This is a genomic window from Streptomyces sp. NPDC100445, from assembly GCF_044759735.1.
In the GTDB taxonomy this organism is placed as follows: domain Bacteria; phylum Actinomycetota; class Actinomycetes; order Streptomycetales; family Streptomycetaceae; genus Streptomyces.
This window is the reverse complement of sequence record NZ_JBIVZV010000013.1, coordinates 1-115,343: the sequence shown is the minus strand read 5'-3', so window position 1 is coordinate 115,343 and position 115,343 is coordinate 1. Positions and strand designations below refer to the sequence as shown.

Here is a 115,343-nt window from a genome sequence, read left to right as displayed (position 1 = left end):
CGCTTGACGGCGGCCTTCTCCTTCTCGGCCTTGGCCGTCTTCTCCTCGGCCTCGGCGGCGAGCCGCTTGGCGTGCGCGTCGGCGGCGGCCGCCTTGGCGTCGCCCTCGGCCTTCACCGTGACGGCGAGCTTGGCCTCCGCGGTCTCCTTGTCCTTCTTGGCGTTGTCACGGTGGATCTTCGCGGCGTCCGCGGCGGCCTTGGCCTGCCACTCGGCCGTCTCGGCGGCCTTCTTGCGGAACTCCGCCTTCGACTGCGCGGCCTGCGCCAACGCGCGCTGCGCGATGGTGGCACTGTCCCCGGCGGCGGCACGGGTGGCGGCCTCAGCCGTCTCACCGGCCTTCTCCAGCGCCGCGAGCGCGGCAGCCGCGCCCTTGGTGACCTGGTCCTTCTGCTGACCGACCAGCAGGCCCCGGCCTCGCGGCGCACCGTTCGCGTCAGCGATGCCGTAGGCCGCCTGCACGGCCGTGTCCGAGGCGGTCGCGGCCTTCTGGGCGGCGGCCAGCTGCGCCTTGAGTACGGCCAGTTGGCTCTTCGCGGCGGTCTGGGCAGCAGCGAGGTTGGCCTTGGCCTTGGTGAACTGGGTCTTGTCCGGGTAGCCGAGCTTGCCGTCACCGGTGTGCCCCTGGGGCACGATCCGGAACTTCTGCGCGGCGGAGCCGTTGCACGTCGACAGCACCGCGTCCTTGCTGTTGTCGAACGACGGCAGGTGCACGCACTTGCCGGTGGCCGCGTTGCGCAATTCGCCCGCCGAGCGGACGTCGAACTTCCACTGCTGGGCCTTGGCGTCGCTGCATTGCCGGATCTGGATCTTGGTGCCCTCGGCACTGTTGCCGTTCAGCACCTCCAGGCACTTGCCCGAATTGCTGTTGCGCAGGGAGTATCCGCCGTCGTAGTAGCCGAACAGCTCCCATTTCTGAGCGGCCCCGTTGTTGCAGGTGTAGATCTGCACCGGAGTGCCGTTCGTCGTGCCGGCGCCCTGGATGTCGAGGCATTTGCCGGTAGCGCCCGCCACCTGGATGACGAGCGGAGCGTCACCGATGTAACCCAGGCCGCCCGGGGACCAGTAGTCCTGCCAACTGGTGAGGTGGTCGGCCACCCAGGACTGCCCCAGCAGGTCGGAAAGGGCCTTCGCTCCCTTGGCCAGGGCGCCGACCGCCGACTTGTTCGCCTCCATGACCTGGTTGCGTTGCGTGGCCTGGGAAGAGATCTCCTGCTGCCACTCACCGGCGGCGGTGGACGTGATGTCGTCCAGGACCCGGTCCGGGTCGAGCGGGTCACGCCAGGCGCAGGTGGCGAACCGTGTCTTCGTGTCCTCGACCGCGACACGGTACTCCGGGGTGCCCGGCTGCGGAGCCGTACGCGGGAAGCCGCCCGACGACAGGAAGATACGCGCGTCATCGGCACTGGCCGGGGTGATGGTGTCGTGCATCCATCTGAAGGCGTTGTGTTCGTTCAGCGCCCGCTGCCGCTCCTCCCACGTGGTTCCCGCCGGGTCCGGGTCCTTCCCGTACAGCGGGCCGCCGATGTCGTCGACGGCTTTGACGGTCTTCTCGTCGGCCTTCGGCGTGGAGTCCTCGTAGAAGTCGTCCTCACTCTTCCAGAACCGGTCCCCGACCCACGACGTCAGACCTACCTGGTCGTAGAACGTCTGCCTGCCGTCATTAGCCACACCGGGCGGCCAGTGGAAACCGGTCTCGGAGAAACCCACCGGCGTCACCAGCCCATCAAGAGGCTTCTGCCATGTATCCAACTGGTCATAGAGGGCATTCATCTCCTGCTGCGCCGCATCGCGGTCCTTGTCGAACGCCCCCGACAGGGGAGTCTTCTCCCAGAACTTTCTATCGGCCAGGACATGCAACTTGTCGGCGGGCTGGTTCAGGCCGTCCTGGGCTGTCGCGGCCATCGACGGCCCACCCAGCCGCAGTACCTCGCTCATCAGGCACTGGTCCTGGCGCAACTGCTCGGCGGCGGTGTCCTCGAACCAGGGGTCCGAGTCGCTCACGCCCTCGGTTTCGAGGCGGACCGCACCTGGCTGGACGGCAAGGCCGGCAAGCACCGCCAGCGTGGCCACCGATGTCACGGCGAAGGTGAGCACGGCTGATCTTCGGGTTCCGGGCAGCCGGAACCATGGTCTGGAACGCAACGAGGCATTCCTTTCTCGTACAGGGGTGCGTGGCGGGACGGGTCGTCGGGAGAGCCGGAGGGCGTTGAACGATGAACCGCTGTCGTCCTCAGAGGGCTCGGGCAGGCGTGCCGACGGTTGGATCGGCGCGTTCGGACGGTTGGGCCGATGGCATGACCATGCACCTCTCCCCGTAGGCGACGGTGTTCCCCCGGTCGCTGGAATGTCATGCGAGGTGACGGGATGGTCAGGTACCCGTCACGCGCGCCACCCTAGGCACAGGCAAGTACCGCCGTACACGGAGTTACCCCGGGTGAGGCGGGTGCTGGCCGGAACGGGTCGTCGCGCCGGGCCGCCTCCCACGGCTCATCGAGCCGCCTGGTTCGTGCGCTTCCTGTGAAGTTCCTGTGCGCGCGAGGGTGCATTTCGTCTGGTTCGGTCGTCAGGAGATGGCTGATCTTCGCCCATCGGGAGGTTCTTTCTGAGCCTCGTCGGGGCGGTGTTTCGGCTGGGGATTTCCGATTTCGGGCACGCGGTGACGGATTCGGGCCGTCGTCCGCCCGTAGGCTGCCGCCCATGTGCGGAATCGTGGGATACGTAGGGTCGCAGTCGGCGCTCGACGTCGTGATGGCCGGGCTGAAGAGGCTGGAGTACCGGGGGTACGACTCGGCGGGTGTCGCCGTGCCGGCCGACGGGGGACTGGCCGCCGCCAAGCGGGCCGGGAAACTGGTCAACCTGGAGAAGGAGTTGGTCGACCGGCCGCTGCCGGCGGGCTCGACCGGTATCGGGCATACGCGCTGGGCCACGCACGGCGGCCCCACGGACGCCAACGCCCACCCCCACCTGGACAACGCGGGCCGGGTCGCCGTCGTCCACAACGGCATCATCGAGAACTTCGCCGCGCTGCGGACGGAACTGGCCGGGCGGGGGCACGAGCTGACCTCCGAGACGGACACCGAGGTGGTCGCCCACCTGCTCGCCGAGGAGTTCTCGGCGGCGGCCGACCTGGCCGAGGCGATGCGGCTGGTGTGCCGTCGGCTGGAGGGCGCGTTCACGCTCGTCGCGGTGCACGCCGACGAGCCGGACGTGGTCGTCGGCGCGCGCCGCAACTCCCCGCTCGTGGTGGGCGTGGGGGAGGGCGAGGCGTTCCTCGCCTCCGACGTCGCCGCGTTCATCGCCCACACGCGCTCCGCGATCGAGCTGGGTCAGGACCAGGTGGTGGAGCTGCGCCGCGACGGTGTCACGGTGACCGGCTTCGACGGCCGCCCCGCCGACGTCCGCTCCTACCACGTGGACTGGGACGCCTCCGCCGCCGAGAAGGGCGGCTACGACTACTTCATGCTCAAGGAGATCGCCGAGCAGCCCAAGGCGGTCGCCGACACCCTCCTCGGACGGATCGACCCCGCCGGCTCGCTCACCCTGGACGAGGTGCGGATCAGCCCCTCCGAGCTGCGGAAGATCGACAAGGTCGTGATCGTGGCCTGCGGTACGGCCTTCCACGCCGGCCTGATCGCCAAGTACGCCATCGAGCACTGGACGCGGATCCCCTGCGAGGTGGAGCTGGCCAGCGAGTTCCGCTACCGGGACCCGATCCTCGACGGGCGCTCGCTGGTGATCGCCATCTCCCAGTCCGGCGAGACCATGGACACCCTCATGGCGCTGCGGCACGCCCGTGAGCAGGGCTCCAAGGTCCTGGCGATCTGCAACACCAACGGCTCCACGATCCCCCGTGAGTCGGACGCGGTGCTGTACACGCACGCGGGCCCCGAGGTCGCCGTCGCCTCGACGAAGGCGTTCCTGACCCAGTTGGTCGCCTGCTACCTGGTCGCCCTGTACCTGGGCCAGGTCCGCGGCACCAAGTGGGGCGACGAGATCCGGGACGTGGTCAGGGAGCTGTCCCGGATCTCGGTGGAGGTCGAGCGGGTCCTGGAGACCATGGAGCCGGTGCGCGCACTGGCCCGCACGCTCGCCGCCAAGGACACCGTGCTCTTCCTCGGCCGGCACGTGGGCTACCCGGTGGCGCTGGAGGGCGCGTTGAAGCTGAAGGAACTCGCCTACATGCACGCCGAGGGCTTCGCGGCGGGCGAGCTGAAGCACGGCCCGATCGCGCTGATCGAGGAGGATCTGCCGGTGGTGGTGGTCGTACCGTCGCCGCGCGGCCGGTCCGTCCTGCACGACAAGATCGTGTCGAACATCCAGGAGATCCGGGCGCGCGGAGCGCGGACGATCGTCATCGCGGAGGAGGGGGACGAGACGGTCGTCCCGTACGCCGACCACCTCATCCGCATCCCGGCCACGCCGACGCTGCTCCAGCCGCTGGTGGCCACGGTCCCGCTCCAGGTCTTCGCGTGCGAGCTGGCGACGGCCCGGGGCAACGAGGTGGACCAGCCCCGCAACCTGGCGAAGTCCGTGACGGTGGAGTGAGCGGGCAAGGGGCGGACGGCCGGCCGCCGTTCGCCCCTTCTTCCGCCGACCGGCGCTGTTACCAGTTGATGCAGGTCTTCGGGACCCAGCCGTTCTTCTTGTCGCCGCCGTAGTACCACAGGTTGCTCTTCTTGCCGCAGGCCGTGTACGAACCGCCCTTGTAGGCCTTGCCGTCGTTGCAGACCCCGCCCTTCTTGCCCTTGCCCCAGATGCCGACGGCCGTGGCCGTCGTCTTGGGCGAGGTGCGGACGTTGACGGTCTCCTTGGCCTTGACGTTGACGATCGCCTTGCTGCAGTCCCTCGGCAGCGTGGCCGCGGAGGCGGTGCCGGCGGTGGCGACGGCGCCGGTGAGGGCCGTGCCGATCAGGGCGACGGTGGTGAGCGCGGTGCCCAGAGACTTCAACTTCAAGGCGGATTCCTCCCGTTGTGTGCGATGGCGTCCGTGCGGACACGGATCGCCGGACACCACGAAGATTAAGGCCTGCGCACCCTCGTCATGATCACGGGTTGTCAGTGCACCGAGAAGCCGCCGTCCACGTGGACCGACTGACCCGTGACGTAACCGGAGGCGCGGCTCGCGAGGAACACGGCGGCGCCCTCGAAGTCCTCGGCGCGGCCGTTGCGGCCGGTCAGGGTGCGCGCGGCCAGTGCCGACACCTTCGCCGGGTCGGACGACAGCCGGGCGTTGAGCGGGGTCATCACGAAGCCCGGCACGAGGGTGTTGCAGGTGACCCCGTACGGCGACCAGGCCTCCGCCTGCGAGCGGGCCAGCGACTCCAGCGCGCCCTTCGAGACGCCGTACGCGCCGCTGTGCACGAACGCCCGGTGCGCCTGCTGGGAGCTGATGTGGATGATCCGGCCGAAGCCCCGCCCGGCCATGCCCGGCCCGAACCGCTGCCCCAGCAGGAACGGGGCCTCCAGGTTCACCGCCAGCGTCGCGTCCCACACCGCCTCGTCCAGCTCGTCCATCGGCGGACGCAGGTTGATCCCGGCCGAGTTGACGAGGATGTCGGGTTCCCCGAAGACACCGGCGGCCTCCTCGGCGACCGCGCGCACGCCCGCCCGGGACCCCAGGTCGCCGCTGACCCAGGCCGCCCGGCAGCCGTCGGCGGCCAGTTCGGCGACGGTCGCGGTCAGCTGTTCCTCCCCGCGTGCCACGACCACCACCCGCGCCCCGGCCCGCGCCAGCGCACCGGCCACGGCCCGGCCGATACCGGAACTGCCGCCGGTGACCAGGGCGGTCAGGCCGTCGAGGGAGAACAGGTCGGAGAGGTACGAGGGGGAGGAGGCCATGGCGGAAGCGTAGGGGGAGCGCCGCGACGGTGCTGCGGCGGCCGGGCACGCCGTGCCGGCACGGTGGAGGGACCGGCCGGACCGTGGTCGTAGGGTGCACGGCATGAGCATCATCGGGGTGGGCATCGACGTCGCCGAGATCGACCGGTTCCGGGCGTCCCTGGAGCGCACGCCCGCGCTGGCCGACCGGCTGTTCGTGGAGCGTGAGCTGCTGCTGCCCAGCGGGGAACGGCGGGGGATCGCCTCGCTCGCGGCGCGGTTCGCCGCCAAGGAGGCGCTGGCGAAGGCGTTGGGTGCGCCGCCCGGCCTGCACTGGACGGACGCCGAGGTGTTCGTGGAGGACAGCGGACAGCCCCGGCTCCGGGTGCGGGGCACCGTGGCCGCGCGCGCCGCCGAGCTGGGCGTACGGGCGTGGCACGTGTCGCTCAGTCACGACGCCGGCGTCGCCTCCGCCGTGGTGGTCGCCGAGGGCTGACCGGCGCGGCGGCCCGGGTGTGGGCCGCGGGGATTCCGGGGCAGACTCGGTGCCATGCGTACTGCGTACAGCGTGGAGACGGTAAGGGCGGCCGAACGGGCGCTGCTGGCGCGGCTGCCGGAGGGGACGCTGATGCAGCGGGCCGCCGCCGGACTGGCCGCCGCCTGCGCCGGGTTGCTGGGGCGGGTGTACGGCAGCCGGGTGGTGCTGCTGGTCGGGAGCGGGGACAACGGCGGGGACGCCCTGTACGCGGGGGCCCGGCTGGCCCGGCGCGGGGCCGGCGTCACGGCCGTACCGCTGTCGCCCGGACGGGTCCACCGGGAGGGGCTCGCCGCCCTGCGGCGGGCGGGCGGCGCGGTCGCCGACACCGGCGCCGAGGAACTGATCGCGCGGGCCGACCTCGTCGTGGACGGCATCGTCGGCATCGGCGGCAAGGGCGGACTGCGGCCCGACGCCGAGCGGCTCGCCGCGGCGGTCGCGCGGTCCCGGGCCGCCGTCGTCGCCGTGGACCTGCCCAGCGGGGTCGACGCGGACACCGGGGAGGTGCGGGGGGCCGCGCTCCGGGCCGACCTGACCGTCACCTTCGGCACGTACAAGCCGGGGCTGCTGGTGGATCCCGCGCGGGAGTACGCCGGTGTGGTGCGGCTCGTCGACATCGGGCTGGAGCCGCCCGCCGTACCCGAACTGGAGGCCCTCCAGCACGCCGACGTGGCCCGGCTGCTGCCGGAACCGGCGGCGGAGAGCGACAAGTACCGGCGCGGGGTCGTCGGTATCGCCGCGGGCTCGGCGCGCTATCCGGGGGCCGCCGTGCTGGCGGTGTCCGGCGCGCTGCGGGGTGGTGCGGGGGCCGTACGGTACGTCGGCCCGGCCGGGAACGCGGTCCTCGCGCGCTTCCCGGAGACCCTGGTCTCCGACACGGGTCCCGCCGACGCCGGGCGGGTGCAGGCCTGGGTGGTCGGGCCGGGCGCCGGCGACGACGCGGCGACCGTGGCGCAGGTGCTGGAGGCGGACGTACCGGTGCTGCTCGACGCGGACGGGCTGCGGCTGGCCGGGCGCGACGCGGTACGGGGGCGTACGGCGCCGACGCTGATGACCCCGCACGCCGGCGAGGCCGCCGCGCTGCTGGGGGTGCGCCGCGAGGAGGTCGAGGCCGCCCGGCTGGCCGCGGTGCGGGAGCTGGCGGCGCGGTACCGGGCGACCGTGCTGCTGAAGGGGTCGACGACGCTGGTCGCCGGCCCGGGTGGCGGGGCGGTGCGGGTGAACGCCACCGGGACGCCGTGGCTGGCCACCGCGGGCAGCGGGGACGTGCTGTCCGGGCTGGCCGGGTCGCTGCTGGCGGCGGGGCTGTCAGCGCTGGACGCGGCGAGCGCGGGCGCGTACCTCCACGGTCTGGCCGGCCGCCTGGCCGCCGGCGGTCCCCACCCGCAGGGCGCCCCGGCGGCGGCCCACGACATCGCGTCCCACATCCCCGAGGCCTGGCGAAACACCCGAGCCTGACCCCACCGGCCCCTGACCGCGCACCCCCACGCCCCGGCGCAGGCCCCCCTGTATCCCCAGGCCTACCCCAACCCCCCAGGGGCGCGGGGAACTGCGCGAGCAACCCCGACGCGCCCGCACCCGAGAGCGCACCCCTCCCGCGCCCCGACGCGCCCGCACCCGAGAGCGCACCCCTCCCGCGCCCCGGCGCAGGCCCCCCGCATCCCCAGGCCCACCCCAACCCCTCAGGGGCGCGGGGAACTGCGCGAGCAACCCCGACGCACCGGCACCCGAGAGCGCACCCATCCCGCGCCCCGACGCAGGCCCCCCGTATCCCCAGGCCCACCCCAACCCCCCAGGGGCGCGGGGAACTGCGCGAGCAACCCCGACGCACCGGCACCCGAGAGCGCACCCATCCCGCGCCCCGACGCAGGCCCCCCGCTTCCCCAGGCCCACCCCAACCCCCCAGGGGCGCGGGGAACTGCGCGCTCAGCCCCGACGCACCCGCACCCACACCCGACAGCGCACCCCTCCCGCAGCCCGGCGCACAGCCGTCCGCTCCTCGGGTGACCCCCTCCGCGCGCCGCCCCCGCCCCCACCCCTCCGCACGTTTGGCTGATTGCATGATCAGCGGACGATTCGTGTACCGGGGCCTCGCGGCCCTGCTCGCCGCCGGCACGGCACTCCCGGTGTCCGGCGGCGCCGGCACCGCCCTGGCCGCGGCGACCCCCACCGTGCTGACCCCGCCCGCCCCCGCCCCCCGGCCCGCCTCCCGGTCCACCCCCGACCCCGCCTCCGACCCCGTCCCCCTCGACGACCTCGTCCCCGGCGTCCCGCCGGGCCCCGCGCAGCCCTGGCAGATCGACACGCCCGACCAGGCCCTGCCGCCGAAGGTGTACACGCCCGGCGCGGCGGAGGACGCCGTGGAACCGAGGGACGCGGCACCGGGGACGTACGACCTCATCGAGTACGTGCCGCTGGGGGACGCGGTCACCAAGGCGGCGTGCACCAAGCGGACCGGCCCGTACCAGCGCCAGGTCGAACGGTGGCTGAAGCTGAAGGTGGACGGCAGGCAGTCCGCCTCCGACTGCCGGACGATCCGCGCGTTCCAGATCGCGTACCGCATCGAGCCGGCAAGCGGTTTCGCCGGGCCCGTCACCTGGTCGACGATGATGCTGGTGTCGGCGGGGCGGAACCCGAACGCCGCCGGGAAGTGCCCGGTGCGGTCCTACCGGGTCGCCTGTGTCGATCTGGACCGGCAGCTCACCTGGGTGCAGAAGAACTCGAAGGTGGTGTTCGGGCCGGTGCCGATGCGCAGCGGCGGCAAGGGGCATCTCACCCGCAAGGGCTGGCACACCGTGTACTGGCGGCACAAGAACCATGTGTCGACCCTGTACGGCCAACCCATGCCGTACGCGCAGTTCTTCGACGGCGGCCAGGCCTTCCACGCCGTCTACGGCAGCATCCGCACCACAGCCGGCTCCATGGGCTGCGTGAACCTGAGGCTCGCCGACGCGCGCACGCTGTGGGGCGTGCTGAAGAAGGGCGACCACGTCTACGTGTGGGGCCGCAGGCCGGGTACCTGACACGGCGCCCGGAGCCCGTACGGCCCCCTCTGAGACACTGGGGGCGCCATGAGTGAGACTTCAGCCGCGCCGACCGCCCCGCTGCGGGCCCGCGCCGAGATCGACCTGGGCGCCCTGCGCGCCAACGTGCGGACCCTGCGCGCCCGCGCGGGTCGCGCCGCCGTGATGGCGGTCGTCAAGTCCGACGGGTACGGGCACGGGGCGGTGCCCTGTGCCCGCGCCGCCCTGGAGGCGGGCGCGTCCTGGCTCGGCACGGCCACCGCCGAGGAGGCTCTCGCGCTGCGCGCGGCCGGGCTGCCGGGCCGCGTGCTGTGCTGGCTGTGGGTGCCGGGCGGCCCCTGGCGGCAGGCGATCGAGGCGGACATCGACGTGTCGCTGAGCGGCCTGTGGGCCCTGCGGGAGGTCACCGCCGCCGCCCGGGAGGCCGGCCGGCCCGCGCGGGTGCAGCTCAAGGCCGACACCGGGCTGGGCCGCAACGGCTGCCAGCCCGGCGAGGACTGGGCGGACCTGGTCACCGAGGCCCTGCGCGCCGAGGCCGAGGGCCTGGTCCGCGTCACCGGCCTGTGGTCGCACCTGGCGTGCGCCGACGAACCCGGCCACCCGTCCATCGCCGCGCAACTCGGCCTGTTCCGGGAGATGATGGCGTACGCCGAGGAGCGGGGCGTACGGCCCGAGGTGCGGCACATCGCCAACTCGCCGGCCACCCTCACCCTGCCCGAGTCCCACTTCGACCTGGTCCGCACGGGCATCGCCCTGTACGGCATCTCGCCCAGCCCCGAACTGGGCACCCCCGCCGACCTCGGGCTGCGCCCGGTGATGACCCTCAGCGCGTCGCTGGCCCTGGTCAAGCGGGTTCCCGGCGGGCACGGCGTCAGCTACGGCCACCACTACGTCACCCCGGGCCCGACGACGCTCGGCCTGGTCCCGGTCGGCTACGCGGACGGCATCCCGCGGCACGCCTCCGGCACCGGCCCGGTGCTGGTCGACGGCAAGTGGCGGACGGTCGCCGGGCGGGTCGCCATGGACCAGTTCGTGGTGGACCTCGGCGGTGACGAGCCGCCCGTGGGGGCGCAGGCGCTGCTGTTCGGGCCCGGCGACCGGGGCGAGCCGACCGCCGAGGACTGGGCGCAGGCCTGCGGCACCATCGCGTACGAGATCGTCACGCGCGTCGGGACGCGCGTTCCCCGCGTCCATGTGGACGGCCGGCAGCCCGGATAACCCGTCGCGCAGCGGCAACCCGGACGGTCCGTGGCGGCGTCCCTGACAACGGGCCCCCGCGGGGGCCGGGCACCGTCCGTCCCACCCCACCAGCGAACCGTCGTACGGCGAAGAGGAGCGGTACGTGAGCGAGAGCAGCGCGGAGGTCGTGGCCGACGTCGTCGCCTCCGCGGCCGCCGCCTCGGCCGGGAGCTGGCGCCGGGCGACCGGCGTCGCCGGCACCGCGATAGGCGTCCTCGCCGCGGGCGCGGCGGCCGGTGTCGCCATCGAGCGGATGACGGTGGGCCGCGGGATGCGCCGCCGGGCCCGGCTGGCGCTGGACTCCACGGGACCGTACGGCACCCTGCGCGGCACCCCCGGCAAGGCGTACGCCGACGACGGCACCGAGCTGTACTACGAGGTCGACGACGTCGTGCCCGACACCGGCCCGGACGTCTCCCCGCGCCGGCGCCGGCTCTTCGGCCGCAAGGCGCCCGCCCCGGTGACCGTCGTCTTCTGCCACGGCTACTGCCTCAACCAGGACTCCTGGCACTTCCAGCGGGCCGCCCTGCGCGGGGTGGTGCGCACCGTGCACTGGGACCAGCGCAGCCACGGGCGGTCCGGGCGGGGCGTCGCGCAGACCCGGGACCGGGAGCCGCTGACCATCGACCAGCTGGGCCGTGACCTGAAGGCCGTGCTGGACGCCGCCGTGCCGCAGGGGCCGGTGGTGCTGGTCGGCCACTCCATGGGCGGCATGACGATGATGGCCCTGGCCGCGCAGTACCCCGAGCTGATCCGGGAGCGGGTCGTCGCGGGCGTCTTCGTGGGGACGTCGTCCGGACGGCTGGGCGAGGTGAACTTCGGGCTCCCGGTGGCCGGCGTCAACGCGGTGCGGCGCATCCTGCCCGGGGTGCTCAGGGCGCTGGGGCAGCAGGCGGAGCTGGTGGAGAAGGGGCGCCGGGCCACCGCCGACCTGTTCGCCGGGATCATCAAGCGGTACTCGTTCGCGGGCCGGGACGTCGACCCGGCGGTGGAGCGGTTCGCCGAGCGGATGATCGAGTCGACGCCGATCGACGTGGTCGCCGAGTTCTACCCGGCCTTCACCGACCACGACAAGACCGGGGCCCTCGCCTGCTTCCGGGAGATGCCCGTGCTGGTGCTGGCCGGGGTGCGGGACCTGGTCACGCCGAGCGAGCACAGCGAGGCCATCGCGGACCTGCTCCCGGACGCCGAGCTGGTGCTCGTGCCGGACGCCGGGCACCTGGTGATGCTGGAGCATCCGGAAGTGGTCACCGACCGCCTCGCCGACCTGCTCACCCGCGCGGGCGCGGTGCCGGCAGGGGCTACCGTAAGTGGCTATGGAACGACCAGCAGCACCCGCAGTACCGCACCCCCGCGCTGAGACCCGGCTGACGGTGACCTCGCCCGAGCAGATGCGGGAGCTGGGCCGCCGGCTCGCCGCGCTGCTGCGCGCGGGGGACCTGGTGATGCTCACCGGGGAACTGGGCGCGGGCAAGACCACGCTGACCCGCGGGCTCGGCGAGGGCCTGGGCGTGCGCGGCGCGGTCACCTCGCCGACCTTCGTCATCGCCCGGGTGCACCCCTCCCTCGGCGACGGCCCGCCCCTGGTCCACGTCGACGCCTACCGGCTCTCCGGCGGCCTGGACGAGATGGAGGACCTGGACCTCGACGTCTCCCTGTCCGATTCGGTGATCGTCGTGGAGTGGGGCGAGGGCAAGGTCGAGGAGCTGACCGAGGACCGGCTGCACGTCGTCATCCACCGTGCCGTCGGGGACACCACCGACGAGGTGCGCCACGTGACCCTGGCGGGGCTGGGGGAGCGGTGGTCCGAAGCGGACCTGGACGCGCTGTCCGGCTGACGGCTTCCCGTCCCGCGCCGACGGCTTCCCGACAAGCTGTCGGCACCGTATTGCGCGGGACGTCCCGGGCGTGGTCACATGGTACCCAGCTCGTGGTTAGGGTCGCCTAACCACGCCCGCCCCCCGCACCCCAGGAGGCGTCCGTGCCCGCAGCCCGGCCCGCCGAGGTCTCCATGCGCGACCTGCTGGCGTCGTGCGCCGCCGCGGAGGCCGTCTCGCGCCCGCCGCGCCCCCCGGAGCCCCGCCGCGAGCCGCGGCCCGCGCCCGCCCGGCAGGACCACCCGCGGGCGGCCTGACTCCCCGTGCGGGAGACCCCGGTGCGCCCGGGGCAGGGCCCGCGAACGGGGCGTCAGCCGGGGGTCAGCGGATCACGACCACCCGTACGCCGATCGTCGCGAAGCGCCACATCGCGTCCCCGTCCTCCCGGTTCTCCCGGATGCCGCCGGTCTTCACGCCCGGGTCGGCCGGCGGGGCGGCACCGTCGGCCACCGCCGCGCTGAAGCCGATCGTCACGCCCTGCACGCTGGTGAAGCGCACCACGTGCTCGACGGGGCGGCCGTCGGTCCCGGTGACCGCGTTGGAACGGGAGGTCACCCAGTAGGTGCCGGGCGGCGGATCGACGTTGCCCGGGTGCACCGGGAACGTGCGCTGCACCTGACCGCGTTCGTCGACCAGCCAGACCCGGTCGTCGTCCACCGAGTACACCACCCGTTCACCCGTGCCGGAGCTCCCCGGCAGGGCGGTCGGGTTGCGCCGGTCCCGGGGCGCCTTCGCGGACGCCGAGGGGGAGGCGTGCGCGGCCGGGCTTGCGACCAAGCCCGCCGGCACGGTCGCCTGGGCCCGGTAGGCGAGGAAGCCGACCGTGCCGATGGCCGCGGCGGTGAGGACGGCCACGACTCCCGAGCTGGTCCCTGCCACGTGCGCCCACCTCTCATTCATCCGATATGTCGTACTTCGTACAGACCGTAGCAGTCAGTGACCGTCCGCCCCGGACGGCCATGCGGGCGGCGCGGGCGCCGTAGGCTGTTCGCGTGCTCTTGCTCGCTCTGGATACCGCAACACCCGCCGTGACCGTCGCGCTGCACGACGGCACCGACGTCATCGCCTCGTCGAGCCATGTGGACGCGCGCCGGCACGGAGAGCTGCTGCTGCCGGCCGTCGACCGCGTGCTCACCCGGGCCGGGCTGAAGCTGGAGGCGGTCACCGGGATCGTCGTCGGCACCGGCCCCGGCCCCTACACCGGTCTGCGTGTCGGCCTGATGACCGCCGACACCTTCGGCCTCGCGCTCGGTGTCCCGGTGTACGGCGTGTGCACCCTCGACGGCCTGGCCCACGCCGCCGGCGTCGAGAAGGGCCCCTTCGTGGTGGCGACCGACGCCCGGCGCAAGGAGGTCTACTGGGCCACCTACGCCGACCCCCTCACCCGGCTGACCGGCCCGGCCGTCGACCGTCCGGCCGACATCGCCGCGCAGGTCGCGGGTCTCCCGGCGGTCGGCGCCGGCGCCCTGCTCTACCCCGACACGTTCCCCGAGGCCCGGGAGCCGGAGCACGTGTCCGCCGCCTCCCTCGCCTCGCTCGCCGCCGGGAGACTGGCCGCGGGCGGGGAACTCGAGGCGCCCCGGCCGCTGTACCTGCGCCGGCCCGACGCCCAGGTCCCCAAGAACTACAAGGTGGTCACCCCCAAGTGACACAGCCGGCAGCCCCCGTACTGCGCGAGATGCGCTGGTGGGACATCGACCCGGTCCTGGTGCTGGAGAAGGACCTCTTCCCCGAGGACGCCTGGTCCCGGGGCATGTTCTGGTCCGAGCTTTCCCACTCCCGGGGCCCCGAGGCCACCCGCCGCTACCTCGTGGCCGAGTCCGACGGCCGTGTCGTCGGGTACGCCGGTCTCGTCGCCGCCGGCGAGCAGGCCGACGTCCAGACCATCGCCGTCGCCCGCGACCACCAGCGCACCGGCCTCGGCGCCCGCCTGCTCACCGAGCTGCTGCGGGCCGCGACCGCGTTCGAGTGCCACGAGGTGATGCTCGAGTGCCGGGTCGACAACGTGCGCGCCCAGAAGCTCTACGAGCGCTTCGGCTTCGCCCCCATCGGCTTCCGGCGCGGCTACTACCAGCCGGGCAACGTGGACGCCCTGGTGATGCGCCTGACCACGGAACCCGGCAGCACCCCCGCCGCGGGTCCCGCCCCCGTACAAGGAACCGATATCCATGACTGACGAACCACTCGTCCTCGGCATCGAGACCTCCTGCGACGAGACCGGCGTCGGCATCGTCCGCGGCACCACCCTGCTGGCGGACGCCATCGCCTCCAGCGTCGACGAGCACGCCCGGTTCGGCGGGGTCGTGCCGGAGGTGGCGTCCCGGGCGCACCTGGAGGCGATGGTCCCCACCATCGACCGCGCCCTGAAGGAGGCGGGTGTCTCCGCCCGCGACCTGGACGGAATCGCGGTCACCGCGGGTCCCGGACTCGCGGGCGCGCTGCTCGTCGGCGTCTCGGCGGCCAAGGCGTACGCCTACGCCCTCGGCAAGCCCCTGTACGGGGTCAACCACCTGGCCTCGCACATCTGTGTGGACCAGCTGGAGCACGGCCCGCTGCCGGAGCCGACGATGGCCCTGCTGGTCTCCGGCGGCCACTCCTCGCTGCTGCTGTCCTCGGACATCACCTCCGACGTCCGTCCTATGGGCGCGACCATCGACGACGCGGCCGGCGAGGCCTTCGACAAGATCGCCCGCGTGCTCGACCTGGGCTTCCCCGGCGGCCCGGTCATCGACCGGTACGCCAAGGAGGGCGACCCGCGGGCCATCGCCTTCCCGCGCGGCCTGACCGGCCCCCGCGACCCGGCGTACGACTTCTCCTTCTCCGGTCTGAAGACCGCCGTGGCCCGCTGGATCGAGGCCCGGCGCGCGGCCGGCGAGGAGGTGCCGGTGCGGGACGTGGCCGCCTCCTTCCAGGAGGCCGTCGTCGACGTCCTCACCCGCAAGGCCGTCCGCGCGTGCAGGGACGAGGGCGTCGACCACCTGATGATCGGCGGCGGGGTGGCCGCCAACTCCCGGCTGCGCGCCCTCGCCCAGGAGCGCTGCGAGGCGGCCGGCATCCGGCTGCGGGTGCCCCGCCCGAAGCTGTGCACGGACAACGGCGCGATGGTGGCCGCGCTCGGCGCCGAGATGGTCGCCCGCAACCGGGCCGCCTCCGCCTGGGACCTGTCGGCCGACTCCTCCCTGCCGGTGACCGACCCGCACGTCCCGGGCCACCACCACGACCACGACCACGTGCACGAGGTCAGCAAGGAGAACCTGTACTCGTGACCGTCGCGCTGATGTGGGAGGCGCGGGCCGTCGCGGGCCGCGGGGAGGAGCTGCTGGCCTGGGCGCGCGCGCAGGCGCTCAGCCCCGCGCCGGCGCGGCGCGAGACCTTCCGCGCGCCGGAGGACCGGGTGCTGGTCGTCACGTGGTGGGACGCGCCGTACGACGCCCCGCTGCCCGAGCTGCCCGAGCCGGGCGCGGAGCTGGTGACCCGTGCCGTGCACCGCTGGCGGTTCGAGGCGGTGACGGACGGCTGACCGGCCGGGTTGATCCTTCCGGCCGGATCGCGCTATGATCATCACACAGCGAACGGCCGGAACACCGGCCCGGACGCAGTGCGTTGGTGGTCCAAGGAAAGACGTCCCGCTTCCTGCGGGGAGATGCAGGTGCAAGGCCTGCCCGGCGCTCCACTCGACACCCCGCCCACCGGTTCACCGGTGGCGGGGTGTCGGCGTTGCGGCACCTCCGGGCGGCGACCCACCGTCTTGTCATGTCCAGGGGGACCCACCGGGTGGGGGTGCGGGGCCGTGATGCAGGATCGCCCCGTGAAGAACAGCAGCAGACGCACCGTCCTCGCCTCCGTCGCGGCCGTCGCCGCCGGCCTGCCCACCCTCAACGCCGTACTGGGCGACGGCGCCACGCCCGCCGCGGCGGCCGACCAGTACGCGTCGAACACCGACCTGTACACCCGGACCGCGGCCAAGGAGGGCACCGACTGGACGCGCCGGTTCCGCATAGGTGCCCCGGCGCAGGTCACGGACAACGCCCGCGCCACCAGCAGCCCCGTCACCAGCACGGCGGTGATCGCGCCGCACGGCGGCGGGATCGAGGCGGGCACGAGCGAACTGTGCCTGGCCGTCGCCGGGTACACGCCCTTCGACGCCGGCGCCGACCCGGCCGGCGCGGCGGTGCCGGGGGAGCCGCAGCGCGACTACTGGATGTTCGAGGCCCTGGCCAACTCCGCCGCGCAGCACGTCACCGCCACCCACTGCGACGATCCGGCGGCCCTCGCCGTCTGCGCCGCGAACCTGTACGCCGTCTCCCTGCACGGCTTCGACGACACGACGACGAAGAAGATCATCATCGGCGGCCGTGACGAGCGGCTGAAGCGGAACCTGCTCGCGGCCCTCACCAAACACGGCCTGACCTCCCCGGCGGCCGACCCCGACCACGACGTCACCGTGGTCTTCGCGGGCGCCACCGACCCCATCAACGGCGACGACCCCGCCAACATAGCCAACCGCACCCGTACGGGGGCCGGCGCCCAGATGGAGCTGTCCACCGCCCTGCGCAAGGCGATGTTCGGTGACTTCTCCGGCGCCGCCAAGCGCCGCGCGACGGCCGGTGTGCCGAGCGCCGACAGCCCCTACGCCGACCACTTCTGGAACGGCTTCGTCGGCGCCGTCCGCGAGGCGGTCAGGAACCACGAGCTGGGCCTCGACTCCCGCTAGGGTCTTTCGTTCGGATCGGGCCGGACCCCGCGAGCCCGGCATGATCCGAACGAGAGGCCCTAGGCCCGGGCCGGCACCGAACGCGCGTTCCGTACCCTGGCGGCATGCGGATGCGCCCCACTCTCAGCTGGACCCCGACCGAGGACCTGCCCGCGGGCACCACGGACCTCGGGCCGGTCGCCGGTGCGCTGGGCGCCGGCGGGGTGCTGGTGCTCAGCGGCGCGGGCATCTCCACGGAGTCGGGTATCCCCGACTACCGGGGTGAGGGCGGCAGCCTTAGCCGGCACACCCCGATGACCTACCAGGACTTCACCGCCGACGCCGGGGCCCGGCGCCGCTACTGGGCGCGCAGCCACCTCGGCTGGCGGACGTTCGGCAGCGCCCGGCCCAACGCCGGGCACCGGGCCGTGGCCGCGTTCGGGCGACACGGCCTGCTCTCCGGTGTCATCACCCAGAACGTCGACGGGCTGCACCAGGCCGCCGGCAGCGAGGGCGTCGTGGAGCTCCACGGCAGCCTGGACCGCGTCGTCTGCCTCTCCTGCGGCGCCCTCGGCCCGCGCCGTGAGCTGGCCCGGCGGCTGGAGGAGGCCAACCCCGGCTTCGCGCCGGTGGCCGCCGGCATCAACCCGGACGGTGACGCCGACCTCACCGACGAACAGGTCGGCGACTTCCGGGTGCTGCCCTGCCTGGTCTGCGGCGGCGTCCTCAAGCCGGACGTGGTCTTCTTCGGCGAGTCCGTCCCGCCGCGGCGGGTGGAGCACTGCCGGGAGCTGGTCCGGGCGGCGACCTCGCTGCTGGTCCTCGGTTCCTCGCTGACGGTGATGTCCGGGCTCCGGTTCGTCCGCCAGGCGGCCGAGGCCGGGAAACCGGTGCTGATCGTCAACCGGGATCCCACCCGCGGCGACCGGCACGCCCTCACCCGGGTCGCGCTGCCCCTGGGCCCGGCCCTCACCGCCGTGGCCGGCCGGCTGGGCGTCCCCGTCGGCAGCCCGACGACGGGCTGAACACCAGGAGCCAGGAAGTCGAATGTTTCTAATGATACAGCGAATGTTGCGAGTCTCCGTGGGCGGCGGGCTCCTTCGTCGTGACGGGCCCTGGGGTTACGATCGCGGGCATGAAGCCTTCGAAGCCCGCAGAGACGCAGACGGCGACCCTCGCCGAGATCGCCCGTGAGGCCGGGGTGTCGGCTCCGACTGTTTCGAAGGTCCTCAACGGCCGGGCGGACGTCGCCCCCGCCACCCGCGCCCGCGTCGAGGAGCTGCTGCGCGCCTACGGCTACCGGCGCCGGCGCGCCGAGGCCTCCCGGTCGCCGCTGATCGACCTCGTCTTCCACGAGCTGGAGAGTGCCTGGGCGATGGAGGTCATCCGGGGGGTGGAGAACGTCGCCCGGGACACGGGCCTCAGCGTCGTCCTGTCCGAGTCGGCCGGGCGGCTCACCCCGGGCCGGACCTGGGCCGACCAGGTGGCCGCCCGCCGCCCGCACGGCGTGGTGCTGGTGCTCTCCGGGCTCGACGAGTCCCAGCGGGCGCTGCTGACGAGCCGGTCCATCCCGTTCGTGGTGATGGACCCGGCCGGCGACCCCGGCCCGGACGTGCCCTCGATCGGCGCCACCAACTGGCAGGGCGGACTGGCCGCCACCCGGCACCTGGTGGAACTCGGCCACACCCGGATCGGCGCGATCAGCGGTCCGTCCCGGATGATGTGCAGCCGGGCGCGGGTCGACGGCTACCGGGCGGCCCTGGAGACGGCCGGTGTGTCCGTGGACCCCTCGCTCGTCGTCGCCGGCGACTTCCACCACGACGCCGGCTACCGCCTGGGCCTGGAGCTGCTGCGCCGCCCGGACCGGCCGACCGCCGTCTTCGCGGGCAACGACCTCCAGGCGCTCGGGCTGTACGAGGCCGCCCGCGAACTCGGCCTGCGCGTCCCGGAGGACCTCAGTGTCGTCGGCTTCGACGACCTGCCGGTGGCCCGCTGGGTGGGACCGCCGCTGACGACCGTGCGGCAGCCGCTGACCGAGATGGCCGAGGCCGCGGCCCGGCTGGTGCTGGAGCTGGGGCGCGCCGACGCGGACCGGACGGCGACCCGGGTGGAGCTGGCGACGAGCCTGGTGGTGCGGTCGAGCACGGCCGCGCCCGCCGCGCTCTGAGGGTTCCCGGTGTATTGACGGGTGCCGGGCACCACCCCACACTGCTCCGAGTCAATCGGTTATCGGACCGAAACTTTCGGAGGCACCCGCCATGAGATCCCCGAGGACCCGTTTACGTCGCACGCCCCTCGTATCCCTCGCGTCCCTGCTGACCGGCGTCGCCCTGCTGCTCACGGCACCCGCGGCGCACGCCGCCGACACCCCGCTGCGCGACCTCGCGGCGGCGAAGGGCAAGGTCGTCGGCACCGCCGTCACCGGCTCCCGGCTCACCGGGACCTACGGCGACATCGCCGGGAGCCAGTTCGGTTCGCTCACCCCCGGCAACGCCATGAAGTGGGAGACCGTCGAGCCCGCCCGGAACAGCTTCAACTGGGCCGAGGCAGACCAGATCGTGGCCTTCGCGCAGGCCCACGACCAGCAGGTGCGCGGCCACACCCTGGTCTGGCACAGCCAGAACCCGGGCTGGCTCACCAACGGCAGCTGGACCCCCGCCCAGCTCGGCAGCCTGCTCCAGAACCACATCAGCACCGAGGTCGGCCGCTACAAGGGGAAGATCGCCGCCTGGGACGTCGTCAACGAACCCTTCAACGAGGACGGCACCTTCAGATCGGACCTCTGGTACGACGGCCTGGGCTCCGGCTATATCGCCGACGCCCTGACCTGGGCGCACGCGGCCGATCCGGACGCCAAGCTGTACATCAACGACTACAACGTCGAGGGCGTCAACGCCAAGTCCACCGCCCTGTACGACCTCGTCAGGTCCCTCAAGGAACGGGGCGTCCCGATCGGCGGCGTCGGCCTCCAGGCCCACCTGATCCTCGGCCAGGTGCCGTCGACGCTCCAGCAGAACATCCAGCGCTTCGCCGACCTGGGCGTCGACGTGGCGATCACCGAGCTGGACGTCCGCATGCAGCTGCCGGCGGACAGCGCGAAACTCGCCCAGCAGGCCGCCGACTTCAAGTCCGTCGTGGCCGCGTGCGCCGCCGTGACCCGCTGCGTCAACGTCACCGTCTGGGGCTTCACCGACGCCGACTCGTGGGTGCCGGACACCTTCCCGGGTTACGGGGCGGCGACCCCGTACGACGCGAACTACCAGCCCAAACCGGCCTACCACGGCATCGCGGAGGCGCTGGGCGGCTCCACCACCACCCCGCCCCCGGGCGGCGGCGCCTGCGCGGCCGCCTACAGCGTCACCAGCCAGTGGAACACCGGCTTCACCGGTCAGGTGCGGATCTCCTGCTCCGGCGCCTCCCTCTCCTCGTGGAAGGTGAACTGGAACTACGGCGCGGGCCAGCGGATCACCCAGGCCTGGAACGCCACGTGCACCCAGTCGGGCGCGGCCGTGTCGTGCGCCAACGCCTCCTACGACGGAGTCGTACCGGACGGCGGCTCGGTCACCTTCGGATTCAACGGCTCCTGGAGCGACGGCAATCCGGTCCCGACGGTGACCCTCGGATGAGAATCGCCCGAGAAAACCCGCGTGCGGGGCTCGCGCTGACATCCCGTTCATGATTCGGACGTACGTTCTTGCCGTGACGCGAGACGAGACACAGGGCGACACGGCCGGAACGGCGGGCCGGCGGCGGGCGGTGTTGAGGACCGCCGGTCTGGTCCTGGCGGGCGCGCTGGTCCTCGGCGCGGCCGCCGCGGGCTGGGCGTACCGGCACCTGGACGGCAACATCCGAGGCGTCGACATCGACGGCGCGCTCGGCGACGACCGGCCCGCCCGCGCGGTGACCACCCAGGCCGCCGCGCCGCCCACCGGCTCCCTCGACATCCTGGTGCTCGGCTCGGACTCGCGCGACGGCGCGGCCGACCGGAAGCTGGGCGGCGGCGACAGCTCCGGAGCCCGGTCCGACACCGCGATGGTCGTGCACCTCGACGCGGGCCGGACGAGGGCCACCGTGGTCAGCATCCCCCGCGACACGCTCGTCACCCGCCCGTCCTGCCCGCTCCCCTCCGGCGGCACGGCCCCGGTGGCGTACGGCGCGATGTTCAACAGCGCCTACGCGGTGGGCGGGCCGGTGTGCGCGGTGAAGACGGCCGAGTCCCTGACGCACGTCCGCATGGACCACTACCTGGAGATCGACTTCTCCGGCTTCGCCGGGCTGGTCGACGCGCTCGGCGGTGTCGACGTCACCACCGGCCAGGACATCGACGACGACAAGAGCCACCTGCACCTGAAGGCCGGCACCCACCACCTCGACGGGACGCGCGCCCTGGCGCTGGCCCGCACCCGGCACGGAATAGGCGACGGCAGCGACCTCGGCCGCATCGGCCTCCAGCAGACCCTGGTCAAGGCCCTGCTGACGCGGGTGTCCGCCGCGGGCCTGCTCACCGACCCGGCCCGGCTGTACCGGGTCGCCGACGCCGTCACCGCGAACCTCACCACCGACACCGGCCTGGACTCGCTCGGCGAGCTGACCCGTCTCGGCCGGAGCCTCGGGAACCTGTCCGCCGGCCGGGTGAGGACGGTGACCATGCCGGTCGTCGCGGCCCCCTCCGACCCCAACCGGGTGATCCCGAAGGAGCCGGCGGCGAGCGCGCTGTGGGCCTCCCTGCGCTGACCCGTACAACCTTTCGACCGGGCCGCCGGTCCCAGGGGTGACCACATGTCACCGTTCAACCGGGGGTTCTCCGTTGTTCCGCCTGCGTTCGCACGCCCATTGGGCCCTGCCGCTGTCCCTGGGGCTGACCGCCCTGACCCTCACCGTCCCGGCCGCGTCCGCCGCCCCCGCCGGCAGCGCCCCCTCCGGTGGCACCCGGGCCGGGGCGGCACCGGTCCGTGACGACTTCAACGGCGACGGCTACGCCGACCTGGCCGTCGGTGCGCCCAACGCGACCGTCTCCGGCCGGACCGCGGCGGGCTACGTCTCCGTGATGTACGGCGGCCCGCACGGCCTGTCCACCGGCCACCGCACGATCCTCAGCCGGGCCACCGCCGGCGTCCCCGGCGTCCCCGTCCGGGGACAGCACTTCGGACTCCAGATCTCCGAGGGCGACCTGGACGGCGACGGCTACGCGGACCTCGTCGTCGGCAGCGGTTCGCCGCGGGACGGCGGCGCCGTCGTCTGGGGCGGCCCGCACGGGCTGTCCGGCGGCCCGGCCCTCCCGGCCACCGACACCCAGACCGGCGACTTCGACGGCGACGGACACCTCGACCTCGCCGTGTTCGACGCCGGTTTCGGCGGGGGCGACGACCCGGCCGGCACCACCGCCACGATCTGGAAGGGCCCGCTCCGGCGCACCGGCGCCCCGGCCGCGCGGACCCCGCTCGACCCCGGCCACCTCCAGTACATCGACATCCGCGACGGCGACACAGGTGACATCAACGGCGACGGCCGCAGCGACCTGGTGCTGACCGGCTACTGCGGCGACGGCAACTACTGCGGCACCCTCTACCTGAGCGGCCCCGGCGGCCTCACCCGCGTCGACGACCAGCACCCGGGCGGGGACGGCGCGGCCGCGATCGGCGACCTGAACGGCGACGGCTACGACGACCTGGTCAGCGGCTACCAGGACGACAACGCGGTCTGGGTGATGTACGGCGGCGCCGGCGGGCTGGGCGGCCGGGACACCTGGAAGCGGTTCACCCAGGACACGCCCGGCGTCCCCGGCGGCCGGGAGGAGCACGACCAGTTCGGCCGGTCGGTCGCGGTCGGCGACATCACGGGCGACGGTGTCGACGACCTCGTCGTCGGGGCGCCCGACGAGAACGGCGAGGGAGTGGTGGACGTGCTGCGCGGCAGCCGCTCCGGGCTGACCGGCACCGGTGCCCAGGCGTTCGGCCAGGACACCGCGGGCGTCCCCGGCACGGCCGAGCCGTACGACTCCTTCGGCTACGTCGTCCGGCTGCTCGACGTCAACGGCAACGGCCACGCCGACCTGGCCGCCGCCGCCCCCGGCGAGGACGGCGGCAACGGCGCGGTCTGGGTGCTGCGCGGACGCCCCTCGGGCCTGACCACGGACGCGGCCCTGGCCTTCGGCGGCAAGGCGGTGAAGGCGCCGTACGCGAAGGCGTCGTTCGGCCTCGCCCTGAGGTGACCCCGGGCGCCGCGGGTACCGGCGTCTAGACCGGCCCCCCGACCAGCATGGTCGGGGCGCCGGCGACGCGGGTGAGGAACACCGTCGCCGCGTTCGGCCCCTGCGGCCTGACCTTGCGACGCAGTTCCTCCGGCTCGACCGCGGAGCCGCGCTTCTTCACGGTCAGGGTGCCGACCCCGCGCTCGCGCAGCAGCGCCCGCAGCTTCTTGACGTTGAACGGGAGCCGGTCGGTGATCTCGTAGGCGGAGGCGTACGGCGTGGGCCGCAGCTCGTCGGCGGTGACGTAGGCGATGGTGGGGTCCAGGAGGCCGCCGCCGACCTCCTCGGCCACCTCCGCGACCAGGTGGGCGCGGATCACGGCACCGTCCGGCTCGTAGAGGTAGCGCCCCACCGGCCGCACCCCGGGGTCGGGCAGGCCCCGGCCGATGAGCGTGCGCGGGCCCGGCAGCAGGGTGGCCCGCACGGCACCCGGCGTCCCGGTCCCGAACCACAGCACCGCCTCCTTGACGTCGCCGCCGTCGGAGACCCACTCGGCCTCGGCGGTGTCCGGCACCGCCTCGTGCGGGATGCCCGGGGCGATCTTCAGCGCGGCGCGCGGGGCGCCGGCGGCGGTCCGCACCGCCCAGGACAGCGGCGGCGAGTACGCCTCCGGGTCGAAGATCCGGCCCCGTCCGCCCCGCCGCGCCGGGTCGACGAACACCGCGTCGTACCCGCTGACGTCGACCTCCGTGACGTCCGCCTCGCGCACCTCGATCAGTCCGGCGAGCCCCAGCGTGTCGGCGTTCGCGCGGGCCGCCGCCACGGTCAGCGGGTCCCGGTCCACGGCCAGCACCCGGATCCCGGCCCGCGCGAGGGCGATCGCGTCGCCGCCGATCCCGCAGCACAGGTCGGCGACGGAGGTGACGCCGAGGTCCCGGAACCGCCGCGCCCGGTGCGCCGCCACGGTGGTCCGCGTCGACTGCTCCACGCCGTGGGGGGTGAAGAACATCCGTCCGGCGTCCTCGGCACCGAACTTGGCCGCCGCCCGTTGCCGCAGCCGGGCCTGGCCGAGCGCGGCCGACACCAGGGTGGCGGGGTGGTCGCGGCGCAGCCGGGTGGCGACGGCGAGTTCGTCCGCCGGTGCGGTGTCGCGGACCTCGTCGAGGAGGGCGCGGCCTTCGGGGGTGAGGAGCGGGGCGAGGTCGTTCACCGGCTCATTGTGGGCCAGTCGGTGGATGGTGCGCGTCCGGCGGCGGTGTCGGCCCGGTGCGGCGGCGGGTGCCTGGGAGGATCCGACACCATGCGAGTAGTAGTACAAAATGACAAAAGTCAGACATCGGGTGTGCCGGTCGCCGTCCGCTGCGCGGCCCTCGCGCTGGCCACCGCCGCCCTCCTCACCGGCTGCGCCGACCGCACCGAACCGGCCTCCGGACAGGGCGGTCCCGCCCACACGTCGGACCCCCGGGCCGGGCAGGCCGGCGCACAGGCCCGCCGGACCGCCGAACACGCCCGGCTGGCCGCCGCCGCCCGCCGCTGGGGCCTGGCCCGCACCCCGCTCCCGACCCCGGCCCCGCCCGCGAAGAAACCCGAGATCACCGCCCGTGACGGTTTCGAGGTCGACGGGCAGGAGGAGGACCGGCTCCCCCCGGTCTTCACCACCGTCCCCACCCGGCAGAAGGTCGTCTTCCTCACCATCGACGACGGCGCGGAGAAGGACCCCGCGTTCCTGCGCATGATGAGCGAGCTGAAGATCCCGTACTCGGCCTTCCTCAGCAACTACCTCGTCAAGGAGGACTACGGCTACTTCCGCCGGATGAAGGCCCTGGGCGTGACCCTCAACAACCACACCCTGACCCATCCCTATCTGCCGGGGCTCTCCTACGACGAGCAGAAGCACGAGATCTGCGGCATGCAGGACATCATGAAGCGGGAGTTCGGCAGGGCGCCCACCGTCTTCCGGCCGCCGTACGGCAACTACAACGGCGACACCCTGCGCGCCGCCAAGTCCTGCGGGATCCGCTACGCGCCCATCTGGGACGAAGAGGTCTTCGTGGACCACTGGGAGTACCGCGAGTGGGACCGCAGCCTGCACCCCGGTGACATCGTCCTCACCCACTTCCGGGGCCGGGACGAGTGGAACGGCACGATGGTGGACGACATGCGCCGCTTCCTGGACAAGGTCACGCGCGAGGGCTACGCCGTGGCCCGCCTGGAGGACTACCTGTGAGGCGGCGGGGCCCGGCCGCGGTACTCGCCGCGGCCCTGCTCCTGGCGGGCTGCGCCCCGTCCGTCGACCCCATCGAGCGGCTCGGCAAGAAGGCCGCCGAAGGCGTGCGCCCGCACGGCCCGGCCCCCGACCGCGGCTACCGCCGCTGGGGGCTGGCCGAACCGCTCGCCCGCGCCCCGCTGCACCCCGTCCGGCCGGTCTCCACGCACCCCGGGGCGCACGGCCTGCCCCCGGTGGTCGACCACGTCACCACCCGCGACCGGGTCGTCTTCCTCACCTACGACGACGGCGCCGAACAGGACCCCCGCTTCGTCGACATGGTCCGCGAACTGCGGCTCCCGGTCAGCATGTTCCTCACCGACAGCGTCGCCGGCCCCGGTTACGGCCACTTCGCCCGCCTGCGCGCCCTCGGCGCGGGCGTGGAGAACCACACCCTCGACCACCGGGCGTCGGCCGGCACGCCGTACGCCGCCCAGCGCGCCGAGATCTGTGGCCAGCAGCACCGGCTCCACGCCCGCCTCGGCGTCCGCCCGCGCCTGTTCCGGCCGCCGTACGGCTCCTACGACACCACCACCCTGCGCGCGGCGGCGGACTGCGGCATCACCGCGGTCGTCCGGTGGCGCGCCGCCCTCACCCCGGCCGGCCTCGTCTACACCCACGGCCCGCGCCGACTGCGCGCCGGCGACATCGTCCTGGTGGGCCCGGACGAGTCGCCGGGCCCACCCCTGCGCGAACGCACGGCGCGGGTGCTGCGCACGGCGCAGGAAGGCGGCCTGACCGCCGGACGCCTGGAGGACTACCTCTAGGGCCTCTCGTTCGGATCCTGCCGGGCTCGCGCCCTGGCACCGCGCCTCGCCGCGTCGTCGTCGGTTGCCGTGGCTCCGCCATGACGCCCTCCTCCGCCTTGCGGTCCACGGCACCGGACCCCGCTCCCTGATCCGGCCCGATCCGAACGAAAGACCCTGGCCCGGCTGCCCGCGCGGGAGGCCCCGGAACCCCCGAATCGGAGCGACGCGCCGCGCGCATTGGCACTCCGCTTGACCGAGTGCTAATCGCGGTCATAGTCTCGGCCCTGGCACTCGGCAGTAGAGAGTGCCAACAAAGCGACGGGCAGATCCGGCACCCGCGACGACGGATCGACCTGGTCGCCACCTCAGACAGTCAACCCCGAGATCTCCGAAGGGGGAGGTCGGATCGTGACGACCACCAGCTCCAAGGTTGCCATCAAGCCGCTCGAGGACCGCATCGTGGTCCAGCCGCTCGACGCCGAGCAGACCACTGCCTCTGGCCTGGTCATCCCGGACACCGCGAAGGAGAAGCCCCAGGAGGGCGCCGTCCTCGCCGTGGGCCCGGGCCGGTTCGAGAACGGCGAGCGCCTGCCGCTCGACGTCAAGGTCGGTGACGTCGTCCTCTACAGCAAGTACGGCGGCACCGAGGTGAAGTACAACGGCGACGAGTACCTCGTCCTCTCGGCCCGCGACGTTCTCGCGATCATCGAGAAGTAATCACCTCAAGCACTTCGCTGCTCTGAGCTGCGCCCCTGGTCCCCGCGAATCGACAAGAAGCCGGGCGCCCGGGGCGCAGTCTCTTTTCACCCACTGATTTCGGAGAGGGCTCCCGCTGTCATGGCGAAGATCCTGAAGTTCGACGAGGACGCCCGTCGCGCCCTTGAGCGCGGCGTCAACAAGCTTGCCGACACGGTGAAGGTGACGATCGGCCCCCGCGGCCGCAACGTCGTCATCGACAAGAAGTTCGGCGCCCCCACCATCACCAACGACGGTGTCACGATCGCCCGCGAGGTCGAGATCGAGGACCCGTTCGAGAACCTCGGCGCCCAGCTGGTGAAGGAGGTGGCGACCAAGACCAACGACATCGCGGGTGACGGCACCACCACCGCCACCGTGCTCGCCCAGGCCCTGGTGCGCGAAGGCCTGAGGAACGTCGCCGCCGGCGCCTCCCCGGCCGCCCTGAAGAAGGGCATCGACGCCGCCGTCAAGGCGATCTCCGAGGAGCTGCTCGCCACGGCGCGCCCGATCGACGAGAAGTCCGACATCGCCGCCGTCGCCGGGCTGTCCGCCCAGGACAGCCAGGTCGGCGAGCTGATCGCCGAGGCGATGGACAAGGTCGGCAAGGACGGTGTCATCACCGTCGAGGAGTCCAACACCTTCGGTCTGGAGCTGGACTTCACCGAGGGCATGGCCTTCGACAAGGGCTACCTGTCGCCGTACTTCGTGACGGACCAGGAGCGCATGGAGGCCGTCCTGGAGGACCCCTACGTCCTCATCCACCAGGGCAAGATCGCCGCCATCGCCGACCTGCTGCCGCTGCTGGAGAAGGTCATCCAGGCCGGTGCCTCCAAGCCGCTGCTGATCATCGCCGAGGACGTCGAGGGCGAGGCCCTGTCGACCCTGGTCGTCAACAAGATCCGCGGCACCTTCAACGCCGTCGCGGTGAAGGCCCCCGGCTTCGGCGACCGCCGCAAGGCCATGCTCCAGGACATCGCCACCCTCACCGGCGGCACCGTCATCTCCGAGGAGGTCGGCCTCAAGCTCGACCAGGTCGGCATCGACGTGCTGGGCTCGGCCCGCCGCATCACCGTCACCAAGGACGACACCACGATCGTCGACGGCGCCGGCAAGACCGAGGACGTCCACGGCCGCGTCGCGCAGATCAAGGCCGAGATCGAGAACACCGACTCCGACTGGGACCGCGAGAAGCTCCAGGAGCGCCTCGCGAAGCTGGCCGGCGGCGTGTGCGTCATCAAGGTCGGCGCCGCCACCGAGGTGGAGCTGAAGGAGAAGAAGCACCGCCTCGAGGACGCCATCTCCGCGACCCGCGCCGCGGTCGAGGAGGGCATCGTCTCCGGCGGTGGCTCCGCCCTGGTGCACGCCTCCAAGGTCCTGTCCGGCAACCTGGACAAGACCGGCGACGAGGCCACCGGTGTCGCCGTGGTCCGCAACGCCGTGGTCGAGCCGCTGCGCTGGATCGGCGAGAACGCCGGCCAGGAGGGCTACGTCATCGTCTCCAAGGTCAAGGAACTGGAAGCGGGTCAGGGCTACAACGCCGCCACCGGCGAGTACGGCGACCTGATCAAGGCCGGCGTCATCGACCCGGTCAAGGTCACCCGCTCCGCCCTGGAGAACGCCGCCTCCATCGCCTCCCTGCTGCTCACGACCGAGACCCTGGTCGTCGAGAAGAAGGAAGAGGAGCCGGAGGCCGCGGGCCACGGCCACGGTCACTCCCACTGACCGACCACGCCCCACCGAAGGCCCGGCCCCCTGGGGGACCGGGCCTTCGCCCTGTCCGGCCCGGGGGGCCGGAGGGGACGCGGGCGGCGGGGGCGGCTCGCACCCGCCCGCCTACCGCGGGCCGTACTTGCGTCCGGTCTTGGAGGTGATGCCGCCCAGCAGCACGCGCGGTGTCACCTTCACCAGTCCCATCAGCGCCTTGTACCGGGGGTCCGGGACGGACACCGTCCGGCCGCGCGCGAGGTCGGTCAGGGCCGCCGCGACCAGCTTGTCGGCGTCCAGCCACAGCCAGCCCGGGATGTTGTCCGTGCCCATGCCGGCCCGCTGGTGGAACTCGGTGCGCACGAAGCCCGGGCACAGCGCCATCAGGCGGACCCCGCTGCCGGCCAGGTCCTTCGCCGCGCCCTGGGTGAACTGCACGACCCACGCCTTGGACGCGCCGTAGGTGCCGCGCGGGACGAAGGCGGCCACGGAGGCGACGTTCACCACCCCGCCCCGGCCCCGCTCCCGCATCGCCGCGGTCGCCGCCGAGGTCAGCCGGAGCACCGCCTCGCAGTGCACCTTGAGCATCTTCAGCTCGTCCGGCATGGGCACGTCCAGGTAGCGGCCCTTGTTGCCGAAACCGGCGTTGTTCACCAGCAGGTCGACCGGGTTCTTCCGGTCGCCGAGCCGGTCGGCGACCGCCTCGATGCCCTTGTCCTCGGACAGATCGGCGGTCAGCACCTCCACCTCGATGCCGTGCCGGTCGTGCAGTTCCGTCGCCTGCTCGCGCAGCCGCCCGGTGTCCCGCGCCACCAGGACGAGGTCGTGCCCGTCAGCCGCGAGCCGCCGCGCGAACGCGGCACCGATTCCCGCGGTCGATCCCGTAATCAGAGCCGTTGTCATGGCCCAAGCGTAGTGACCCGCTCCGGCGCCGTCCGCTGCGCGACGGCCCCTCAGCCGCTCCGCTCCGCCAGGTACGCGTGGGCCGCCGCCCGCGTCTGTGCGCGCAGGGCGTCGCCCGCGGCGAGCAGCCCCGGCAGCAGGTCCCGGTCGGTGGTGACCGCCCGGAACTCCAGCGCCGCCGTCACCCCGTGGTCCGGCCGGTGCACGATCTCCACGGCGTCGCCCGCCTGGATCTCACCCGGTTCGATCACCCGGAGGTACGCACCCGACGCGCCCTTCCGGGTGAACCTCCTGACCCAGCCGCGCTCGCCCAGATGGCCCTGGAACGTACGGCACGGAACCCGGCCGGAGGTCACCTCCAGCACCACGACGGGACCGATCCGCCAGCGCTCGCCGATCAGCGCCCCGGAGACCTCCAGGCCGTCCGTCGTCAGGTTCTCGCCGAAGCAGCCGTTGGGCAGCGGCCGGCCGAGCTCGCGCTCCCACGCGTCGAGGTCCTCGCGGGCGAACGCGTACACCGCCTGGTCGTTCCCGCCGTGGAAGCGGCGTTCGCAGACCGCGTCCCCGGCGAGCCCGCTCCCGCCGGTCCCCTTCGGCCCGGGGGCCGCCACCCGCACCGGCCCGTCGACCGGCCGCTTGTCGATACCGGTCAGCCCGTCCGGCTGACCCGTGTAGGGCACGCGCCGGGGGCGGCCCACATTCACCGAGAGCACCTTCATGCCCCGCACGGTACGGGAACGGTGCCCAAAGCGCCGACGCGTGATCGGGGCTCCCGCCCAAGCCTGCCTTATGCTTCAGGGGTGATCGAGGCCCGTCATCTCCGCGTCCTGCGCGCCGTCGCCACCACCGGTTCCTTCTCCGCCGCCGGACGCCAGCTGGGCTGCACCCAGCCGGCGGTCAGCCAGCAGATGAAGGCCCTGGAGACCTCCGTCGGCACCCCGCTGCTGGTCCGCGCCGGCCGGGAGATGCGCCTCACCCAGGCGGGCGAGGCCCTCGTCCGGCACGCCTCGGGCATCCTCGCCGGGCTCACCGCCGCCGAGGAGGAGGTCGCGGCCATCGCCGGCCTGCGCGCGGGCCGGGTGCGGCTGGTGTCGTTCCCCAGCGGCAGCTCCACCCTGGTCCCGACCGCCCTGGCCGCCCTGCGCGCCGCCCATCCCGGCACCCGCGTCTCCCTGGAGGAGGCGGAACCCCCGCGCTCCGTCGAGCTGCTGCGCGAGGGCGACTGCGACCTGGCCCTGGCCTTCCGCTACGAGGGCGCGGCGGTCGCGGAGGACTGGGACGACCTGGTCGTACGGCCCCTGCTGACGGACCGTCTGGTCGCGCTCGTACCCGAACGGCACCGGCTCGCGCGCGCGGAGGCCGTCGCCATCGGCGAGCTGGCCGGCGAGCCCTGGATCGCGGGCTGCCCGCGCTGCCGCGGCCAGCTGGTCGCGGTGTGCGAGAAGGGGGGCTTCACGCCGCGCATCGACTTCGCCACCGACGACTATCCGGCGGTGGTCGGTCTGGTCGGCGCGGGTCTGGGGGTCGCGGTGCTGCCGCAGCTGGCCGTGGAGTCGGTGCGGCCGAGGGGTGCGCGGACGGTGCGGCTGGAACCGGCGGTACGGCGGGAGATCGTCGCCCTCACCCTGCCCGACCTGGCACAGGTGCCGGCCGTGGCGGCGACGCTGGAACAACTGGCCCGCGCGGCCCGGACGGCCGGGCGCGGCTAGGAGCGCTCCGCGACCCGGGAGGTGTCGGGCGGCGTCACGGGCACGCGCGTGTGCCCGCGCGTCTCCTCGGGGAGGATCGGCGCGGCTCCTTGAAGAAACGTTCCTTCAGTTCTCCGGCGTGGTGTCCCCGCTGGTGGTCGACGCCGTCACCAGGCGGTTGCGGGCGCGCCCCATCAGCTCTTCGCGCTCGTCCTCGGTCAGGCCGCCCCAGACGCCGTACGGCTCGCGCACCGCCAGTGCGTGCGCGGCGCACTGCGCACGTACCGGGCATCTCATGCAGACCTCCTTGGCCGAGTTCTCGCGGGCACTCCGAGCCGCCCCGCGCTCGCCCTCGGGGTGGAAGAAGAGCGAGCTGTCCACGCCGCGACAGGCAGCCAGCAGCTGCCAGTCCCACAGGTCCGCGTTCGGTCCGGGAAGGCGGGAGAAATCTGCCATTACGTGACCCCTTGTAGCCGTTCTGGGCGGAAACGGTGCCGACGACCGTACGTGTCCGGTCTAAGGAGATGAAAATATGACTCATTGCGAATCTAGCTCCGGACACTACGAAACGGGAAGAAAAGGGGCCGAATGGGTCATAGGTTGTGATGAAAAGTTGAGAGTCCGACGGGCATGCCTGCACCGTGTCGAAGCCCTCACATAGAGTGCCGAAGACGGCACGCGGCCCCGTAACTCTTTCGAGTGACCGTCGTTGAGAGGGCGGAGGCGGTTGAAGAAACAAGCGCTCGGGCAGGCGTCCGAGACGGTCGACCGCACAGGTGACGATTCCGTACCAGCCTGGAGGCTCAAGGTGACGCGCATCAGCTGCGGAGGGCGGTCATGACATCCGTCCTCGTCTGCGACGACTCCCCGCTTGCCCGAGAAGCGCTCCGCCGCGCGGTCGCGACCGTGCCCGGTGTCGAGCGCGTGACGACGGCGGCCAACGGCGAGGAAGTCCTCCGCCGCTGGGGCGCCGACCGTTCCGACCTCATTCTCATGGATGTGCGCATGCCCGGCCTGGGCGGCGTAGAGACCGTGCGCCGGCTGCTGTCCGCGGACCCGGGCGCGCGCATCATCATGCTCACCGTCGCCGAGGACCTCGACGGCGTGGCCCTGGCGGTCGCCGCCGGTGCGCGGGGCTACCTGCACAAGGACGCCTCCCGCGCCGAGCTGCGGGCCACGGTCACCCAGGCCCTCGCCGACCCCACCTGGCGGCTCGCCCCGCGCCGGCTGCGCTCGGCCGAGATGGGTGCCGCGCCCACGCTCACCGCGCGAGAGATCCAGGTGCTGGAGGGCATGAGTCACGGCCGCTCCAACGCCGAGATCGGCCGGGAGCTGTTCCTCTCCGAGGACACCGTGAAGACCCACGCACGGCGCCTGTTCAAGAAGCTCGGCGCCTCCGACCGGGCCCACGCGGTGGCCCTCGGCTTCCGCTGGGGACTGGTCCGGTAGCGGTGGCCGGCCCCACGGGGCCGTCCCCGCCGGGTTCCGCCCCGTCCCCCGTTCCCCCTGCCGGCTCCCTCGCCGCCGACCGGCCGACCCGATGGCGAAGGGGCCGGCCGGGGTGGCGGAGGGGGCGCGGGCAGGGGACGTCGGGAGAACGGCCGGACGGCGGTGGCCGGCTCCGGTCGCCGTGCCTCGCTCCGGGTTGTCGTGACTCGGCGTGACCCCGTTCGCGGCGCACCGGGCACCGCGGGTGCCCGGCGCGCGCGGCCGTCCCCGCTCACCGGGGTGCGCGGTCCGCGCGGCCGCTCCGGTGCCCCGCCCGGTGCGGTCGATACGGCGGGAACGCCCCGCGCGGACGTGTCCACCGCCGTGGGACGGTCTCCCGCGCCCGCCCCGGGTGGGCGCCGGGTCTCCGTGCCCGTATGGTTTCCCGGGGTAACGAGTCGTTCCGTGCGACCGCTCGGCGGCCGTCCGGCGCGAGCGCGCTCGCGGCGTCCGTACCCGTACGGGGCACGCCGGGCGGCGACCGCCCGCGGTGCGCGCCGTAGGGGTTACGCGCGCCGGGCGTGTGCGTCCGGGAACACCGTCCGCCCCACCTCCCGACAGGCGAGGCGCGAGGCGGCCCGCCGGACGCGCGATGCTCGTTTCGGCGCGGATGCCGCATCCTTGAGATGTGGAGTCTCTCGGGGACGAGTCGGTCGAGCGGAAGGGGAGGGCGCAGGGAATGAGTGCCGGCGCACCTGCTCATAACGCTTCGGTGCACAACCACGGACAGGATGCGACGGACCGGACGGCCGCAAGGCACCATGGACCGATGCGCGACGACGAGGCGGGCACGGCCCACGGGGCGATCGGTCCGCTCGTGCACCGGGCCGTCGACGGCGACGCGCAGGCCACGCACGACCTGCTCGCCCATGTGCACCCGCTGGCGCTGCGCTACTGCCGCACCCGGCTGTCCCGGCTCCCCGGCGACGCGCGCCACTTCGTGGAGGACCTCGCCCAGGAGGTCTGCGTCGCCGTCCTCCTCGCCCTGCCCCGCTACCGCGACACCGGCCGCCCCTTCGAGGCGTTCGTCTTCGCCATCGCCTCCCACAAGGTCGCCGACCTCCAGCGGGCGGCCATGCGCCACCCCGGCTCGACGGCGGTGCCGTCCGACGAGATGCCCGAGCGGCCCGACGACTCCCTCGGCCCCGAGGAGCGCGCCCTGCTCAGCAGCGACGCCGAGTGGGCCAAGAAACTCCTGGCCAACCTGCCCGAGAACCAGCGCGAGCTGCTCTTGCTGCGCATCGCCGTGGGCTTGACCGCGGAGGAGACGGGGCAGATGTTGGGAATGTCACCCGGCGCGGTCCGCGTGGCCCAGCACCGGGCGCTGAGCCGCTTGCGGGCGCTCGCCGAACAGTGAACCCCCCCTGCGCGGGGCCCCGACCGGCCCCCGCTGAACGGGCGTGGCGCGTTTCCCGTACGAACGTACGAGGTCTGAAGCGGCCTCGTACCGTGGAATTTGCTAGCCGCGCTTCCCGTTAGCATGGACATCCGCACCGAGCAAGGCCATTTGGGGAAGGTGTCATGACTGCCAACGTCGACGGAGTGCCCGGAAAATTCGCGACACTCGGGCTGACCTACGACGACGTGCTGCTGCTGCCGGGCTCGTCGGACATGGCACCCGACGAGATCGACACCGCCTCGTACGTCTCCAAGAACGTGCGGGTCAACATCCCGCTGCTGTCCGCCGCCATGGACAAGGTGACCGAGTCCCGCATGGCGATCGCGATGGCCCGCCAGGGCGGCGTCGGCGTCCTGCACCGCAACCTCTCCATCGAGGACCAGGCCAACCAGGTCGACCTGGTGAAGCGCTCCGAGTCCGGCATGGTCACGGACCCCATCACCATCCACCCGGAGGCCACCCTCGCCGAGGCGGACGCGCTGTGCGCGAAGTTCCGCATCAGCGGTGTGCCGGTGACCGACGGGGAGAAGAAGCTCCTCGGCATCGTCACCAACCGCGACATGGCGTTCGAGAGCGACCGCAGCCGCCGCGTGCACGAGGTCATGACCCCGATGCCGCTGGTCACCGGCAAGGTCGGCATCTCCGGGCCCGAGGCCATGGAGCTGCTGCGCAAGCACAAGATCGAGAAGCTGCCGCTGGTCGACGACGAGGGTGTCCTCAAGGGCCTGATCACCGTCAAGGACTTCGTCAAGGCGGAGAAGTACCCGAGCGCCGCCAAGGACGCCGAGGGCCGCCTGCTCGTCGGCGCCGCGGTCGGCGTGGCCGGCGACGCCTACGAGCGCGCCCAGGCGCTGATCGAGGCCGGTGCCGACTTCATCGTCGTGGACACCGCGCACGGGCACTCCCGGCTGGTCGGCGACATGATCGCCAAGATCAAGTCGAACTCCTCCGGTGTCGACGTGATCGGCGGCAACGTCGCCACGCGCGACGGCGCCCAGGCCCTGGTGGACGCGGGCGCCGACGGCATCAAGGTCGGTGTCGGACCCGGCTCCATCTGTACGACCCGCGTGGTCGCCGGTGTCGGCGTCCCGCAGGTCACCGCCATCTACGAGGCCGCGCTGGCCGCCAAGGACGCCGGTGTCCCGGTGATCGGCGACGGTGGCCTCCAGTACTCCGGCGACATCGCCAAGGCCCTGGTCGCGGGCGCCGACACCGTCATGCTCGGCTCGCTGCTCGCGGGCTGCGAGGAGTCCCCGGGCGAGCTGCTGTTCATCAACGGCAAGCAGTTCAAGTCGTACCGCGGCATGGGCTCGCTCGGCGCCATGCAGACCCGTGGCGAGCGCCGGTCGTTCTCCAAGGACCGCTACTTCCAGGAGGGCGTCGCCTCCGACGAGCAGCTGATCCCCGAGGGCATCGAGGGCCAGGTGCCCTACCGCGGCCCGCTGTCCTCCGTCGTCCACCAGCTGGTCGGCGGCCTGCGCCAGTCGATGTTCTACGTCGGCGGCCGGACCGTGCCCGAGCTCCAGGCGGGCGGCCGCTTCGTGCGGATCACCTCGGCGGGTCTGAAGGAGAGCCACCCGCACGACATCCAGATGACGGTCGAGGCGCCGAACTACAGCAGCAAGAGGTAGTCCTCCGGCAGCAGGCGCGCGTCCGCGACGCGCGCGTGACGGCCGTCGACGGCGGCCCCGCACCCCGCGGGGCCGCCGTCGCCGTGTCCGTCGGCGATACTGGAAGACGCTGAAACGCATCAGGGAAAGGCCCAAGACGTGACTGAGATCGAGATCGGGCGCGGCAAGCGCGGCCGCCGGGCGTACGCCTTCGACGACATCGCCGTCGTCCCCAGCCGCCGTACGCGGGACCCGAAGGAGGTCTCGATCGCCTGGCAGATCGACGCCTACCGCTTCGAGCTGCCGTTCCTGGCCGCCCCGATGGACTCCGTGGTCTCCCCGGCCACCGCGATCCGCATCGGTGAGCTGGGCGGCCTCGGCGTGCTGAACCTCGAGGGTCTGTGGACCCGGTACGAGGACCCGCAGCCGCTGCTGGACGAGATCGCCGAGCTGGACGCCGAGACGGCCACCCGCCGCCTCCAGGAGGTCTACTCCGCCCCCATCAAGGAGGAGCTGATCGGCGCCCGCATCAAGGAGGTGCGCGACTCCGGTGTGGTCACCGCCGCCGCGCTCTCCCCGCAGCGCACCGCCCAGTTCTCCAAGGCGGTCGTGGACGCGGGCGTGGACATCTTCGTCATCCGCGGCACCACCGTGTCGGCGGAGCACGTGTCCTCCTCGCACGAGCCGCTGAATCTGAAGCAGTTCATCTACGAGCTGGACGTGCCGGTGATCGTCGGCGGCTGCGCCACGTACACCGCCGCGCTGCACCTGATGCGCACCGGCGCGGCCGGCGTGCTGGTCGGCTTCGGCGGCGGCGCCGCGCACACCACGCGCAACGTCCTCGGCATCCAGGTCCCGATGGCAACCGCCGTCGCCGACGTGGCTGCGGCCCGCCGTGACTACATGGACGAGTCCGGCGGCCGGTACGTGCACGTGATCGCGGACGGCGGTGTCGGCTGGTCCGGCGACCTGCCCAAGGCGATCGCCTGCGGCGCCGACGCGGTCATGATGGGCTCCCCGCTGGCGCGGGGCACCGACGCGCCCGGCAAGGGCCACCACTGGGGCATGGAGGCGGTCAACGAGGAGCTGCCCCGTGGCCAGAAGGTCGACCTGGGCACGGTCGGCACGATCGAGGAGATCCTCGCCGGCCCGTCCCGGATCCCCGACGGCTCGATGAACTTCTTCGGCGCCCTGCGCCGCGCCATGGCCACCACCGGCTACAGCGAGCTGAAGGAGTTCCAGCGGGTCGAGGTCACGGTGGCGGACTCCCAGCACCGCCGCTAGGCCCTTCGTTCGGATCATGCCGGGCTCGTGGGGTCCGGCCCGATCCGAACGAAAGACCCTGGTCGCCACGCCCTCGAAGGGCCGGCCGCCGGGCTCACAGCCGGTGGGCCGCCCCGGTGGGCGTGGCGCCCCGCGTGTCCAGCAGCAACTGTGCCTTCACCGACAGGCCCTGGAGGTCGTAGGTGCGGTGCTGCTGGAGCAGGATCGTGAGGTCGGCGTCGGCGGCGGCCTCGTAGAAGGAGTCCACGCGCGGGACCGGGCGGTCCAGGACGCTCCACGCGGGCACGTACGGGTCGTGGTAGCTGACGGCCGCGCCCAGCTCCATCAGCCGTACGGCGATCTCCTGCGCCGGGGTGCCCTGCTGGTCGGCGAGGTCGGGTTTGTAGGTGACGCCGAGGAGCAGGACGCGGGCGCCGCGCGCGGACTTGCCGTGCTCGTTCAGGAGCGTGGCGGCGCGCCGCACGACGTACCGGGGCATCCGGTTGTTGACCTGCTGGGCCAGTTCGACCATGCGCAGGGTGCGGTTGGCGTGGCCGGTCAGGTCCTGGGGGACGCCGTGCCCGCCGACGCCCGGGCCCGGCCGGAACGCCTGGAAGCCGAAGGGCTTGGTCTCCGCGCAGCGGATGACGTCCCACAGGTCGACGCCCAGCTCGTGGCAGAGCACGGCCATCTCGTTGACGAGCGCGATGTTGACGTGCCGGTAGTTGGTCTCCAGCAGCTGCACCGTCTCCGCCTCGCGCAGCCCGCGTGCGCGGACGACCTTGTCGGTGAGCCGGCCGTAGAACGCGGCGGCCGACTCGGTGCAGGCCGGGGTGAGGCCGCCGATGACCTTCGGCGTGCCGGCCGGGGTGTGGTCGCGGCTGCCGGGGTCGACGCGGCTGGGGGAGTAGGCGAGGTGGAAGTCGCGGCCGGCGCGCAGGCCCGATCCCTTCTCCAGCAGCGGGCGCAGGAATTCCTCCGTGGTGCCGGGCAGCACGGGTGACTCCAGGATGACCGTGGTGTGCGGGCGCAGCCGCTCGGCCAGGGTGCGGGCCGCCGCCTCGACCTGGCCGAGGTCGAGTCCTCCGTCGGCGCCGCGCGGGGTGGGCGCGCAGATGACCGCGGTGCGCACCCGGCCGAGCTGGGCGGGATCGGTGCCGGGCCGGAAGCCCGAGGCGTGCATCCGGCGCAGCTCGGCCGGGCTGAGCGAGCCGGCCTCGGGGCCGGTGGCGTAGCCGATGGTGGCGATGCCGGCGGCGACGGCGGCTTGGGCGAGCGGCAAACCGTAGGGGCCGAGTCCGATGACGGCGAGGTCTGCGGGCATGGCGTGGGCCGTCCTTCCCAGTAGCCGAAGCGGAACAGGTTTCGCAACCGCTGTGGACAAGACGAGCGAGTGCACTGTCAGACTAGGTACACATATGACCGTTATGTGTGATTGTGTTCGTGTGTCTTCCAGGGGTTCTGTGTGAGTTGTCCACAGCGTGTCAGCCCACGGCGGCCGAAGGCGGACGACGCGGTCGGAATCTGGGCATGAGGAGGGAATGAGCCGGGCCCCGCCCACCGGGTGCGGCCGACGTGAGCACGTCTTGCGACATCGGGAGGCAGCGGTGAGGACAGCGGCACTGGGGCCGGCGCAGCGCGCCGAGGCACTGGCGGCGATGGCGGAGCGAGAGCTGGACGTCCTGGTGGTCGGCGGAGGAGTGGTCGGCGCCGGCACCGCGCTGGACGCCGTCACCCGTGGCCTGGCCACCGGGCTGGTCGAGGCCCGCGACTGGGCGTCCGGCACGTCGAGCCGGTCCAGCAAACTGATCCACGGCGGTCTGCGCTATCTGGAGATGCTCGACTTCGCGCTCGTCCGCGAGGCCCTCAAGGAACGCGGCCTGCTCCTGGAGCGGCTCGCCCCGCACCTGGTCAAGCCGGTGCCGTTCCTCTATCCGCTCCGGCACAAGGGGTGGGAGCGGCTCTACGCCGGCTCGGGCGTCGCCCTCTACGACACGATGTCCATGGCCCGCGGCCACGGCCGGGGCCTGCCCGTGCACCGCCACCTGACCCGCCGTCACGCCCTGCGCGTGGCCCCCTGTCTGCGCAAGGACGTTCTCGTCGGCGCCCTCCAGTACTACGACGCCCAGGTCGACGACGCCCGCTTCGTGACCACCCTGGTGCGCACCGCGGCGTCGTACGGCGCGAAGGTGGCCAACCGCGCGCGCGTGACCGGGTTCCTGCGCGAGGGCGAGCGCGTCGTCGGCGCCCGGGTCCGGGACGTGGAGGCCGGCGGGGAGTACGAGATCCGGGCCCGGCAGGTCGTCAACGCCACCGGCGTGTGGACCGACGACACCCAGGGCATGGTGGGCGAGCGCGGCCGGTTCCACGTCCGCGCCTCCAAGGGCATCCACCTGGTCGTCCCCAAGGACCGCGTCCACTCCAGCACCGGCCTGATCCTGCGCACCGAGAAGTCCGTCCTGTTCGTCATCCCCTGGGGCCGGCACTGGATCATCGGCACCACCGACACCGGCTGGGACCTGGACAAGGCCCATCCCGCCGCCTCCAGCGCCGACATCGACTACCTGCTGGAACACGTCAACTCGGTGCTCGCCGTGCCACTGTCCCGCGAGGACGTGCAGGGTGTGTACGCCGGGCTGCGCCCGCTGCTGGCCGGCGAGTCCGACGCCACCAGCAAGCTCTCCCGCGAGCACACGGTCGCCCATCCCGCGCCGGGGCTCGTGGTCGTGGCGGGCGGCAAGTACACGACGTACCGGGTGATGGCGAAGGACGCCGTCGACGAGGCCGTGCACGGGCTCGACACCCGTGTCGCCGACTGCGTGACCGAGGAGACGCCGCTGCTGGGCGCGGAGGGCTACCAGGCGCTGTGGAACGCGCGCGCGGGGATCGCCGCCCGCGCCGGACTGCACGTGGTCCGCGTGGAGCACCTGCTGAACCGCTACGGCTCGGCGGTACAGGAGGTCCTGGACCTGATCGCCGCCGACCCCTCGCTCGGTGAGCCGCTGGGCGCCGCCGACGACTACCTGCGCGCCGAGGTGGTGTACGCCGCCTCGCACGAGGGCGCCCGGCACTTGGACGACGTCCTGACCCGCCGTACCCGGATCTCCATCGAGACGTTCGACCGGGGCACGCGCAGCGCGCGGGAGGCGGCCGGGCTGATGGCACCGGTGCTCGGCTGGGACCGGGACCGGATCGAGCGCGAGGTCGAGCACTACGAGAAGCGCGTGGAGGCCGAGCGCGAGTCACAGCTCCAACCGGACGACCGGACGGCGGACGCGGCACGGCTGGGAGCGCCCGACATCGTGCCGCTCACCTGAGCCCTGCCGGCGCCCCGGGCGGGGACGGTTTCACCCGGACGAGTGGCGCGAACCGGGATCTCCGTTCGGAACCGGCTCATTCTACCGGGTGCGGGGAGAGGAGGCGGCCGTGAGCGAGCCGGAAAGGGAGGCGAGGTGGACCGGCCTGAGACGGGGTCAGTGGCCTTGGGGCGCGGGTGATTTCCGGGGCCGGCCGGGCTTGGTGGGCCGGGTGAGCGGGGCTGGGGCCGATGGGCCGCCGTAGGGGCCGTGGGCGCGCGGTGGCTCCGGGGGCGCCGGTTTGGCCGGGAGTGTCCGAAGGGTCGGTCTGCCGGTTCCTCCCCTCTTGCGACCCATCATCCCGGTAAGCGGAACACCCGCTTCAGCAGGGCTTCGTGACGGTGGGAGGCGGACTTCGGCCACGGGCACCCTGGGCGTCGGCCACTTGCGGGGTAAGAGACAATGGAGGCTCTGTCAGGGCGGGTTGTATGAGGGGACGCATGTCGGAGACGGAGCGGGCGGGTGCATCCCGTCAGGAGACTCGTCAGGACAACGGCGAGCGGCGTCTCCTCGCCGGGCGGTACCGGCTGGGAGACGTGCTGGGCCGCGGCGGTATGGGCACGGTCTGGCGCGCCGAGGACGAGACCCTCGGCCGGACGGTGGCCGTCAAGGAACTGAGGTTCCCGACCAACATCGACGAGGAGGAGAAGCGGCGCCTGATCACGCGCACCCTGCGCGAGGCCAAGGCGATCGCCCGGATCCGCAACAACAGCGCGGTGACGGTCTTCGACGTGGTCGACGAGGACGACCGGCCCTGGATCGTGATGGAGCTGGTGGAGGGCAAGTCCCTCGCCGAGGTGATCCGCGAGGACGGCCTGCTGAAGCCGAAGCGCGCCGCCGAGGTGGGGCTCGCCGTCCTCGACGTGCTGCGCTCCGCGCACCGCCAGGGCATCCTGCACCGGGACGTCAAGCCGTCCAATGTGCTCATCGCCGAGGACGGCCGGGTCGTGCTCACCGACTTCGGCATCGCCCAGGTGGAGGGCGACCCGTCCATCACCTCCACCGGCATGCTGGTCGGCGCCCCCTCCTACATCTCCCCGGAGCGCGCCCGCGGCCACAAGCCCGGACCGGCCGCGGACCTGTGGTCGCTCGGCGGCCTGCTGTACGCGGCCGTCGAGGGAGTGCCGCCCTACGACAAGGGTTCGGCCATCGCCACGCTCACCGCGGTGATGACCGAGTCCCTCGACGAGCCGAAGCACGCGGGACCGCTGCGGGACGTCATCTACGGTCTGCTGACCAAGGACCCGGCCCAGCGGCTCGACGACGCCGGGGCCCGGGCCATGCTCAACGCGGTCATACACGCGCCCGAGCCGGAGCCGATGGACGCCACCCGCGTGGTGCCGCTGCCCGCGCAGCCGGGTCCGGCCGACGGACGGCGCGACGGCAAGCGCGGCGAGGAGGCCGGGGAGAAGCTGCGCGGCGCGCTGCGCTCGGTCCGCAAGGCGGCGGGTGCGGCCGGCGCGGCTGCGGCGCGGCCGAAGAGCACCGACGGGACGGCGGCAACCGCCGCCGGCGGTACGGCCGCCGGGGCGCGGCCCGCCGGCGCTCCCGCGGCAACCGGTCCGGTGTCGACCGGACCGACGGCCACCGGACCGACGGCCACCGGACCGGCCGGGAGGCCGGCCGTCCCCGCCCAGGGCTCCGGTTCCGTGCCGGGTGCCGGTCCGGCCGGGCGGAGTTCCGGCTGGCCCGTGGTGCCGCCGCCGGACCTGGACCTGCCGCCGCGACCGGTGCCCAGGGCGCCGCTGACCGACGTGGTGCCCAGGCGCACCCTCGTGGTCATCGCCGTGGTCGTCGCCCTGGCGGTGCTCGGTACCGTGCTCGCCCTCACGCTGGGCGGCGGCGACGACAACGGCGGCGACAACGGGGCCAAGGCCGCCACCAGCGCCGACGCCTCCACCAAGGAGGACCGCAAGACGGGCGGCGAGACGGCCACCGGGAAGCGCACGGACGGCGCCAGTTCGGCGCCGGCCCCCGGCGGGTCGGCGTCGGCCACCGGGCCGGGCTCCGGCGCCGGCCCGTCCGCCGACGACTCCGGCTCGTCCGCCGGCAAGGACAGCGGGAAGGACGGTGGCAAGGGCGGCGGGAGCGCCCCGGCGGTCTCGACCCGCAAGAGCGGCCAGGGGTACACGATCGGGCTGCCGAAGGGCTGGCAGTACCGCTCCACCGGAGCCGCCGGCGACCGCTACACCGGGCCCGCCGGACAGAAGCTGCTCGTCGCCTGGACCAGCACGCCCAAGGGCGACCCGGTGGCGGACTGGAAGAACCAGGAGCGCTACATGGTGCGTTCCCAGTACCACAAGATACGCATCGAGAAGGTCGGTTACCGCAGCTGGAAGGCGGCCGACTGGGAGTTCACGTATCAGGAGAGCGGCACCGGGTACCGGACCATCGACCGGGGCTTCGTGGTCGATGACCACCAGGGTTACGCGCTGATGTACACCGCGAAGGGCGCCGACTGGCACGGTGATCTGCGCAAGGACACCTGGAAGACGCTCACGGAGTCCTTCACTCCCAAGTCGTAGGCGGCGCGAGCCGGTTTGGTGCGTGGGAATCCGTCATCCGCTCGGTGCGGGTTGCCTCCGGCACGTATCGTGAAGGGCCGCGGACCGTACGCAGCCGCACGCGTGTGCGGAACGGACCGCAGGACGAACGGAAGTGACGGATCTCGGGCGGCCGGGGGAGGCCAAGTGGAGGACTACGCGGGTCGGGTGCTCGCCGACCGCTACCGCCTGCCGCTCCCGCCGTCCGACGCCTACGAACTCACCGAGACCCGCGCCTTCGACACATACAGCGGTCAGGAAGTCCTCGTCCGGCAGGTCCCGCTGCCGGAGGTCGTCGAGGCGGAGGTCCTCGACGCGGAGGGGCTGCCCGAGGGGTTCACCGCCCGTGAGCGCGCGTCCCGCCGGGCGCCGGAGGCCAGGACCGCCACCCGGCGGCCCGCCGACCCGGCGGTGCGGCGCGCCGTGGAGGCCGCGCAGTCCGCCGCCCGCATCCCCGACCATCCTCGCCTCGACCAGGTCTTCGACGTGTTCGCCGAGGGCGGCTCGCTGTGGATCGTCAGCGAACTGGTGGCCGCGCGCCCGCTGGCCGCCCTGCTGACCGAGACGCCGCTGTCGCCGTACCGGGCGGCCGAGGTCGCCGCCGACGTCCTGATGGCGCTCCGGGTGCTGCACGCCCACGGCTGGGTGCACCGCAACGTCACCGCCCGCACGGTCCTCGTCTGCGACGACGGCCGCGTCGTGCTGACCGGCCTCGCGGTCGGCGCGGCCCAGGAGGCCCTGTGCGGGTACGACCCCGTGCCGGCGCCCGACGGACTCACGGCGGACGCGGGGGCCGTACACGGGGACGGGCCCTCGGGAGGTGGGCGGAACGGGGGCGCGCCGACGGTGTACGGCGGTGCCGGGCCGGTCGGGGATGCCGACCCGGAGGCCGCGCGGCGCGCCGCGATCCAGGCCCGAGCGGCCGGCGGGCTGCCGGCGCCGGGGGCGGGTGGCGCGTCCGGGCCGGCGGGGCAGCGGGCCCTGGAGAGCGGGACGGACATCCGCGCCGCCCGGGCCGGCGCCATCGCCGCGTACCGCGCGGGCGCCCAGGCCGCCGCCCGGGTGCAGGAGGCCCAGCAGAACGGGCGCGCCGCCCTGCCCGCGGCCCGTCCGCCCGCCGAGGACACGACCGGTGGGGGCCGGGCCGACGCCACGACAGTGACGCCGTACGCCCCGGAGCCGGGCGGCGCCGTGCCGGCCGAACCGCCGGTCGATCCGTACGGAGTGCGCGGCGCGCCGTGGCACGGCTCCACCCCGCGCACCGGGCCGGGCGGCGGAGCCCGGCGGCCCGGGCTGCCCCCCGGGGACCCCGGACACGCCCTCGTACCGGGACAGGGACACGGGCAAGGACACGCACACGGGCAGGGCTACGGCTCGGGGCGGGCCCCGGACGCCGGGTCCGGCGGGCGTCCCGGCGTGGTTCCCGGGCCAGGCCGCCCACCGGAGCACTCCGCCGCGCCCGACCGCGTGGACGAGTCCACCGGCGCCGCCGGGCCGGCGGCCGCCCGCTGGGACGAGGGCGGTGCCGTGCGCCGGGGGCCCGGCACGGCGTTGGCCGCGGAGCGGGCCCGGCAGACGCGGATGACCGTCGTCGGGCCGGTGACCGAACGCTGGGCGCCGGAGCAGGCCGGCCCCGTGCACGAGAACTGGCAGCTGGCGGCGCCCATCGGTCCGGCCACCGACCTGTGGGCGCTTGGCGCGCTGCTGTTCCGGGCGGTGCAGGGACACGCGCCGTACCCGGAGGAGTCGACGGCCGAACTGGTCCAGCTGGTCTGCGCCGAACCGCCCGCCTTCGCCGAGGAGTGCGGCCCGCTGCGGCCGGTCGTGGAGTCGCTGCTGCGCCAGGACCCCACCGAGCGGCCCGAGACGGAGGAACTGAGCGGCTGGCTGCGGTCCCTGGTGCGCTCCGCGCCCGAACCGGACGCCGGTGTCCACGTCGTGCCCGTACCGCCCGCCGACCCGCGCCGGTTGCCGATCGTCCGGCGCCGCGGCGAACTGGTGCGTCGGCGTCGTGCCCGGCTGCCGGTGGCCCATCCGCACGGCCGGCACAAGCGGGCCCGGGACGGCGACCGTTCGCCGCGCAGCCTGGGCCGCACCCTGCTCCTGCTCATCCTGCTCCTGCTGGCCGGCGCGGTCGCCTACGCGCTGCTGCTCATGCCGAAGCAGGGCGAGAACGGGGCGGGCGACCACGGCCGTACCGGCGCGGACGGACGGACCGGTCCCGCGCCGACCCGTTCCGCGGGGGCGCCGGCCGGGCAGGGCACACCCGACGGCGGTGCCTCGGCCTCGGCGCCCGCGACCGAGACACAGACCGGCGGTGACTCCGCCGTCGCCGACGGCTTCACCCTGCGCAAGGACCCGGACGGCTTCCAGGTCGCCGTCGCCGATGGCTGGCACCGCACCCCGAAGAACGGCAGCGGACAAGTGGTCTACTCGCACGGCGACTTCGAGCTGATCGTCGTACCGGGCCGGGACGGCACCGCGGCGTTCGGCGGCGACCCGATGGTCTACCAGCGGGACAAGGAGCGTGAACTCCAGCCGTACCGGGACTCCAGCTGGGCGACGGCCACCGGGCTGCGCACCATCGAGGTGGGCGGACGGACCATGGTGGAGGGGCAGTTCACCTGGACCGACGGGCAGGGGCGGGACCGGTTCGTGCGGAACATGGCGCTGTTGCTGAACGGGCGGTACCACGTCATCCAGGTGCGCGGCCCGGAGGCCGAGCGCGACGAGGTGACCCGCCTGTACGACCAGGCTACCGCCACGTACCGGCTGAGCGGGTGACGAGGAGTCACCGGCGCGGAGGGCGGGTGGTCCGCCGGCACCTGCCGGCGGGGCACTTGGGCGGTTGGCGCGGCGGCCCTGGAGCGGTGCGGCGGCACGGAGTTGTTCGGGCAAGTGTGCGGGGTGGTCAACCGTCACAGTGCTGTCACCTTGGCACCCCGCCGGTTCCCTGCCGACAGGCCGGTCCTTAGTCTGAGCCTGTCAAGAGCATTGCGGGGCAACGTGAATCAGATGCAGGGCCTGCTCATAGCGGGCCGCTACCGGCTCGCCGACTCCATCGGCAGCGGCGGCATGGGCCGGGTGTGGCGCGCCCACGACGAGGTGCTGCACCGGCAGGTCGCCGTCAAGGAGTTGACCGCCGCGCTCTACGTCTCCGACAGCGACCGGGCCGTCCTGCTCGCCCGTACGCGGGCCGAGGCACGTGCCGCCGCGCGCATCAACCATTCCGCCGTCGTCACCGTGCACGACGTCCTGGAGCACGACGGCCGCCCCTGGATCGTGATGGAGCTGGTCGAGGGCGCCTCGCTGGCCGACGCGGTCAAGGAACGGGGCCGCATCGAACCCACGGAGACCGCGCGGATCGGGCTGTGGGTGCTGCGCGCGCTGCGCGCCGCGCACTCCGCCGGAGTGCTGCACCGGGACGTCAAGCCCGGCAACGTCCTGCTCGGCGACGACCGCAGGGTCCTGCTCACCGACTTCGGCATCGCCCAGATCGAGGGCGACACCACCATCACGCGTACCGGGGAGGTCGTCGGCTCGGTCGACTACCTCGCCCCCGAACGGGTGCGCGGCCACGATCCCGGCCCGGCCTCGGACCTGTGGGCGCTGGGCGCCACGCTGTACACGGCCGTCGAGGGCCGCTCCCCGTTCCGGCGCACCTCGCCGTTGAGCACCATGCAGGCGGTCGTGGAGGAGGAGGTCGACGAGCCGCGCCACGCCGGCCCGTTGGGGCCGGTCATCGCCGCGCTGCTGCGCAAGGACCCGGCGCGCCGCCCGGACGCGGGCGAGGCGGAGCAGATGCTCGCCGAGGCGGCGGAGGGCCGCCGGCCGCGCTCGGCGCAGGCGTTCGTCCCGACGCAGGGTTCGGGTGTCTACCCGGATGGCGGCCCCGGCCCGGGCGCGCCGGGCGGACGTCCCGATTCCCCGACCCCGGTGGCCGGTTACGGCCCCGCACCGGCGGGATCCGGTCACGGCTACGACTCCTCGACCCCGGTGGCCGGTCATGGCGCCACGCCAGCGGGCTCCGGGTACGGGTACGGGTACGGCTCGGGCGGCCCCGGGACCGGGCCGACGGTGACCGCACCCGACACCGGCACACCCGCGCGCGGCCCGCTCACCCCGGCACGGCCCGGCGCGGGGAGCCGGGCGGACGGGCGGCCCCACCGCCGGCTGCGCACCCTCGCGCTGGCCGTGGCCCTCGCCGCGGTGCTCGGCGGCGGCGTGGCCGCGGGCATCCAGCAGTGGCGGGGAGGAGGGCAGGGAACCGGCACGAACGAGGAGTCCGGCCCGGCTCCGCACCCCGCGGGCTCCGACGGTGACACCTCCGGATCCCGCCCGGGCACCGTCCCCGCCGGCTGGCGGACCTACCACGATCCGCTGGGCTTCAGCATCTCCCTGCCCAAGGGCTGGAAACGCAAGGTGTACGGCATCCAGGGCGACCTCAAACAGATCGACTACACGCCCGACGGCGGCAAGCACTTCGTCCGCATCGCCATCGACACCGCGCCGGACTACGCCGAGCCCCTCTCCCACCAGCAGGACCTCGAACGGCAGCTCCAACGGCTGGTCGACTACCGGCGCGTGACGATGAAGGAGAACATCTACCGCGACCGCGACGGCGCGTTGTGGGAGTACACCTGGACGGCGCTGAAGAAGGACCCGCCCTACGTGCCGGGGCCGCGCCACGCCGTCGAGGAGACGTACTTCTCGCGTGCGGGCACCGAATACGTGATCTACATGTCGTCCCCGGCCGCCGACTGGGCCACGACCAGCAAGCGGTTCACGTGGGTGCTGCGGAGCTGGCAGCAGCCGGACGAGAGCTGATCCGGGCCGACGACACGCGGCGCGGACGGCCGAAACAGGCAGGTTGTACGGGGTGGCTTGGCCGGTCGGCGCCCCGGAGGGCATGCCCGCCGTGCGGCATGATGGGGCGCATGGGGACCGAGGGAGCCGGCTTCCGGCTGATCGCGGGCCGTTACCGCCTGGAGGAACGCATCGGGCGCGGCGGCATGGGCGTCGTCTGGCGGGCGAGCGACCAGGTGCTGGGCCGTCACGTGGCCGTCAAGGAACTCCTCCCGGACGACGCGCTCCCGGACGACGACGCGCGCCGCCGCCGGGACCGGACGTTCCGTGAGGCCCGTGCGGTCTGCCAGCTGCGGCACCCGCACATCATCGTGGTGCACGACGTGGTCGAGCAGGACGGACGCCCCTACCTGGTCATGGAGTTGATCGACGGCGGTTCGCTCGCCGACCGGATCGCCCGGCACGGCCCGGTCGACGCCGCGGAGGCCGCGCGGATCGGTGTCGCCCTGCTCAGCGCGGTGCGCACCGCCCACGAGGCGGGTGTGCTGCACCGGGACATCAAACCCGCGAACGTCCTGCTCGAGTCCGGCACCGACCGGGTCGTCCTCACCGACTTCGGCATCGCCCAGGTCGAGGGCGCCACGACGCTCACCGAGACCGGCGCCTTCGTCGGCTCCCCCGAGTACACCGCGCCGGAGCGGATGTCCGGGCTGCGCACCGGTCCGGAGTCGGACCTGTGGTCGCTGGGCGCGCTGCTGTGCACGGTGCTCAGCGGCGAGTCGCCGTTCCGGCGCGACTCGCTCGGCGGCATCCTGCACGCCGTCGTCACCGACGAGATCCGACCGCCGGCCCAGGCCGGGCCGCTGCTGCCGGTCGTCCTCGGGCTGCTGGAACGCGACCCGGACCGGCGGCTGGGCGCGGCGGACGCCGAGCGGATGCTGGGCGCGTACCTGGAGACGGGCCGCACGCCGGCCGCACCGGGCGGCCACGGGCCGGCGGGCGGCGGGCACGGCGGCGGACGCCTGCACCGGATCGGCGGCGGCCGGACGCCGAGACCCGCCGCGCACCACCCGCCGCCCCCGTGGGACCCCCCGCACGGCGGGCCGCCGCCGTACGCCGCGCCCCGGCCGCCGGGGGAGGCGCCCCCGGCCCGGTCGTCGCCGCGCGGGGTGCTGGTCGCGGCGCTCCTCGTCGCCGCGCTGGCCGGCGCGGGCGTGTCGGCCGCGGCGCTGCTGCTGCACCGGGACGGCGGCGGAGGCGGCGGCACCCCGGGCGGTACGGCGACGAGCCCGGCCACCGGGAGCGGTACGGCCCCGTCCCCCTCGGCACCTCCCTCCCGGCCGACGCCGTCACCCACCCCCTCGACCACCCCGTCGCACACCCCGACGGCCGCCTCCACCGCGCCCCGCCCCGGCACCGGCGCACACGCCGCGCCCTCCGGTTACCGCGTGACCCGGGACCCGGCCGGCTTCTCCCTCGCCCTACCGGACGACTTCACCCGCAGCCCCCAGGGCGAGCGGGTCTTCTACCTCTCCCCCGGGGAGACCTTCCGGCTCGGCGTCAAGGTCGGCGCCCGCCGGCCGGGCGGCCCCACCGCGGTGATGCGCCGGTCGGCCGCCGACGGCCCCGCCAGCAACCCCGGTTACCGCGACGGCCGGGTCACGCGGACCCGACACGCCGGACACCCGGCCGCGCTCTGGGAGTTCACCTGGGACGGCTTCAGCACGGCGGAGGGCCCCCGTCACACCTACGACCTGTGCTGGGAGGAGGACGGTTGGCTGTACGACGTGTGGGTGTCGGCGCCGGTCGGCCGGGCGCGCCGGGCGCGGGAGTACTTCGACGTGGCCCTCGGCACCTTCTCCGTCACGGGGGCGTGACCGGTCCACATGGTGCCGCGCGCCCGGCGCGGGTCTGCGCACGCGCGGGTTCCGGCCGCCCGCTTCGACAACGGCCTGGTGCGCACGGTACTCATGTGACATGACCGAAGACGGCGAACTCCCGCTCGACGCAACGCTGATCGGCGGTCGCTACCGGCTCGCCGGACGCCTCGGATCCGGCCCGGCCGGCACCGTCTGGCGCGCCCGGGACGAGCGGGACGGGCGTGCGGTGGCCGTCAAGGAGCCCCTGCTGCCCGGTGATCCGACGACCGACGAGGAGAGCGGGCGGATCGCGCACCGGCTCCACCACGAGGCCCGGGCCGCCACCCGGGTACGGCACCCCTCCGCCGTGACGGTGTACGACGTCGTCACCGAGGACGGCGTCCCCTGGATCGTGATGGAGCTGGTGGCGGGCGAGTCCCTGCGCGAGGTGCTGCGGCGTGGCCCCCTGCCGCCGGCCGAGGCCGCCCGGGTCGGGCTCGCCGTGCTCGGCGCGCTGCGCGCCGCCCACGCCGTCGGCATCGTGCACCGGGACGTGAAACCGGCCAACGTGCTGCTGGAGTCCGGTACCGGGCGGGTCGTCCTCACCGACTTCGGCATCGGCGACGGACACGCGGACGAGTCGCCCGCCGGGTTCGTCGCCCCCGAACGGGCGGCGGGTCCGGGCGCCGGTCCCGCCTCCGACCTGTGGTCGCTGGGCGCGTTGCTGCGGGCCGCCCTGGGGGAGACGGACCCCGGGCCGCTGGGTCCGCTGCTGGACCGCCTGCACGCCGGTGATCCCGCGGAGCGGCCGGACGCCGGGGAGGTCGCCGCCGTACTCCACGACCACCTCGGCCGTACACCCGTACCGGAGCCGGCCCCGGGGCACCGCGCCTCGGCTCCGGTCCAGGAACCTCGCGGTTCTGATTCCGGCCCGGTCCCTGAGCCCCGTGCTGCGGACCCCGGCCCGGTCGCTGAGCCTCGCGCCTCGGATCCCGGCCCGGTCCCGGACCCGGCCGCCGGCTGCGCGCAGAGCCCGCCCGCCGCCCCCGGTCCGGCGGGCGCGCCCGCCGAGGACGCCCCGTCGTCCCCCTGGCGCGCGCCCCTGTCGGCGCTCGGTCTGCTCCTCGCGAAAAAGACCGGGACCGGCTGACGGCCACCCCCTCGCCGCCCTGATCAGCACATTTCCTGCCAGTGATCGCTGGCAGGATGTGTGTGCCGGGTGAATCGTCGTTACCGACGGGTACACAAAGCCTCCGCCGCGGCATACCCTGCGCGTCATGACGGACACGCAGGCCCCGGACACCGCCGGTACCAACCCGCTCGCGCCCGCCCCCGAAGGCGCCCGCACGGCCGCCGACGTGGTCACCCCGGAGCTGGTGGCCCAGCTCACCAAGGGAGTCGCCGGCAGCGGGCGTACCGCCAACCACACTCCCCTCACCGGCGAGAAGCTGGCCGACCTGCCCGAGTCCACCCCGGACGACGTCCGCGGGGCCTTCGAGGCGGCCCGGGCCGCGCAGGCCGTGTGGGCGAAGGTCCCGGTGCGGCAGCGGGCCGCCGTGCTGCTCCGCTTCCACGACCTGGTGCTCCAACGGCAGGCCGAGGTGCTCGACCTGATCCAGCTGGAGACCGGCAAGGCCCGCCTGCACGCGCACGAGGAGGTGCAGGCCGTCGCCGTCGCCGCCCGCCACTACGGCCGCCGCGCCGCCGCCTACCTGCGGCCCAAGCGGCACGCCGGTGCCGTGCCGGCCCTGACACAGGTCACCGAACTTCGGCACCCGCGCGGGGTCGTGGGCCAGATCGCCCCCTGGAACTACCCGCTGGAGCTGTCCGTCGGCGACGCCCTGCCCGCCTTCGCCGCCGGCAACGCCGTGGTCATGAAGCCGGACACCGAGACCTGCCTCACCGCCCTGTGGGCGCGTGACCTGCTGATCGAGGCCGGACTGCCCGACGGCGTCTTCCAAGTCGTCCTCGGCGACGGCCCGGTCGTCGGACCGGAGCTGGTCCGGCACGCCGACTACGTCTCCTTCACCGGCTCCACCCGCACCGGCCGCGAGGTCGCCGTCGGCGCGGCCGCCCGCCTGGTCGGCGTCTCCCTCGAACTGGGCGGCAAGAACGCCATGCTGGTGCTGGACGACGCCGACATCGAGAAGGCCGCCGCCGGAGCCGTGCGCGCCTGCTTCTCCTCCGCCGGCCAACTGTGCATCTCCATCGAGCGGCTGTACGTCCACGACTCCGTCGCCGACGCCTTCCTGGAACGCTTCACGGCCCGCACCCGCGCCATGCGGCTCGGCAACTCCCTCGCCTACGGCGCCGACATGGGCTCGCTGGTCGGCGAACGGCAGCTGGAGACCGTCCGCCGGCACGTCGAGGAGGCCGTCGCCAAGGGCGCGAAGGTCCTCGCGGGCGGGGTCGCCCGCCCCGACATCGGCCCCTACTTCTTCGAGCCCACCGTCCTCGACGGCGTCGAGGACTCCATGGCGGTCTGCGAGGAGGAGACCTTCGGCCCGGTCGTCTCCGTGTACCGCTTCACGACCGACGACGAGGCCGTCGCACGCGCCAACGCCACGCCGTACGGTCTCAACGCGTCCGTCTGGACGCGCAGCGCCCGCCGCGGCCGGGACATCGCCTCCCGCCTGCGCACCGGCACCGTGAACGTCAACGAGGGCTATGCCCCCGCCTACGGCAGCGTCCAGTCCCCCATGGGCGGCATGAAGGACTCCGGCCTGGGCCGCCGCCACGGCTCCGAGGGCATCCTCAAGTACACCGAGGCCCAGACGGTTGCCCGCCAGCGGCTGCTGCCGATGGCGCCGTCGCTGGGCATGACGGACGAGGGGTACGCCGCCTTCATGAACACGAGCCTGCGGCTCATGAAGGCGTTCCGTTTCCGGTGAGCCCGGCGCGGGGGCGCGCGGCCGCGACCGGCCGGTGCCCCCGCCTCCGCCTCCTTCGCCCCCCATCCGCCTCCTTCGCCCCCTCGGCCTCCTTCGCCTCGCGAGCGTGAGAGACCACGGGCGGCCCGCACGCACACTCAACGAGGAGACACCGTGCCCCAGGACGCTTACGACTACGACGTCCTCATCGTCGGCTCAGGGTTCGGCGGCTCGGTGTCCGCCCTGCGCCTCACCGAGAAGGGATACCGGGTCGGCGTCCTGGAGGCCGGCCGCCGCTTCACCCGCGAGACCCTCCCGCGCAACTCCTGGGACCTGAGGAACTACCTCTGGGCGCCCCGGCTCGGCTGCTACGGCATCCAGCGCATCCACCTGCTGGGCAACGTGATGGTGCTGGCCGGCGCCGGCGTCGGCGGCGGCTCGCTCAACTACGCCAACACCCTCTACGTACCGCCGAAGGCCTTCTTCGACGACCCGCAGTGGCGGGGCATCACCGACTGGCAGGCGGAGCTGAAGCCTTACTACGACCAGGCCCAGCGGATGCTCGGCGTCCGGGTCAACCCCACCATGACCCCCTCCGACGTGCACCTGAAGGCGGCGGCCGAGCGGATGGGCGTCGCCGACACCTTCCACCTGGCCCCGGTCGGTGTCTTCTTCGGCGACGGCAAGGACGCCGACGGGACGGCGAGGGCCCGGCCCGGCGAGGCGGTGGACGACCCGTACTTCGGCGGCGCCGGCCCCGACCGCAACGCCTGCACCGAGTGCGGCGAGTGCATGACCGGCTGCCGGCACGGCGCGAAGAACACCCTCAACGAGAACTACCTCCACCTCGCCGAGAAGGCGGGCGCCGTCGTCCACCCCATGACCACCGTCGTGGCCGTCACGGACGACTCCCGGGGCGGCTACGCGGTGACGACACTGCCCACGGACCGGAAGAACAGGGGCCGCGGCCGGATCCTCACCGCCCGCAGGGTCGTCCTCGCGGCCGGCACCTACGGCACCCAGACCCTGCTGCACCGCATGAAGGCCGACCACCGACTGCCGTACCTGTCCGACCGGCTCGGCGACCTCACCCGCACCAACTCCGAGGCGCTGGTCGGCGCCCAGACCGACAACCGCCGCTACCACCGGGCCACCGGCGAGCCGCGCGCCGACTTCACCCGGGGCGTCGCCATCACCTCCTCGATCCACCCGGACGCCGACACCCACATCGAGCCGGTCCGCTACGGCAAGGGCTCCAACTCCATGGGCAGCCTGTCGATCCTCCAGGTGCCCTACGCCGAGGGTTCCTCGCGCGTACTGGCCTGGCTGGCCAACGCGGCCCGGCACCCGATGCTGGTCGCCCGCTCGCTGTCCAACCGGCGCTGGTCGGAGCGGACCATCATCGGCCTCGTCATGCAGTCACTGGACAACTCGCTGACCACGTTCCTGAAGCCCGCCGGCGTCGGCAAGGGACTGCTCACCGCCCGGCAGGGGCACGGCTCCCCGAACCCCAAGCAGATCAGGGCCGCGACCGAGGCGGCCTCCGCGCTCGCCGCCGAGATCAACGGCTTCGCCGGCAGCAACGTCGGCGAGCTGATGGGCACCCCGCTCACCGCGCACTTCCTCGGCGGCTGCCCCATCGGCGACAGCGCGGAGACGGGCGTCATCGACCCGTACCACCGCGTCTACGGCCACCCCGGCATCTCCGTGGTCGACGGCGCCGCGGTGTCGGCGAACCTGGGCGTCAACCCCTCGCTGACCATCACCGCGCAGGCCGAGCGGGCCATGTCCTTCTGGCCGAACAAGGGTGAGGAGGACCCGCGTCCGGCACCGGGAGCGGCGTACGAGCGGCTGAAGCCGGTGGAGCCGCGGACACCGGTGGTACCTGCCGACGCGTTCGGCGCGCTGCGGCTGCCGTTCCTGGGGATACCGGCGGTGCCGCCGAAGAAGTGACCGGACGCGATGGAGTGACCGCACGCGGTGGAGTGACCGCACGCGGCCCGGATGGACGGCACGGGCGGACGGCAAGAGGGACCTGCATCCCCCTCCGAAGGCAGGTCCCTCTCACCGTTTGTTGATCCGGCAAGTTTGATCAGCGAAAAGTATGAAGGGTTGCCCCCGCGTCGCGAGGTCGGAGTGTGATCTGCGTCACTGGCCAGCGCATGCTGCGGCGGGCATGACGAAGGGCCCAGCGGGGCGTGGAGGCCGCAGGGCCCGTACCGGGCGGTGACCGGTGACAGTCGGCCGCTGTGGGGGTGGCGGTGTTCGTCGATCGGTCCCGGGCGTCCCCCGGGACCGGCCGTTCCTCCTGACCGGGCCGCTGTCCCCTGCCGCCCGGTCACCCTGCCGGGGCGAGGTCCCACGGGGTACGTCACGACCCGTACCCCTCTTCGCCCCGGCGAGCCACGTGTGGTTCCGTCCGGCCCACCCCTGGCCGACACCGACGATCCCCTCAACGAGGCGGTGCGCGGACCGGTCACGCGCCGTACGGGTGAGAACGGCGACGGACTCAGACCCGGCCCCGGCACAGTTCCAGCAGCGTCATGGCGAGGGAGGTGCCCGGCCTGCCGAGCGCGTCGCGGTAGCGGCCGAGGATCTCCATCTCCCGGGAGAGGCTCACCCGCCGGCCACCGGAGGCGATTCGGGTCCGCTGGACGACCGCGGAGACCGCCATCCGCTCCTGGACGAGACCGATGATCCGGTCGTCGAGCACGTCGATGCGCTCCCGGGCGTCGGCGATGGCCGCCTCCGGGCCCGTGGCGGTCGCGATGGCCGCCTCCGGGCTCGTCGCGGTCGGACGGGTGCCGCTCGTCGTGGTCGCGTGGATGCTGCTCGTGGTGGTCGCGGGGGTGCTGCCTGCGGTGGTCGCGGGAGCGCTGCCTGCGGTGGTCGGGTGGGTGCCGGTGGTGGTCACGTCGGGCTCCTCGGTCGGGACGGCGGATGCCCTGGGACGGCAGAACCCGGAAAACGACAGGCGCCCCGGGCCTTGTCGGCCCGGGGCGCCTGGGAAGTCGCTTGGCGGTTGGCTCAAGCAGCACGACCATGGCAGCCGGCGGGCCGGGTGCCATAGGTAAAGACGTACATCGTGTGCTGGAGCATGCCGCCAGTATGTCACGCCCCCGTACAGAGGAAGCCTCCCCGCCCGCCCCGTTAGACTCGGTAGCACAGACCCCCGCCCGACCACCAGAAGGCACCCCGTGTCATCAGCGACTCACACTGCCGCCAACCCCGACACCGTTCTGGTCGTGGACTTCGGCGCGCAGTACGCCCAGCTCATCGCCCGTCGCGTCCGCGAGGCGCGGGTCTACAGCGAGATCGTGCCGAGCACCATGCCGGTCCGGGAGATGCTCGCCAAGAATCCCGCGGCCATCATCCTCTCCGGAGGTCCCTCGTCGGTCTACGAGGAGGGTGCGCCCCGCCTCGACCGCGAGATCTTCGAGTCCGGCGTCCCCGTCTTCGGCATGTGCTACGGCTTCCAGCTGATGGCGCAGAGCCTCGGCGGCACCGTCGACAACACCGGGGCCCGTGAGTACGGCCGCACCGACCTCCAGGTCTCCCGGGCGTCCTCCACCCTCTTCGAGGGCACCCCGGCCGAGCAGCACGTGTGGATGTCGCACGGCGACGCCTGCTCCGCCGCGCCCGAGGGCTTCACGGTGACCGCTTCCACGGACGTCGTCCCGGTCGCCGCCTTCGAGAACGACGACAAGAGGCTCTACGGCGTCCAGTACCACCCCGAGGTCATGCACTCCACGCACGGCCAGCAAGTGCTCGAGCACTTCCTGTACCGCGGCGCCGGCCTGAAGCCGGACTGGACGACCGGCAACGTGATCGAGGAGCAGGTCACCGCGATCCGCGAGCTGGTCGGCGACAAGCGCGTGATCTGCGGTCTGTCCGGCGGGGTCGACTCGGCCGTCGCCGCGGCCCTCGTGCAGAAGGCCATCGGCCACCAGCTGACCTGCGTCTACGTCGACCACGGCCTGATGCGCAAGGGTGAGACGGAGCAGGTCGAGAAGGACTTCGTCGCGGCCACCGGCGTCCAGCTGAAGGTCGTCGACGCCGAGGAGCGCTTCCTCACCGCTCTCCAGGGTGTCACCGACCCCGAGGAGAAGCGGAAGATCATCGGCCGCGAGTTCATCCGCGTCTTCGAGCAGGCCCAGGCCGAGATCATCGCCGACGAGGGCCCGGCCGTGGAGTTCCTCGTCCAGGGCACCCTGTACCCGGACGTGGTGGAGTCCGGCGGTGGCACCGGCGCCGCGAACATCAAGTCGCACCACAATGTCGGCGGCCTGCCCGAGGACCTCGAGTTCAAGCTGATCGAGCCGCTGCGCATGCTGTTCAAGGACGAGGTCCGCATGGTCGGCCAGGAGCTCGGCCTGCCCGAGGAGATCGTCCAGCGCCAGCCGTTCCCCGGCCCCGGCCTGGGCATCCGCATCGTCGGTGAGGTGACCAAGGAGCGCTTGGACCTGCTGCGCGACGCCGATGCCATCGCCCGCGAGGAGCTGAGCGCGGCCGGCCTCGACCGTGACATCTGGCAGTGCCCGGTGGTGCTGCTCGCCGACGTCCGCAGCGTCGGCGTCCAGGGCGACGGCCGCACCTACGGCCACCCGATCGTGCTGCGCCCGGTCTCCTCCGAGGACGCCATGACCGCCGACTGGTCCCGGCTGCCCTACGACGTCCTCGCCCGTATCTCCACCCGCATCACCAACGAGGTCCGGGACGTCAACCGGGTCGTGCTCGACGTGACCTCCAAGCCGCCGGGCACCATCGAGTGGGAGTAGGCCCGACAGGGCCCGGTCCCGACGAGTTCGGTCTCGACGGGTTCGGTCCGGACGGGTCCGGTCCGGACGGGACTGGTGCCGTCGGGGTCTAGGTCCGCCGGAGAGTGCGCACCGGCTCTCCGGGCTTCCACAGCCGGGTGACCAGATACCTGTCGTCCTCGACGGAGGTCCGGACGACCTCCGTCAGTTCGGTGCGGAAGAGGTGGAGCGGCTGCGGCGGTTCCACCTCTGCCACGTAGGCGGTCTTCGCCGGGCCGTCCGCGACCTCGTACGCCCGCCCGCTGATCCGCACGTCCCCGCCGCCCATCCCCGTCCCCTCGCCGGGATTGGCCTGGAGGGCGAAGCGGGGATCGCGGCGAAGGTCGTGGGACTTGAGGGAGCCCGGCATCATGCCGAGCCGGAGTTCCCCGCGCAGGAAGCGGACCTCGAGGCCGGACGTGCGGGGTGAGCCGTCCCTGCGGAGGGTCACCAGGACATGGTGCCGGTACGCGCCGAAGCGCTTCTCGCTGAGCGCCGCCAGTTCGGGCGCGGCGGCGTTGAATGCTGCCCAGTTCATGCGGAACGCTCTCGCCGAGAATGCCGACACCTGCTGTCGGGTATCCGCGGCACACGGCATCTTCACATGACGGCTCCGCATTCCCACGCCGGCCGGAGGTACCTTCCGCCCGTACCGCAAACCCAGTGCTGGAGGATCTATGCACGGGCCCACACCGCCCCTGCCGGTGCCCACCGACCAGCTCCGGTTCGCCATGCCGCCCATGCACGAGTCGGTCGAGGACGAACGCCGGCACCGCAAGGAGCGGCTCGCGGGCGCCCTGCGGATCTTCGGGCGGGCCGGTCTGGAGGAGGGCGTCTCCGGGCACATCACGGCCCGCGACCCCGAATACACCGACTGCTTCTGGGTCAACCCGTTCGGGATGCCGTTCCGCCACGTCACCGTCGGCGACCTCGTCCTCGCCAACCGGGACGGCCAGGTCGTCGAGGGCCGCTACCACGTCAACCAGGCCGCCTTCACCGTCCACGCCCAGGTCCACGCCGCCCGTCCGGACGTCGTCGCCGTCGTCCACTGCCACTCCGTGCACGGCCGCGCCCTCTCCGCGCTCGGCGAACTCATCGACCCCATCACCCAGGAGAGCTGCGCCTTCTACGAGGACATCGCCTTGTACGACGCCTACACCGGCGTCACCGTCGACGCCGGGGAAGGCCGCCGGATCGCCGCCACGCTCGGCTCCCGCAAGGCGCTCGTCCTGCGCAACCACGGGCTGCTCACCGTCGGCGACTCGGTCGACGCGGCGGCCTGGTGGTTCCTGTCCCTGGAGCGCTCCTGCCAGGTGCAGCTGATGGCCAGGGCGGCGGGCCGGCCGGTCCTCATCGACCACCGGCAGGCCGTCGCCACCCGGGAACAGCTCGGCGGCGACCTGGTGGCCTGGATCAACTACCAGCCCTTGTGGCAGGACATCAGCCGCAGCGAACCCGACCTGCTCAGCTGACCCCCCGGCCGGGCCCCCTTCGTCACCACCGCCTCCCCACACTGAATGACCCCGCCCGTACGGCGATGTGCGCAGCGGGGTCAACCCGGTGGCGCCCGTTTCACCCCCGACCCCCCCGCGCCACAGCCCCCAGGACGCCGATGTAGGGCACAATTCGCTTTCGACATCGGGCAGTTGCCGGGCGAACGCGCGTACCGCGCGGACCGGCGGCCATGACAGCGGGTCATGGGGAAGGCGGGCGTCTGGCATGGCGGTGCAGGAGGCCAGAGGGGGCACGGGTGCCGAGGGCGACGAGGGAGGCTGCACCTGCGGGGACTGCCCGCACGGCGCGGGCGAGGGCCACCGGAGGGCCGTCGCCGCGTTCCTGCGCCGGCGCGACGAGTTCGCCGCCGGCCGGGGACTGCCGGCCGCCGTGTCGCACTCGGCCCCGGCCTCCCGCCAGTGGGTCTCCGAGGAGCTGACCCAGCGGGCGGAGGCCGTCGCCGAACGCGGCCGCGCCGAGGGCGCCACCTGGCTCGCCCGGCTGTGGCTGCGGACGCTGTACGCCGTGTGGGGCGCGGTCGTCGCGCTGCTGCTCACCGAGGCGCTCACCGCGATCGGCACGGGCTGGACCGGCGCCCGTACCGCCGCTCTGCTCGCCGCGCTCGCCGTCGCCGGTGCGCTGACCGCCGCCTGCTTCCTCCACCGGGCGCGCGGCGGAGCGCTCGCGCCGATGATCGGTGAGGACAACCGCATGTCCACCTCCCGTGCCGTGGCCGTCTGCTGGGTACTGTTCGTCGCCTACGCCGTGCTGCTGCTGGCCGCCCGCCTGGCCGCGGCCTCCGATCCGGCCGCCCGCGACGCCCTGGTATCGGGCCTCGGGCTCGCGCACGGGGCGGGTGTGCTGACCGTCCTCGCGGTCGTGTGCGGCATCGCCGTCCTGGTCCGCCGGGTGGTGGGCCTGCGCATCCTCGGCCAGCGGCTCCAGAAGGTGCCGGCCCACCGGCCGCGCGCCGCCGACCTGCTCACCGACGACTCCGGCCGGGGCGCCTTCACCGACATCCAGTACGTCGCCATCAGCGCAGTCGCCCTGCTGTTCGCCGCCGTACGGCTGGCCCGCCGTCCCGATCGGCTGCCCGACCTGCCCTGGGGCCTGGCCGTGGTGGTGCTCATCTCGGCGGCGACCTACCTGGCCGGCAAGTACGCCGAGGGCGGTCGGCCCGTGATCCTCTCGGTGGTCCGCGCCCGCGAACCCGGCGACCTCGACGGGCCCGTGCGTACCGGCGACGACATCGAGATCCGCGGCGCCGGTTTTGTCCCGCCCGGTGCCCGGACCGCCGACCACCTCTCCCGCGTGGTCGTCCGCATCGGCACGGTCGACGTCCACGTCCCCCTGGTTCCCGTCACCGGCGGCTTCCGCAACCCCACGGACACCGCCCTGACCGTGCCCGTACCCGCCGACGTCGAGCCCGGTGCGATGGACATCCAGGTGGTGACCGCGGCCGGTACCGCGACCAACCGGTACCCCGTCCACGTGACGGAGTGAACGACCGGGAGCGGCCGGTCCATCGGGACGGTGGTGAGCGCCTCTCCGACCCATCGCCCCCGCACCCGCCTCCCGACCTCTCGCTCCGCCCCCTCCGCCCGCCGCGTGGGGCGGGCGGAGGGGCCGGAGGTGAGGGAACCGAGGCGGTCGCGGGGTAGGCGGGTGAGGGCCGATCGTGGGAACGGAGTGGCGTGGCCGCGGGAATGGCACGGTCCGGCGTATTCGCATCCGCACCCGCACCCGCATCCGCATCCGCATCCGCACCCGGTCGGGGCCGGCGGTTCCCGGCCCCCGCTGTTCGCGCAGAGGTCGGAAATCGGGAGAATCGTTCGGGACAGGATTGAACGGGCTCCTTCCGTCGTACGTATCGTCGGGCGAGGGGTGCACGGTGGGCGAGAGGCGGCTGGCAGCGATGACTCACGGCATGCGGACGGACACGTACACCAACAGCCTGAACGGTCCCCGCCCCTGGCGGGACGCAGCCACCCACTACGCCCTCCTGCCCCTGCGTGTCTTCCTCGGGGTCACCTTCATCTACGCGGGCCTGAACAAGCTGACCGACAGCGCGTTCTTCCACGCCACCGGCGCCGGATCGATCGGTGAGACGCTGCGCTCGGCCCGCGGATCCGCCGCTGTCCCCGCCCTGATCGACCTGGCCCTGAAGAGCCCGGTCGGCTTCGGCTACGCCATCGCCCTCGGTGAGCTGGCCGTCGGCATCGGCACCCTGGTGGGCCTGTTCGGCCGGCTGGCCGCGCTCGGCGGTGCGCTGATCTCGCTCAGCCTCTGGCTGACGGTGAGCTGGGCGACCACCCCCTACTACTACGGCAACGACCTCGCCTACCTGATGGCCTGGCTTCCCCTGGTCCTGGCCGGCGCCCCCCACCTCTCCCTGGACGCGGCCTGGCGGTCCCGGCGCCGGCCGACCGACGCCTACCGGTAGGGCCTGCCGGTGGCGGCGGGATCCGCACGACGGGCGCCGGCCGGGTCAGGTACCTCCGCGTCTGCGCACCCCCCGGGTCAGGGCGGCGGTGACGCCGGCCAGGCAGAGGCCGCCCACCACCAGCGGCACGACCGCGAACCACGGTATGTCCCACAGACCGCGCGCGTCCCCCGCGAACAGCGCGGCGGTGGCGGTGAGGAAGAGCCCGGCGACCAGCTTCCCGGGCTGGAGCTCATGACGCGGCACGACTGACCTCCACCCGTCCCACTCCGACGCCGAGCGTCAGATCCAGCGTGCCGGCGTTCCCCGCGCCCTTGGCCGGTGCCAGCGTCACGTCCTTGTGCCTGCCGGGCTTCACGTCCACGTCCTTTCCGCTGTCCCCGGGCAACCGGATGTCGCCCACGCCCACATCGATGTCCATCCGCACGATCGCGTCCGCCGGCACGATCACCTTCAGCGCTCCCGCTCCCACCCGGGCGTCCGTGGCGACCGTCCGCCCCTTCCCCGGGTGCACCCGGGTCAGGTCGAGGGTGCCCCGGCCGGTACCGAGGTCGTACCCGGACCGCACCTGGGCGGTGGCGGCCGGTGTCCACGACGTCTCCCGCCAGTGGTTGGTGATGTCCCGGGGCATAGCCGCCGCCCCGGCCAACAGGGCCGCCGTGACGACCGCCAGGAACACCGTGCCCGCCCCGGTGCGGCCGAGGAACGCGCTGAACGCGATGCCCAGGCCGAACACCGCCAGGGCGCACGCCAGGCCGGTCTGGAGGCTGGTGCCCAGCGGGTGACCGTCCCAGCTGAGCCCGGTGCCCAGGCCGCCCGCCACCAGAGCCAGCAGGAACAAGGGGGCGCCGATCCAGCGGGGACCGCGTAGTACCGGGGGCTCGGTGCGGGGCGGCCGTACGGACCCCTGGTGCGTCCAGGGGTTGGCGATGCCGACGTCGAGGACCGAGGTGAGGTCCCGGTCCCGGCTGTCGCCCGGGCCCCAGAGGTAGCCGGTGCCGCCGACGTGGGTGCCGTCCTTGACGATCGGGTCCCGCCACCAGGACGGATAGGTGGTGACGACCGGCGGTGCCTGGGCCTCCGGCGGGGCGTCGGCGGCGGCCTGCGCGGCCAGCGGGTCGGGGTCGGGGGCGTCACGGCGCCGCGACCAGTAGCCGGCACCCGCGAGCAGCAGCGAGAGCACCGCTGCGAAGGCCAGCACACCGCCGTTTCTCAGCATCGTCAGGAAGATTCCGCAGCCGACCAGGGTGAACAGCACGGCGGCCAGCGCCTGGCCGTCGACGCGGCCCGTGAACAACTTGCGGAGTTCGTTCTCCTCCTCGTCCTCGTACGGCACCAGGAGCCAGGCGAAGCCGTAGAAGATGAGGCCGAGGCCACCGGTCGCCGACAGCACGGCCAGGGTGATCCGGAAGATCACCGGATCCATGTCGGTCTGCCGTCCCAGTCCCGCGCACACGCCCGCGATCATCTTGTGACCGCGGTCGCGCCGGAACCGCCCGGGAACCGCGCCGGTGTCCTGGCGCTCCTCCCGCTCGTCGGTGTCGGTGTCGGTGTCGGTGTCGGTGCCGGTGCTCGGACCGGCAGCGGTGGCGGTACCGGTGGAGGCGCTGGTGTGGGTGCCGGGGCCGGCCGCTCCTGTCCTTCCCGTCGCGGCGGGCGCGGCATCCGTCGGCCCGGTGCCCGGGGCCGGGCGCGGGCCGGAGCCGGGTCCCGGACCCGTCGCGGCGTGCTCGTGATCCGTCATGCGTCCATGGTGACGGCCCGTCCGCCCCGGCGGCAGTCGGGACAACCCTGGGACGACCCTGAAATCGGCCCCGAGACCGGCCGCGGAAGCGTTCGACGGGCACTGGCCGTCGGACGGACGGCCCGTCCCCGGGCCGGCACCGGCGTCCCCGGCCGGCTCCCGCGGAAGATCAGGGGCGTCTCGGGGGCCGCCCCTGATGCCCCGCCCCTCCGGCCGTGTGAACATCGATGCCATGCCGGAAGCCGCAAGCCCGCCCCTCGACGACCCGCGGCCACCGCGCAAGCTCTACCGCAGCAGCGACGGACGCTGGCTGGGCGGGGTGGCGCGGGGCCTCGCCGGGCATCTCGGGCTGCCCGTCGTCTGGGTGCGGCTGATCTTCGTCGGCCTCTTCATGGCCGACGGGCTCGGAGCGCTGCTGTACGCGGCGTTCTGGTTCTTCGTCCCGCTCGGCATCGGCGGCGTCGGCGGCCAGAAGCCGTCGCTCGTCGGCACGGAGACCTCGGCGGACGGCCGGCGCAAGCTGGTGGCGCGCAAGCCGGACCGGGGACAGATCGCCGCCCTGCTCCTCATGGTCGTCGTGTCCATGGTCTTCGTCGGCAGCGTCGACCTGGACGGCCCGGCCAAGGCCTATCTGGTGCCCGCCGTGCTGGTCGCGGCGGGGGTCGCCCTGGTCTGGCGCCAGGCGGACAACGCCCGCCGGGCCCGCTGGGTGGAGGTCGGCCGCCGGCGCCGTACCCTCACGCTGCTGCGTGCCGCCGGCGGGGTCCTGCTGGTCACCGCCGGTGTCTCGGCCGTGTTCGTCCTCCAGGGCTCGGCCGCCCACCTCGGCGCGGTCCTCCAGGCCGCGCTCGCCGTCCTGGTGGGCATCACCCTGCTCGCCGGCCCGTACCTGGTCCGCATGACCCAGGACCTGTCCGAGGAACGCCTGATGCGTATCCGCGCCCAGGAGCGCGCCGAGGTCGCCGCCCACGTGCACGACTCGGTGCTGCACACCCTCACGCTGATCCAGCGCAACGCCGACAATGTCAACGAGGTGCGCCGCCTCGCCCGCGCCCAGGAACGCGACCTGCGCACCTGGCTGTACAAGCCGGAGGGCACCGGCAAGGACGAGGCGGACGAACCGGACACGGTGGCCGAGGCGGTGCGGCGCAACGCCGCCGAGGTGGAGGACAACCACGGCGTGCCGATCGAGGTCGTCATCGTCGGTGACTGCCCGCTGGACGAGAGGACCGCCGCGCAGATGCAGGCCGCGCGCGAGGCGATGGTGAACGCCGCCAAGTACGGTGGCGACGGCGGTGCCGTACAGGTGTACGCCGAGGTCGAGGGAAAGGCGGTCTTCGTGTCCGTGCGCGACCGGGGCCCCGGCTTCGACCTCGACTCGATACCCGCCGACCGCATGGGCGTCAGAGAATCGATCATCGGCCGTATGGAGCGCAACGGCGGTACGGCCCGGCTGCGGGCGGTACCGGGGGGCGGGACCGAGGTCGAGCTGGAGATGGAGAGGGCGGAGAGGACGTCATGAGCGACGCGACCGAGGGGAACGGGACGACGAGGGCGGTGGAGGCGGCGGGGACCGAGCCGTCCGACGGCGGCGCGGGCGGGCGGCAGGTACGGGTGGTGCTCGTGGACGACCACCGGATGTTCCGCACCGGCGTCCGGGCCGAGATCGGCCGGACCGCCGAGACCGGGGTCGAGGTGGTCGGCGAGGCGGCGGACGTCGACCAGGCGGTCTCGGTCATCACCGCGGCCCGGCCCGAGGTGGTCCTCCTCGACGTGCACCTGCCCGGCGGCGGCGGCGTCGAGGTGCTGCGCCGGTGTGCGGCCCTGATGGCGGACCCCGAGCGGCCCGTCCGCTTCCTGGCGCTGTCCGTGTCGGACGCGGCGGAGGACGTGATCGGCGTGATCCGCGGTGGCGCCCGCGGTTACGTCACCAAGACGATCACGGGCACCGACCTGGTCGACTCGATCTTCCGGGTCCAGGAGGGCGACGCCGTCTTCTCCCCGCGGCTGGCCGGGTTCGTCCTGGACGCCTTCGCCTCCACCGACGCCCCGCCGGTGGACGAGGACCTGGACCGTCTCACCCAGCGCGAACGCGAGGTGCTGCGGCTGATCGCCCGTGGTTACGCGTACAAGGAGATCGCCAAGCAGCTGTTCATCTCGGTCAAGACGGTCGAGTCGCACGTCTCGGCGGTCCTGCGCAAGCTCCAGTTGTCCAACCGTCACGAGCTGACCCGCTGGGCGACGGCGCGCCGACTGGTCTGACCCCTGCGGCACCGTCCGGCCGCACCCCTGCCGCATCCCGTCGTCCGGCCCCTCACGCCACCCGGGTCGCGCCCGCGAACGGCATCTGGTCGACCGGGGCCAGGCGTACCGGGGCCGACGGGTTGGGGGCGTGGATCATCTGGCCGCCGCCCACGTAGATGCCGACGTGACTGATCCCGGAGTAGAAGAACACCAGGTCACCCGGCTGGAGTTCGGAGCGGGAGACCCGCCGGCCCGCGCCGATCTGGGCGTAGGTGGTGCGGGGCAGGGAGACGCCGGCCGAGCGGTAGGCGGCCTGGACCAGTCCCGAGCAGTCGAAGGCGTCGGGGCCGGTCGCGCCCCACACATAGGGGCTGCCGAGCTTGCCGAAGGCGTAGGCGACGGCCGCCGCCGCGCGTGCCGTGGGCGCGGGGGAGGACCCGTACCGCATCGCCTCCCGGGGACCCGCGGCCGACCGGGAGGCGTGCCGGTCGCCGCCGTCGGCGCCGGTGACCTCGGCCCGCTGTACGGGCGTCAGCCGTCGGAGCAGCCGCCGGGCCTCCTCGAGCTTGCCGGTGACGGTCCTCTTCTGCCGGTTCAGCTCCGCCTGCCGGGAGCGCAGCGACCTCAGTTCGATGCGTGCGGCACCGCGCAGCCGCTCGATCTCCCGCAGCTGGTCGCGTACCCGTGACACGGCGGCGGCCTGCCGGTGACCGGCCCGTTCGGCGAACGCGGCGCCGTCCAGGTACCGGTCGGGGTCGCTGGAGAGGGCCAGCTGCCAGGCCGGGTCGACACCGCCCTCCCGGTACTGCGCCGCCGCGATCGAGCCCAGGGCGTCGCGGGCCGAGCTGAGCCTCTGCTGCCGGCGGGCGGCCTGGTCCTGGAGTCCGGCGAGCCGCGCCTTGGCCGCCGTGGCCTCTTCCCTGGCCCCGTCGTACTTCTCGGTGGCCGTCTCCGCCTCGCGGTACAGGCGGTTCACCTCAGCCTTCACCTGCCCGGGTGTCAGCTGAGGCTCGGCGTGGCCCGTCCCGTCGAAAGCCGTCGCGGTGGCCGCGCCCGCCAGGGCGAGTGTGGCGGCTGTGCGGGCCGTATGGCCGCCGAGCGAGCGTTGGCGGGGCTTGCGGTGCGCTGCCACCTGGACCTTCACGTCCTTCCGTACGGCTCGAACGGTGTCGAGCGGGGTCGCGGTGAGTACGCCCGGCGGCGGTCCGCACAGGGGGAACGGGCCGCCGCCGGGTGCTTCTCGGCGCGGTGGCCGGCCGCCGCCCGGGTCCGGGCGGCGTGGGGAGCCGGTCACTGGGGGAGGACGCTAGGCCGAACGGTGACGAGTCGGTAACGCACTGTACGGAACTGATCGAGATAGGACGGATACGACCAGATGCGATCGCGATCACTGACCGAAGTCGTTTTGTTCACGCTGCGTGATGATCGAAGAGTGGGAAGGGGGACAGGCGGGAGAGCTGAGGTGCTATGGCTCGCATAGATGCGACGTCCGACCCGCTGGCCCGTGGAGTCCGCGCGGTGCCCCCGGACATGGGCGCGGGCCGCCCGGGTGGGGCCGGTGGCGGGAGGCCGGGACGCCGCTGGTTAGGCTCCGGCCCCATGGACGTACTCATCCATCTCTTCGTCGGCCTGCACATCGTCGGTATCGCCGCGCTGCTCGGCGGTTTCCTGACCCAGATGAAGGCCATGGGCCGGGGCACGGCCCGGTTCGTGCCCGGGATGCTGCACGGCGCGCTGACCATGCTGGTCACCGGCGTGGCGCTGGTCGGCCTCAATCAGGCCGACGGCCACCACGTCAACACCCTGAAGATCGGCGTGAAGCTGGCCCTGCTGATCGTGATCCTCGGGCTGGTCTACGTCAAGCGGGACGAGGAGCGGATCGACAAGGGCCAGTTCGCACTGGTCGGTCTCCTGACCACGGCCAACATCTTCATCGCCGTGCTCTGGACCTGATCACCGGTTCGTGTGGCCGGGCCACGCGGACCCCGGGGTTCAGACCGGCCGCACCACGCTGTGGACGGCCGACGTGCCGACGGAGGAGACCGGCTCCTCACGGACGTACGCGCCCGGCCTGGGGGCGTGGATCATCATGCCGTCGCCCGTGTAGAGCCCGACGTGGCGGTGGTCGTCGTGGAAGAGGACGAGATCGCCGGGGCGGGCGTCGGCCGGCGGGACCCTGGTGCCGGCGGCGGCCTGCCCGGGAGCGGTACGCGGCAAGGTGACGCCGGCGGACTTCCAGGCGGCCTGGACCAGGCCCGAGCAGTCGTAGGAGCCTGGCCCGGCGGCACCCCACACGCACGGTGCGCCCAGCTGGGCCCGGGCGAAGGCGACGGCCTTCCCTGCCTTGGCCGCGTCCGTGCCGGACGGCGCGGAGCCCGGGACGGTCCGCCGGGCCAGCAGCACGCGCGCGTGGGCGAGCTTCCGCTGCACGGCCGCCTTCACCGCCTTCGGGTCCCTCGGCCCCCGAGCGGCGACCTCCGGCCCGCTGCTCCCGGACGGCGCGACGGCCACGCCCTCGCCCCGCACGACGGCGTTCACGACCGGTGCCGGTGCCGCATGGGTGAGCGGTGCGACGGTGCCCACGGGGGCCGGGGCCATGACACCGCCGTCCCAGCCGGGCGCCACGGCGGCCCTGCCGTGCGCCGGGGCCGCGACACCCGCGCCGGTGGTGGGCGCGGGGCTCCCCATCTGCGTGGACGGGGACGGTGCCCGGTCCGGAGCGGGCGTGGTGTGGTGCTGGGCGGTGGGGGCCGCGGCCGGAGGGGCCGGCACGCTGCCGCGGGGGGTCGGGACGGCGCGGGCCCGGGCCGCGCGCCGGGCGACCTCGTCACGCAGCCGCTGGAGGCTGTCGGCCCGCCGCCCTGGGGCACCGGCCGGTTCCTCCGTCACCGCGGCGGTCGCGGTCGCCGAGTCCGCGCGGCGGTAGAGGTCGTCGATCTTGCGTTCGACCTCCTCCGGGCTCGGCCTGCCGTGCCCGGCCCCGGGCAGGGTCTCCGCGGTCTGGGAGAGCACGGCGAGGGAGGTGAGCGCGGCGGTGGCGAGAGCGGGGGTGCGGACGCCCGCCCCCGGGGTCCCGCCGGGGCGCGGCTTGCGGTGCGACGCCAAGGGAGGCGACTCCTTCCTAGCTGCCGCCTACCGGGTTAGCTGTCGGGTTCGGGCGGACGGAAGGGTTGCCCTACGGCGTCGTCCCGGGCGGGAGTCGGCCGATTCACCCCAGGATTCGGTGGGTCCCCGGCTCCGGGTGCCGCGCAGGGGCACGCCGGACTCGGCGGAGGCCGCGCGGCCCGGCGACGTTCGCCGGAGGGGGGTCGTGCGGCCTGACGGCAACCTAGCCAACTCGTGTGTCTTCTGTGAAGGTTGGTGCGCAGTATGTCCGATACATTTCCGTGACCTCGTGGCGCACGCGCATCCGTGTGACCAGGTGCTTCCGGTGCGTGAGGGGAGGTGGGGCGCTCGTGTGGCGAACATCGGTTCCCGGGACGGTGACCGGTTGTCGGTGGGGCGCCCTAGACTCGGAGAGCGATGAGCAGCCTCTTTGACGACAGCTTCCTGGCGGACCTCCAGCCCCCGCGCGGGCACGACGAGGAGCTTCCGCCGCCGCCCGAGCACGACCACGCTCCGGAGCCCGTCCCGGACGATCTGTTCGGCGGGAAGTTCGACGTGCCGCCGGACCGGGACTCCCACTACCGCGACGGCGCCCCGCGCCCCGTGATCGACGCGGCGGCGCTCCTGGAGGGGCTGAACGAGAACCAGCGCGCCGCCGTCGTGCACGCCGGTTCCCCGCTGCTCATCGTCGCCGGCGCCGGTTCCGGCAAGACCCGGGTGCTGACTCACCGCATCGCCCACCTGCTGGCCGAGCGGAGTGTCCACCCGGGGCAGATCCTCGCGATCACCTTCACCAACAAGGCCGCGGGCGAGATGAAGGAGCGCGTGGAGCAGCTCGTCGGCCCGCGCGCCCACGCGATGTGGGTGATGACGTTCCACAGCGCGTGCGTGCGGATCCTGCGCCGCGAGTCGAAGAAGCTGGGCTTCACCTCGTCGTTCTCGATCTACGACGCGGCCGACAGCAAGCGCCTGATGGCCCTGGTCTGCCGGGATCTGGAACTCGACCCCAAGCGCTACCCGCCCAAGTCCTTCAGCGCCAAGATCAGCAACCTCAAGAACGAGCTGATCGACGAGGAGGACTTCGCCGCCCGGGCCACCGACGGCTTCGAGAAGACCCTCGCCCAGGCGTACGCGCTCTACCAGTCGCGGCTGCGCGAGGCCAACGCCCTCGACTTCGACGACCTGATCATGACGACGGTCAACCTGCTGCGCGCCTTCCCGGACGTCGCCGAGCACTACCACCGCCGCTTCCGGCACGTTCTGGTCGACGAGTACCAGGACACCAACCACGCCCAGTACGCGCTGGTGCGCGAGCTGGTCGGGACGGGCGAGCGGGCCGCCGCGGACGCCGGCGTGCCGCCCGGCGAGGGGGACCTGCCCCCCGCCGAGCTGTGCGTCGTGGGCGACGCGGACCAGTCGATCTACGCCTTCCGGGGTGCGACGATCCGCAACATCCTCCAGTTCGAGGAGGACTACCCGAACGCGACGACGATCCTGCTGGAGCAGAACTACCGCTCCACGCAGACGATCCTGTCCGCCGCCAACGCGGTCATCGAGCGCAACGAGTCACGCCGTCCGAAGAATCTGTGGACCAACGCCGGCCACGGCGCCCGGATCACCGGCTACGTCGCCGACACCGAGCACGACGAGGCGCAGTTCGTCGCGGACGAGATAGACCGGCTCACCGACGCGGGCGAGGCACGCGCCGGGGACGTCGCCGTCTTCTACCGCACCAACGCCCAGTCCCGTGTCTTCGAAGAGGTCTTCATCCGGGTCGGCCTGCCGTACAAGGTCGTCGGCGGCGTCCGCTTCTACGAGCGCAAGGAGGTCCGGGACGTCCTGGCCTACCTGCGCGTGCTCGCCAACCCGGAGGACTCGGTGCCGCTGCGCCGCATCCTCAACGTGCCCAAGCGGGGCATCGGCGACCGTGCGGAGGCCATGGTCGACGCCCTCGCCCAGCGGGAGAAGATCAGCTTCCCGCAGGCCCTGAAGCGGGTCGACGAGGCGTACGGCATGGCCGCGCGGTCGACGAACGCCGTGAAGCGGTTCAACACGCTGATGGAGGACCTGCGCACGATCGTCGAATCCGGTGCCGGACCGGCGACCGTCCTCGAAGCCGTGCTCGAACGCACCGGTTACCTGGCCGAGTTGCAGGCCTCCACCGACCCGCAGGACGAGACCCGCATCGAGAACCTCCAGGAACTCGCGGCCGTGGCGCTCGAGTTCGAGCAGGAACGCGCCGAGGGCGAGTCCGGTACGCTCGCCGACTTCCTGGAGCAGGTCGCCCTGGTCGCCGACTCCGATCAGATCCCCGACGAGGAGGGCGGCGACGGCGTCATCACGCTGATGACCCTGCACACCGCCAAGGGCTTGGAGTTCCCGGTCGTGTTCCTGACCGGCATGGAGGACGGCGTCTTCCCGCACATGCGCGCCCTCGGCGAGGTCAAGGAGCTGGAGGAGGAGCGGCGCCTGGCCTATGTCGGGATCACCCGTGCCCGGGAGCGGTTGTACCTCACGCGGTCGGCGCTGCGCAGTGCGTGGGGCCAGCCGTCGTACAACCCGCCCTCCCGCTTCCTGGAGGAGATCCCGGCCGCCCACCTGGAGTGGAAGCGGACAGGGGGCGCGGCGCCGGTGTCGTCCGGGCCGGTGTCCGGGATCGCGGCCTCGCTGTCTTCGTCCCGCTCGCGGTCCTCGGCGTCGGGCGCGTCCGGGTTCGCCACGCGGCGCACGGCCGAGAAGCCGGTGGTCACGCTTGTGGTCGGCGACCGGGTCACCCACGACCAGTTCGGGCTGGGCACGGTCGTCGGGGTGAAGGGCACGGGCGCGAACGCGGAGGCCACGATCGACTTCGGGGACACCAAGCCGAAGCGGCTGCTGCTGCGGTACGCGCCGGTGGAGAAGCTCTAGGGAAGAAGGCCCCCGCCGTCGGGCGGGGGCCCGCCGGTCCCTACGTCGGATCGAGTCCGTGGCTGCGCAGCCACGGCAGCGGGTCTATGGCCGCCCCGCCCGCCGGACGCACCTCGAAGTGCAGGTGCGGACCCGTGGAGTTGCCGGAGTTGCCGGAGTAGGCGATCGGCTGGCCGGCCTTGACGGTCGTACCGGAGGCGACGCGGTAGCTGGACAGGTGGCAGTACCAGGTCTGCGTGCCGTCCTTCGACGTCAGGATCAGCATGTTGCCGTAGGCGCTGTTCCACTGGGTGCTGACCGTGCCGTCGGTGGCGGCCATCACGGTGGTGCCGTACGAGACCGGGAAGTCGATGCCGGTGTGCACCGACATCCAGTTGACGCCCGCCTGACCGAAGTAGGCGCTGAGTCCGCGCTGGGTGACCGGCAGCACGAACTTCGGGCGCAGCCGCTCCTTGAGCGCGGCCTCCGCCGCGGCCTTCTTCTTCTCCAGCGCCTGCTGCGCCACGAGGTCGATCCGCTCCTGGGTGCGGCTCGCCCGGTCGGCGAAGTCGTGGGCACCGTCGGAGAGCGTGCGGAGCTGGGTGTCCAGTTTGCTGTTGGCGATGGACGGCTTGACCACCTGCGCGTCCGGCGCGGAGGCGGTGGTGTCCTCGGAGCTGTCGCCGAGCGTGCCGACCGAGGCCGCGGCGATCCCGGCGACGCCCATCACGCAGGCCGAGGGCACGGCGACGGTCAGCAGCGCGGAGCGCTTGGCGGGCGTACGGCGCCGGGAGCGTGCCGCGCCGCGTGCGCCCGCGCGGGTCGGCGGCGTCGGTCCGGTCTCCTCCTCGCCGTCCAGCAGGCCGGTCACGGCGGGCAGTTCGCCGGTGGAGTCCGGTCCGTTCTCCTCGGCCCGTCCGTCGTGGGCGGTGTCCTCGCCGGTGTCGAAACTCTCGAAGTTCTCGAAGTCCCCGTAGTTCTCGTGGTCCCTGTAGTGCTCGTGGTCCTCGTAGGACGACGCGGGCTCGAAGCGCGCGGCCGGTGCGTCGCCGACCGTCTCGAATGTGGCGGTGGCCCCCTGGTCGAACGGCTCACCGCCCTGCTCGGGTTCCGCCGTGCCGGCCTGCCCGGCGGAGTTCCACTGGGTGGCGTCGTACGCGCCCGTGTCGAAGGTCTGGGTGCCCCAGTCCCACTGCTGGGCGGGGTCGGCGCCGGGCCGGTCGGGCTGGACCCAGGCGCCCGTGTCCCACTGGCCGCTGACGTCGTTGCCGGTGGCCTGCGCCGGGACCGCCCAGGCGGCGGTGTCGTAGCCGCCGTGTCCGTAACCGGCGTGCTGCTGGGCCGCGTACGGGTCGTGGTCGGGAGTGTGACCGCCGTCCGGCTGCCAAGAGGCCGTGCCGTACGTGCCGGTGGTCTGCTCGCCGGCCGGGAAACTGCCGAAGAGCGGGTCGGCGGCGAAGGCGGTGGTGGCCGCGGTCCCACCCGGAAAACCGGTGGCGTCATAGCTACCGTACGTGGTGAGGTCGTCGCGGGGGACTTCCTGTGCCGCGTACGGCCCGTAGGGCGCGGTGGAGGCGTCGGAAGCCGGGGCCGGGGTGGTCATGACCCCCGACGGGTGACGATCGTTCACCAACTTCTCTTTCGCCTCGACAACAGGGGCTGCCAGAGCAGTGCGGCGACTGTACCCGGCGGTATGCGGGCGCGACAATCTTCGGCTGGTTTCCCGTGGGCCGGAAACGGGCATTCGGCCGTGTTTCGGGGATGCGGAACGCGACCTTGGCGTTTCGTTCGAAGAATGTTCGATGACTGGTGACTCTGCGTCAGCGGTGTGCGGGCCCGTGCTCCCCGGTCGAGGCCGGTCTCAGGCGACCGTCAGTCCCTCGCCGACCCGCTCCCCGGGCTGCGGGGCGTCGAGGGCCTCCCGTATCCCGGCTGCCACGGCGGGGTGCACGGGCAGGGCGAGATGGCCGATGCCGGTCACCCGGACGTTGCGCGCCTCCAGGTCGGGGTGGTCCAGGCAGGCCGTCTCCAGCGGGTCCATCACCGAGTCGAGGTCGCTCCAGAAGCTCACGAACCGGGTGCGGCAGCCGGGCGCGGGCCCGGCCAGCTCCCTGATGACCGGCGATCCGGGCCGCATCTGCCGGACGATCGGGTGGGCGTCGGCCAGCGGGGCCACCTTCGTGCCGGAGTGCGGCGTACCGAGTGTCACCAGCGTCCGTACGCGCAGGTCGCCCCCCAGGCACTGGACGTAGTAGCGGGCGATCAGGCCGCCGAGGCTGTGTCCCACGATGTCGACCCGGGTACTGCCGGTGCGCTCGCAGATCTCCTCGACGTGCCGGCCGAGCAGATCGGCGGCGGCCCGTATGTCACAGGTCAGCGGGGAGTAGTTGAGCGACTCGACACGCTGTCTGCCGTGCTGGGCGAGGGTGCGGCGCAGCAGGACGAAGACGGAGCGGTTGTCGATGAAGCCGTGCAGCAGCACGACCGGTGTGCCGGGGTGGGCCGGCAGCCGGGTGGCGCCCTCCGCCGCGGCGAGGGCCGCCGAGCGGCGTTCCTGGGCGAGGCCGGTCGGATACAGCAGCAGATGCCCGGCGAGGATCGCCGCCTCCAGGGCGGTCGCCTTGAGCAGCGCCATGGACAGTCCGGTCAGCCTGCCGGGCCACAGGCGGCGGCAGACCGGGAGGAACAGCGGCATAACCCCGGTGACCTTCATGGCCGACCTCCTGTCGGCACGACCGGGAGGCGGCTCGGTCCCCCGTGTGCCCTCATGTCCCACATGTGATTTCCCCCTCCCTGCGTGCCGTAAAACCACGGGTTGCGGGATGCTGGGGATAACGTTCGTTCACTTCGCGACAGTGGCGGGACGCGCCAAAAGTGCGGTACTTGTCGGTACGGACGGAAGCGATCGCTTCCGTGGTCGCTTGATGGAGGCAGTGATGGGTGTGGCAGCCGGTCCGATCCGCGTGGTGGTCGCCAAGCCGGGGCTCGACGGCCACGATCGTGGGGCCAAGGTCATCGCGCGCGCGTTGCGCGACGCCGGTATGGAGGTCATCTACACCGGGCTCCACCAGACCCCGGAACAGATCGTCGACACGGCCATCCAGGAGGACGCCGACGCGATCGGTCTGTCCATCCTCTCCGGCGCCCACAACACGCTGTTCGCCGCGGTCATCGACCTGCTCAGGGAGCGGGACGCGGCGGACATCCTCGTCTTCGGGGGCGGCATCATCCCCGAGGAGGACATCGCGCCGCTGAAGGAGAAGGGCGTCGCCGCGATCTTCACGCCGGGCGCCACCACCACGTCGATCGTGGAGTGGGTGCGCGAGAACGCCGGTCACCCAGCCGCGTCCGGCGGCTGAGGCGCCGCCCGTGGAGGCCGTCCCGGGGCGGGGGCGGACGCCGGTGTCTGCGGTGAACCGCCGGGTGCCCCCGGTGGCCCGGCGGGTGTTCACGGCGGTCCGGTGGGCGTGTCGGTGGGCGCCGGTGTCAGCTCCCGGGTCATCACCGCCCGTAGCCGCAGTGTCGTGACCAGGCGCTGGAAAGCCTCCGCCCAGTAGCCGCCGGCTCCCGGCGCGGCGTCCTCCCGCTCGTCGGGCACCGCCAGCAGCGCCTCCAGCCGTACGGTCTCCGCCGGGTCCAGGCAGCGTTCCGCCAGCCCCATGACCCCGCTGAAGCTCCACGGATAACTGCCCGCGTCCCGTGCGATGTTCAGGGCGTCCACCACCGCCCGGCCCAGCGATGCGGTCCAGGGGACGGCGCACACCCCGAGCAGCTGGAACGCCTCCGACAGGCCGTGCGTCGCGATGAACCCGGCCACCCAGGCGGCCCGCTCCGACGGCGCGAGCGCCGCCAGCAGCTTCGCCCGTTCCGCCAGGGACACCGCGCCCGGGCCGCCCGCCTCCGGCGCCGACGGTGCACCGAGCAGCGCCCGGGACCACACGGCGTCCCGCTGCCGTACCGCCGCCCGGCACCAGGCCGCGTGCAGCTCGCCCTGCCAGCCGTCCGCCACCGGCAGCGCCACGATGTCCCGCGGCGTCCGTCCGCCGAACCGGCCGGTCCAGGTGCCGAGCGGCGCGGCCTCCACCAACTGCCCCAGCCACCACGATCGTTCCCCTCTGCCCGAGGGCGGTGTGGCCACCACACCGTCGCGTTCCATGCCGGAGTCGCACTCGGGGGGCGGCTCCACCACGATCACGGGCGAGTTCCCCGTTCGGTCCAGGGCCACACATGCCGCGGCCCGGACGGCCATCCGTGCGGCGAGGGCGGAGTCCGGCAATGCCGCCAGCAGGTCCGCCGCGGTCGCCCGGACGTTGCGGCTGCGGTCGCCCAGCGCCTGCTCCAGGAACGGTTCGTCCGCTCCCGACAGACCGGTGCGCAGCGAGTCGAGGAACATCAGCCGGTCCTCCGCCCGCTCCGTGGACCAGGTCGAGGCCAGCAGGTCGCGCCCGAGCGCCGGTGTACGGGCGCGCAGGGCGCCCAGCAGCGCCGCGCGCTCGGCGAACAGCCCCTCCGACCACAGCTTGCGCACCGCCCCGGTGTCCTCCGGAGCGGGCAGGGCGGCGCCGCCGGGGGCCGCGCGCAGGGCGAACCGCCAGTCCTGGTTCAGCCGGGCCAGCCACAGTGCGCGCGGTCCCGCGAACGCCAGCGCCGCCGGCCGCAGGTCCGTACGGCCCCGGGCCGCGTCGAGGAGCGCGGGCAGTGTCTGCGGTGGCGCCGCGTATCCGTGCGCGTTGGCTGCCGCGAGCCACTGCGGGAGCAGCTCCATGAGGTCCGGGGAGCTGCCCCGCCGGCCGCCGGCGCCGCCGGAACGGTCGGCGAGCAGCGTGGTGAGCCGGCGTGCCGCCGCCTCGGGCAGGGCGGGGCGCGGATCCGCGGGCGCACGCTCCGGGCGCGGTGCCGCCGGCGCGGGCCGCAGCCCGGCCCGCCGTCGTACAGTCGCCAGGGCGGCCGCGTCCAGCAGCGCGACCGGGGCGGGACGCCCGGGGGTCGCGCACGCCGGGGCGCGCCGATCGGTGCCGAGGAGCGCGGCGGTCACCAGCTCCTCCCAGGAGCCGGCGGGACCACTGGGATCCGTGGGACCGGTGGGACCGGTGGGACTTTCGGGTTTCCCGAGACAGGCGGGATCGATGGGGCTTGCGGGACTGACAGGACCTGTGGGACCTGCGGGCCCCCCGGGACCTGGCAGGCCCGCGCGGTCCGGTGGAGCCTCGGTGGGCGCCGCCGTACCGCCGTCCGGCGCGGCGTCGCCCACCGAGGTCCGGTGGTCGCCCGGTGTCCCGCCGGCGGTCGTCCCGACGCCGTCCAGCGGCTCGCCGGGGGCCCGTGCCGCGCTCCCGGGTCCGGGTGCGGTGCCGTCCGGCGTGCGCTGGCGGGCCGGTGTCCTCGCGTCGGCCGGAGTGGCCGTGCCGACCGGTGTCCCGTTCATCGTGTTCCCTTCCGTTCGTCTGGCGGAATGCCCCCGGGTGCCGTGCGGGCGGTCAGTACAGGGGCACCATGTCGCCCGGTCCCTCCGGCCAGGCGCCGAGCGGGGTGAACCCGTGGTGCCCGGACTCGCCGAACACCGTGACGGGGGCGCCGCCGGAGAGGGCGACCAGCCGCCACAGGCCGGGACGGGAGCGGGCGGAGCGGGTCATCGGCAGGGCCGTGTCCGTGTCGGCGTCGGCCAGCTGCCACCCGTCGCCGTCCGGGACCGGTACCACCCGCCCCAGCGTCACCGGGACCGACTCCAGCCAGGGGTCGTCACGCAACGCCTCGCCGTACCGGGCCGCCGCCTCCGCGGTGGTCACCCCCGGCGGGCGGAACGCGGCCGGGGCCGGGGCGGCGAACCGTTCGCCCAGCGCGGCTCTGGACCGGCCGGCGCCCGGAAAGGCGGACAGCTCCGCGTCCAGAGCCAACCCGACCGGCAGCGCCGTCTCCGGTGCCCGTCCGGCAGCGCCGTAGGAGAGCAGCAGCCGGGTGTGGCCGGAGCTGGCGCCGTACAGCCATATTCGGCGCGTCGTCAGTTTCCCGTCGGCAGTGTCGTACTGGGCGAGGACCAGCCAGCGGTCGCGCACCGGCGGGCCGTCCGGTACGGCGGGCAGGCCGAGCCGGGAACGGACCGTGGCCGCGAGGGCGTCCGGCAGCGTGTCACGGCACAGCCAGCCCTGGTCGAGGAGGTGCAACAGCGCGCACTCCTCCAGCAGCCGGGCGGGCCAGCCCGCCCCCGAGGCCGGTATCGCCCCCAGTTCCCGCACCCGGGCGGCCAGTCCGGGCGCCTGCGCGTCGACCATGCGGGCCGCCGTCTCGTCCCACAGCCCGTACCCCGCCTGCTCGGCCGCGGCGAGGCCGCCGCGCAACAGGTCGGTCAGGCGCTGTTCCAGCTCCGTCGCGCCCGCCGTGACCCGCTCGGCCCGGCGCTCGGCCCGCCGGCGGGCCGCCTCCGGGTCCGCCGACCCGGCCGGCGGACCCTCCCCGGCCCGAGCCGCTCTCGCCGCGTCGCGTCCGCGCCGGCCCGCGAGCCACTGCTCCGCCCAGTCCGGCGGCGGCGCGGACGCCGGCACCGCGGCGTCGCCGCCCGCCCAGAGCAGCAGCAGACCGAGCGCGTGCTTGCACGGGAACTTACGGCTCGGACAGCTGCACCTGTACGCCGGCCCGGTCACGTCCGCCAGGTCCACCACCGTCCGGTACGGCTTGCTGCCACTGCCCTCGCACAGCCCCCACACCGACCCCTCTCCGCTCCCCGCCCCGGACCACGGGCCGGCCACGCCGAGTCTGCTCCCCGCCTTGCGTGACGCGGCGTCAGGCGCCAGTGCCAGCACCTGGTCCGCGGTCCAGCGCACCCCCTGCTCAGTCATGTCACCGACGGTAGGTCCCGCCACTGACAATCGCCCTGGCGAGCGTGTTTTGCCTGGTCAGAGCGATTGTCAGTGGCGTGGTGCACGGTGGAGTCAGATCCGAACCGGCCGAGCTGGAGGGGGCCTCAGCCATGTCTGTGTCCGTGGAGTCCGTGGAACCGACGACCGCCGTATCCGACCACGACGGAACCGGGCAGGTGCTGCGACCGCACGCCGAGCAGGCCTTCGCGGCCGAACTCGCCGCGCTCGCCGCGCAGGACGACCGCCCGCGCCCGGCCCGCTGGAAGCTGTCGCCGTGGGCGGTGGCGACGTACCTGCTCGGTGGCACGCTGCCGGACGGCACGGTGATCACTCCGAAGTACGTCGGGCCACGCCGGATCGTCGAGGTCGCCGTCACCACGCTCGCCACCGACCGCGCCCTGCTCCTGCTCGGAGTGCCCGGAACCGCCAAGACCTGGGTGTCGGAACACCTGGCCGCCGCCGTCAGCGGTGACTCGACCCTGCTGGTGCAGGGCACGGCCGGCACCCCCGAGGAGGCGATCCGCTACGGCTGGAACTACGCCAGGCTCCTCGCGCACGGCCCCAGCAGGGACGCCCTCGTGCCCAGCCCCGTCATGCGCGCCATGGCGGAGGGCATGACGGCGCGCGTGGAGGAGCTGACCCGCATCCCGGCCGATGTGCAGGACACGCTGATCACCATCCTGTCCGAGAAGACCCTGCCCGTCCCCGAGCTGGGCGAGGAGGTCCAGGCAGTGCGCGGCTTCAACCTCATCGCCACCGCCAACGACCGCGACCGCGGCGTCAACGACCTCTCCAGCGCGCTCCGCCGCCGCTTCAACACCGTGGTGCTGCCGCTGCCGGAGAACGCCGACGCCGAGGTCGACATCGTCACCCGCCGGGTGGAGCAGCTCGGCCGTTCCCTGGAACTGCCGGCCGCGCCCGACGGCGTCGACGAGATCCGGCGGGTCGTGACCGTCTTCCGGGAACTGCGCGACGGCGTCACCGCCGACGGCCGCACCAAGCTGAAATCGCCCAGCGGCACGCTGTCCACCGCGGAGGCCATCTCCGTCGTCACCAACGGCCTCGCCCTCGCCACCCACTTCGGTGACGGCGTGCTGCGCGCGGGCGACATCGCCGCGGGCATCCTCGGCGCCGTCGTCCGCGACCCGGCGGCCGACCGGGTGATCTGGCAGGAGTACCTGGAGACGGTGGTCCGCGAGCGCGACGGCTGGACGGACTTCTACCGCGCCTGCCGCGAGGTGAGCGCGTGACCGTCACCGGCCCGGGCGGGGCGTACGATTCCGGGCCCCTGCTGCTCGGCGTACGGCACCACGGGCCCGGGTCCGCGCGCGCGGTGCGGGCCGCGCTCGACGCCGCCCGGCCCGGTGTCGTCCTGGTCGAGGGTCCGCCGGAGGCCGACGCGCTGATCCCGCTGGCCGCCGACCCGGGGCTGCGGCCCCCGGTCGCCCTGCTGGCCCACGCCGTCGACGAGCCCGGCCGCTCGGCCTTCTGGCCGTTCGCCGAGTTCAGCCCCGAGTGGGTCGCCATCCGCTGGGCCGTCGAACACGGCGTCCCGGCCCGCTTCATCGACCTGCCCGCCGCGCACACACTCGCATGGCAGGACACCCCCGCGGACGGCGACGGGCGGGGCGGGGAGGGGGAGGACGGTGAGGTGTCCGCCCCCGTCCCCGACGACGGCGCTCCTGCTCCCGGTGACGGCGGCGATATCGGCGACGGTGTCGACCAGGTCCGTGTCGACCCTCTCGCCGTGCTGGCGGAGGCCGCCGGGTACGACGACCCGGAACGCTGGTGGGAGGACGCCGTCGAGCACCGGGGGCCGGGCGACCGGGACCCGTTCGCACCGTTCGCCGCGCTGGCCGAGGCCATGGGCGTGCTGCGCGAGCGGTACGGCGCGGGCGGACGCCCCCGGGACCTGCTGCGCGAGGCGCACATGCGGTTGCGGCTGCGCGAGGCCCGCAAGGAGGCCGGGGACGCCGTGGCCGTCGTGTGCGGAGCCTGGCACGTGCCCGCGCTGCGGGAGCGGACCACCGTCACCGCCGACCGGGCGCTGCTCAAGGGACTCCCCAAGGTGAGGACCGACCTGACGTGGGTGCCGTGGACGCACCGCAGGCTGGCCCGGGCCGGCGGGTACGGCGCGGGCATCGACTCACCCGGCTGGTACGCGCACCTGTTCCACGCCCCCGACCGGCCGGTCGAGCGGTGGCTGACCGAAGTGGCGCGGCTGCTGCGAGCGGAGGACCGGATCGTCTCCTCCGCGCACGTCATCGAGGCCGTGCGGCTCGCGGAGACGCTGGCGGTGCTGCGGGGCCGCCCGCTGCCCGGCCTGGGGGAGACCACCGACGCGGTCCGCGCGGTGCTGTGCGAGGGCTCGGACGTGCCGCTGTCCCTGGTGTACGACCGGCTGGTGGTCGGCGACGTCCTGGGCGAGGTGCCCGAGTCGGCGCCCGCGGTGCCGCTCCAGCGGGACCTCGCCCGCCGGCAGCGCGCGCTGCGACTCAAGCCCGAGGCGCCCGAGCGCGACCTGGAGTTGGACCTGCGCGCGGACACCGATGCCGGACGCAGCCGGCTGCTCCACCGGCTGAGGCTGCTCGGCGTCGACTGGGGCGAGCCGGCCCGGTCCCGGGGGAGCACGGGCACCTTCCGCGAGACCTGGCGGCTGCGCTGGGAGCCCGAACTGTCGGTGCGGGTCGCCGAGGCGGGCGTGTGGGGGACGACCGTGCTCACCGCGGCACGGGCCAGGGTCGAGGCGGACGCCACCGCCGCGCGCGCCCTCGCCGACGTCACCGCGCTCGCCGAGCGGTGCCTGCTGGCCGGCCTGCCGGACGCGCTGCCCGTGGTCATGCGGGCGCTGGCCGACCGGGCCGCCCTCGACACGGACGTCGCCCACCTCGCCCAGGCCCTGCCCGCCCTGGTCCGCGCCCTGCGCTACGGCGACGTACGCGGCACCGACATCGGCGCGCTGGCCGGGGTCGCGGCGGCCCTCGCCGAACGCGTCTTCGTCGGCCTGCCACCGGCCTGCGTCGCGCTGGACGCGGACGCGGCGGAGGAGATGCGCGGCCACGTGGACGCCGTGCACACCGCGGTGGCGCTCCTGTCGGAGACCCTCTCCGCGCCGGGCAGCCCGGAGGGCGGGGGCCGTGTGGACCGCGCCGGGTTGCGCGACCGCTGGCGGGGTGTACTGCGCACCCTGGCATCGCGGGACACCGCGTCCGGTGTCATCCGGGGGCGGGCGGTGCGACTGCTGCTGGACGACGGGGTGCTGCGGGCGGAGGAGGCGGCCCGGCTGATGGGGCTCGCGCTGTCCCCGGGCACACCGCCCGCCGCTGCCGCCGCCTGGGTCGAGGGGTTCGCGGGTGGCGGGGGCGGGCTGCTGCTGGTGCACGACGAGCGGCTGCTCGGACTGCTCGACACGTGGCTGACGGGGGTGCCCGCGGCTGCCTTCACGGACGTACTGCCGCTGCTGCGGCGCACGTTCGCGGCGTACGAACCGGGGGTGCGCAGAACCCTCGGCGAACTGGTCCGGCGCGGTCCCGGCGGCGGCCGCGAGGGGACCGCCGCCCGGGCCGTGGCGGTCCCCGGGTTCGCCGCCGAACCGGACACCGCGCGCGCCGACGCCGTCGTGCCGGTGCTGCGGCTGCTGCTCGGCCTGGGCGACGACCGTGACACCACTCAGGACACCGGCTTGGCGGAGGTGCACGCATGACGAACCGGACGACCGGAACGGGGAGGTCTGGATCGGTGGGGGCCGGCCCGGCGGGAGCCGCAGCGGCGGAGTCCGGATCGGCGGGGGCTGGATCGGCGGGGGCCGCATCTGTGGGGAGTGGATCGGTGGGTATCTCAGCGCTGGGGGTTGGAGCAGTGGGAGCCGAGCCGGCGGGGACCTCAGCGGCGGAGTCCGGATCGGCGGGGACCGCACCGGCGGGGGCGGCAACCTTGGGGGCTGGACCGGTGGATACCGCAGCGGTGCGGACCGGATCGACGGGGACCGGAACGGCGCGGACCACAGGGGCGAGGCCCGCGGCGGTGGGGACCGGGCTGGTGGGGGCCGAGCCGGACGTGACCGCAGCTGTGGGGGACGGATCGACGGGGACCGGAACGGCCGTGACCGCGGTGGCGCGGGCCGGAACCGCACGGAAGGCAGCGGTGCGGGCCGCAGCGGTGGGGGCCGGGCCAGTCGGAAGCGTAGTAGCGGGGGCCGGGCCGACGGGGAGCGGAACGGCCGTGACCGCACCGGCGGGGGCCGGGGCGGTGGGGGGTGAGTCGTCCGATGCCGCGGGGGAGCGGTTGCGGCGTTGGCGGCTGGTGCTCGGTGGGGACCAGGCCGACGGCACCGGATACGCCCTGAACGGCCGGGACGCGGCCATGGACGGCACGCTGACCGCGCTCTACGGCAGGAGGGACCCGGCACCGGCGGGCCGGGGGCGGTCGGCGGGGCTGGGTGCCTCGGCGCCGTCCGTGGCCCGCTGGCTCGGGGACATCCGCACCTACTTCCCGTCCTCCGTCGTCCAGGTCATGCAGCGCGACGCCATCGACCGGCTCGGCCTCGCCTCCCTGCTGCTGGAACCGGAGATGCTGGAGGCGGTGGAGGCCGACGTGCACCTGGTCGGCACCCTGCTCTCGCTCAACAAGGCGATGCCGGAGACCACCCGGGAGACGGCCCGCGCGGTCGTGCGCAAGGTGGTGGAGGACCTGGAGGGACGGCTCGCGACCCGTACCCGCGCCGCCGTCACCGGCGCCCTGGACCGCAGTGCCCGCGTCTCCCGCCCGCGCCACCACGACATCGACTGGAACCGCACCGTCGCGGCCAACCTCAAGCACTACCTGCCCGAGTACCGCACGGTCGTACCGGAACGGCTCGTCGGCTACGGACGGGCCGCGCGGTCGGTGAAGAAGGAGGTCGTGCTGTGCGTCGACCAGTCCGGGTCGATGGCGGCGTCCGTGGTGTACGCGTCCGTGTTCGGGGCGGTGCTCGCCTCCATGCGGTCGGTCGCCACCCGGCTGGTCGTCTTCGACACGGCGGTCGTCGACCTCACCGATGAGCTGGACGACCCCGTCGACGTGCTCTTCGGTACGCAGCTCGGCGGAGGCACGGACATCAACCGGGCGCTCGCCTACTGCCAGTCGCGGATCACCCGTCCGGCCGAGACGGTCGTCGTCCTGATCAGCGACCTGTACGAGGGGGGCATCCGCGACGAGATGCTGAAGCGGGTCGCGGCGATGAAGGCGTCCGGGGTCCAGTTCGTGACGCTGCTCGCCCTGTCGGACGAGGGGGCGCCCGCGTACGACCGTGAGCACGCGGCGGCGCTGGCCGCGCTCGGGGCGCCGGCCTTCGCCTGCACACCCGACCTGTTCCCGGAGGTGATGGCGGCGGCGCTGGAGAAGCGCCCGCTGCCGATACCCGACACGGCGGCCTGACGCCGGCCCCGCGCGGCCTGCCGAACAGGCTGCCCGGCGCCCGTCGCGAGCCGTGTTCCGGCACCCCGTGCCAGCAATTCCGGCATCATGTGACAGGTATCACCGCTCAGGTGTGACCCGCGATTTAGGGGGCCCCCGTCAGCAGCGATAACCTGCGAGACGGACATGCCGCGCGCTCGGACACCGTGTGCGCTTCCCTAGTGACAGCGGACGTCACGTTGCCCTTCGCGGCACGCCCACGCATCCAACGAACCGCGAGATCACTGATAGGGACGGAAGCGCGTGGACCTGTTCGAGTACCAGGCGAGGGACCTCTTCGCCAAGCACGATGTACCGGTGCTGGCCGGTGAAGTCATCGACACGCCTGAGGCGGCGCGCGAGATCACCGAGCGGCTCGGCGGCAAGTCCGTCGTCAAGGCGCAGGTGAAGGTCGGTGGTCGTGGAAAGGCCGGCGGCGTCAAGCTGGCGGCCACGCCGGACGAGGCCGTCGCCCGCGCGACGGACATCCTCGGCATGGACATCAAGGGCCACACGGTCCACAAGGTGATGATCGCCGAGACCGCTCCGGAGATCGTCGAGGAGTACTACGTCTCCTTCCTCCTCGACCGTGCCAACCGCACCTTCCTCTCCATCGCCTCCGTCGAGGGCGGCGTGGAGATCGAGGAGGTGGCGGCCACCCGCCCGGACGCCGTCGCCAAGATCGCGATCGACGCCATCGACGGCGTCGATGAGGCCAAGGCCCGCGAGATCGTCGAGGCCGCCAAGTTCCCGGCCGAGGTCGCGGACAAGGTCGCGCACGTCCTGATCAAGCTGTGGGACACCTTCATCAAGTCGGACGCCCTCCTCGTCGAGGTCAACCCGCTCGCGAAGGTCGCCTCCGGGGACGTCATCGCCCTCGACGGCAAGGTGTCGCTGGACGAGAACGCCGAGTTCCGTCACCCCGAGTACGACGAGCTCCACGACAAGGACGCCGCCAACCCGCTCGAGGCGGCCGCCAAGGCGAAGGGCCTCAACTACGTCAAGCTCGAGGGCGAGGTCGGCATCATCGGCAACGGCGCGGGTCTCGTCATGAGCACCCTGGACGTCGTCGCGTACGCCGGTGAGAACCACGGCGGCGTCAAGCCCGCCAACTTCCTGGACATCGGTGGCGGCGCCTCCGCCCAGGTGATGGCGAACGGCCTGGAGATCATCCTGGGCGACCCGGACGTCAAGTCCGTCTTCGTGAACGTCTTCGGCGGCATCACCGCCTGTGACGAGGTCGCCAACGGCATCGTTCAGGCGCTGAAGCTCCTCGAGGACCGCGGCGAGAAGGTCGAGAAGCCGCTCGTCGTCCGCCTCGACGGCAACAACGCCGAGCTGGGCCGGAAGATCCTCACGGACGCCGCCCACCCGCTGGTGCAGCGCGTCGACACCATGGACGGCGCGGCCGACAAGGCCGCCGAGCTGGCCGCCGCCAAGTAAGCACGAGGACGAGGACTCACACACCATGGCTATCTGGCTCAACAAGGACAGCAAGGTCATCGTCCAGGGCATGACCGGCGCCACCGGCATGAAGCACACCAAGCTCATGCTCGGTGACGGCACGAACGTCGTGGGCGGCGTGAACCCGCGCAAGGCGGGTCAGACCGTGGACTTCGACGGCACCGAGGTACCGGTCTTCGGGACCGTCAAGGAAGCCGTCGAGAAGACCGGCGCGGACGTCTCCGTCATCTTCGTGCCGGAGAAGTTCACCAAGGACGCGGTCGTCGAGGCCATCGACGCCGAGATCCCGCTGGCCGTCGTCATCACCGAGGGCATCGCCGTGCACGACACGGCGTCCTTCTGGGCGTACGCCGGCAAGAAGGGCAACAAGACCCGGATCATCGGCCCGAACTGCCCCGGCATCATCACCCCGGGCCAGTCGAACGTCGGCATCATCCCGGGCGACATCACCAAGCCGGGCCGCATCGGCCTGGTGTCGAAGTCCGGCACGCTGACGTACCAGATGATGTACGAGCTGCGGGACATCGGCTTCTCCACCGCCGTCGGCATCGGTGGCGACCCGATCATCGGCACCACGCACATCGACGCGCTCGCCGCGTTCCAGGCCGACCCCGACACCGACCTGATCGTGATGATCGGTGAGATCGGCGGCGACGCCGAGGAGCGGGCCGCCGCGTTCATCAAGGAGAACGTGACCAAGCCGGTCGTCGGCTACGTCGCGGGCTTCACGGCGCCCGAGGGCAAGACGATGGGCCACGCCGGTGCCATCGTCTCCGGTTCCTCCGGCACCGCGCAGGCCAAGAAGGAGGCCCTGGAGGCCGCGGGCGTCAAGGTCGGCAAGACGCCGACCGAGACGGCCAAGCTGGCGCGGGAGATCCTCAGCGCCTGAGTCTCCCCGCCGCATGCCGGCAGGCCCGCTCCCGGAGTCCGGGGCGGGCCTGCCGCCGTTTCCGCCCACCGGTGAGCACGATGGGCGTCCCGCCGGGGCGGATGCCCGGTCGGCTCAGGGAGTCTGGGGCGGATGCCCGGTCGGCGCCGGGAGTCCTTCGGCCCGGTCTGTACGGCGGCCCTCTGACCAGGGGGAACCGGTCCGACCGGGGGCGAGGCGGCTCGACCGGGGGGCGCGGTGGTTCGTGGGGGGACGTGGTCACCGGGGTTGTGGTAGGAGCCTTTCCGGGCCGCTCGCCTCCTCCCGGTGGAGCTTGGCGCGCAGTGCCAGTTCGGTGCGCGACAGTGGGCCCATCGCCGGGGGTGGCGGTACTCCCTGCACCGCCTGAGCCGGGGCGACCGGTGCCTCGTACCGCGTCGGCGCCGTCCGCAGCGTGAGGGTCGTCGCCCCGATGATCGTGACCGTGAAGGCGATGGCCGCCCTGGTCCAGAACACGTTCCGGCGCTCGCAGCCGGTCCGTACGGTGGTCGGGCGGGGGGCGCGGAGCCGTTCGGTGGAGGCCAGTTCGAGCAGGCGGCGGTGGAGCGCGGCCGTGTCGGCCAGTTCCGGCAGCAGCGCGACGACCGCCTGGCGGGCGTGGGTGAGCCGCCTGGCGGCGGCCGGTGTGCTCGCCTCCGTCTCCGCCGCGGTCTCCGGCAGGTCGAGGCCGACGCCGTCGTAGAGGACGAGCGTGCGCCGGTAGGACTGCGGGAGCTTGAGCAGGGCGTCCAGCAGGGCGCGGTCGGCGGGGTCGGCGGGCGGCGGCTCCGGGTGCCGGTAGCGGGGCCGGAAGCGGTGCCAGGGCGAGAGCGCGCAGTCGTAGGCCACCGCCCTGACCCAGCCGGCCGGGTCGCGGTCCCGGGCCACCTCCGACCAGCGCTGCCAGGCCAGCTGGAAGGCGCGCTCCACGGCCTCCCGGGCGAGCTCCGGTCGCCCGGTCAGCAGATAGGTCTGGCGGACGAGGGCGGGAGCGCAGAAGGCGTACAGCGCGTCGAAGGCCTGAGAGGGCGTCAGGGGGTGGGATTCGGGGCCGAGGGGTGCGAGGGCGGGACCGTCCTGGCCCGCTTTTCCGGATGCCTGCTGCGCCGCGGTGAGCTGAGCCGGTGTCAGTGACCTGCGTCGACGCGGGCGTCGGCGTCCGTTCGGCGGTGGCAGCGGGCTGGCAGGGCTCTGCGTCGTCACCGTGCACCCTTCCGTGCGAAAAAGAACATAAACGTATATTGAGCGACACAGCGGAGGTTCGCCTGTTACGACGGGAAAGCGCGTGTCGTTGGGAGCATGGCCGTGTGATCCAGATGACCGCGCACCGCACGTCGTTGCCACCCCTGCGCACCCGGATGCGGGACCGCTCACCCGGCCTGGCCGCGAGCCTGCTGGGCGGGGCGGTCGCGGCCGGACTCGGCCTCGGTTCGTTCGCCGTGCTGGTGATGGTGCTGTGGGTCAGCTCGCCCTACCCGGACAGCGGGCCGGACGGTGCGCTGCACATCGCCGCCGCACTGTGGCTGCTGGCCCACGGGGTGGAACTGGTCCGCACCGGCACCCTCTCCGGCGTGCCCCTGCCCGTCGGTGTCACCCCGCTGCTGCTGCTCGTGCTGCCGGTGTGGCTGGTGTACCGGGCGGCGCGGGACGCCACCGACGCCTCGGCCGAACCGGACGGACCGCCACCGGTGCCCGCGCGTACGGCGTGGACCGGCGTGGTCCTCGGCTACCTGACCGTCGGGGCCGCCGCGGCGCTGTACGACGCCGGTGGCGAACTGCGTCCCTCGTGGCCCTGGGTGACGGCCTGTCTGCCGCTGGTCGTGGCCGGCGCGGCGGGACTCGGCGTGTGGTCGGCGTACGGCTGTCCGCGTGAACCCGTGCTGCGCGCGCTGGTGGTCGTGCCCGGACCGGTACGGCGGCTGGTGTTCGGCGACGACGCCCGGGCGCGGCTGGGAGCGGCCGTACGTGCCGCCGGTGCCGCGACGGCCGTGCTCCTCGGCGGCGGGGCGCTGCTGGTCGGCGTGTCACTGGTGTGGCACGGCGAGCAGGCGCGGGCCTCCTTCATGCAGCTGACGGACGGCTGGACGGGCCGGTTCGCGGTGCTGCTGCTCGGTGTCGCGCTGATCCCGAACGCGGCGGTGTGGGCCGCGTCGTACGGCCTCGGTCCCGGCTTCGTCCTCGGCGCCGGACACCTGGTGCACCCGTTCCTCTCCGACCCCGCCCCGCTGCTGCCTCCGTTCCCGCTGCTGGCGGCGGTGCCGGACCCCGGGCCGGGGACGCAGCTGAACTGGGCGGCCGGACTGGTGCCGGCGGTGGCCGGGGCGACGGCGGGGTGGTTCGTGGCCCGGGCGGCCGCGGGGGCGCCGGGGTCCGGCGGACCGGCTCCGGCCCGCTGGCGGGCCACCCGTACCGCCGGGGTGGTCGTGCTGACGGCGACGGTCTGCGCGGCGGTGTTCGCCGTGCTCGCCGCGCTGTCCGGCGGCCCCCTCGGCGTGGCCCTGCTGGCCCGCCTCGGCCCGGTGTGGTGGCGGACCGGGGCGGCGGCCGGGGTCTGGACGCTGGCGTTCGCACTGCCGGTGGCGCTGACCGCGCGAGCCCTGCTGCTGCGGATCCGGCGCATGCGGGGCGAGGCGTCACCGGGGCCGGACACCCGGCCGGGGGCCGCGGCCGACGGGAAGGGCGCCGGGAGACCGGCGGACGCCGTCGGAACGGGCGACGCGGCGCGGCCGACCGGAGCGGGGAAGGCATCCGTGCGTGTCCCGGCCGTGCCCGGTACGGCGGCGGCGGCCGAGGAGGAGTTCTACGACGTGCTCCCCGCCGACGACCCGTTCCCGGCCCCGTTCGGCGGGACCGTCCGGACGGAGTGGCACGACGACACCGTCCGCGCCGACCGCTGGGCGGCCCTGACGGAGGCGGCGGCCGACACCCGCACAGGCACTGACGCCGAAGCCGACACTGACGCCGATGCCGGCACGGGGCGCGCGGAACACACGGACGGCGCGGACGGTTCGGATGACACCGACGGTACCGACGGTACGGGCGACGCGGGGGGCGAGGGCGGTCCGCCCCCGGCCCGCCGCCCGGACGACTCCCGGTCGTGAGGTGGAAGTGGCCGTGCCGCCCGCCGCGGGTGCCGGCGGCACGGTGGGCTCAGCTGTTCTCCGTGCCCAGTACGCCGCGCAGCTGATGCGGCAGCAGGGTCTCGCAGGACTGCTTGGCCTCGTGCGTCAGGGCGTCGCCGACGCAGGTGTAGTAGTCGCGGTAGACCAGTTGCACGGTGAAGGTCGAGGCCACCAGGACCAGCGCCAGGGACGCCGTGACCAGGCCGCTGATGGCCGCCGTCCGCTGGGGCCGGCCGTTGGGGGCCGCGGGGGTCGTCGGGGCCGTCGGCGCGTCCGGGGTGCCCGGCGCCGGGCGGCGGTTATCGGCGCGCAGGGCGCTGCTGCCCCAGTACAGGGCCAGCGCGCCCAGCAGCAGGGCCACGTACGGCCAGCTGAACAGGACGAAGAACACCGCCCACATGCCGGAGAGCAGGGCGTACCGCGCGCGTCGCTGGGCCGGGTCCGACGGGTCCCAGCGCATCCCGGGACCGGTCGGCGGACCGCCGGGACCCGGGCCCTGGGGGGCGCCGGGACGCTCACCGAAGTTGCCGGGGGCGCGGCCGGGCTGCCGGTCGCTCCACCGGCCGCCCGGGCCGGAGCCGTTCCCGGGCCCGGGAGGCTGCCCCGGTCCCCAGCCCGGTCCCTGCCCGGGGCCCGGACCGTGGCCCTGGCTCTGTCCGTCGCCGTGACCTTGCCCGTGCCCGTGTCCGGACGGGTTCACGGGATGCCGCGGCTGCCACGGCCGGTCCGGCGCGCCCTCCGGCGGCGGCGCGAACGGATTGCCGTCCTGCCGCCCACCATCCTGCTCGGAACCGGAACCGGAACCGGAACCGGAACCGGAGTCGTCACGCCCCGACCCGCCACCGGACCCCGACCCACCCGATCCGGAGCCGCCCCGCCCAGGCCCGCCCTGACCGGAACCGGCCGACCCGGAACCACCAGGCCCCGACGCGCCCGGTGCCGGGGCGTCCTGGTCGGAACCGTCACGTGGGGCGCCGGTCGGGGGCGGGGTCGGCCGGTCCCGCAGCAGCGCGGCGCCACGCACGCCTCCCTGGACCGGGCGCGGCGGGAAGGTGAGGAGTCGCAGGCTGCGATCGGGCATCAAAAGAGCGTCTTCCCCTAGATGACTACGGCTGTCCGACGTGAGCTTCCACTGGGTGAACGCACCGTACGACGACCGCGTTCCCGGGCTGCTCACTCGTGACTCCTTGCGAACGCTACCGTCCGCCTCGCCCCCCGTCCCGAGGGGCCCTTCCGGAGTGCCGGTATCGTTGCTGGCGGTCGGCCGCTTCGTAGACTTCCCCGTATCCGGGGGCGTGAAGCATTCGTACGACCGTACAAACAGCCCGGCCGGGAACGGCCGGACCCGTCGCTTCCCGAGAAAGGGCCCCACCGTGGCCGCCACCACTCCCGGCCCAGCCACCGGCCCAGCGGTCAGGCGCCTCGTCGTGCTGGTCTCCGGTTCCGGTACCAATCTCCAGGCGCTGCTGGACGAGATCGAGCGCACCGGAGCCGAGGCGTACGGCGCCCGGATCGTCGCCGTCGGAGCCGACCGCGCCGGCACCGAGGGACTCGCCCGCGCCGAGCGCGCCGGGCTGCCGACCTTCGTGTGCCGGGTGAAGGACTTCGCCTCCCGCGAGGAGTGGGACGCCGCCCTGGCCGGGGCCGTGGCGGCGCACGAGCCCGACCTCGTGGTGTCCGCCGGGTTCATGAAGATCGTGGGGAAGGAGTTCCTCGCGAGGTTCGGCGGGCGGTTCGTGAACACCCACCCCGCCCTGCTGCCCAGTTTTCCGGGGGCCCACGGGGTCCGTGACGCGCTCGCGTACGGCGCCAGGGTCACCGGCTGCACCGTCCACTTCGTCGACGACGGCGTCGACACCGGCCCGATCATCGCCCAGGGCGTGGTCGAGATCCGGGACGAGGACGACGAGAGCGCGCTGCACGAGCGCATCAAGGAAGTCGAGCGAAGGCTGCTCGTCGAGGTCGTGGGGCGGCTCGCCCGCAACGGCTATCGCATTGAGGGACGAAAGGTAGTTATCCAGTGACCGCGGAGAGCAACAAGCGGGCCATCCGTCGCGCGCTCGTCAGCGTCTACGACAAGACCGGTCTCGAGGACCTCGCGCGCGGGCTGCACGAGGCCGGCGTGGAGCTGGTCTCCACCGGGTCCACGGCCGGCCGGATCGCCGCCGCCGGTGTCCCCGTCACCAAGGTCGAGGAGCTGACCGGGTTCCCCGAGTGCCTGGACGGCCGGGTCAAGACCCTGCACCCCAAGGTGCACGCCGGCATCCTCGCCGACCTGCGGCTGGACAGCCACCGCGAGCAGCTCGCCGAGCTGGGCGTGGCGCCGTTCGACCTGGTGGTCGTCAACCTCTACCCGTTCCGTGAGACGGTCGCCTCCGGGGCCTCGCCCGACGAGTGCGTGGAGCAGATCGACATCGGCGGCCCGTCGATGGTCCGCGCCGCCGCCAAGAACCACCCGTCGGTGGCCGTGGTGACCAGCCCGGGCCGGTACGCCGACGTGCTCGCCGCGGTGAAGGACGGCGGCTTCGACCTCGCCGCCCGCAAGCGCCTGGCGGCGGAGGCGTTCCGGCACACGGCCGAGTACGACATCGCCGTCGCGTCCTGGTTCGCGTCCAGCTACGCCCCCGCCGACGACTCGCGGTTCCCCGCTTTCCTCGGCACCACCCTGGAGCGCGCCCACACCCTGCGCTACGGCGAGAACCCGCACCAGCCGGCCGCCCTCTACACCTCCGGCGAGGGCGGGCTCGCGGCGGCCGAGCAACTGCACGGCAAGGAGATGTCGTACAACAACTACACGGACACGGACGCCGCCCGCCGTGCCGCGTACGACCACGACGAGCCCTGTGTCGCGATCATCAAGCACGCCAATCCGTGCGGCATCGCGGTCGGCGCGGACGTCGCCGACGCGCACCGCAAGGCCCACGCCTGCGACCCGCTGTCCGCGTTCGGCGGTGTCATCGCCGTGAACCGCCCGGTCAGCAAGGAGCTGGCCGAGCAGGTCGCCGAGATCTTCACCGAGGTCATCGTGGCGCCCGACTACGAGGACGGCGCGCTGGAGGCCCTCACCAAGAAGAAGAACATCCGCGTGCTGCGTTGCCCCGACGGCCCGGGTCACCCGGTCGACGTCAAGCCGATCGACGGCGGCGCGCTGCTCCAGGTCACCGACCGGCTCCAGGCCGACGGCGACGACCCGGCCAACTGGACCCTCGCCAGCGGTGAGGCGCTCTCCGCCGAGGAGCTGCGGGAGCTGGCCTTCGCGTGGAAGGCGTGCCGCGCGGTGAAGTCCAACGCGATCCTGCTGGCGAAGGACGGCGCCTCGGTCGGCGTCGGCATGGGCCAGGTCAACCGGGTCGACTCGTGCAAGCTGGCCGTGGAGCGGGCCGGCGAGGAGCGGGCCCGCGGTGCCTACGCGGCCTCCGACGCCTTCTTCCCCTTCCCCGACGGTCCGGAGATCCTCATCGGCGCCGGCGTCCGGGCGATCGTCCAGCCGGGCGGTTCGATCCGTGACGAGCAGGTCGTGGAGGCCGCCACGAAGGCGGGCGTGACCATGTACTTCACGGGCACGCGCCACTTCTTCCACTGATCCGCCGCCCGGTGCGCCGGGCACCCGCGGTCGCCGTCCGTCCGGTCCCGCCCGTCCTCCGACGGGCGGGACCACGCGTGTCCGGACCCGCCGCCCGAGTCCGACGCGGGCCGCAGTCCGAACCCGGAGTTCGGGCCGCACCTCCCGGCCCGCCGTCCGGGCGCCGCCCCGTCCCGCCCTCCCCCCACCCCCCGGCTGACCGGTCGCCGGCGCAACGGTCAGCAATGTTTCAGTCCCTCGTCAGCGGTGGACGCGAGGGTGGGGGCATGACGTCGATCGTGGCAGTCTCCAGCTGTCTTCCCGACACCATCCCGATCGCCGGCTTCCACCGCGAACTCGGCCTCACAGACGTACAGTTGCGGCGGTACCAGCGCTTCTACGGGCTGTCGGAGGTGTGTCGCGACCCGCAGGCCGACGAGACGCGGCTGCTGTTGCGCGCCGTCGCCAAACTGGCCGAGCTGCGCGGGCAGGAACACCGGGTCAAGTACGTGCTCCAGGCGCGCACCATGCCGGCGCCGCTGCCGTACCCGCTGACCTCGATCGGCCCGATCCAGGACGAGCTGGGGCTGCGCCACGCCACCGGGTTCGTCGTCTCCCAGCACGCCTGCGCCTCCGGCATGCTCGCCGTCGACCTGGCCGGCACCCTGCTCGCCGCCGACCCCGACCCGGACGCCCTCGCCCTGGTGCTGACCGGTGAGAAGGCCGGCACCCGCCACAACCAGTCGATCCCCGACGTCACCGTCATGGGGGAGGGCACCGCGGCGCTGCTGGTCAGCGCCGATCGCACCGGCCGCAACCGGATGCTCGGCTACGCCGCCCGCACCCACAGCCGGTTCGGCGACCAGTTCATTATGGACGACGAGGCCGCCGCGGACTTCCAGGACCGGTACGGGCCCGGTCTGTGCGAGGTGATCACCGCGGCCCTGGAGGAGGCCGGCTGCGCCCTCGGCGACCTGGCCCTCGTACTCCCGCACAACGTCAACCGGCTGTCCTGGATCGGTGTGTGCCGCACCCTCGGGCTGCCCCTGGAGCGGGTCTTCCTCGACCTGGTGCCGCACACCGGGCACTGCTTCTGCGCCGACCCCTTCATCAACCTCCAGCACGCCTGCGAGGTGGGCCGGCTGCGCCCCGGCGACCGCTACCTGATGACCAGTGTCGGTCTGGGCGCGACCTTCGCCGCCATGGTCTTCGAGCACTGAGCCCGCGAGCCCGCGCCGCACCGGGGCGCCCGTCCGACGCCGGCCGGTGCCCCACCCGAGAGATCAAGAGGTCGACATGCAATCACCGCCCCCCGGCTTCACCGGCCGCCTCAAGCGCGCGGTCACCGGTGACGCCGGCACGCCGCTGGTGTTCCTCGGCAACTTCGAGGTGGAGAACCAGTGGGCTCTCGGGGAGCCCGCCCTGCCCCGGGTCGCCGCGCACGCGGGCAGCGCCGTCGTCAACCGCATGGACGAGTTCGCGCTGCTGCTCGGCGGCAAGGACGACCACGTCGTCCTCAAGACCGCCCCGGACGACGGCTACCGCGCCTACCTGGAGGGCCTCGGCCTGACCCTGCCCACCGTGCACGTGGTCGCCGGGCAGCGGCCGCGGCGCACCGTCAGCGAGGACGCCCTCGCCGACCCGGAGCTGCTGCGCACCCTGACCGCCCTGGCCGCCGACGGCGCCCGGCTCACCGCCCACGGCATCTCCACCGTGGAGGAGGAGCTCGCCGGGCGGACCGGGCTGCGGCTCGCGGCGCCGCCCGCCGACCGGTGCAAGCACGTCAACAGCAAGGTGTACAGCCGTCGGCTCGCCGACGAGCTGGGCCTGCGGCAGGCGCGCGGCTGGGCCTGCGAGACCCTTCAGGAACTGGCGGCGGCCGTCACCGCGGCCGGTGAGCTGCTGGCCGCCGGGCGTCGGGTCGTCGTCAAGGACGCGTTCGGGGTGTCCGGCAAGGGCATCGTCGTGGTCGACAACGAGCGGACGCTGGCCCGGCTGCACCGCATGGCCGCCGCCCAGGCCGAGCGCACCGCCCGGGCCGCGGGCACCGCGGTGCGCACGGCGCTGGTCATCGAGGAGTGGGTGGCCAAGCGGGCGGACCTCAACTACCAGTTCACCGTGGGCCGTGACGGCGGGGTGCACTTCGACTTCGTCAAGGAGCTGCTCACCGAGGGCGGCGTCCACAAGGGGCACCGCATGCCCGCCCGGCTCAGTGCCGCCCAGGTCGCCGAGGTCCGGGAGAGCGCGCACCGGATCGGTGAACGCCTCGCCGCCGACGGGTACTTCGGGGTGGTCGGCGTCGACGCGATGGTCGACCCCGACGAGGGCCTGTACCCGGTGGTGGAGATCAACGCCCGCAACAACATGTCCACGTACCAGGCCGTGGTGCACGAGGCGCTGGCCGGGCCGGACGACGTCGCCGTCGCCCGCCACTTCCCGGTCCGTCCCCGCCGCCCGCTGCCCTTCGCCGAACTGCGCGACCTCCTCGGCCCGTCGCTGCTCACCCAGGCCGGTGACCGCCCGTACGGCCTCTTCGTGAACAACTACGCCACGGTCAACGCCGCCGCCGCGGAGGACGCCGGAGCCGGCTCGGACGGCTTCGAGGGTCGGCTGTACGGCGTGCTGCTCGCCGACTCCGACGAGCGGATCGAGGCTCTCGCCACGGACATCACCCGCCGCCTCGCGGCCCTGACGGAACGGAGCTGGACATGAGCGTCGCCTTCGAGGTGCAGGGCCTGGGCGTGACCCGGCTCGCCGAGGAGTTCGGCACCCCGCTGTACGTGTACGACGGCGAGGAGATCAGCGGCCGCTTCCGCGACCTGCGTACGCGCCTGCACCCGGCCCTGGAGGTCTTCTACTCCCTCAAGGCCAACCCCAACATCTCCGTCTGTGCCCTGCTGCACCGCTGCGGTGCCCGCGCCGAGGTGTCCTCGCTCACCGAGCTGGTCACGGCCCGCCGCGCCGGTGTCGCCCCGCACGACATCGTCTTCCTCGGCCCCGGCAAGAGCACCACCGAGCTGGGCGCCTGCCTGGACGCCGACATCCACGCCATCGTCTGCGAGAACCTCGACGAACTCGCCCTCATCGATGCGGCGGCCCGGGAGCGCGGCGTCACCGCGCGGGTCGTGCTGCGCGTCAACCCGGCCTTCTCCGTGAAGGGTTCGGGGCTGACGATGGGCGGCAAGCCCCGCCAGTTCGGCATGGACGAGGAGCAGCTGCTCGCCGCCGGGCCCGCGCTCGCCACCCGGCACGGGGCCGTACGGCTCATGGGCGTGCAGGTGTACCTGGGCACGCGCATCCTCGGCGAGGACACCGTCGTGGACAACACCCGGCGCATCCTCGACCTCGCCGAGCGGCTCTCCGAGCGGATCGGTTTCCCGCTGGAGACCGTCGACGTCGGCGGCGGCCTCGGCATCGCCTACTTCGACAACGAGAAGGACCTGGACCTCGCCGAGCTGACGGCCCGGCTCAACCCCGTCGTGGACGCCTTCCACCAGCGGCACCCCGGTACCCGCATGATCATGGAGCTGGGCCGGTTCCTGGTCGCCGCGTCCGGCACCTACGTCACCCGGGTGCGCTACACCAAGACCTCGATGGGCGAGAACTTCGCGGTCACCGACGGCGGCACCAACCACCACATGGCGGCGGTCGGCATCGGCTCGTACGTCAAGCGGAACTTCCCCATGGCCGCGCTGGAACGCCTCGACGAGCAGCCCACCGAACCGTGGAACATCACCGGGCCGCTGTGCACCCCGAACGACGTGATCGGCAAGAAGGTGCCCATGCCGCCGCTGCGCGCCGGCGACCTGGTCGGCGTGCAGCGCTCCGGCGCGTACGGGCCGACCGCCTCGCCGGTGCACTTCCTCAGCCACGGCTACCCGGCCGAGGTCCTCGTCCTGGACGGCACCGCGCACCTGATCCGGGAACGCGACGACACCGAGACCATGCTGGCCCGCCAGCGGCTGTACGACGCCGAGCCCGGCGTCCGCTGAACCCCCATCATCCACAAGGAGATCGTCATGACCGAGAACACCGCGGCCACCCTCACCGACCGTGCCCGCTTCCTGGACGCGGTGCGCCAGGGACTGACGGAGGTGCTGAACAAGGACGTCACCGGCGCCGAGGAGGGCGCCCGCCTCTTCGACGACCTGGGTCTGGACTCCAGCAGTGCCCTGGAACTCCTCATCTCCATCGAGGAGATCCTCGACGTGCAGTTCGACGCCGACGAGCTGGAGATGACCCACTTCGAGACGGTCGGCTCCCTCGCCGACTTCGTGGCGGCGGAAGCGGGCGCCTGAGCATGTTCCGCGCGACAGCGCCCGTACGGTCCGCGGCCCCGGTCGCGGACGGTACGACGGACGACGCGGCGGGCGGTCCGGCCGGTGTGCCGCGGCTGGTCCGGGCCGGCCGGTACGCGCCGGACGGGCCCGGCACGCCGTACGTGCCGGACGCGGACCGGGAGGGGTTCTACCGGCAGCTCGGCGACCCGCACGGGATGCCGTTCGACCGGGCCGGGTTCGCCGGCGCGCCCCGCCGCACCTCCGCGGAGCTGGCCCGGGGCGCGCTCGCGCGGCTGGGACCGCTGACCGTCGCGGACGGCCCAGAACTGGTCGTCGTGGCGTACGCGGCCCCGGACTTCGAGCACAGCCAGCTGGTCGCGTCCTGCGTGCGGGAGTCGCTGCCCGGCGAACCGCTGACGTTCGCCCTGTCCGACCAGGGCGCGCTGGCACCGTTCAGCGCGCTGCGGGCGGGCGTGGAGTACGCGCGGCGCTGCGGGTTCCGCCGGCTGCTGGTGCTGGCCGTCGACCAGAGCAGCCAGCCGTTCGCCGTGCCGGCGGAGCATCCGGGCGCCGTCCGGGCCGACGTGGCGGTCGCCCTGCTGTTCGAGTGGAGCGGCGCGGCGGCACCGGTGCGCGGCATGGGGCAGCGGCCCTGGCCGGCGCCCGGGCCGGCGGCGCCGTGGGACGCGGGGCTGCCGCTCGTGGCCGGCGCCGGGGTGCGGACCGCCGTACCCGGGGTGTGGCCGTGGGCGACCTGGGCCGGCACCGGGCAGCCGGCCACGGCGGTCTGGTCGGCGCTGACGGACCTCACCGGCGGTGGGCCGGCCCGGGTGGTCGTGGCCGACCACGACCTGGAACGCGGGGTGCTGGCGCACTGCACGCTCGACCTCGGCGCGCCCGGCCCGGCGGACGACGACGAGGGAGTGGGGAGACGATGACGGTTCCGCCCGACGTACGGCAGCACTGCCGGCAGGCCCGCACGAGCGCCCGCGCGGACGGCCTGGTCCCCGCGCTGACGCTGCTGCTGCGGGCGCTGTCCCCGAAGACCCCGCCCCGGGGTCCGCGCGGCCATGCGATCCTGCCCGCCGAACTCCTCGCCGAGTTCGCGGCGGAGGACGCGGCGCTCATCGGACGGTCGGGCCCGGAGAACCCCGGTGACGAGCGAGCCGGGGACACGCCGAACACCGGTCACCCGCCCGACACCGGCTCCCTGCGCGCCTCCCACACGGCCCAGGACACCGGCACCCCGCCGGGGGACGACGCTCACGGTGCCCCGGGTGCGCTGTCCGGCGCTTGGGCCGGTGGCGTGGCCCCGGTGGGCGGAGTGAGGGATGTCGAAGTCCCGCCCAGTACGGGTGACTTGGGTGCCTCCCATGCAACTCAGGGCACCGACACGCCGACGGGGGACAGCGTTCCCGATGCCCCGCCCGGTACCGACGACCTGGGCGCCCCCCGCCCGACTCAGGCCACCGGCACCCCGCCGGTGTACGGCACCGCCTCGGTCGGGGACGTGACGGGCGCCGCCGCCCCGGCCCGTGCCGATGCCCCGGGGGCCGGTGGGGTCGGGTCCGGTGGGGCTGTCGGGCTGGTGCCCGGGCTCGTCCTGTCGCGGGCGGACGGTGGCCGGGACGGCGCGGGGGCCGAGTGGGCGTGGGCCGTGGCCTGGCTGCGGCTCGGCATGTCCGAGCGGCTGCGAGACGCCTGCCTGGCCCATCTCGCCGCCCGGCACGCCGAGGGCGCCCCGCTGCTGATGCGGCAGCTGGTGAAGGGCACGCTGGCCGAGGTGCTGCTGGAGCACCTGGAGATCGAGGGCGTCCTCGACGACGTCACCGCCGGCCGCACCGGTCCGCTAGGCCCGCTGCGGCCCGCCGACGACCGCCGGCTGGTCGCGCTCCAGGAGCAGATCACCCGGGCCGACCGCGCACTGCTGCGGTTGCTCGGCGCGCACGGTTTCACGGCGGACGGTCCCGGCGCCGGCGCGCACGCCTCCGAACTGCTCGCGGACGCCTACACCCCGGCTGCCCCGGGCACCGGACGGGGGGACGCGTGATCAGCCTGCCCGCCTCGCTGGCCACGGCCCACCGGGCGGTGCGTCACTGGGCCGACGACCTGCGCCGGGGCGCCCTGGAACTGGACCGGGACCCGGACGCCATCCACCGCTACCTGGACCTGCCCGCCGTACGGTTCCTGGCCGGGCACCAGGTGCCGCCCGACTGGGACCGGGCGGATTCCGCGCCCGGCAGTGGGCCCGCGCACGGGCTGCCCACCCTGGAGCGGGTGCTGGTCAGCGAGGAACTGGCCCGCGGCGACGCCGGGATGATGCTGGCCTCGCCGGGCCCGTCGATGTGCGGGGTGCTGCTCGGTGTGCTGGGCGGCCCCGAGCAGCTGGAGTGGGTCCACGGCCGGCTCGCGGAGCGCCCCCGCTGGACCTGCTTCGCGCTGACCGAACCCGGACGGGGCTCCGCCATCGGGGAGATGACGAGCACGCTCACCCCGGTGGGCGACGGCTCCTACGTCCTGGACGGCGAGAAGCGGTACGTCGGCAACGCCGCCCGGGCCGACCTCGGTGCCGTGTTCGCGCGGGTCGCCGGCACCGAACGGCTCGGCGTGCTGGCGGTGCTCGTGGACACCGCGGACCCCGGTTTCCGGGCCGAACCGCTGCCCACGGTCGGGCTGCGCGGCGCCCAGCTCACCCGGATCCGGCTGGAGGGGGTACGGGTGCCGGCGGAACGGGTGCTCGGCACACATCTGCCGCCCACCCGCCGGGGCATGTGGAGCATCGTCAACGTCTTCAACCAGCTGCGGCCCAGCGTCGCCGCGATCGCGCTGGGCATCGCCCGGGCCGCCCACGACTACGTCGGCGAGCACCGGCGGCTGCTGCGCGGGCCGGAGCGGGAGACGTACGAGGAGCTGGGCCGTCGTATCGACGCGGCCCGGTCGCTGACCTACCGGGCGGCGCTCGCCGTGGACCGCAGGCCGTCCGCCGGCCATCTGGCGTCGGCGGCGAAGGCCAGGGCCTGCGAGGTCGCCGAGGAGGTGACGCTGCGCGCGCCGGGGTTCTTCGGGCCCGGTGCCCTGCTGGACCATCCGCTGCTCGACAAGTGGGCCCGGGACGCGCGGGGCGTGGAGTTCATGGAAGGCACCCGGAACATCCAGAAACTGAATCTGTTCCAGGGCCTGCACACGGGAAAGGTGGGCCGGAACTGACGACGCCGATTCACGCGACGGAAACCGACGAGGTGGAGATCTGGCGCATTCCGCTGGTCTCCGGTCCGGACGCGGATCCGGAGGAATATCCCCCGGAACTCGAGGACATCCTGGACGACGACGAGCGGGAACGCGCGCGGCGGGGCCGGGAACCCGGAATGCGGCGGCGTTTCGTCGTCTCGCACGCCGCCGTGCGGAGCATTCTCGGGGCGCGGCTGGGCCGTGCCCCGGCGTCGCTGTGCTTCACGCGGGGCCGTTGGGGCAAACCCCGGCTGGCGCACGCGGCCGGGCCGCACTTCAGCCTGTCGCACTCCGGTGAGCTGGCCCTGCTCGCCCTCGCGTCCCGGCCGGTGGGCGTCGACGTGGAACGCTCCCGGGCCGGACTGGACACGATGCGCCTGGCCACGCGGTTCTTCCCGGCCGAGGAGTGCGCCTGGGTGGCCCGGGACGGCCACCGCGCCTTCGCCCGTCTGTGGACGAGGAAGGAGGCGTGCGTGAAGGCGGCCGGCGGCCGGCTCACCCAGGGGATGGCGCTGTCCGTCGGTCGGGGCGCGGGACAGAGCACGGTCCGGGACCCCACCGGCTGTCTCACCGGACCCTGGCGCGTGCAGGACGTACCGCTTCCCCGTCCGTACGCGGGGGCCGTCGCCCTTCTCGGCGACGGCCCCTTTTCCGTGTCCGGCCGGATGTGGTATTACCAGCGGCCAGGAGAACATGACTCCGTGTGGAACACGCTGGTTGTCAAGTAGAGGAAACTCCCCCTCACATCGGAGTACTTCTACCCGTGATCGCGCTCCGGGCCGTTCACTAGTTTTCTGTTCGCGAGGAGCACGCCCATGTACCGGCCGGCCGATCGGAGCCCCGGCCCGTTTCCCGTGATCCGGGTATTTTTTTTCGACAAGGGGAGAGCAGACGTGGCAGGCAGGAACCTGATCACCAGGGCCGCCCGGTGGAGCGCCGTCCATCCGTGGTGGGCGATGACGCTCTGGGTGGTGTTCGTGCTCGGCGCGCTGACGGTGGGCGGGATGACCGGCACCCGCTCGGCCACCGACTCGGATCTCGCCATCGGGCAGTCGGGCCGGGCCGCCGCCCTCTCCCGCAGCGGCGGCCTGGAGAGCCGCGCGGTGGAGAACATCCTCGTCACCCCCTACCGGGGCGCGCTGGACCGGTCCGCCGCCGACCGGGCGCTCGGCGAGGCCGTCCGCGCGGTGCGGGGCGTCGACGGCGTCGCGGCCGTCGGCCGGCCGGTGCCCGCTCCGGACGGTTCGGCGCTGCTCGTGCCCGTGACCCTCGCCGGTGACCCGGAGACCGCGGACAGCCGGGTCGGGCCGCTGCTGCGGAAGGTGGCCGCCGTCCGGGACGCCCACTCCGACGTGCGGGTGGAGCTGGTGGGCGCCGGCTCCATCAAGGCCGGTCTCAACGACATGCTCGACCGGGACCTGCGCAAGGCCACCGTGCTGAGCCTGCCGGTGACGCTGCTCGTGATGGTCTTCGTGTTCGGGGCGATCGTCGCCGCGAGCGTCCCGGTGCTGCTGGGCATCTCCTCGGTGCTCGCCGGGCTGGGCCTGTGGGGGGTCGCCTCGCAGCTGGTGCCCGACCCCGGTCCGGTGACCCACATCATCGTCCTGATGGGCATGGCCATCGGCGTCGACTACTCGCTGTTCTACCTCAAACGCCAGCGCGAGGAACGGGCGTTGGGCGCCGACAACATCGACGCCATCGAGATCGCCGCCGCCACCTCCGGGCACTCGGTGATGATCTCGGGCCTGGTCGTGATGGCGTCCATGGGCGCCCTCTACCTCGCCGGGCACATCGCGTTCGAGTCGATGGCCACGGGCGCGGTGCTGGTGGTCGCCATCGCGATGCTGGCCTCGCTGACCGTACTGCCGGCGATGCTCTCCAAGTTCGGCCGCTACCTGGACAAGCCGCGGGTGCCGCTGGTGTGGCGGCTCACCCAGAAGGGCGGGGTCAAGCCGCGGCTGTGGTCGGCGATGCTCAAGCCGGCCCTGCGGCACCCGGCCCTGGCGCTGATCCTGTCCGCCGGTGCCCTGCTGGCCCTCGCCGTGCCGGCCATGGACCTGCGCCTGAAGGCGACCGGCATCGACGACCTGCCCCGGTCGATCCCCGCGATGCAGGCCAACGAGCGGCTGACCCGGTCCTTCCCCAGCCAGGCGGACACGCACCTGGTCGCCGTGCGGGTGCCCGCCGGTCACGGCGGGGAGCTGGCGCGGGGGATCGACGCCCTCGTCGTCCGGGTGCGCCACGACGGCCTGTTCGTGCACACCCCGGCGCCCGAGGTGCGGACCTCGCGGGACGGCCGGGTCGCGACGATCGCCGTCGGCACCCGCTTCAACAGCAGCTCCCGCGAGGCCCAGGACTCCCTGTTCCGGCTGCGCGACGACATCGCCCCGGCCACGCTCGGCCGGATCGAGGGCGCGCGGTACGCGGTGGGCGGCAGCGACGTCGCCTACGACGTGGACTACCGGGCGAACGTCGTGGACAAGATGCCGTGGGTGCTGCTGGTGGCCCTGGTCTTCACCTTCCTGGTGATGGCGGTCGCCTTCCGGTCGCTGGTGCTCGCCGCGATCACCGTGGTGCTGAACGTGCTGTCCGCGGTGGCCTCCTTCGGGGTGCTCGCGCTGATCTTCCAGCGGACGTGGGCGGAGGGCATCCTGGGCTTCGAGTCCACCGGGCGGGTGGTGGCGTGGCTGCCGCTGCTGCTCTTCGTGATCCTGCTGGGGCTGTCGATGGACTACCACGTGTTCGTCATCAGCCGGATCCGGGAGGCGGCGCGGGGCGGGCTGAACATCCGGGAGGCGGTGGAGCAGGGCATCACCCGCACGGCCGGTGTCGTGACGAGCGCGGCGGTGGTGATGGTCTGTGTCTTCGGGCTGCTGGCCTCGCTGAACTTCATCGAGATGAAACAGCTGGGCGTGGGCATGGCCTGCGCGGTGCTGCTGGACGCCACCCTGATCCGGATCGTCGTACTGCCCTCGGTGGTCATGCTGCTGGGCTGGAAGACCTGGTGGCCCTCGCGCCTGGCCCACCAGGACGAGACCCGGCCGGTGCGGGTGCCGGCCCCGCTGGCGGGGGCGGCCGACGACGTCATCCGGGTGCGCGCCCACCGCTGACCCCGGGGGACGGCCGGGCCGGCCGCCCGGCGTCGCCGTTCCCTCCCCGGCGCGACCGTTCCCCCTCCCCGGCGCGACCGCTCCGCGCGCCGCGCGACACCCGCGGGCCCCTCGGCCCGCGGGTGTCGCGCGTCCGGGCCGGTGCACCGCCCCGGGCCGCGCCGGCTCCCCGCCACGGCCCGGCTCCGGGGCGGTACGGCCCCCGGCGGGAGCCCCGGCACCCACCTCTGCCACGTGTCACCACCGTCCGCGGGCGGTGAATTCCCCCGGGAAAGTCCATTCACTACGACTGCGGTAGCCGGGGCGCTACACTCGGTCCCGCGTTCGACGGATTCAAGCCGACCGAGGGTTTCCGGCGCGCGTTGACGGGGGATGCGGGGCGATCACGGGGAGTGGCCCTATGAACGGTGACGACGGCATGCCGTCGACTCGTTGGCACTATCAGCTCACCCAGGTGGAGTTCCTCTCGGAGCGGGAGACGCAAGTCTTCTCCCTCCTCGGAGCGGGCTTATCCAATCGTGCCATCGCGTCCAGGTTGCGGGTGACGGAACGCACGGTGAAGGCACATGTCGCGAATATCCTGGCGAAGCTGAAAGTGGAATCCCGTCTTCAGGTGGGTCTCGTCGCCCAGGCCCATCTGCTCATGTACGAAGGTACAGTGCCTAACCGGCCAGATGTGATTGATAATTGATCAGTTCTGACTCCCAGATGTTTCCCTGTGTCGGGCGCCGTGCATAGCGCCGCCCACTCACGGTTCCGTGGCCGCCCCGTAGGTCGCGAGGCGGGAGCTTTGTGACCGGTTTTTCTGAGTAGGGACGGGAATTTGGTGCACATCTCCATACTGGGTCCGCTGCTGATCGGGGACGGTCAAAAGACCATCGGTGTGCGGGCGAAGAAGATTCGCGTGATGCTGACCATGCTCGCGCTGAATCCAGGTCAAGTCGTGGCCTTCGACGAACTGATCGACGAACTCTGGGGCGAAGCCCCGCTGAAGAACACACGGAACGCCCTTCAGGCGAATGTCCGCCGGATGCGGAAGTCGCTGGCGGAACTGGGTTTCGCGGACGGTGAGGACGGACTCATCCGCACCGTCGACAACGGTTACACACTGGACGTCGCCGAGGACGCCCTGGACGCCTACCGCTTCCTGCGCCTGGCCGAGCGGGGCGCGAGCCTCGTCAGCCGGGAACCGCACGAGGCCATCGGGCTGCTGCGGCGGTGTCTCGCCATGTGGCGGGGGCCCGCCCTGCTCGACGTGAGCGACGGACCGCGCTGCCGGGCGGTGGCCCTGCGGCTGGACGAACAGCGCAAAAGCGCGCGCGAGGATCTGATCCAGGCGCAGCTACAGGCCGGCGAGGCGGGGGTCGTCGTTGCCGAGCTGAAGCAGCTGCTGGCTCAGTATCCCGAACGCGAGCGGTTCAGCGAGCAGTTGATGATCGCGCTCTACCGGTGCGGACGCCAGTCCGAGGCCGTCGACATCTTCCACCGCACCCGCAAGTGGCTCGACGACGAGCTGGGGCTCAAGCCGAGCCAGCGGCTGCACACCCTCTACCAGGCCATCCTCATGCAGGACCCGTCACTGCTGTGACCCGTGCGGGGCGGTGAGGCGCCGGCGGCCCCAAGGCCGCCGGCGCCTTCCGCGTGTCCTCTCACCCCTCGCGCAGGGCACCGTCGGTGAGCGCGCCGATCCGGCGTACCGCCGCGCCGGCCAGCATCTCCTCGTGGCCGCAGGCGATGTCGTGCACGGTGAGCGGCCCGTCCAGGTGCGGCCGCCAGCGCGCGGCCAGTTCCGCGGTGGGCGCCGGCCGCCCGTCCGCCGCCACGAACAGGGTCAGCGGGCCCGTGAACCGGCCGGGGGTGAACTCCCGCGCGATGTCGGTGTGGTGGCGCATCACCGTCATCAGCCGGTCCAGGTCACCGGCGTCGATCCCGGTGTCCCGCGCGTGGTGCGCGAGGAAGGCGGACCGGATCTCCTCGTCGGTGGGGTTGGGGTCGCCGGGCGCCACCGGGAAGGCGTCGAGGACGCCGAGGAACGCCACCCGCTCGCCCGCCGCCTGGAGCTGGACGGCCATCTCGTGCGCGACCAGCCCGCCGAAGGACCAGCCCAGCAGGTGGTACGGGCCGTGCGGGCGCACCTGCCGCAGCCGTTCGACGTACACCGCCGCCAGCGAGGGCACGTCCGCCGGCCGGTCCCAGGTGCCGGGCTCCGCCGCGACGCCGTCGGACTGGAGGGCGTACACCGGCCGGTCCGGGTCGAGGTGCGCGGCGAGTTCCGCGAACGGCAGCCCGAACCCGACCCCGCCGTGCACGCAGAACAGCGGCGCGGCCGAACCCCGCGGCCGTATCGCCAGCAGCGGCACGGTGGCCGGTGCCCGTGGCGCGGCCGCGGCCGTGGCGCCGGTAGCGGCCGCCGCCAGCGCCGCCGGCGTGCGGTGCGCGAAGACGTCCGACAGGGCCAGGGTCAGCCCGGCCTTGGCGGCCCGGCCGACCACCTCCACCGAGCGCAGGCTGTCCCCGCCGAGCGCGAAGAAGTCCCCGTCGGCGTCGACCCCGGCCAGGCCGAGGACCTCGCAGAACACCTCGGCGAGCGCCCGCTCGGCCGGGGTGCGCGGGGCGCGGCCCGCCCCGGCGGGAGCCGGGGCGCCGGGCGCGGGCAGGGCCCGCACGTCCAGCTTGCCGTTCGGGGTCAGCGGCAGCGCGGGCAGCGACACCAGCGCCGTGGGCACCATGTGCGCGGGCAGCGACTCGGCGAGGTACGCCGTCAGCACGGGCACGTCCACGGCGGCCACGCCGGGCACGGGGACCACGTACCCGGTGAGCCGTCCGCCGCCGTCCGCCGGGGTCAGCACCACCGCGGCCTGCGCGATCACCGGGTGCCGGGTGAGCGCGGACTCGATCTCGCCCGGCTCGATGCGGAAGCCCCGCAGCTTGATCTGCTGGTCGGCGCGGCCGGCGTAGTCCAGGGTGCCGTCCGCCCGCCAGCGCACCAGGTCCCCGGTGCGGTACATGCGGGTGCCGGGCGGCCCGTAGGGGTCGGCGGTGAACCGCTCCGCGGTGGTGGCCGGGCGGCCCCGGTAGCCGTGCGCCAGACCGGCGCCCGCGATGTACAGCTCCCCGGTGACACCGTCCGGCACCGGCGCGAGGGCCGCGTCCAGGACGTACACCCGCACGTTGTCCAGGGGCCGTCCGATGGGCGGCCGGCCGCCGCCGGGGGTGAGGGGGGCGCTGAGGGTGGCGGCCACCGAGATCTCGGTCGGGCCGTAGGCGTTGCGCAGCGTCACGTGGGCGGCGGTGCGGTCCACGACGGCGGGCGGGCAGGCCTCCCCGCCGACGACCAGGCACAGGCCGGCGGGCAGGGCGGCCGGATCGGGGAAGCGACCGACGACGGTCGGCGGCAGGATCGCGTGGTCGATCCGCTGTTCGGCGAGGAACGCGGCGAGCAGCGGCGCGGACAGCCGGGTGTCGGCACCGGCCGGCACCAGGGTGCCGCCGGAGAAGAGCGAGGCCGCCAGTTCCCACACGCTCGCGTCGAAGCTGAACGAGGCGAACTGGAGCACCCGCGTGCCCGGCCCGGTCCCCAGGTGCTCGCGGTGGTGGGCGACCAGGTTGGTCGCGCCCTCGTGCGGCACGGCCACCCCCTTGGGCCGGCCGGTGGAGCCGGAGGTGTGGATGACGTACGCGGTGTCCCGCGCCGACAGCGGGCGCACCCGCTCGGCGTCGGTGAGGTCGGCGGTGGACAGCGCGCCGGTGCGGCGGGCGGTGGCCGGGTCGTCCAGCACCACCCGGGCCGGGCCGTCCGGCACCCGGGCGGCGGCCTCCCGCGTGGTGAGGACGGCGGCCGGTCCCGCGTCGCCGAGCAGGTACGCGACCCGCTCGTCCGGGTAGTCGGGGTCGACGGGCAGATAGGCGGCGCCCGTCTTCAGGACCGCCAGCAGGGCGGTGACCGTCAGCGGGGAGCGGGGCAGGAGGACGGCGACCACGGCGCCCGGCCCGGCGCCGTGGCCGAGCAGCAGCCGGGCGAGCCGGTTGGCGTCCGCGTTCAGCCGCCCGTACGACACCTCGTGCCCGCCGGGCACGGCCAGCGCCGCGCGTTCCGGTGCCGCCGCCGCGTGTGCCTCGAACAGCGCCGGGAGCGTCACGGCCGGGCGGTCCCGGACCGTGCCGTGCCGTCCGGCCAGCAGGGTGTGCCGCTCGTCCGGGGTGAGCAGGGCGAGCGCGCTGAGGGGCGTGCCGGGCCGGCCGGCCGCGTCGGCGAGCAGCACGGCCAGCGCGCCGGCGAGCCGGTCCGCCGTCGCCGGGGTGAACAGGTCCGAGCTGTACTCCAGGCGGATGTCGAGCCCGTCCGGACGGCCGTCCGGGGTTACCCGTTCCGTCACCTCGAACGCGAGGTCGAACTTGGCCGTCCGTGAGGGCACCGGCTCGGGGGCGGCCGTCAGTCCCGGCAGCGCGGGGAGCGTCTCGCCGCCCGGGGTGACGGACAGCACGACCTGCACCAAGGGGTGCCGGGCCAGTGACCGTTCCGGTCTCAGCTCCTCCACGAGGTGCTCGAAGGGCAGCTCGGCGTGCGCGTAGGCGGTCAGGTCCGTCTCCCGCACCCGGTCGAGGAGCGCCGCGAACGACGGGTCGCCGGAGGTGTCGGTGCGCAGCACCAGCGTGTTGACGAAGCAGCCGACCAGGTCGCGCACCGCGTGGTCGGTCCGCCCGGCGACCGGGCTGCCCAGCGGCAGGTCGGTGCCCGCGCCGAGCCGGGTCAGCACGGCCGCCAGACCGGCGTGGACCGCCATGAACAGGCTGGCACCGGCGTCCTGGGCCAGCTCGGTGAGGCGGGCGTGGGCGTCGGCGGGCACCGAGCGGGTGACCGCGCCGCCGCGCTGCGTGGAGCGGGCCGGGCGGGGGAAGTCGGCGGGCAGCGCCAGTTCCCGTTCCATGCCCGCCAGCACCTCGCTCCAGTGGGCGAGTTCGGCCGACAGCAGGCTGTCCGGGTCGTCCCGGCTGCCGAGCAGCTCGCGCTGCCAGCGGGCGTGGTCGGCGTAGCGCACGGGCAGCGGCGCCAGCTCGGGTGCCCGTCCCGCCCGGCGGGCCGCGTAGGCGGCGGTGAGGTCGCGGGCCAGCGGGCCGAACGACCAGCCGTCCGCCGCGATGTGGTGCAGGGTGAGCGCCAGCACGTGCGTCTCGTCGCCGAGCGCGAACAGCCGGGCCCGCAGCGGGACCCGGGCGGCCAGGTCGAACGGCTCGGCCGCCTCCGCCGCCAGCGCCGCCGCCAGGGCCGTCTCGTCGGGCACCGGCACGACCTCCAGGGCGGCGCCCGCACCGGCCGCCTCCGCCGGGGGGAGGACCAGGGGCGCCACCCCGGACCCGGCCGCCACGAACAGCGTCCGTAGCGTCTCGTGCCGGGCGGTCAGGTCAGCCACCGCCGCGCCCAGCGCGCCGGTGTCCAGCGGACCGGTCAGCCGTACCGCCAGCGGGATGTTGTAGGCGGCCGCGGCCCCCATGCGGTCCAGGAACCACAGCCGTTCCTGCGCGTACGACGGCACCGTCGCCGCCTCCCCGGGCGCCGCCGCGCGCAGCACGGGCCGGGCCGGCCCCCGCACCGCCTCCGGCACGCCGGTGCCGGCCGCGGTGTCCGCCGGGGCGTCCCCCGGTCCGGGCAGCGCGGCGGCCAGCGCCTCGGCGGTGCGGGCGTCGAACAGGGCGCGCACCGGGACCTCCACGCCCAGCTCGGCGCGGAGCAGGTTGGCGGCGCGGATCGCCGACAGCGAGTGGCCGCCGAGCGCGAAGAAGTCGTCGTCGGCACCGACCCGGTCCACCCCGAGGACCTCCGCGAAGACACCGCACAGCAGTTCCTCGCGCGGCCCGGCGGGCGGCCGGCCCGTGCCCGCCGGCCGCTCGGCCGGGGCGGGCAGCGCCTTGCGGTCCACCTTCCCGTTGGGGGTCAGCGGCAGTTCGTCCAGGAAGACGTACACGGCGGGGACCATGTGCGCGGGCAGCACCGCGGACGCGCCTTCCCGCAGCCGGTCGCGGTCGGTGCCCGCCGGTACGACGTGGGCGACCAGGCGGGTCTCCCCGTTCCGGTCGGTGCGGGCGGTGACCACCGCCCGTTCGACGCCGGGCCGCGCGCCCAGCACGGACTCGATCTCGCCCAGCTCGATGCGGTGCCCGCGGATCTTCACCTGGTGGTCGGTGCGGCCGCCGTACTCCAGGCCCGTGCCCCGCGGCGACCAGCGCACCACGTCGCCGGTGCGGTACATGCGGGTGCCGGGCGGCCCGAACGGGTCGGCGACGAACCGGTCGGACGTCAGGCCCGGGCGGCCCAGGTAGCCGCGGGCCAGTCCGGCGCCGGCGATGTACAGCTCGCCGAAGCAGCCGTCGGGCACCGGGCGCAGCGCCGCGTCCAGGACGTACACCCGGGTGTTGGCGAGGGGCCGGCCGATCGGCGGGGGGCCGTCCGGTACGGCGGGTACGGGCGCCGCCGTCGACCAGATCGTCGTCTCGGTGGGGCCGTAGACGTTGGTCACCGACGCGCAGTGCGCGGCCAGCGTGCGGGCCAGCGGCTCCGGCAGCGCCTCCCCGCCGACCAGCGCCCGCACCCCGGCGAGGACGTCGGCGTGGCCGGCGGTGAGCGCCTGCCACAGGCTCGGCGTGGCCTGGAGCAGCGTGGCACCGCAGGCCGACACCAGCGCGGCGAGGGCGGCGGGGTCCCGGACGGTCTCCCGACCGGCGACGACGAGTTCGGCGCCGGCCGCGAGCGGCACGAACAGCTCCAGGTTGGCGATGTCGAAGCCGAAGGTGGTCACCGCGAGGAACCGGTCCGCCGCCGTCACCGCGCAGCGCCGCCCCATGTCGGCGACCAGGTTCACCAGCGCGCCGTGCGGCACGACGACACCCTTCGGCCGGCCGGTCGAGCCGGAGGTGTGGATGACGTAGGCGGGGTGATCGGCGTCGGGGGCGGCGGTCCGCGCGGCCGGTGGTACGGCCGGGGTCGGCACGGCCGGCCGGGGAGCGTCGTCCAGGACCCGGAGGTCGCCGGTGAGCGCCGGGCCCATCCCGTCGAGCAGGGGCCGGACGCGGCGGTGGGTGAGGGTCACCACGGGGGTGGCGTCCGTCAGCATGTTCCGCAACCGCTCGGCGGGGTGGTCGGGGTCCAGGGGCAGGTAGGCGGCGCCCGACTTCAGCACGGCCAGCGCGGCGACCACCAGATCGGCGGACCGGTCCAGGGCGAGCCCCACCAGCCGTTCCGGGCCGGCGCCGGCGGCGGCCAGTTCCGCCGCCAGCCGGTCCGCCCGGTCGTGCAGCTCCCGGTAGGTCAGCCGCTCGGTGCCGCAGGTCAGCGCCGGTGCGTCGGGCGTGCGCCGTGCCCACTCGGCCAGCAGCGGCGCCAGCCACGGGCCCGGCACCTCGGCCTCCGTGCGGTTGCGGTCGGCGACGACACGCGCGGTCTCTTGGGCGTCCAGCAGGTCCAGCCGGCCGCACGGCTCGTCCGGCCGGCGCACCGTCTCCGCCAGCAGCCGTACGAGACCGTGCCCGACCCGGCGGGCTTCCGCCTCCGGGACCAGCGCCGGCACGTGGTCGACGGCCAGCCCGAACGGCTCCCCGGGGAACACGGTGACGGTCAGCGGGTAGTGCGTGGCGGACCGGATGTCCACACCGGTCACCCGGGGGCCCGCCGTCCCCGGCTCCGCCTCCGGGCCGCCCATCGGGTAGTTCTGGAACAGCAGCACCGTGTCGAACAGCTCCCCGCGCACCGCGGTCCGCTGCTGGATCTCCGCCAGCGGCAGGTGCTCGTGGGCCAGCAGCCCGGTGCGGGCCCGCTGCACCCCGGCGAACAGCTCGGCCGGGGTCAGCCGGGGATCGACGTCGACGCGCACCGGCAGGGTGTTGGCGAACAGCCCGACCATCCGCTCGACGTCCGGCAGCTGGGCGGGCCGCCCGGAGGCGACCATGCCGAACACCACGGTGTCCTGCCCGGTGAGCCGGGACAGCAGCAGTCCCCAGCATCCCTGCACCACCGCGCCGACGGTCAGCCCCCGCGCGCGGGCGAAGCGGTCGATCCCGGCGGCCAGGTCGGAGTCCACCTCGACCTCGATGCGGTGCGGCAGCGCGCCACCGGTGGCCGCGTCCGGGGCGTCGTCCCGCGCGGCACCGCCGACCGCGCTCCCCGGCGCGTCCCCCGCCGCCGCGGCCAGGCGCGTCGGCTCCGTCACTCCGGCCAGGGCGTGCCGCCAGGCCTCGCGGGCGGCCTCCCGGTCCTGGTCGCCGAGCCAGGCGAGGTACGCCTGGTACGGCGGGCCGGTTGGCCCCTGCGGGGTCGTGCCCGCGCGGAAGTCGGCGAAGAGCGCGGCCAGTTCGCGGGTCAGTGTCGCCATCGACCAGCCGTCCACCAGGATGTGGTGCACCGTCCACAGCAGCCGGGCCCGCCCGTCCTTCGCGCGCAGCAGCGTGAACCGGTGCAGCGGCGGCCGGGCCAGGTCGAAGCGGCGCAGCCGTTCCTCCCCCGCCACCCGGTCGAACTCCTCAGCCGTAGAACTCAGTTCGCGCCAGGGCAGTTCCACCGTGCGGGGCAGCACCTGCACGGCCTCGCCGCTCCTGCGGTGCCGGAAACACGCCTTCAGGTTCGGGTACCGGTCGAGCAGCGCGCCCGCCGCGCCGCGCAGCGCCGCCGCGTCGGCGTCGGTCACGTCCGCGAGGTCGAGCACCAGCTGGAGCGCGTAGACGTCCGTGGCGTCCCGGTCGTACGCGGAGAGGAACAGCAGCCCCTGTTGGAGCGGTGACAACGGGAGGACTTCACTGATGGCGGATTGCCGGTTCAAGCCGTGCTCCTCACGGAAGAGCGGGACGGGCGCGGGAGGTTCCACGGCCGCGCGATTCCAACCGGACGACGATTTCACGAGCACGCTGACGGACAACTGACCGTCAGCTGACGCCTCCCACCACGGCGGACGGCACCGGCGCGTGTCAGCAAACCGTCAGTCCACGGTCAGCGCACGCCGACAGGCTTGCCGGCGACGCCCATTCGCTGCCGTAGGCCAGGAGTGCCAGTGCCGGTCATCACCGCGTCGCATGAATTCGATGTCAGCGACCTCTTCGTGAATCTTCAGCCGTTGTTCGGGCGCCGGCTGTTCCTGAAGGTCGAGGGATTCAACTTCGCCGGATCCATCAAACTGAAAGCGGCCCGGGAGATGGTCGCCCAGGCGGAGGCCGCGGGAAAGCTCCGCCCGGGTTCCACCCTCGTGGAATCCTCGTCCGGGAACATGGGCGTCGCCCTCGCCCTGCTCGCGGCGAGCCGCGGCTACCGGTTCCTGTGCGTGACCGACACCCGCTGCAACGCGGTGACCCGGCGCACCATGGAGTCCCTGGGCGCCGAGGTCCACGTCGTCACCGAGCCGCACGAGAGCGAGGGCTTCCTCGGCGCGCGGATCCGCCACGTCAGGGCGCTGCTGGCCGCCGACGACTCCCGGGTGTGGTTGAACCAGTACCTCAGCCCCGGCAACTGGATGGCCCACTACCGCACCACGGCCCCGGCCATCGCCCGCGAGTTCCCCGACCTGAACGTGCTGTTCGTCGGCGCCGGCACCACCGGCACCCTGATGGGCTGCGCCCGCTGGTTCCGGGAGCGGCGGCCCTCGGTACGGGTGGTGGCCGTCGACAGCATCGGCTCCGTCACCTTCGGCGGACCCGCCGGCACCCGGCACATCCCCGGCCTCGGCACCAGCGTGCGCCCGGCGCTGCTCGACGAGGACCTGGTCGATGCCGTGGTCCACGTCCCGGAGGCGGCCACCGTGCGCACCTGCCGCGACCTGATGCGGCACGGCTTCCCCGTCGGCGGCTCCACCGGGACCGCGGTGACCGGCGCGCTGCGCTGGCTGGAGGAGCACTACGGCGACGGCGCCGGCGGGGTCCGGGAGCAGGTCACCGCGGTGACCATCTCGCCGGACCTCGGCGACCGCTACATGGAGACCGTCTACCACGACGACTGGGTGCGCGGCGCCTTCGGCCCCGACCCGCTGACGGAACCGGCGGACCGCCTCGCGGAGCGGGCCGGCGCGGGCGACCGGGCGCCCGCCGCGGCGGCCGTCGCCGCGGACTGACCGACCGGACACGGCGACCGCCGCCGTCGACCGGACGAGCCGGGCGCGGCCGAATTCGACAATGACGGAGAGCAAAGCGATGACGACAAACCGAGGCGCCGTCCTCCCGCTCACCGCGGCGCAGGCCGAGATCTGGTTCGACGAGCAGTTCGCCACCGGGCCGCTCGCCTACAACATGGCCGACTACATCGACCTGCGCGGCCCCCTCGACACCGACCTGCTGGAGCGGGCGCTGCACCGCCTGGGCCACGAGGCGGAGGGGCTCCGCGTGCAGTTCGTGGAGGAGGCGGGCGCCCCCGGCCAGATCATCCGCCCGCTCGCCCGACTGCCCCTGGCGAAGCTGGATCTCAGCGCCGAGCCGGACCCGTCGGCCGCCGCCGTGCGGTGGATGCGCGCGGACCACGCGGTGCCCCTGACGATCACCGACTTCCCGCTGTTCCGCGGCGCCCTGCTCACCCTCGGCCCCGAGCACCACCTGCTCTACCTGTGCATGCACCACATCCTGGCCGACGGCTTCAGCCGCGCCCTGCTCTACCCCAAGCTCGCCGCCCTCTACGCCCGGCTGGCCGCGGGCCACGACGACGCGGCCCTGGACGCCGACGCCATCCCGGCCTTCCAGCACCTGCTCGACGGCGAGCGCCGCTACCTGGACTCCCGGCAGGTCGAACGGGACCGCGCCTACTGGACCGGCCGCCTCACCGCCTCCGGGCACGGTCCGGCCCCCGAACTCGTCTCCCTGTCCGAGCACGACCCGGCCCCCGGCCGCAGCGCCCTGCGCCACACCACCCGGCTCACCCCGGGGGCCACCGAAGCGCTGCGCGACCTCGCCCGCGCGGGCAAGGTCACCCTGCCGGTGCTCATGGTCGGCGCCATGGCGGCCTACACCCAGCGCGTCACCGGTGTCGCCGAGCCCCTGCTCACCCTCCCGGTGACCGGCCGCACCGGCGCCGTCACCCGCGAGATCCCGGGCATGCTCGCCAACTACCTGCCGCTCGCCGTGCGCGTCCGCCCCGAGCTGACCGCCCCGCAGCTGCTCCGGCAGGCCTGGAAGGAAGTCTCCGGCGCGCTGCGGCACCAGCGGTACCGCGGCGACCGCATCCGCCGCGACATCGGCCTGCGCACCGACGACCGGCGGGTGTTCGGCCCGTTCATCAACGTCCTCGCGCAGGACCCGGCGCTGGTCTTCGGCGACTGCCGGGGCACGGTGGTCAACCTGTCCACCGGCATCGTCAACGATCTCATCGTGACCGTCCTCAACACCGTCGACGGCACCATGGAGATCCACCTCGACGGCAACCCCGAGCTGTACACGGACGCCGAACTCGGCGCCCACCTCGCCCGGTTCGAGGCGTTCCTGGCCGACCTGGCCGCCCTCCCCGCCGACCTGCCGCTCGCCCGGATCGGCCTGGGCGCCCCCGGTGAACCGGTCGGCCTGCTGGGCGACTGGGACCCGCGCACCGAGCGCGCCGGGTACGAGGGCCTGGTGGAGCGGGTCCGCTCGGTGGCGGCCCGCACCCCCGACGCCGTCGCCGTGACCGACGCCGACGGCCGCGTCACCTACCGGCAGCTGCTGACCCGGGCCGCGGGCATCGCCGCTCGGCTGTCGGCGGCCGGGGTGGGGACGGGTGCGGTGGTGGCGGTGCTCGCCGATCCGGGGGTGCCGTTCGTGGCGGGTGTGCTGGGGGTGCTGGGCGCGGGCGGGGCGTACGTCCCGCTGGACCCGGCGGCTCCGGCGGCCCGCAACGCCTCCCTGCTCGCCGACAGCGGTGCCGGGTACGTGCTCACCGGGGACGCCTACGACGCGCCGGCCGGCGACGGCCTCACCGTCCTGCCGCTCACCGACCCCACCGACCTCACCGGCACCACCGAACTCCCCGCTGTGGGTGGTGGTCTGGATCTGGCGTATGTGATGTTCACGTCGGGGTCGACGGGTCGTCCCAAGGGGGCGATGGTGCAGCGGTCCGGCAT

87 protein-coding genes and 1 riboswitch (1 of these 88 running past the window's edge) are annotated in these 115,343 nt (G+C 73.7%); of the genes, 65 read left to right on the top strand and 22 right to left on the bottom strand.

Going from position 1 to position 115,343, the window contains the following annotated elements; all coding sequences use genetic code 11:
• Positions 1 to 2,144: the beginning of an RICIN domain-containing protein gene (locus ACIQVT_RS27835; RefSeq protein ID WP_403759760.1), read on the bottom strand. The gene continues 2,737 nt to the left of window position 1, outside the view; only the first 2,144 of its 4,881 coding nucleotides appear in the window; it begins with the start codon at positions 2,142 to 2,144; the stop codon falls past the left edge of the window.
• A 555-nt stretch (positions 2,145 to 2,699) separates the two neighbouring features.
• Between ACIQVT_RS27835 and glmS the strand changes: the two genes are divergently transcribed.
• The gene (gene glmS / locus ACIQVT_RS27830; protein WP_403759757.1) at positions 2,700 to 4,547 is read left to right on the top strand and encodes a glutamine--fructose-6-phosphate transaminase (isomerizing); all 1,848 of its coding nucleotides are present in this window, start codon (positions 2,700 to 2,702) and stop codon (positions 4,545 to 4,547) included.
• Between the two features lie 58 nt (positions 4,548 to 4,605).
• On the opposite strand, the gene ACIQVT_RS27825 is transcribed toward glmS, so the two are convergent.
• Positions 4,606 to 4,956 (bottom strand): hypothetical protein, encoded by a 351-nt coding sequence (locus ACIQVT_RS27825; RefSeq protein ID WP_403759754.1) that lies wholly within the window; start codon positions 4,954 to 4,956, stop codon positions 4,606 to 4,608.
• A 101-nt stretch (positions 4,957 to 5,057) separates the two neighbouring features.
• Complete coding sequence (locus ACIQVT_RS27820) at positions 5,058 to 5,840, bottom strand: SDR family NAD(P)-dependent oxidoreductase (protein WP_403759751.1); 783 nt, start codon at positions 5,838 to 5,840, stop codon at positions 5,058 to 5,060.
• Positions 5,841 to 5,943: 103 nt separating this feature from the next.
• Between ACIQVT_RS27820 and ACIQVT_RS27815 the strand changes: the two genes are divergently transcribed.
• The 7 genes from ACIQVT_RS27815 (at position 5,944) to ACIQVT_RS27785 (ending at position 12,750) form a co-directional block, all read left to right on the top strand.
• Positions 5,944 to 6,315 carry a holo-ACP synthase gene (locus tag ACIQVT_RS27815; protein WP_403759748.1) on the top strand — a complete coding sequence of 124 codons (372 nt, stop codon included), beginning with the start codon at positions 5,944 to 5,946 and terminating at the stop codon, positions 6,313 to 6,315.
• A gap of 54 nt (positions 6,316 to 6,369) precedes the next feature.
• Positions 6,370 to 7,812: an NAD(P)H-hydrate dehydratase gene (locus ACIQVT_RS27810; RefSeq protein WP_403759745.1), complete on the top strand. Its 1,443-nt coding sequence runs from the start codon at positions 6,370 to 6,372 to the stop codon at positions 7,810 to 7,812.
• Positions 7,813 to 8,414: 602 nt separating this feature from the next.
• Positions 8,415 to 9,377, top strand: coding sequence for a L,D-transpeptidase (locus ACIQVT_RS27805; RefSeq protein ID WP_403759742.1), 963 nt, complete (start codon positions 8,415 to 8,417; stop codon positions 9,375 to 9,377).
• A 48-nt stretch (positions 9,378 to 9,425) separates the two neighbouring features.
• Positions 9,426 to 10,595, top strand: a complete 1,170-nt coding sequence (gene alr / locus ACIQVT_RS27800) for an alanine racemase (protein WP_403759739.1) — start codon at positions 9,426 to 9,428, stop codon at positions 10,593 to 10,595.
• A gap of 124 nt (positions 10,596 to 10,719) precedes the next feature.
• Positions 10,720 to 11,976 carry an alpha/beta fold hydrolase gene (locus tag ACIQVT_RS27795; protein WP_403759736.1) on the top strand — a complete coding sequence of 419 codons (1,257 nt, stop codon included), beginning with the start codon at positions 10,720 to 10,722 and terminating at the stop codon, positions 11,974 to 11,976.
• The gene (tsaE, locus tag ACIQVT_RS27790) at positions 11,933 to 12,454 is read left to right on the top strand and encodes a tRNA (adenosine(37)-N6)-threonylcarbamoyltransferase complex ATPase subunit type 1 TsaE (protein ID WP_403759732.1); all 522 of its coding nucleotides are present in this window, start codon (positions 11,933 to 11,935) and stop codon (positions 12,452 to 12,454) included. The genes ACIQVT_RS27795 and tsaE overlap by 44 nt, the downstream gene beginning before the upstream one ends.
• Positions 12,455 to 12,597: 143 nt before the next feature.
• Positions 12,598 to 12,750, top strand: a complete 153-nt coding sequence (locus ACIQVT_RS27785; protein ID WP_403759729.1) for a hypothetical protein — start codon at positions 12,598 to 12,600, stop codon at positions 12,748 to 12,750.
• Positions 12,751 to 12,814: 64 nt separating this feature from the next.
• On the opposite strand, the gene ACIQVT_RS27780 is transcribed toward ACIQVT_RS27785, so the two are convergent.
• Entirely contained in the window at positions 12,815 to 13,372 is a 558-nt protein-coding gene (locus tag ACIQVT_RS27780; RefSeq protein ID WP_403759725.1) for a hypothetical protein, read from the bottom strand.
• Between the two features lie 113 nt (positions 13,373 to 13,485).
• Here ACIQVT_RS27780 and tsaB point away from each other — a divergent pair, with 113 nt between their 5' ends.
• The 10 genes from tsaB to ACIQVT_RS27730 all read left to right on the top strand — a co-directional run bounded on the left by tsaB (position 13,486) and on the right by ACIQVT_RS27730 (position 23,397).
• Entirely contained in the window at positions 13,486 to 14,142 is a 657-nt protein-coding gene (gene tsaB, locus ACIQVT_RS27775) for a tRNA (adenosine(37)-N6)-threonylcarbamoyltransferase complex dimerization subunit type 1 TsaB (protein WP_403759722.1), read from the top strand.
• A gap of 29 nt (positions 14,143 to 14,171) precedes the next feature.
• The gene (gene rimI, locus ACIQVT_RS27770) at positions 14,172 to 14,669 is read left to right on the top strand and encodes a ribosomal protein S18-alanine N-acetyltransferase (protein WP_403760248.1); all 498 of its coding nucleotides are present in this window, start codon (positions 14,172 to 14,174) and stop codon (positions 14,667 to 14,669) included.
• Positions 14,662 to 15,759, top strand: coding sequence for a tRNA (adenosine(37)-N6)-threonylcarbamoyltransferase complex transferase subunit TsaD (gene tsaD, locus ACIQVT_RS27765; protein ID WP_403759719.1), 1,098 nt, complete (start codon positions 14,662 to 14,664; stop codon positions 15,757 to 15,759). The genes rimI and tsaD overlap by 8 nt, the downstream gene beginning before the upstream one ends.
• Positions 15,756 to 16,013, top strand: a complete 258-nt coding sequence (locus ACIQVT_RS27760; RefSeq protein ID WP_403759716.1) for a hypothetical protein — start codon at positions 15,756 to 15,758, stop codon at positions 16,011 to 16,013. The genes tsaD and ACIQVT_RS27760 overlap by 4 nt, the downstream gene beginning before the upstream one ends.
• A gap of 288 nt (positions 16,014 to 16,301) precedes the next feature.
• Positions 16,302 to 17,207 (top strand): poly-gamma-glutamate hydrolase family protein, encoded by a 906-nt coding sequence (locus tag ACIQVT_RS27755; protein WP_403759713.1) that lies wholly within the window; start codon positions 16,302 to 16,304, stop codon positions 17,205 to 17,207.
• Positions 17,208 to 17,311: 104 nt separating this feature from the next.
• Entirely contained in the window at positions 17,312 to 18,211 is a 900-nt protein-coding gene (locus ACIQVT_RS27750) for an NAD-dependent protein deacetylase (protein ID WP_403759710.1), read from the top strand.
• 110 nt (positions 18,212 to 18,321) lie between these two features.
• Positions 18,322 to 19,353 (top strand): LacI family DNA-binding transcriptional regulator, encoded by a 1,032-nt coding sequence (locus tag ACIQVT_RS27745; protein WP_403759707.1) that lies wholly within the window; start codon positions 18,322 to 18,324, stop codon positions 19,351 to 19,353.
• A gap of 91 nt (positions 19,354 to 19,444) precedes the next feature.
• The gene (locus tag ACIQVT_RS27740; RefSeq protein WP_403759704.1) at positions 19,445 to 20,812 is read left to right on the top strand and encodes an endo-1,4-beta-xylanase; all 1,368 of its coding nucleotides are present in this window, start codon (positions 19,445 to 19,447) and stop codon (positions 20,810 to 20,812) included.
• Positions 20,813 to 20,861: 49 nt separating this feature from the next.
• Positions 20,862 to 21,920, top strand: coding sequence for an LCP family protein (locus ACIQVT_RS27735; RefSeq protein ID WP_403759701.1), 1,059 nt, complete (start codon positions 20,862 to 20,864; stop codon positions 21,918 to 21,920).
• A gap of 73 nt (positions 21,921 to 21,993) precedes the next feature.
• Complete coding sequence (locus ACIQVT_RS27730; RefSeq protein ID WP_403759698.1) at positions 21,994 to 23,397, top strand: FG-GAP-like repeat-containing protein; 1,404 nt, start codon at positions 21,994 to 21,996, stop codon at positions 23,395 to 23,397.
• Between the two features lie 25 nt (positions 23,398 to 23,422).
• Here the strand turns inward: ACIQVT_RS27730 and ACIQVT_RS27725 are convergent, their stop codons facing one another.
• On the bottom strand, positions 23,423 to 24,586 hold the full coding sequence (locus tag ACIQVT_RS27725) for a methyltransferase domain-containing protein (RefSeq protein ID WP_403759695.1): 1,164 nt from the start codon (positions 24,584 to 24,586) through the stop codon (positions 23,423 to 23,425).
• Positions 24,587 to 24,676: 90 nt separating this feature from the next.
• Between ACIQVT_RS27725 and ACIQVT_RS27720 the strand changes: the two genes are divergently transcribed.
• From ACIQVT_RS27720 to groL, 4 genes are all read left to right on the top strand, one after another.
• Positions 24,677 to 25,603 carry a polysaccharide deacetylase family protein gene (locus ACIQVT_RS27720; protein ID WP_403759692.1) on the top strand — a complete coding sequence of 309 codons (927 nt, stop codon included), beginning with the start codon at positions 24,677 to 24,679 and terminating at the stop codon, positions 25,601 to 25,603.
• Entirely contained in the window at positions 25,600 to 26,409 is an 810-nt protein-coding gene (locus tag ACIQVT_RS27715) for a polysaccharide deacetylase family protein (RefSeq protein ID WP_403759689.1), read from the top strand. The genes ACIQVT_RS27720 and ACIQVT_RS27715 overlap by 4 nt, the downstream gene beginning before the upstream one ends.
• Before the next feature lie 390 nt (positions 26,410 to 26,799).
• Positions 26,800 to 27,108, top strand: coding sequence for a co-chaperone GroES (gene groES, locus ACIQVT_RS27710; RefSeq protein WP_066995800.1), 309 nt, complete (start codon positions 26,800 to 26,802; stop codon positions 27,106 to 27,108).
• 120 nt (positions 27,109 to 27,228) lie between these two features.
• The gene (gene groL / locus ACIQVT_RS27705) at positions 27,229 to 28,851 is read left to right on the top strand and encodes a chaperonin GroEL (protein WP_403759685.1); all 1,623 of its coding nucleotides are present in this window, start codon (positions 27,229 to 27,231) and stop codon (positions 28,849 to 28,851) included.
• A 111-nt stretch (positions 28,852 to 28,962) separates the two neighbouring features.
• Here the strand turns inward: groL and ACIQVT_RS27700 are convergent, their stop codons facing one another.
• Entirely contained in the window at positions 28,963 to 29,736 is a 774-nt protein-coding gene (locus ACIQVT_RS27700) for an SDR family NAD(P)-dependent oxidoreductase (protein ID WP_403759682.1), read from the bottom strand.
• A gap of 50 nt (positions 29,737 to 29,786) precedes the next feature.
• Positions 29,787 to 30,455, bottom strand: a complete 669-nt coding sequence (locus ACIQVT_RS27695; RefSeq protein WP_403759679.1) for an MOSC domain-containing protein — start codon at positions 30,453 to 30,455, stop codon at positions 29,787 to 29,789.
• A gap of 81 nt (positions 30,456 to 30,536) precedes the next feature.
• Here ACIQVT_RS27695 and ACIQVT_RS27690 point away from each other — a divergent pair, with 81 nt between their 5' ends.
• Complete coding sequence (locus ACIQVT_RS27690) at positions 30,537 to 31,445, top strand: LysR family transcriptional regulator (RefSeq protein ID WP_403759676.1); 909 nt, start codon at positions 30,537 to 30,539, stop codon at positions 31,443 to 31,445.
• Positions 31,446 to 31,550: 105 nt separating this feature from the next.
• On the opposite strand, the gene ACIQVT_RS27685 is transcribed toward ACIQVT_RS27690, so the two are convergent.
• Positions 31,551 to 31,880: a WhiB family transcriptional regulator gene (locus ACIQVT_RS27685; RefSeq protein WP_403759673.1), complete on the bottom strand. Its 330-nt coding sequence runs from the start codon at positions 31,878 to 31,880 to the stop codon at positions 31,551 to 31,553.
• 381 nt (positions 31,881 to 32,261) lie between these two features.
• Here ACIQVT_RS27685 and ACIQVT_RS27680 point away from each other — a divergent pair, with 381 nt between their 5' ends.
• From ACIQVT_RS27680 to ACIQVT_RS27665, 4 genes are all read left to right on the top strand, one after another.
• The gene (locus tag ACIQVT_RS27680; RefSeq protein ID WP_003948568.1) at positions 32,262 to 32,873 is read left to right on the top strand and encodes a response regulator transcription factor; all 612 of its coding nucleotides are present in this window, start codon (positions 32,262 to 32,264) and stop codon (positions 32,871 to 32,873) included.
• An 808-nt stretch (positions 32,874 to 33,681) separates the two neighbouring features.
• Positions 33,682 to 34,269 (top strand): sigma-70 family RNA polymerase sigma factor, encoded by a 588-nt coding sequence (locus tag ACIQVT_RS27675; protein WP_403759670.1) that lies wholly within the window; start codon positions 33,682 to 33,684, stop codon positions 34,267 to 34,269.
• Positions 34,270 to 34,433: 164 nt separating this feature from the next.
• Complete coding sequence (gene guaB, locus ACIQVT_RS27670; RefSeq protein ID WP_403759666.1) at positions 34,434 to 35,942, top strand: IMP dehydrogenase; 1,509 nt, start codon at positions 34,434 to 34,436, stop codon at positions 35,940 to 35,942.
• 138 nt (positions 35,943 to 36,080) lie between these two features.
• Complete coding sequence (locus ACIQVT_RS27665; RefSeq protein WP_403759662.1) at positions 36,081 to 37,205, top strand: GuaB3 family IMP dehydrogenase-related protein; 1,125 nt, start codon at positions 36,081 to 36,083, stop codon at positions 37,203 to 37,205.
• Positions 37,206 to 37,299: 94 nt separating this feature from the next.
• Here the strand turns inward: ACIQVT_RS27665 and ACIQVT_RS27660 are convergent, their stop codons facing one another.
• Positions 37,300 to 38,508 carry a nucleotide sugar dehydrogenase gene (locus ACIQVT_RS27660; RefSeq protein WP_403759659.1) on the bottom strand — a complete coding sequence of 403 codons (1,209 nt, stop codon included), beginning with the start codon at positions 38,506 to 38,508 and terminating at the stop codon, positions 37,300 to 37,302.
• A gap of 283 nt (positions 38,509 to 38,791) precedes the next feature.
• Here ACIQVT_RS27660 and ACIQVT_RS27655 point away from each other — a divergent pair, with 283 nt between their 5' ends.
• The 8 genes from ACIQVT_RS27655 to ACIQVT_RS27620 all read left to right on the top strand — a co-directional run bounded on the left by ACIQVT_RS27655 (position 38,792) and on the right by ACIQVT_RS27620 (position 54,571).
• Positions 38,792 to 40,501, top strand: a complete 1,710-nt coding sequence (locus ACIQVT_RS27655; RefSeq protein ID WP_403759652.1) for a glycerol-3-phosphate dehydrogenase/oxidase — start codon at positions 38,792 to 38,794, stop codon at positions 40,499 to 40,501.
• 479 nt (positions 40,502 to 40,980) lie between these two features.
• A complete protein-coding gene (locus tag ACIQVT_RS27650) occupies positions 40,981 to 43,065 on the top strand; it encodes a serine/threonine-protein kinase (protein WP_403759649.1) in 2,085 nt (694 codons plus the stop codon).
• A 165-nt stretch (positions 43,066 to 43,230) separates the two neighbouring features.
• Positions 43,231 to 45,867, top strand: a complete 2,637-nt coding sequence (locus ACIQVT_RS27645) for a protein kinase (protein WP_403759645.1) — start codon at positions 43,231 to 43,233, stop codon at positions 45,865 to 45,867.
• Positions 45,868 to 46,098: 231 nt separating this feature from the next.
• Positions 46,099 to 47,910, top strand: coding sequence for a protein kinase (locus ACIQVT_RS27640; protein ID WP_403760244.1), 1,812 nt, complete (start codon positions 46,099 to 46,101; stop codon positions 47,908 to 47,910).
• 110 nt (positions 47,911 to 48,020) lie between these two features.
• On the top strand, positions 48,021 to 49,766 hold the full coding sequence (locus ACIQVT_RS27635; protein ID WP_403759642.1) for a protein kinase: 1,746 nt from the start codon (positions 48,021 to 48,023) through the stop codon (positions 49,764 to 49,766).
• Between the two features lie 100 nt (positions 49,767 to 49,866).
• Complete coding sequence (locus tag ACIQVT_RS27630; protein ID WP_403759638.1) at positions 49,867 to 50,898, top strand: protein kinase; 1,032 nt, start codon at positions 49,867 to 49,869, stop codon at positions 50,896 to 50,898.
• Positions 50,899 to 51,025: 127 nt separating this feature from the next.
• Positions 51,026 to 52,639 carry a succinic semialdehyde dehydrogenase gene (locus ACIQVT_RS27625; RefSeq protein ID WP_403759634.1) on the top strand — a complete coding sequence of 538 codons (1,614 nt, stop codon included), beginning with the start codon at positions 51,026 to 51,028 and terminating at the stop codon, positions 52,637 to 52,639.
• A gap of 153 nt (positions 52,640 to 52,792) precedes the next feature.
• Positions 52,793 to 54,571: a GMC family oxidoreductase N-terminal domain-containing protein gene (locus ACIQVT_RS27620; RefSeq protein WP_403759631.1), complete on the top strand. Its 1,779-nt coding sequence runs from the start codon at positions 52,793 to 52,795 to the stop codon at positions 54,569 to 54,571.
• Positions 54,572 to 55,127: 556 nt separating this feature from the next.
• On the opposite strand, the gene ACIQVT_RS27615 is transcribed toward ACIQVT_RS27620, so the two are convergent.
• Entirely contained in the window at positions 55,128 to 55,532 is a 405-nt protein-coding gene (locus ACIQVT_RS27615; RefSeq protein ID WP_403759628.1) for a chorismate mutase, read from the bottom strand.
• Positions 55,533 to 55,815: 283 nt separating this feature from the next.
• On the opposite strand from ACIQVT_RS27615, the gene guaA reads away from it, so the two are divergent.
• Positions 55,816 to 57,396, top strand: coding sequence for a glutamine-hydrolyzing GMP synthase (gene guaA / locus ACIQVT_RS27610; protein WP_403759625.1), 1,581 nt, complete (start codon positions 55,816 to 55,818; stop codon positions 57,394 to 57,396).
• A gap of 88 nt (positions 57,397 to 57,484) precedes the next feature.
• On the opposite strand, the gene ACIQVT_RS27605 is transcribed toward guaA, so the two are convergent.
• Positions 57,485 to 57,952, bottom strand: coding sequence for a pyridoxamine 5'-phosphate oxidase family protein (locus tag ACIQVT_RS27605; protein WP_403759622.1), 468 nt, complete (start codon positions 57,950 to 57,952; stop codon positions 57,485 to 57,487).
• Between the two features lie 139 nt (positions 57,953 to 58,091).
• On the opposite strand from ACIQVT_RS27605, the gene ACIQVT_RS27600 reads away from it, so the two are divergent.
• The 3 genes from ACIQVT_RS27600 (at position 58,092) to ACIQVT_RS27590 (ending at position 61,351) form a co-directional block, all read left to right on the top strand.
• Positions 58,092 to 58,886: a class II aldolase/adducin family protein gene (locus ACIQVT_RS27600; RefSeq protein WP_403759618.1), complete on the top strand. Its 795-nt coding sequence runs from the start codon at positions 58,092 to 58,094 to the stop codon at positions 58,884 to 58,886.
• Positions 58,887 to 59,133: 247 nt separating this feature from the next.
• On the top strand, positions 59,134 to 60,411 hold the full coding sequence (locus ACIQVT_RS27595) for a hypothetical protein (RefSeq protein WP_403759615.1): 1,278 nt from the start codon (positions 59,134 to 59,136) through the stop codon (positions 60,409 to 60,411).
• Between the two features lie 412 nt (positions 60,412 to 60,823).
• On the top strand, positions 60,824 to 61,351 hold the full coding sequence (locus ACIQVT_RS27590) for a DoxX family protein (RefSeq protein ID WP_403759612.1): 528 nt from the start codon (positions 60,824 to 60,826) through the stop codon (positions 61,349 to 61,351).
• Between the two features lie 45 nt (positions 61,352 to 61,396).
• Here ACIQVT_RS27590 and ACIQVT_RS27585 read toward each other — a convergent pair whose 3' ends face one another.
• Complete coding sequence (locus ACIQVT_RS27585) at positions 61,397 to 61,597, bottom strand: hypothetical protein (RefSeq protein ID WP_403759609.1); 201 nt, start codon at positions 61,595 to 61,597, stop codon at positions 61,397 to 61,399.
• Positions 61,584 to 63,095, bottom strand: coding sequence for a PspC domain-containing protein (locus tag ACIQVT_RS27580; protein ID WP_403759606.1), 1,512 nt, complete (start codon positions 63,093 to 63,095; stop codon positions 61,584 to 61,586). Before ACIQVT_RS27580 ends, ACIQVT_RS27585 begins: the two co-directional genes overlap by 14 nt.
• Positions 63,096 to 63,291: 196 nt before the next feature.
• Here ACIQVT_RS27580 and ACIQVT_RS27575 point away from each other — a divergent pair, with 196 nt between their 5' ends.
• Positions 63,292 to 64,617, top strand: coding sequence for a PspC domain-containing protein (locus tag ACIQVT_RS27575; protein ID WP_403759603.1), 1,326 nt, complete (start codon positions 63,292 to 63,294; stop codon positions 64,615 to 64,617).
• The gene (locus ACIQVT_RS27570; protein ID WP_403759600.1) at positions 64,614 to 65,357 is read left to right on the top strand and encodes a LuxR C-terminal-related transcriptional regulator; all 744 of its coding nucleotides are present in this window, start codon (positions 64,614 to 64,616) and stop codon (positions 65,355 to 65,357) included. The genes ACIQVT_RS27575 and ACIQVT_RS27570 overlap by 4 nt, the downstream gene beginning before the upstream one ends.
• Positions 65,358 to 65,409: 52 nt before the next feature.
• Here ACIQVT_RS27570 and ACIQVT_RS27565 read toward each other — a convergent pair whose 3' ends face one another.
• Positions 65,410 to 66,471, bottom strand: coding sequence for an NlpC/P60 family protein (locus tag ACIQVT_RS27565; RefSeq protein WP_403760241.1), 1,062 nt, complete (start codon positions 66,469 to 66,471; stop codon positions 65,410 to 65,412).
• A gap of 467 nt (positions 66,472 to 66,938) precedes the next feature.
• On the opposite strand from ACIQVT_RS27565, the gene ACIQVT_RS27560 reads away from it, so the two are divergent.
• The gene (locus tag ACIQVT_RS27560; protein ID WP_403759597.1) at positions 66,939 to 67,292 is read left to right on the top strand and encodes a hypothetical protein; all 354 of its coding nucleotides are present in this window, start codon (positions 66,939 to 66,941) and stop codon (positions 67,290 to 67,292) included.
• A gap of 39 nt (positions 67,293 to 67,331) precedes the next feature.
• Here the strand turns inward: ACIQVT_RS27560 and ACIQVT_RS27555 are convergent, their stop codons facing one another.
• Complete coding sequence (locus tag ACIQVT_RS27555; protein ID WP_403759594.1) at positions 67,332 to 68,444, bottom strand: C40 family peptidase; 1,113 nt, start codon at positions 68,442 to 68,444, stop codon at positions 67,332 to 67,334.
• 8 nt (positions 68,445 to 68,452) lie between these two features.
• Positions 68,453 to 68,620, bottom strand: a riboswitch (cyclic di-AMP (ydaO/yuaA leader).
• Positions 68,621 to 68,861: 241 nt separating this feature from the next.
• Between ACIQVT_RS27555 and pcrA the strand changes: the two genes are divergently transcribed.
• Positions 68,862 to 71,351 carry a DNA helicase PcrA gene (gene pcrA / locus ACIQVT_RS27550; RefSeq protein ID WP_403759591.1) on the top strand — a complete coding sequence of 830 codons (2,490 nt, stop codon included), beginning with the start codon at positions 68,862 to 68,864 and terminating at the stop codon, positions 71,349 to 71,351.
• 40 nt (positions 71,352 to 71,391) lie between these two features.
• Here pcrA and ACIQVT_RS27545 read toward each other — a convergent pair whose 3' ends face one another.
• Positions 71,392 to 72,960, bottom strand: coding sequence for a M23 family metallopeptidase (locus tag ACIQVT_RS27545; protein ID WP_403759588.1), 1,569 nt, complete (start codon positions 72,958 to 72,960; stop codon positions 71,392 to 71,394).
• Between the two features lie 231 nt (positions 72,961 to 73,191).
• Positions 73,192 to 74,043 (bottom strand): esterase/lipase family protein, encoded by an 852-nt coding sequence (locus ACIQVT_RS27540; RefSeq protein WP_403759585.1) that lies wholly within the window; start codon positions 74,041 to 74,043, stop codon positions 73,192 to 73,194.
• Positions 74,044 to 74,266: 223 nt separating this feature from the next.
• Here ACIQVT_RS27540 and ACIQVT_RS27535 point away from each other — a divergent pair, with 223 nt between their 5' ends.
• Entirely contained in the window at positions 74,267 to 74,689 is a 423-nt protein-coding gene (locus tag ACIQVT_RS27535; RefSeq protein ID WP_403759582.1) for a cobalamin B12-binding domain-containing protein, read from the top strand.
• Positions 74,690 to 74,778: 89 nt separating this feature from the next.
• On the opposite strand, the gene ACIQVT_RS27530 is transcribed toward ACIQVT_RS27535, so the two are convergent.
• Both ACIQVT_RS27530 and ACIQVT_RS27525 read right to left on the bottom strand, forming a co-directional pair.
• The gene (locus ACIQVT_RS27530; protein WP_403759579.1) at positions 74,779 to 76,365 is read right to left on the bottom strand and encodes a DUF5691 domain-containing protein; all 1,587 of its coding nucleotides are present in this window, start codon (positions 76,363 to 76,365) and stop codon (positions 74,779 to 74,781) included.
• A gap of 442 nt (positions 76,366 to 76,807) precedes the next feature.
• Positions 76,808 to 78,163, bottom strand: coding sequence for an SWIM zinc finger family protein (locus tag ACIQVT_RS27525; protein WP_403759576.1), 1,356 nt, complete (start codon positions 78,161 to 78,163; stop codon positions 76,808 to 76,810).
• Positions 78,164 to 78,294: 131 nt separating this feature from the next.
• Between ACIQVT_RS27525 and ACIQVT_RS27520 the strand changes: the two genes are divergently transcribed.
• The 5 genes from ACIQVT_RS27520 to sucD all read left to right on the top strand — a co-directional run bounded on the left by ACIQVT_RS27520 (position 78,295) and on the right by sucD (position 85,970).
• Positions 78,295 to 79,434 (top strand): AAA family ATPase, encoded by a 1,140-nt coding sequence (locus ACIQVT_RS27520; RefSeq protein WP_403759573.1) that lies wholly within the window; start codon positions 78,295 to 78,297, stop codon positions 79,432 to 79,434.
• On the top strand, positions 79,431 to 81,887 hold the full coding sequence (locus ACIQVT_RS27515) for a DUF5682 family protein (RefSeq protein WP_403759570.1): 2,457 nt from the start codon (positions 79,431 to 79,433) through the stop codon (positions 81,885 to 81,887). Before ACIQVT_RS27520 ends, ACIQVT_RS27515 begins: the two co-directional genes overlap by 4 nt.
• Positions 81,888 to 82,405: 518 nt before the next feature.
• Positions 82,406 to 83,599, top strand: a complete 1,194-nt coding sequence (locus ACIQVT_RS27510; protein WP_403759567.1) for a VWA domain-containing protein — start codon at positions 82,406 to 82,408, stop codon at positions 83,597 to 83,599.
• Between the two features lie 282 nt (positions 83,600 to 83,881).
• Entirely contained in the window at positions 83,882 to 85,060 is a 1,179-nt protein-coding gene (sucC, locus tag ACIQVT_RS27505; protein ID WP_403759564.1) for an ADP-forming succinate--CoA ligase subunit beta, read from the top strand.
• A gap of 25 nt (positions 85,061 to 85,085) precedes the next feature.
• Positions 85,086 to 85,970 carry a succinate--CoA ligase subunit alpha gene (gene sucD / locus ACIQVT_RS27500; protein ID WP_403759561.1) on the top strand — a complete coding sequence of 295 codons (885 nt, stop codon included), beginning with the start codon at positions 85,086 to 85,088 and terminating at the stop codon, positions 85,968 to 85,970.
• Positions 85,971 to 86,228: 258 nt separating this feature from the next.
• Here sucD and ACIQVT_RS27495 read toward each other — a convergent pair whose 3' ends face one another.
• Entirely contained in the window at positions 86,229 to 87,191 is a 963-nt protein-coding gene (locus ACIQVT_RS27495) for an RNA polymerase sigma factor (protein ID WP_403759558.1), read from the bottom strand.
• 113 nt (positions 87,192 to 87,304) lie between these two features.
• Here ACIQVT_RS27495 and ACIQVT_RS27490 point away from each other — a divergent pair, with 113 nt between their 5' ends.
• The gene (locus tag ACIQVT_RS27490) at positions 87,305 to 89,089 is read left to right on the top strand and encodes a DUF6350 family protein (RefSeq protein WP_403760238.1); all 1,785 of its coding nucleotides are present in this window, start codon (positions 87,305 to 87,307) and stop codon (positions 89,087 to 89,089) included.
• A gap of 49 nt (positions 89,090 to 89,138) precedes the next feature.
• Here the strand turns inward: ACIQVT_RS27490 and ACIQVT_RS27485 are convergent, their stop codons facing one another.
• Positions 89,139 to 90,191: a hypothetical protein gene (locus tag ACIQVT_RS27485; RefSeq protein ID WP_403759555.1), complete on the bottom strand. Its 1,053-nt coding sequence runs from the start codon at positions 90,189 to 90,191 to the stop codon at positions 89,139 to 89,141.
• Positions 90,192 to 90,483: 292 nt separating this feature from the next.
• Here ACIQVT_RS27485 and purN point away from each other — a divergent pair, with 292 nt between their 5' ends.
• From purN to ACIQVT_RS27420, 13 genes are all read left to right on the top strand, one after another.
• On the top strand, positions 90,484 to 91,134 hold the full coding sequence (gene purN, locus ACIQVT_RS27480) for a phosphoribosylglycinamide formyltransferase (protein WP_403759552.1): 651 nt from the start codon (positions 90,484 to 90,486) through the stop codon (positions 91,132 to 91,134).
• Positions 91,131 to 92,693, top strand: a complete 1,563-nt coding sequence (purH, locus tag ACIQVT_RS27475; RefSeq protein ID WP_403759549.1) for a bifunctional phosphoribosylaminoimidazolecarboxamide formyltransferase/IMP cyclohydrolase — start codon at positions 91,131 to 91,133, stop codon at positions 92,691 to 92,693. Before purN ends, purH begins: the two co-directional genes overlap by 4 nt.
• 266 nt (positions 92,694 to 92,959) lie before the next feature.
• Positions 92,960 to 93,892: a 3-oxoacyl-[acyl-carrier-protein] synthase III C-terminal domain-containing protein gene (locus ACIQVT_RS27470; protein WP_403759546.1), complete on the top strand. Its 933-nt coding sequence runs from the start codon at positions 92,960 to 92,962 to the stop codon at positions 93,890 to 93,892.
• A gap of 76 nt (positions 93,893 to 93,968) precedes the next feature.
• A complete protein-coding gene (locus ACIQVT_RS27465; protein ID WP_403759543.1) occupies positions 93,969 to 95,384 on the top strand; it encodes an ATP-grasp domain-containing protein in 1,416 nt (471 codons plus the stop codon).
• On the top strand, positions 95,381 to 96,664 hold the full coding sequence (locus ACIQVT_RS27460) for a type III PLP-dependent enzyme (protein WP_403759540.1): 1,284 nt from the start codon (positions 95,381 to 95,383) through the stop codon (positions 96,662 to 96,664). The genes ACIQVT_RS27465 and ACIQVT_RS27460 overlap by 4 nt, the downstream gene beginning before the upstream one ends.
• 27 nt (positions 96,665 to 96,691) lie before the next feature.
• Positions 96,692 to 96,970 (top strand): acyl carrier protein, encoded by a 279-nt coding sequence (locus ACIQVT_RS27455; protein WP_403759537.1) that lies wholly within the window; start codon positions 96,692 to 96,694, stop codon positions 96,968 to 96,970.
• A 2-nt stretch (positions 96,971 to 96,972) separates the two neighbouring features.
• A complete protein-coding gene (locus tag ACIQVT_RS27450; RefSeq protein WP_403759534.1) occupies positions 96,973 to 97,890 on the top strand; it encodes a hypothetical protein in 918 nt (305 codons plus the stop codon).
• Entirely contained in the window at positions 97,887 to 99,002 is a 1,116-nt protein-coding gene (locus ACIQVT_RS27445) for a hypothetical protein (RefSeq protein ID WP_403759531.1), read from the top strand. The genes ACIQVT_RS27450 and ACIQVT_RS27445 overlap by 4 nt, the downstream gene beginning before the upstream one ends.
• Complete coding sequence (locus ACIQVT_RS27440) at positions 98,999 to 100,159, top strand: acyl-CoA dehydrogenase family protein (protein WP_403759528.1); 1,161 nt, start codon at positions 98,999 to 99,001, stop codon at positions 100,157 to 100,159. The genes ACIQVT_RS27445 and ACIQVT_RS27440 overlap by 4 nt, the downstream gene beginning before the upstream one ends.
• A 32-nt stretch (positions 100,160 to 100,191) precedes the next feature.
• Positions 100,192 to 100,908 (top strand): 4'-phosphopantetheinyl transferase family protein, encoded by a 717-nt coding sequence (locus ACIQVT_RS27435; protein ID WP_403759525.1) that lies wholly within the window; start codon positions 100,192 to 100,194, stop codon positions 100,906 to 100,908.
• A gap of 165 nt (positions 100,909 to 101,073) precedes the next feature.
• Positions 101,074 to 103,290: an MMPL family transporter gene (locus ACIQVT_RS27430; protein WP_403759522.1), complete on the top strand. Its 2,217-nt coding sequence runs from the start codon at positions 101,074 to 101,076 to the stop codon at positions 103,288 to 103,290.
• A gap of 400 nt (positions 103,291 to 103,690) precedes the next feature.
• Positions 103,691 to 103,981 carry a response regulator transcription factor gene (locus ACIQVT_RS27425; RefSeq protein ID WP_403759519.1) on the top strand — a complete coding sequence of 97 codons (291 nt, stop codon included), beginning with the start codon at positions 103,691 to 103,693 and terminating at the stop codon, positions 103,979 to 103,981.
• A 135-nt stretch (positions 103,982 to 104,116) separates the two neighbouring features.
• Positions 104,117 to 104,878, top strand: coding sequence for a BTAD domain-containing putative transcriptional regulator (locus ACIQVT_RS27420; RefSeq protein WP_403759516.1), 762 nt, complete (start codon positions 104,117 to 104,119; stop codon positions 104,876 to 104,878).
• Between the two features lie 61 nt (positions 104,879 to 104,939).
• On the opposite strand, the gene ACIQVT_RS27415 is transcribed toward ACIQVT_RS27420, so the two are convergent.
• Positions 104,940 to 112,097, bottom strand: coding sequence for an amino acid adenylation domain-containing protein (locus ACIQVT_RS27415; RefSeq protein WP_403759513.1), 7,158 nt, complete (start codon positions 112,095 to 112,097; stop codon positions 104,940 to 104,942).
• A gap of 228 nt (positions 112,098 to 112,325) precedes the next feature.
• Between ACIQVT_RS27415 and sbnA the strand changes: the two genes are divergently transcribed.
• On the top strand, positions 112,326 to 113,375 hold the full coding sequence (sbnA, locus tag ACIQVT_RS27410; protein WP_403759509.1) for a 2,3-diaminopropionate biosynthesis protein SbnA: 1,050 nt from the start codon (positions 112,326 to 112,328) through the stop codon (positions 113,373 to 113,375).
• Positions 113,376 to 113,454: 79 nt separating this feature from the next.
• On the top strand, positions 113,455 to 115,343 hold a 1,889-nt coding region (locus ACIQVT_RS27405; RefSeq protein ID WP_403759506.1), incomplete at its 3' end, for a condensation domain-containing protein.

Excerpts from the sequence above, each read along its gene's own strand:
- glmS (WP_403759757.1), top strand. The coding sequence starts at position 2,700 with ATGTGCGGAATCGTGGGATACGTAGGGTCGCAGTCGGCGCTCGACGTC.
- ACIQVT_RS27820 (WP_403759751.1), bottom strand. The coding sequence starts at position 5,840 with ATGGCCTCCTCCCCCTCGTACCTCTCCGACCTGTTCTCCCTCGACGGC.
- ACIQVT_RS27815 (WP_403759748.1), top strand. The coding sequence starts at position 5,944 with ATGAGCATCATCGGGGTGGGCATCGACGTCGCCGAGATCGACCGGTTC.
- ACIQVT_RS27810 (WP_403759745.1), top strand. The coding sequence starts at position 6,370 with ATGCGTACTGCGTACAGCGTGGAGACGGTAAGGGCGGCCGAACGGGCG.
- ACIQVT_RS27805 (WP_403759742.1), top strand. The coding sequence starts at position 8,415 with ATGATCAGCGGACGATTCGTGTACCGGGGCCTCGCGGCCCTGCTCGCC.
- alr (WP_403759739.1), top strand. The coding sequence starts at position 9,426 with ATGAGTGAGACTTCAGCCGCGCCGACCGCCCCGCTGCGGGCCCGCGCC.
- tsaE (WP_403759732.1), top strand. The coding sequence starts at position 11,933 with ATGGAACGACCAGCAGCACCCGCAGTACCGCACCCCCGCGCTGAGACC.
- rimI (WP_403760248.1), top strand. The coding sequence starts at position 14,172 with ATGCGCTGGTGGGACATCGACCCGGTCCTGGTGCTGGAGAAGGACCTC.
- tsaD (WP_403759719.1), top strand. The coding sequence starts at position 14,662 with ATGACTGACGAACCACTCGTCCTCGGCATCGAGACCTCCTGCGACGAG.
- ACIQVT_RS27750 (WP_403759710.1), top strand. The coding sequence starts at position 17,312 with ATGCGGATGCGCCCCACTCTCAGCTGGACCCCGACCGAGGACCTGCCC.
- ACIQVT_RS27745 (WP_403759707.1), top strand. The coding sequence starts at position 18,322 with ATGAAGCCTTCGAAGCCCGCAGAGACGCAGACGGCGACCCTCGCCGAG.
- ACIQVT_RS27740 (WP_403759704.1), top strand. The coding sequence starts at position 19,445 with ATGAGATCCCCGAGGACCCGTTTACGTCGCACGCCCCTCGTATCCCTC.
- ACIQVT_RS27735 (WP_403759701.1), top strand. The coding sequence starts at position 20,862 with ATGATTCGGACGTACGTTCTTGCCGTGACGCGAGACGAGACACAGGGC.
- ACIQVT_RS27720 (WP_403759692.1), top strand. The coding sequence starts at position 24,677 with ATGCGAGTAGTAGTACAAAATGACAAAAGTCAGACATCGGGTGTGCCG.
- groL (WP_403759685.1), top strand. The coding sequence starts at position 27,229 with ATGGCGAAGATCCTGAAGTTCGACGAGGACGCCCGTCGCGCCCTTGAG.
- ACIQVT_RS27700 (WP_403759682.1), bottom strand. The coding sequence starts at position 29,736 with ATGACAACGGCTCTGATTACGGGATCGACCGCGGGAATCGGTGCCGCG.
- ACIQVT_RS27695 (WP_403759679.1), bottom strand. The coding sequence starts at position 30,455 with ATGAAGGTGCTCTCGGTGAATGTGGGCCGCCCCCGGCGCGTGCCCTAC.
- ACIQVT_RS27685 (WP_403759673.1), bottom strand. The coding sequence starts at position 31,880 with ATGGCAGATTTCTCCCGCCTTCCCGGACCGAACGCGGACCTGTGGGAC.
- ACIQVT_RS27680 (WP_003948568.1), top strand. The coding sequence starts at position 32,262 with ATGACATCCGTCCTCGTCTGCGACGACTCCCCGCTTGCCCGAGAAGCG.
- ACIQVT_RS27675 (WP_403759670.1), top strand. The coding sequence starts at position 33,682 with ATGCGCGACGACGAGGCGGGCACGGCCCACGGGGCGATCGGTCCGCTC.
- guaB (WP_403759666.1), top strand. The coding sequence starts at position 34,434 with ATGACTGCCAACGTCGACGGAGTGCCCGGAAAATTCGCGACACTCGGG.
- ACIQVT_RS27660 (WP_403759659.1), bottom strand. The coding sequence starts at position 38,508 with ATGCCCGCAGACCTCGCCGTCATCGGACTCGGCCCCTACGGTTTGCCG.
- ACIQVT_RS27650 (WP_403759649.1), top strand. The coding sequence starts at position 40,981 with ATGTCGGAGACGGAGCGGGCGGGTGCATCCCGTCAGGAGACTCGTCAG.
- ACIQVT_RS27640 (WP_403760244.1), top strand. The coding sequence starts at position 46,099 with ATGCAGGGCCTGCTCATAGCGGGCCGCTACCGGCTCGCCGACTCCATC.
- ACIQVT_RS27635 (WP_403759642.1), top strand. The coding sequence starts at position 48,021 with ATGGGGACCGAGGGAGCCGGCTTCCGGCTGATCGCGGGCCGTTACCGC.
- ACIQVT_RS27630 (WP_403759638.1), top strand. The coding sequence starts at position 49,867 with ATGACCGAAGACGGCGAACTCCCGCTCGACGCAACGCTGATCGGCGGT.
- ACIQVT_RS27625 (WP_403759634.1), top strand. The coding sequence starts at position 51,026 with ATGACGGACACGCAGGCCCCGGACACCGCCGGTACCAACCCGCTCGCG.
- ACIQVT_RS27605 (WP_403759622.1), bottom strand. The coding sequence starts at position 57,952 with ATGAACTGGGCAGCATTCAACGCCGCCGCGCCCGAACTGGCGGCGCTC.
- ACIQVT_RS27600 (WP_403759618.1), top strand. The coding sequence starts at position 58,092 with ATGCACGGGCCCACACCGCCCCTGCCGGTGCCCACCGACCAGCTCCGG.
- ACIQVT_RS27595 (WP_403759615.1), top strand. The coding sequence starts at position 59,134 with ATGGCGGTGCAGGAGGCCAGAGGGGGCACGGGTGCCGAGGGCGACGAG.
- ACIQVT_RS27590 (WP_403759612.1), top strand. The coding sequence starts at position 60,824 with ATGACTCACGGCATGCGGACGGACACGTACACCAACAGCCTGAACGGT.
- ACIQVT_RS27580 (WP_403759606.1), bottom strand. The coding sequence starts at position 63,095 with ATGACGGATCACGAGCACGCCGCGACGGGTCCGGGACCCGGCTCCGGC.
- ACIQVT_RS27575 (WP_403759603.1), top strand. The coding sequence starts at position 63,292 with ATGCCCCGCCCCTCCGGCCGTGTGAACATCGATGCCATGCCGGAAGCC.
- ACIQVT_RS27570 (WP_403759600.1), top strand. The coding sequence starts at position 64,614 with ATGAGCGACGCGACCGAGGGGAACGGGACGACGAGGGCGGTGGAGGCG.
- ACIQVT_RS27560 (WP_403759597.1), top strand. The coding sequence starts at position 66,939 with ATGGACGTACTCATCCATCTCTTCGTCGGCCTGCACATCGTCGGTATC.
- pcrA (WP_403759591.1), top strand. The coding sequence starts at position 68,862 with ATGAGCAGCCTCTTTGACGACAGCTTCCTGGCGGACCTCCAGCCCCCG.
- ACIQVT_RS27540 (WP_403759585.1), bottom strand. The coding sequence starts at position 74,043 with ATGAAGGTCACCGGGGTTATGCCGCTGTTCCTCCCGGTCTGCCGCCGC.
- ACIQVT_RS27535 (WP_403759582.1), top strand. The coding sequence starts at position 74,267 with ATGGGTGTGGCAGCCGGTCCGATCCGCGTGGTGGTCGCCAAGCCGGGG.
- ACIQVT_RS27525 (WP_403759576.1), bottom strand. The coding sequence starts at position 78,163 with ATGACTGAGCAGGGGGTGCGCTGGACCGCGGACCAGGTGCTGGCACTG.
- ACIQVT_RS27520 (WP_403759573.1), top strand. The coding sequence starts at position 78,295 with ATGTCTGTGTCCGTGGAGTCCGTGGAACCGACGACCGCCGTATCCGAC.
- sucD (WP_403759561.1), top strand. The coding sequence starts at position 85,086 with ATGGCTATCTGGCTCAACAAGGACAGCAAGGTCATCGTCCAGGGCATG.
- ACIQVT_RS27490 (WP_403760238.1), top strand. The coding sequence starts at position 87,305 with ATGACCGCGCACCGCACGTCGTTGCCACCCCTGCGCACCCGGATGCGG.
- ACIQVT_RS27485 (WP_403759555.1), bottom strand. The coding sequence starts at position 90,191 with ATGCCCGATCGCAGCCTGCGACTCCTCACCTTCCCGCCGCGCCCGGTC.
- ACIQVT_RS27470 (WP_403759546.1), top strand. The coding sequence starts at position 92,960 with ATGACGTCGATCGTGGCAGTCTCCAGCTGTCTTCCCGACACCATCCCG.
- ACIQVT_RS27465 (WP_403759543.1), top strand. The coding sequence starts at position 93,969 with ATGCAATCACCGCCCCCCGGCTTCACCGGCCGCCTCAAGCGCGCGGTC.
- ACIQVT_RS27460 (WP_403759540.1), top strand. The coding sequence starts at position 95,381 with ATGAGCGTCGCCTTCGAGGTGCAGGGCCTGGGCGTGACCCGGCTCGCC.
- ACIQVT_RS27455 (WP_403759537.1), top strand. The coding sequence starts at position 96,692 with ATGACCGAGAACACCGCGGCCACCCTCACCGACCGTGCCCGCTTCCTG.
- ACIQVT_RS27450 (WP_403759534.1), top strand. The coding sequence starts at position 96,973 with ATGTTCCGCGCGACAGCGCCCGTACGGTCCGCGGCCCCGGTCGCGGAC.
- ACIQVT_RS27445 (WP_403759531.1), top strand. The coding sequence starts at position 97,887 with ATGACGGTTCCGCCCGACGTACGGCAGCACTGCCGGCAGGCCCGCACG.
- ACIQVT_RS27425 (WP_403759519.1), top strand. The coding sequence starts at position 103,691 with ATGAACGGTGACGACGGCATGCCGTCGACTCGTTGGCACTATCAGCTC.